This is a genomic window from Aliarcobacter cryaerophilus ATCC 43158 (assembly GCF_003660105.1).
Classification (GTDB): Bacteria; Campylobacterota; Campylobacteria; order Campylobacterales; family Arcobacteraceae; genus Aliarcobacter; species Aliarcobacter cryaerophilus.
The window spans coordinates 1,211,101-1,326,443 of the sequence record NZ_CP032823.1 but is presented as its reverse complement, the minus strand read 5'-3'; the positions used below and the strand labels follow the sequence as shown (position 1 = coordinate 1,326,443).

Below are 115,343 nucleotides of genomic sequence, written 5' to 3'. Positions count from 1 at the left end.
AATAGCTTTGAAAAAATAATAAAGGATTTTCTAAATGACTTTTGAAATGTTATACAGCAAAATTCATAGAGCGACTGTTAGCGATGCAAATTTAAACTATGTTGGTTCAATTACTATTGATGAAGAGTTGATGAGAGCTAGTAATCTTAGAGTTGGGCAAAAAGTTGATATTGTAAATATTAATAATGGTGAGAGATTTCAAACTTATGTAATAAAAGGTGAGTTTGGCAAAAAAGATATGTGTCTAAATGGTGCAGCTGCAAGAAAAGTAGCTATTGGTGATAAAATAATTGTAATAGCTTATGCAACATATAGTGAAGAAGAGTTGAAAAATTATAAGCCAACTGTTGTATTAGTTGATGATAAAAATAATATAGAGCTTATTACAAATGAGCTAGTAGGAAGTGATTATGTTTGATGGAATTGATTTAAAAAATTTAAATCTTGGAGATATGATAAATAAATTTCAAGATATGGCAAAAGAGCAAGAAAAAAACAGTGCTTCAAATTTATTTACAGCAAAAGCTGGTGGAGGAATGGTCGAGATTTCAATAAATGGAAACTCTGAAGTTGTTGATTTGAAAATTGATGATTCACTTCTTGAAGATAAAGATTCATTACAAATTTTATTGATATCTTGTATGAATGATATTATAAAACAAAGTGAAGAAAATAAAAAAAGAATGGCTATGAGTTTGATGGGAAATTTAGGTGGATTAGGAAATTTAGGTCAAAAATAGATGAAAGAACTTTTAGAAAAATTTGAGAATTATTTACTTAATAATCTTCCAAAAATAGATACTTTTCACCCATATTTCGAAAATGCTATGCAAGATATGTTAATAGCTGGTGGAAAAAGATTTCGACCAATGTTACTTTTAAGTGTTGTACAATCAAATAAGCCACTTTTAGTTGAAAATAGCTTAAAAGTGGCACTTGCTGTCGAATTTTTGCATACATATTCTTTAATTCACGATGATTTACCATCTATGGATAATTCTGATTTAAGAAGAGGTTTTACTACAATACACAAAAAATATGATGAAGTAACAGCTATTTTAGTTGGAGATGCTCTAAATAGTGAGAGTTTTAATCTAATAGCAAATTCATCACTTCATAATGATGTAAAAATAGAACTAATTAAACTTTTGGGTGAAAATGGTGGATTAAATGGTATGATTATTGGTCAAGCAATAGATTGCTACTTTGAAAAGCAAATATTGGAACTTGAAAAGTTAGAGTTTTTACATACTCATAAAACAGCAAAGTTAATAGCAGCAAGTTTAAAAATGGGTGCTATTATTTCAAATTATGATGAAAAGATACAAGAAGAGTTATATAATTTTGGCTTGGATATAGGTCTTCTTTTCCAAATCCAAGATGATATTATAGATGAACTTGAAAGTAGTGAAATTGCTGGAAAAACTACAAAAAATGATAGTTTGAAAAACTCTTTCGTAAATTTATTAGGGCTTGAAGATGCTTTAAAAAGTGCTGATAATTTAGCTACAAAGTGTTTAGAAACTATGAATAGTTTTGATAAAAATTTAAAAGATTCACTTTTAGAACTTCTAATAAACTATATAAACAGACATAAAAAATACAACTCTTAGTATATTTGACTAAAGGTTTATTGACAAAAAAGAAAAAATTGTATAAAATTTGGCACTTGGAATTTACAAGTGCTAAATTCTAAGCTACAAAAGAAAATTAATTATAAAAACAAAGGAAAGAAAATGAATTTTAAACCACTAGGTGAGAGAGTTCTTGTTGAAAGAACAGAAGTTGAGAATAAGACTGCAAGTGGAATTATAATTCCAGATAATGCTAAAGAAAAACCTCAAACTGCTAAAGTTGTTGCTGTTGGAAACAAAGTTGAAGATATTAAAGTTGGAGATACGATTGTGTTTGAGCAATACAGAGGAACTGAAATAAAACTAGATGGAAAAGATTATCTAGTTTTAAATATTGAAAATATAATTGGTGTTATGTAATTATAAATTTACGTAACTTGAGTTTTACAAATTTAATAAATTAAAATTTATATAAAATAAAAAGGAAAATATTATGGCAAAAGAGATTATATTTAGTGATAATGCAAGAAATAGACTATTTGCTGGAGTTGAAAAACTTTGCGATGCAGTTAAAGTTACAATGGGTCCACGAGGAAGAAATGTTTTACTTCAAAAATCTTTTGGAGCACCAACAATTACAAAAGATGGTGTAAGTGTTGCAAGAGAGATAGAACTTGCTGATACAATAGAAAATATGGGAGCACAACTTGTAAAAGAAGTTGCTAGCAAAACTGCTGATGAAGCTGGAGATGGAACAACAACAGCAACTATTTTAGCTCACTCAATTTTCAAAGAAGGTCTTAGAAACGTAACAGCAGGAGCAAATCCAATATCTTTAAAAAGAGGTATGGATAAAGCTTGTGAAGCTATTTTAGCTGAACTTAAAAAAGCTTCAAAAGTTGTTGCAAATAAAACTGAAATTGAGCAAGTTGCTACAATTTCTGCAAACTCTGATAGTGCAATTGGAAAAATGATTGCTGAAGCTATGGAAAAAGTTGGAAAAGATGGAGTTATAACTGTTGAAGAGGCAAAAGGTATTTCAGATGAACTTGATGTTGTAGAGGGAATGCAGTTTGATAGAGGATATTTAAGTCCATATTTTGTAACAAATCCTGAAAAAATGACAACAGAGTTTAATAATCCATTTATTTTACTTTATGATAAAAAAATCTCTTCATTAAAAGAGATGTTACCAATTTTAGAAGGTGTTAATAAATCTGGAAGACCTCTTTTAATCATTGCTGAAGATGTTGATGGTGAAGCACTAGCAACACTTGTTGTAAATAGATTAAGAGGCGCATTACAAATTGCAGCTGTAAAAGCTCCAGGATTTGGAGATAGAAGAAAAGCTATGCTTGAAGATATTGCTGTTCTAACAGGTGCAATGGTTGTATCTGAAGAGATGGGAATGAAACTTGAAACTACAGATTTAAGTGCGCTTGGAACTGCTTCTAAAATTGTAATTGATAAAGATAACACAACTATTGTAGATGGAAGTGGAAGTAAAGATGCAGTTATAGGAAGAGTTAATCAAATTAAAGCAGAAATTTCAAATACAACAAGTGATTATGATAGAGAAAAACTTCAAGAAAGACTTGCAAAATTAAGTGGTGGAGTTGCTGTTATTAAAGTTGGAGCTGCAACTGAAACTGAAATGAAAGAGAAAAAAGATAGAGTTGATGATGCTTTAAGTGCAACAAGAGCTGCTGTTGAAGAGGGAATTGTAATTGGTGGAGGAGCTGCACTAATTAGAGCTGCTGCTAAAGTTAAATTAGACCTTTGTGGTGATGAGCAAATTGGAGCTGCTATTGTTTTAAGAGCTATTAAAGCACCTTTAAAACAAATTGCTTTAAATGCTGGATATGATGCTGGTGTTGTTGCAAATGAAGTTGAAAAATCTTCAAATGAAAACTTAGGATTTAATGCAGCAACTGGTGAGTATGTAGATATGTTTGAAGCTGGAATTGTAGATCCTGCAAAAGTTGAAAGAGTTGCTATGCAAAATGCAGTTTCAGTAGCTTCACTACTTCTTACAACAGAAGCAACGGTTACAGATATTAAAGAAGATAAACCTAGTATGCCTGATATGAGCGGAATGGGTGGAATGCCAGGAATGATGTAGAAAGGAGAATTTTTTAATTTTTATAAATTAGAAAGTTAAAACTACTTTAAAAGGAGAGTTATTTTTACTCTCCTTTTTTATTATTAAAAATAAAATAAATCACAAATTTACTTTCAAAAACTGCTTTATCAAATGCTTTATAAGTATATAATATTTATTTTTTGATTTATATAAAATTATTTTTTTCGGAAATATAAAATTTATATAATTTTGATATAATAAAAAAAATGATTTTATATATTAAATTAGAATCAATATTTTATAATAAAAAAGGTCTTAAATGAGAAGATTTTACTATTTAATAGTATTATTTTTTATTTTTAATATTTCTTTGTTTGCACAAAGTGATAAGTCATTTATAGTAATAGATGCTGATACAAATAAAGTTTTAATAGAAGAAAAATCAAATAAAAAATATAAAATAGCAAGTCTAACAAAAATTTGGACTGCTTTAATTGTTTTGGAAAATATTAATTTAGATGATAAAGTGGTAATTTCAAAAAAAGCATCTCTACAAGAAGGTTCATCTGTTTATTTAAAAGAGAACCAAATTTGTACTATAAAAGATTTGGTTTATGGAATGTTGCTTCGCTCTGGAAATGATGCTTCCGTTGCTTTAGCAGAACATATTGCTGGAAGTGAAAAAGAGTTTGTAACTCTTATGAATAAAAGAGCAAAAGAATTTGGTATAAAAAATACAAAATTTGTAGATGTTACAGGACTTGGAAACAATATATCAACAGCAAAAGATGTAGCAATTATGTTTGAATTAGCTTTAAAAAATAGCAAATTTAAAGATATATCAAGCCAAACATCATATAAAAATAGTTTAGATGGTCAAGTTTGGAAAAATAAACATAAACTAGTTGTAGATGATAGTAAGGCTTTTTCAGGGAAAACGGGATATACAAAACAAAGTGGAAGAACTTTAGCTACGGCTTTTTATGATGAAAAAAGTTCTAAATCTTTTATTGTAGTTACTTTAAATGAAAAAGATGATTGGAAAGTTCATAAATCTTTGGCTCAAAAAGTTTTTATGAAATAAAACTAGTTTAAAATATATATAACTTATGGGGTGTTTGTGAAATTATTTTTATTATTGTTTTTATTTAGCACCTTTTTACATTCATCAAGTTTAGAAAAAGTATCTATTCAGTTCAATTGGAAATATCAGTTTGAAGTTGCTGGATTTATAGCTGCAAAAGAGAAAGGATTTTATGAAAATGCTGGTTTGGATGTTGAGCTTAAAGAGTACAATCCAGATATAGATATACTTTTCGATGTTTTAAATCAAAAAGTTACATATGGAATATCAAGTTCAAATATTGTTTTAGAAAATAAAAAGTTAGCTTCAATAGTTCTTTTGGCAACTTATTTACAAAAATCACCTTTAATTTTTGTAACAAAACCAGATATAAAAACTCCTTCACAGTTTTTGGGAAAAACTATTATGGGAAATAAGGATGAGTTGAAAAATAGTTCTTTAGCACTTCTTTTATCGCATTTTAATATAAATTTTTCAAACACAAAATTTATACCACATAATTTTAAAATAGATGATTTTATTAGTGATAAAGTTGAAATAATGAGTGCTTTTAGATCAAATCAACTATATGAATTAGATAAAAGAAATATAGATTACAACATAATAGATCCAGCTGATTATGGGTTTGTTATGAGTGCTGTAAATTTATATACTTCAAAAGATGAAGCTTTGAATCATAAAGCTAGAACACAAAAATTTATAGAAGCAACAAATCGTGGTTGGGATTATGCTTTAAATAATAAAGAAGAGATTATAGATATTTTAATAAATAAATATGGAGTTGATAAGTCTAAAGAAGCACTTTTTTATGAAACAGATGTTGTAAGTCAAGTTATGATGAGAGATTTTTATCCTATTGGAAAAGTAAGTCCTGAATTAACACAAAGATTAGTAAAACAGCTAAGTTATTCTGGCATAATAGAACCAAATCAAAAAGTAAATAATATATTTTTTGAAGATATAGTAGATAAAATTCCTATTGATTTTTCTTTAACGAAAAATGGAAAAGATTATTTAAATAGTAAACATAGTTTAAAGATGTGTATTGACCCTTATTGGTATCCAATAGAGTTTATAAAAGATGGAGAAATATCTGGAATAACATCTGATTTAAAGAGATATTTTGAAGAAAAAATTGCAACAAATATAGAGTTAGTTCCCACAAATAACTGGAATGAGTCTCTTGATTTTATAAAAAACAAGAAGTGTGATATTATCTCTTCTATTTCTCCTAGCTATGATAGAATGAGCTATTTAAATTTTACAAAACCAATATTAACTTTTCCTATTGTAGTTACAACACAAAAAGATAAACCTTTTTTAAGAGACATTTCTCTTCTTAGAAATGAAAAAATAGCTATTTTAAAAGGACATTTTATTGCTGAACATATCAAAGATTATTTTCCATATATAAAAATAGTTGAAGTTTCATCTATGAATGAAGGGCTTGATCTAGTAGAACAAGGAGATGTTTACGGATATGTTGATAATTCACTAGTTCTATCTTCAACAATACAAAAAGAGTTTTCAAATAGTTTAAAAATTAGTTTTAGATTTGATATTTTAGATGAACTCTCAATAGGAACAAGAAATGATGAACCTATTTTAAATGATATATTTTCAAGGCTAGTCGATGATTTAGATGAAGTAAAAAAACAAGAGTTTTTAAATAATTGGACTATTATTACTGAACAAGTTGGTTGGTTTAGTTTAAAAGAGATGATATTTTTAGTAATATTTACAACTACTATTTTTGGTGGATTAGTATTTTATCAAAGAAGATTAAAAGTACTAAATAAAAAGCTTAAAAAACTATATTTGACAGATAAATTAACAGGACTTTATAATAGATTTAAAATTGATAAAGAGCTTTATTTACAAAAAGAGAAGATAGATAGGAATAGTAACTACTCTTGCGGTTTAATGCTTGTTGATATTGATTATTTTAAAAGCATAAACGATACTTTAGGACATTTAGTAGGAGATCATATTTTAAAAGAGATTTCTAATTTATTAAAAAATAATTTTAGAAAAATAGATATTGTTGGAAGATGGGGAGGAGAAGAGTTTTTGATTATTCTTCCATTTACTTCAAAAGAGATTTCAAAAAAAGTTGCTGAAAATTTAAGAGTTCTTATTGAAGAAAATAATTTTACTTATAAGATGGATAGAAAAATAACCATTAGTGTAGGAGTAACAGAGTTTTCAAAGATTAAAAGTGTAGAAGATACTCTTTTACTTGTAGATAATCTACTTTATAAAGCTAAAGAAAATGGAAGAAATAGAGTTGAGGTGTCTTAATTTATTTGATAGTTTATAGGAATTTGAATATTCCAAACAGTTTTATTTAATTCATTTGGAATAGCTTCAAAAAATCCTATATTTGTAATAAGTTCAATGCTTGCTTCATCTAGCTTTTCGAATTTTGATTTGTTAATAATTTTTACATTTATAACTTTTCCATCTTTTAATATATCAAAAGATATTAACACTTTTCCAGTTTGATTTAATCTTTTTGAAACTTTGGGATAGACTTTATTTTTCTCTATTTTCTCTTTTACTTTTGCTAAATATTCGTTTTCTAAATTTTGATTTTTTTGTTGATTTGATTTTTCTTGAATAGAAGATTCCTGATTAGATTGATTTTCATTTTGTACAAGTTTATCTACTTTTTCAATATTCTCAGTTGGTTTTTCGAGGAGCTTTTCAGGAGTTTTTTGAACAACTTCTTCAATTTTCTTCTCTTGTTTTACAATCTTTTTTTCAACTTTTTTTGGTTTTTCAATAACTTTTTGAGCAGGTTTTTCAACAATTTTTTCAATAATTGGTTCAGGAACAATCTCTTTTTCTAGCTCTTTTGTAACTTCTTCTACTTTTTTAACGGCAACACTATTTAAAGATATTTTTGTAATACTCTCTTCTTTTTTCTTTGTTTCAAGATTTACATCACTTATGACATTAATAAAAACTAAAGCAATAGTCAAATATAAAATGCTAGTTATAAAAAAAGAGTTTAAATATCGTTTCATTTTAAGCCTTTACTTCTTTGTTACTATTGATACATTTGAGAATTCATTTTTCTTCAACATATCTAAAACATTTACAAAATGTTCAAATTGTGTACTTTTATCAGTATTTAAATGAATTGGTGTATCTTTAGATTTTTCTAAAAGTTCAAACTCAATATTTTCTAAAGATATGTTTATATCTTCTAAAAATAATTCACCTTTGTTATTTATAACTATTATTATCTCTTTGTCACTTTTTAAGTTGCTAGCATTTTTAGAATCTGGCAAATTTACTGGAATTATTCCTTTTGTTATAAATGTAGAAGTTAATAAAACTATTGCTAGAAGCACTAATAAAACATCTATAAATGGAATTACATTTATAGAATCATATTTCTGTAGCTTCATAATCACTTTCCAAAACTTCTGCAAATCTACTTAAGATATTGTAAAAAACCATTGAAATAATTGCAACAACCAAACCAGCAGCAGTTGCTTTAAGTGCAAGTGCTAAACTCTCCATAATTTTTGAAGCATCTATATCTCCTGCATTTCCCATTGTCATAAATGTAAGCATAATCGCTAAAACTGTTCCTAAAAGTCCAATATATGGAGAGTTTGAAGCAATAGTACCAATTATTGTAAGATGTTTTGTAAGGGCAATATCTAAAGCTTTTTTTGTTTTATAGCTTTTTACATCAATTTTTTTGTAAAACAGAACTCTTTCAATAAAGAAAAATACAGCAATAAAGCTCATAATTACTAACAAAGCTATTACTCCATAATCAACTAAATGTTTTAATGTCTCAATATCATGCATAAAATAGAACCTTTTTCTTAAATTTTTAGAATTTTATTACAATATTGATAATAATTATCTTAATTTTTGCAATAAAATTAATTTTTTGTTAAAATAGTATTAAAATATATTATATATAATTTCGTATAAACTTTAAAGGAAAGAGAATTGAAAAAACTACTATTATTTTTATTTCTTTTGAATATATTTATAAGTCATCTAAATGCAAATGAGAAAGATTTACAAATTATTCAAAAAGATAAAAAAGAGTATAGACTTTTGGAAAAAGAATCTATACAAACAAGACAACAAAGTCAAAAATATGATTGGATAAGCCCTATTGATTTAAGTGGAAATATTGGAAGAAATCACTCATTTTCTGATGAAAATAGCCGTAATATAAATAATAAAAATACAAAAAGTGCATCTATTGGATTTACTCAATCTATTTATGAATCAGGTGGAATAGGTTTTAAAATAGATTATGCTGATAATAGATTTAAATATGAAATGTTGTCATGGGAGAATCAAAATTCACAATTAGTTTATACAATTTATAACACTTTATTAGATATTAAAAAATTGAATCTAGAGATAAAGCAAAATGAGTATAGGATTGTAAATAAAGATATTGAATTAATAATCAAAAAAATTCAATACGATGCTGGAAGAGCTGATGTTATAGAGTTAAATAATGCAATTATGAGTAAAAATTTAATCCAAAAAGAGGAGATAGTTTTAAAAAATAGTTTAAAAGAGAAAGAGCAAGAATTAGCAAAATATACAGATTTGAAGTATGAAGATATAGAAGTTTTAGACTTTAAAAGAGCTCAAAAAGATATATTTTTAGATAAAAATTACTCAATTTTGGAAGCAGATGCGAAAGTTGAGATGTTAAATAGTGAATATAAAATAAAAAAAAGTCAATATCTTCCAAAACTAAGTTTAAGTGCAAAAGCTAGTTATTCAACTCAAGATGAGAAGTTTAATAGTATGATTAATGATACAAATAAAGATGATGCAAGCTCTAGTGGAAGTTTGATTTTGTCTATGCCTTTATATGATTATACAAAATCTTCAAAAGTTCAAGAATCAAAAATAGAAGTTTTAAAACAAAAATCTTTGGTAAATGATTTGAAAAATGAAACAGCATTTGAGTATGAACAGATTTTCACAAAAATTGATACATATTTAAAACAAAATGAGACAATAAATAAAAATATAAAACTTTATGAAGAGTTAATAGGTGCAAACCAAATTTCAAGTGAAGCTGGAATGACATCAAAGTATGATTTAGAGATTTTAGAAAATACAAAAACTATCAATGAGTTTGATATTTTGATAAACAATATAAATATTTTGCAACAATATGCAAAACTATATTTTAAGATAAAAAATTAAAGGTTAAAAGATTATGAGTAACTTAAAAGATGAGCTAAATAATTACAAAGATAAGAAAAGTTCTTACAAATATATAATTTTGGGAATTGTTGTTTTTGTTATTGCTATTTTAATTTATATGTTTTTTCCAAAAAATGATAACCAAAAAATAGAATATGTAACTTCTAAAGTAAAAATAGGTGATTTGATGGTTGTTGTTAGTGCTAGTGGAAATATAAAACCGACAAATAGTGTTGAAATTGGAATTGAAGTATCTGGAACTATAAAAGAGATTTTTGTAGATTTTAATGATGAAGTTAAGGTTGGTCAAGTTTTAGCAAAAATTGATACAGTAAAACTAGATGCACAAGTTGAAAGTTCAAAAGCAGCTTTAGCTATTTCAAAAGCAAATCAAAAAGAGAGTGAAGTAGCTCTTAAAAATAAAAAATTACTATATGATAGAACAAAAAAAATGTTTGATAACTCAGGTGGAAAATATCCATCACAAAATGAATTTGATGACACAAAATTTGCTTATGAATCAGCAATTGCAAGTTTAGAAGCGTCAAAATCAAAAGTAGCTCAAGCTTTATCAAACTTAAAAAATGATTTACAAAATTTAGAAAAAGCTTCTGTGAAATCTTCTATTGATGGAATAGTTTTAAATAGAGAAGTAGAAATAGGGCAGACATTAGCAGCTACTATGCAAGCTCCAAAACTTTTTACTCTTGCAAAAGATTTGACAAATATGGATTTAGTTGTAAGTATTGATGAAGCAGATGTTGCTGATATTAAAGATAATTTAGATGTAACTTTTACAGTTGATGCATATCCAAATAAAGAGTTCAAAGGGAAAATAAAACAAGTAAGGTTAAATCCAATTACTACAAATGGTGTTGTAACTTATGAAACCGTTGTAAGTGTTGATAATAGTGAACTTCTTTTAAAACCAGGAATGACAGCAAACGCAAAGATTATTACAAAAAATATAAAAGAGCAGGTTTTAATCCCAAATAGTGCATTAAGATTTATACCAAAAAAAAGTTTTGAAAAAACAGCTACAAAATCAGCTAGTTTTGGAACTCCACCAAATTTTAGAGCTCAAGGAAGTGTTGCAAAAGATAATAAAGCAAAAGATGGTTTGGCAACTATTTATATTCTTGAATCTGGAAAACCAAAAGAGTTAAAAGTTAAAGTTATAGATAGTGATTCAAAACAGTCATCTGTCTTATCTGAAACTTTAAAAATTGGTGATGAAGTAATTATTTCACAAAAATCTGGAAATTAAAAACTTATGAAAAATAGTGAAGTTTTAATAGAGTTTAAAAATATAAAAAAGAGCTATGGAGCTGGTTCAAATGAGACTTTTGCTTTAAATGGGGTTGATTTAAAGATTTTTAAAGGTGAATTTGTAGCTATTATGGGTGCTAGTGGAAGTGGAAAATCTACTTCTATGAATATTATTGGATGTTTGGATAAGCCAAGTAGTGGAGAGTATTTGTTTGATGGAGTGAATGTTGAAAATTTAAATCTAAATCAAATGGCAATTTTACGAAGAAATTATATAGGTTTTGTTTTTCAAGGTTTTAATCTATTAGGAAGAACAACTGCTTTAGAAAATGTTGAATTACCGCTTGTCTATAGAAAAATAGCAAAAGATAAAAGATATGAGATGGCAAAAGATGCTCTAAAAAAAGTTGGTCTTGAAAGTGTTATTAAACATACTCCAGCGGAGCTTAGTGGTGGACAGCAACAACGTGTTGCAATTGCACGTGCTATTGTTACAAAACCACTTTTGCTTTTAGCAGATGAGCCTACTGGAAATCTTGATAGTATAAAAAGTATTGAAGTTATGGAGTTACTTAAAAAATTAAATGAAGAGTTAAATATTACTATTATTATGGTAACACATGAAGAAGATATGGCTGCTTATGCTTCAAGAGTTATATATTTTAGAGATGGAAATATAGAAGAGTCTTTGAAAAAAGGATTTAAATAATGTTGTTAAATGCTTTATTAATAGCAATAAAAGAGATAAGAAGAAATATATTAAGGTCTATTCTTACAATTTTAGGAATTGTTATTGGAGTTGCATCTGTAATTGCCATGGTTATGATAGGAGATGGAACAACAGCAAATGTGACAGCAAATATAGAAAAACTTGGAAGCAATATGTTAAATGTTCGAGTTGGTCAAGAAAAAAGAGGAGCTCCAAGAGATGATAATAGTGCAAAACCTTTTAAAATTGAAGATATAACTGCTATAAAAAATGAAGTTTCAAATCTAAAAGGAGTTACAGCTGAAAACTCTGGTATGGCAAATGTTGTTTTTGGAAACAAAAGTAATTCATCTTTGATTGTTGGAACTACAAGTGATTATTTTATTATAAAAGATTGGGAAGTTGAACAAGGAAGAAGTTTTGAAGAAAGTGAACTTTCAAGTGGAAAAAGTGTTTGTATTTTGGGAACAACAGTTGTTAAAAATCTTTTTGGAGATGAAAATCCAATAGGTGCAACTATTAGACTAAAAAACTTTCCTTGTAGTGTAATTGGGGTTTTAGCTTCAAAAGGAGCTAGTAGTTTTGGAAGAGATCAAGATGAGGTTGTAATAACTCCACTTAAAATGTATCAAAGAAAAATTCAAGGAAATTTAGATGTATCTTCTATAATTGTATCAGTTATGGAAGAAAAATATATTGAAGATGCTAAAGAGCAAATAATATCTTTAATGCAAGATAGAAGAGCCGTAAAAGTAGGTGAAAGTGATAATTTTCATATTCGTGATATGAAAGATATTTTAAATACAATGACAAGCACAACAAAAATGCTGACATATTTATTAGGTTCTATTGCTGCTATTTCTTTACTTGTTGGTGGAATTGGGATTATGAATATTATGCTTGTTTCTGTAACTGAAAGAACTAGAGAGATTGGAATACGACTTGCTATTGGTGCTATGCAAAGTGAAGTTCTACTACAATTTCTAATTGAAGCAATAGTTCTTTCAACTTTGGGCGGAATTATAGGAATATTTTTAGGGCTTGGAGTTGGATATATGGTAGTTGGGATTTTTGATTTACCATATATAATTAATAGTCAAATTATCTTAATATCGTTTATTTTCTCAACATTAATAGGTGTAATTTTTGGATATTTTCCTGCAAGAAAAGCTGCAAGATTAAATCCAATAGATGCTTTAAGATATGAATAAAATAATTTAAGTTATTTTTAATTATAAATGAGTAATATCATTTTTTACTTATTGATAAATATTTTTAAATTTAGGGGATTTAATAAATATGAAATACTTAATAATACTTATTCTATTTATAAATATTATATGTGCACAAACACCAACAGATATTGTAAATCAACAAATAAAAGATTTTGAACAAAAACGAATTTTTGAACAACAAAAAGATAATCAACCTCAATTAAATGAAAAAAGTTTTGAAAAAAATATTATAAAAATAGATGATGACACAATAGAGGAAAATTGTATTAATATTGAAACAATAATTATTAAAGATGTGACAGTTTTCGAAGATGATTATTTTGAAAATATTATAAAACCATATCTAAAAAAATGTAATGGTATGAAAAACTTATCAAATTTACGAGATAAAATCACAAATAGGTATATAAATAGAGGTTTTATTACAAGCAAGGCATATTTAAAAGCACAAGATTTAAGTAAAAATGGCTTAGAAATTGATGTTTTAGAGGGAAAAATTGAAGAAATTAAGACAAAAGGATTAAATAGCTCAAATTTATACATTAACTATAAAGATAGAGTTCTAAATATAAAAGATTTAGAAGTAGCTATTATGCAAAGTGAAAGATTAAATTCTCAAGAACTAGATTTACAATTACTTCCAGCTTCAAAAATAGGTTATTCAATAATAAATATAGAAAATCTAAGTACTCAAAATCCATATTATGGAAATATTGGTTTAAATAATTTTGGTACAGAATATACAGGGAAATATCAAATATATAGTAATTTAAACTATGAAAACTTATTTGAAATTAGTGATATTTTATCACTAAACCTAAATTCAACTGATTATGCTTTAAAGACAAATAATAAAACTTTTGGAACATCTATAAACTACTCTTTTCCTATTGAAAAACTGTTATTTAACCTCTTTTATAGTTACTCAAATTATAAGCAGATAAATAGTGATTATTTTGGTAATGATTTCCAATCAAATGGTGACAATTATTCTTATGGAATAGAGTTAGATTATAAGGTTTTCCATAACTTGAATAATAATTTTAGTTTTATTATAAATTATGAAGATAGAACTACAAAAAATTACTTAAATGAAGTTAAATTAGATTTACAAAGCTATACAACAAATCCATTTGGTTTTGGATATAAGCACAGTTATAAATCAAATAGTTTTGATTTTTATTCAAAACTTTTATATCACAAAGGTATAGGTGGTAAAAAAGAGGAGTTTGCAAATCAAGAAAAATATTTTGAGAAAGCCACTTTAGATTTTGGTTTCAATAAATATTTTGATACATTAAATAGGCTGCAATACTCTTTATTTTTAAGAGGACAATACTCAAAGAATAATCTTTTTGGAACAGAGGAGATAAGTGTTGGTGGAATTTATAGTGTAAGAGGATTTAATAAAACAGGTTTAAGTGGAAATAAAGGCTTTTATGCAAGAAATGAACTATCTCAAAGATATGATTTAAATGAATTTATATTTATGCCTTATATAGGATTTGATTATGGATTTGTGGATAAAAATATATATAGTATGGGAGGAGAGATAACAGGTGGTGCTATTGGAAGTAGAGTTTACTGGAAAAAGATAAATTTTGAACTTCTTTATAATACTCCGATAAAGGATACGGAAGATACTAAAGATAAGAGTTCAGATTTTGTTGGTTTTAATTTAGTTTATAATTTTTAGGGGAAATAAAAATGAAAAGGAAATTTAAAAAAATAGTTGCAATAAAAGTAGTGATATTCTTATTGTTGCAACAAACATTAATTGCAGGAGGTTTAGTTGTTGATAATAATGCACCAAAACAAAACCAAGCAAACATAGAAACTGCAAGAAATGGAGTGCCTGTTGTAAATATAGTAACACCAAATCAAACTGGATTATCTCATAATAAGTTTAGTGATTATAATGTAAACAAAGAGGGACTTATACTAAACAACTCAAATAAAAGCCAAACAAATACTCAACTTGCGGGTTATATTTATGGAAATGAGAATTTAAGAAATGGTACAGCAACAACAATTTTAAATGAAGTAACAAGCAAAAATAAAACACATCTAAGAGGTTTTACAGAAGTTGCAGGAGATAGAGCAAATGTAGTTGTAGCAAATCCAAATGGTATTTATATAAATGGTGCAGGATTTATAAATACATATAAAGCAACTATCACAACAGGAAATCCAAATATTCAAAATGGTTCTTTCAATGGTTTTGATGTAAAAGGTGGGCATATTGATATAGATGGAGATGGATTAAATAGTTCAAATGTAAATAAAGCTGAACTATATGCACAAACATTAAAATTAAATGCTAAGATTTATGCTCAAAATCTTGATATTGTAACAGGAAAAAATAGTATATCAACTGATGGAACTATAAAAAATATTGAAAATATAAATGATGAAAAACCAATTTTAGCACTAGACTCTAGCTCTTTGGGTGGAATATATGCAAATAAGATAAATTTAATAGGAACTTCAAAAGGTGTAGGGGTAAATCTTCCTATTGAAATAACTGCGCAAGATGATTTTAAATTAAGTGCTGATGGAAAAATAGTTTTAGATAAAGTAATAGCTGAGAAAAATATAGATATAAAATCAAGTAGTGACTCTATTAATACAAATATTGTTTATGGAAATAGTGTAAATATGGAAGCAAAAGATAGTATAACAAATGAAGAGATTATAGTTGCACAAGAAAATATTGATTTAAAAGCAAAAGATATTATAAATAAAAATGCTATAGCTACACTAAATAAAGATATAAATATAACTGCTCAAAATCTTACAAATTATAATACTATTTATTCAAATGATAGTGTAAATTTATATGTAGAAGATACTCTTTTGAATACTACAAATAATGATATTGTAGATTTAGGGAATGAAAAAGCTATAATTTTCGCAGTAAATAGTATAAATATTCAAGGTGATAAAGATAAAACACAAAGAACACAAAATGTAGTAAATGATAAATCAATAATAAAAACACAAAATAAAGATATAAATATATATGCTAAAAGATTTGATAATTTAGCAAGTAATCCAAATATAAAAGGTAAATTTATAGATGGTTCTTCAAAATCTATTCAAAATGGAACACGACTTAATACAACAATAATTGCTAGAGATCAAGCTGGATATGCTTACAATGCATATCAAATATATACAGATACTATGAGTTATGAACCGTATGAATATGCAGAAGTTTTATCTGGAAATAATATCAATTTAGATGTAAACAATGTAAATAATAACTACTCTTTAATATTTGCAAACAACAATATGTTTTTAAATATAGATAAGTTATCAAATAACTCTGTTGATATAGTAAAACTAGTTACAACATATAAAGATATTTATATACATAAAACAGAAAAGAAAAAATGGTATAAAGGTGGAGGAACAAGACACTCTTCTCAGTATATAGGAACACAAGTATATTATGATGTAAATATAATAGACCAAATAAACTCTACAATCCAAGCAGGAAATAGTATATATGGGAATGTAAATAAATTACAAAATGGGCTTCTTGAAAATAAAGTATTAGAAACATCTACATATAATCCATCAAATAACTATTTAATAAATACAGCTATAAATGAAAAAAGTAAAAATAATCAAAATTATAATCTTCCTAAAAACAAATATGGAATGTTTGTAAGTGTAGATCCAAACAAAAATTTAGATTATTTAGTAGAGTCAAATCCACTATATACAAATTATTCTAACTTTATAGGAAGTTCTTATTTTTTAGAGAAGATGAATTACCAAGGGGATAGAAAGACAAAAAGATTGGGAGATGCAGGATATGAAACTAAACTTGTAAGTGATGCAATCTTTAGATTAAAAGGACAAAGAACTTTAAATCCAGACTTTCAAAATGAGAATGAGCAGTTTGTAGCACTTATGGATAGTGCAGTAAATCTTAGTGGAATACTAGATTTAGAGCTAGGAAAACCACTTTCACAACAACAATTAGCAAATCTTACAGAAGATATAGTATGGATGGAAGAGCAAATAGTAGATGGGAAACTTGTACTTGTGCCAGTTGTGTATTTGGCAAAAGATTATGAATATCTAAAAGGTGCAAGTATAGTAGCAAAAAATATAGACCTAGATGTAAAAGATAGCCTAAATAATAGTGGAACTATAAAAACAAACGAAAATATGAATATAAGTGCAAATAGTATTACAAATAATGCAGGAGTATTACTTTCAAAAGGAAAAGCAACTTTAATCTCAAATGATGACTTTGTAAATAAAAATGGAGGAAGTATAAAAGGTAGTGATGTCCAAATAGCTTCAATAAATGGAAGTGTGATAAATGAAACATACTCAAATACGAATAATCTAAAATTTGGAATAAATGATTTTACATATACAAACCTAGGAAAAACAAGCTCTATAGAAGCAACAAATGGAAACTTAGTAATCCAAGCAAAGAATGATATAACAAATATAGGAGCAAACTTAAGTGCAAAAGATAGTCTGCTTCTTCAAACTCAAAGTGGAGATATAAACCTAAATGCAATAAAACTAGAGCAAGGATATAATGTTTACTTTAAAGGTGGATTTGATAAAGCAAAAGATGTGCAATACCAAACATCAGATATAAATGCAAATAATATTTTAATGCAAAGTGGTAATAATATAAACCTAGAAGCCTCTAAACTAAATGCAAATAACCAAATAAATCTAAATGCCCAAAATGATGTAAATATTCTAGCTTTAAATAGTGAATATTATAGAGATACACAAACAACTACAAAAGGGTTTATGAGTAAAAAAACACAAAGAGATATGGTCTATAAAGAGAGTGTAAACTCTAGTGAACTAAATGCAAATGATATAGTAATAAATGCTTCTAATAATGTAAATTTAGAGGCATCTAAGCTAAAAGCTCAAGATAATATTATCGTAAATGCAAAAGATGGTGATGTAAATATAATAGCAAAGGAGTATAGAGAAGGGGAACTGCACGAAAGAAGTAAATCATCTTTTGGTGGATTGAAAAAAAGTGTAGATATAAAAGCAATAGATGCTTTAAGACTAAATAGTGCTTTGCTTGAAACACAAGCAGCAAATGTAGTAATAACTTCAGGAAAAGATATAAATATTCTTGCTAGTGAGATAAATAGTGGAGCAGATATTCAACTAAAAGCTTTAGAAAATGTATTAATAGCTTCTCAAAGTGAATACTTAAAAACAAGAGAAGTACATGAAAAATCTAGCTTTAATCTAAAAGGTTTAACAGGGCTTTTAGGTTCAGATGAAAATATCTACTCAAAAGAACTTACAAAAAATGATAAACTAAGCTCTTCTAGTGTTTCTAGTAGCCTAAATGCAAAAAAAGATATTATAGTAGATAGTGGAAGCACAACTATAATAGGCTCAAATCTTGAAGCAAATAATATAGAAATAAAAGCAGATACAGGTGAGATAAATATACTTTCAAGTCAAGATGTAGAAAACTCAAATTACTTAAATAAGAAATTAGGAATTGGATTGATAAGTGCAGAAAAAGGTATCACTCAAAACTTTAAAGATATGTTTAGTGGCGAAACAAAGATTAAGTTTGAAGTAGGAAGATTAGAGATGAGTGAATTTGATAAATCAACTCAATCTGTGACAAATAACTCTTCAAACATAAAAGCAAGAGAGAATTTAGTTCTTGATAGTTTAAGTGATATAAATGTAGTAGGGAGTAATTTAGAAGCTAAAGATAATCTAGTATTAAACTCTCAAATAGGGGATATAAATATTTTAAACTCAATAGATGTTTATAATGAAGATATAAAAGAGAAGAGCTTTAAAGCAAGTGTAAGTGGAACAGTTCAAAATGAGTATGTAGAGATAGTAAGTGCAGTAAAAAGTGCAAAAGAGAGTGCAGAACAATTAAAACAAGTAAAAGATGATTATAGTAACTATAAAAAAGAGGTAAAAAAACTAGAGAATACCTTAAGTGATTTAAAGCAAAGATATAAAAATAAAGAAGTAGGTATTGACTATGAAGATGTAGAGGATTTGAGTGAGTTTATAGATGAATTAAAATCCCAAGAGAGATTTTATGTAGCAGCTGTTGCAGCTGCAACAGCAGATTTAGCTAGTAAAACAGTAGCAATAGCAACTCAAGCAGCAGCAGCCGCAGCTTCAAGTGGAACATGGGGATTTAGCGCTGGAATATCTTTAGATGTAAATGGAAATAAATCAAATACAAATAATAACTCAACAAGCTCAAATGCTTCAAATATAGTAGCAAAAAATATTATCATAAATACAGATGAGAAATTAAGTACAAAGGTAAATGTAACTGGCTCAAATGTAATAGCAGATGAAAACCTGTATGTAAATACAAATAACCTAAATGTAAAAGCAAGTCAAGATATGATTACCTCTTCAAATGATAGTAAAAGCCTAAATGGAAGTGTATCTTATACTATGTACGGTGGAGGTGGAGGAACTGCTGGATTAGGATTTGGAAAAAGTGACTCTTCAAGTGATAGCTTTTTAAATAATAACTCAAACCTGCAATCAAATAATATGTATCTAAATGTAAAAAATGATGCAATATTCCAAGGAGCAAATCTAAGAGCAAATGATACATTAAACCTAAATGTAGGTAATAACCTAGTATTAGAATCTTTAAGAGATGAGAATTCTTCAAGCCATAAAGGGTTTAATGTAAATGTAGGTGGAAGCTCAAGTTCTGTAAATGGTGGTTTCTCTATGAGTAATGGAGTAAGTCAAAGTAAACAAACAGTCCTAAGCTCAATAACAGGAGATAAAGTAAATGTAAATGTAGGGAATAATACTCATTTAAAAGGTTCATTACTAGCAAGTGGAAACTTCACAGAAGATGGAAATTTCGTAGATAATAAAAACCTAAACCTAACTACAAATACATTGACATTTGAAAACCTTTCAAACTCAAATTACTCATCTAATAAATCATTAGGAGCAAATGCAAACTTTAACCTAGGTAGTAAGAATGATAAAAACCAAGATGTGCAAAAAGGAATTTCAAGTGTAGGATACCAAGCTTCAAATTCACTAGAAGTAAATGCAAGTAAAACTCTAGCCACTTTGGGAACTGGAAATGTAACTGTAAAAGATATAGAGAATTCAGATGAATTAGATAGATTAAATAGAGATACAAATGCTATAAATAAAGATTTGTATTCAAGCAAAACTGGAACAAAAGTAGATGCAACATTGGATACAAGACTTTTAACTGAAGAGGGAAGAGAGCAGATTAAAAAAGAGTATGAAGATATGAATAAAAATATGAATATTATTGCTGGAACTCTACCTGATGCAAATAGTGATAATCCTATTGAAGCAACAGTTGGTGAAGTTTGGAATGCTTTAACAAAATATCTAACTCTAGGAATAATTTCTTCAAATGAAAATAATGGTGGTATTTTGGCTCAAATACCAGTATTAACTGGAGTAGAAGATTCACAACATAAAGTTTTACAAATAGTAAATGAACAATCAGATAAATATAAACAAAGTAAGGAAGATTTTATAAGATTTGAAGATAGTAGTTATTATAAATCTTTATCTGATGAAGATAAAAAACTTTTTGGTGGACAAAATTTATATGTTTCAAAAGAGCCAATTACTGTTACAAAAGATACAGCAACTTATCAAAATTCAATAAATGGAATGATGAATAATGTAGGAGAAGCTATAAAAAATGGACTGCAACAAACTGGACAAATAGATATAAAAAATAAGTCAGAATTAGAGCTAAATGTAAATTATAATCCATCGTATGGATTTATAGGAGATTTATTTGAATCATTTGTAGATAAAAGTGGGATAGGTACAACAGGAATAGCAAAGCAAACTGGAGGGTTTGTGTATGATACAACAACAGCAAGAGGAAGTGATGGAAGTAACTTTGCAATGCACTCACAAGCAAATGCAATAGTGTATAATGGTGTAGCTTATGTACAAACAACAACAGGGTTGAAACCTATTAGTAACAGAACAGATATTACTAAAACATTTGTATCGTTTGGTTCACCAATGAATGGAAAAGATATGGATAAAATAATAAAGAGTATGGGATATGAATATTCAGGTGCTTATACAAAAAATGGAGATTTTGTAGGAGAAGCTTTAGGTGGAAATAAAGTAAATAATCAACAAGCAGATATTTTAGATAGATTAAATATATTAAATGCTGGTAAATTATTTACAAATGATTCTCCACATAGCACATATATTTGCCAAGATTTTGGAACTAATGTAAAGTGTGGGTACAAAAAATGAAAAATATAGTAATGATAATTTTAATAAGTTTTTTATTTACAGGTTGTATAAGAAAAGCAGATACTATACTTTTACAACCAAATGCAAAAGTACCTTTTCCATATATATATATATTAGCTCCTAGTTCATATCCTAAAACACCATTTGAAACTTATAAAGAAAGAATCTTCAATGATTATACTATTTTTCTTTTTAGAACAATTCCAAATATGATGAAAGAAAATATTACTTTATCTGTTGTTAGAATAATTGATGGTGATGAAGAGAAATATAATGATGTTAAAGATTTAAAGATTCTTTTACAAAAAGATAAAAATAAAACTTTTGATAAAGATTTTACAAATAGATATTTAGATGATGGAGAGATGTCAAATCATTTAACAATGAGAGCAAATTACTCAAAAAGATACATAAATTTTGTAGGTAAATTAAAATGTATGGAAAGTGTAAAATCTAATAATATTGCAGATGGGGTAGGTAGAAAAAATTATAATATAGGTTGTCCATATTATGATAAACAAGGGAATAAGAAATATATTTATATTACTGCAAGTATGAATTTTACATTTGATGGTACAAAATTTGATGGTTCTGATAATCCAAGTTTAGCAAAATACAAACTGTTAGATATAGAAAAACAGTTTAAAATGGATATGAAAGAAATTCTTGACTCCTTAGAGATTTATGATATTGATATAGAACGAATGCAAAAAGATGAACTTTTATATGATAAGAAATATGATATTGAAGCTGAAGCAAAAGCAAAAAATTTAACATTTAATTGTGAATATACAAATGGTAATATACTATGTGAAGGAAAAGAGATTAATAGAAAATGTAATAGAGAAATTGGTAAAAATAAAAAGTGGGAATGTAAATAAAATCAAAAAGGAGAAATGACTATGCTTAAGAAAATAATAACAGGTGTGATTATATCGATAATTTCAATGATACTTTCTTTATATATAAGTGATAAATTCAATAATAATGAATTAGAATATAAAGATAGTAAAAAAGAGCAATATCTAAATATATCTAGTGATATTTTAAAAGATTTTACTTTATTTTATAAAGATAATAAGATAGAACAGATTAGTATGTATCAAGTTGGATTTTTTAATAGAACAAATAGAGAGATTGAAAATGTTGAGATATTTTTTGAATTTAAAAAAGATATTCCAAATATTATAAATAAAGAGTTTTTTAATCCTTCAAATTTACCATCAAGTGTAGGTATTTCAGAAATTGAAAAAGTAAATGATAGGGTGTATAAGGTAAATATTAAAGTCTTTAAGCAAACAGGAGATGATAAATATTATCTAGCTAGATTTATATTTGAAGGAAATGAAATACCAGAAATAAGTTTTAGTACACCAAATAATAGGGATTTAAATATAGTAGATTATTCATATATTAAAGAGTGGATTATTATTATTTCTGGGTTTATTACAATTATTACAATTATACTTATACCACTAATAATATATGATGATTACAGTTCAAATAAGAATTGGTTAAAAAGAAAAGAAAAATTTAGAAATATTTTAATAGAACAAAATAAATTTAAAGATATAGAAATTGAAGATATTTTAACTATCTATGAAAAGAATTTTAAATATAAAAATAGTTATTTTTATAATAAACTTCAATTATTAAAAAAAGCTAAAAGTAAATAAATTATTTTATTTATTTGTAGATAATTTAGATTAAAGTAATAACTAAAAGGCTAAAGTAATTTGATTAAAAATCTATATAAACCAATAATCATAATATTTTTATTATCAAATACTTTGGTATTTGGTAATTTAATAAATGGGTTTCATTATTCTAACAAATCAAATACCTCAAACTCAAACCAAACCTCAAATGCTTCAAATATAGTAGCAAAAAATATCATTATAAATACAGATGAGAAATTAAGTACAAATACAAATGTAATAGGCTCAAATGTGATAGCAGATGAAAATCTGTATGTAAATACAAATAACTTAAATGTAAAAGCTTCACAAGATATGTTTACTTCTTCAAATGATAGTAAAAGTTTAAATGGAAGTATCTCTTATACAATGTATGGTGGAGGTGGAGGAACTGCTGGATTAGGATTTGGAAAAAGTGACTCTTCAAATGATAGCTTTGTAAATAATAACTCAAACCTACAATCAAATAATATGTATGTAAATGTAAAAAATGATGCAATATTCCAAGGAGCAAATCTAAAAGCAAATGATACATTAAACCTAAATGTAGGAAATAACCTAGTATTAGAATCTTTAAGAGATGAATCCTCAAGTAGCCATAAAGGGTTTAATGTAAATGTAGGTGGAGGCTCAAGTTCTGTAAATGGTGGATTCTCTATGAGTAATGGAGTAAGTCAAAGTAAACAAACAGTCCTAAGCTCAATAATAGGTGATAAAGTAAATGTAAATGTAGGAAATAATACACACCTAAAAGGTTCACTTCTTGCAAGTGGGAATTATGATGAGAATGGAAACTTTATAGATAATAATAACCTAAACTTTACTACAAATACATTGACATTTGGAAACTTATCAAACTCAAATTACTCATCTAATAAATCTTTAGGAGCAAGTGCAAACTTTAATCTAGGTAGTAAAAATGATAAAAACCAAGATGTGCAAAAAGGAATTTCAAGTGTAGGATATAATGCTTCAAATTCTCTAAGTGTAAATGCAAGTAAAACCCTAGCAACATTGGGACAAGGGAATATTAATATAAAAGATAAAGAGAACTCAGACGATTTAGAGAGATTAAATACTGATACAAGTAAAATAAATAAAGAGTTGTATTCAAGCTCAACAGGAACATCTGTAGATGCAACATTGGATACAAGATTACTTACTGTTGAAGGTAGAGAGCAGATAAAACAAGAGTATGAAGAAATGGGTAAAAATATGGCTATTATTGGAAAAACATTACCAAATGCAGAGAGCGATAATCCTATAGAAGCAACAGCTGGTGAAGTTTGGAATGCTTTAACAAAATATCTAACTCTAGGAATAATTCCTTCAAATGAAAATAATGGTGGGATTTTAGGGAATATACCTATTTGGTTTGGTGTAGATGATAATTTACATAAATTACAAGGAGATACAAATAGTAAAGATGTATATCTAAATGGAATACTTAACTCTGAACCTGATGCAATGCAAGGTGGAAAAAATATAATAGGAGAAGATAAAACATATGTAAACCCTTATAATCCTACAAGAGGAATATTAGGAGATTTAATAGAAGCAGGAGTTGATAAATGGGGAGATAGTATAGGAATACAAACTGGAATTAGTAAGCAAGTGCAAGAGTATCTAAATAATAATACAGATTTAAATGTATATATGCATTCACAAGCTCATCTTATAGCAAAACAAGGAGCTTTAAGTTCTAAAGATAATAACCATACATATAAAAGTTATGGAGCTCCAATGAGTGATAAGGATATAAGTGTAATTTTTAAAACTAAAGCCAATAAAAATGATGGAGACTATGTAGCAAATCCAATAAATATATTTGATTCTAGTACTTGGAATAAGCCAGGTCATGGAACAGAGAACTATGGTGCTTCAAAAGAAGCCAAAGAAAAAGGAGTTAAATAATGAAATATTTATTAATTTTTATTAGTTTATTTCTCTTAAATGGTTGTTTGGGTGCTAATTTTATGGGAGCAAAAAAAATTATTGCGGGAGGAACTATCACTGAACGATGGTATTTTAATCCAGAATATAATAAGGAAGATATTCCAAAAGGAACGGCATTTTATGGGGCAAGTGCAGATAAAATAAAATATAAGTTTATAATTAAATATTATCAAACAACAGAAGATGGAAAAAGTGATATAGAAATTCCTAAAAAAGATATTTGGACAATAAAACATAATGGTAAAAGATTTAACTATCAAGATGATGATAATTTGTTTTACTATAATAAAATAAATGATAGTTTTGTAAAACATATTGATTCTTATAGAAATAAACCTGAGGCTATAAATAGTGATGAGGAAATTTTAGCTGTTAAACAATGTTATGAAAATGCTTGGTGTAAGCTTTATCCAAATATTTATGAAAAAATAGATATTTATGTAAAGCAATCTATTTTAGATAAGCCATTGAGTGAAGAATAGTAAAAGGCAATAAAAATTCCCTCGTTCCCAATGTCCACATTGGGAATGCAGACGAAAGTAGAAAATAAAAGGTAATAAAACTTGAGCATAAACCCAATATTAAATAAAAAAATATTGTTAAAACTAACATTTATAAAAACAAACGAAAATATGAATATAAGTGCAAATAGTATTACAAATAATGCAGGAGTATTACTTTCAAAAGGAAAAGCAACTTTAATCTCAAATGATGACTTTGTAAATAAAAATGGAGGAAGTATAAAAGGTAGTGATGTCCAAATAGCTTCAATAAATGGAAGTGTGATAAATGAAACATACTCAAATACGAATAATCTAAAATTTGGAATAAATGATTTTACATATACAAACCTAGGAAAAACAAGCTCTATAGAAGCAACAAATGGAAACTTAGTAATCCAAGCAAAGAATGATATAACAAATATAGGAGCAAACTTAAGTGCAAAAGATAGTCTGCTTCTTCAAACTCAAAGTGGAGATATAAACCTAAATGCAATAAAACTAGAGCAAGGATATAATGTTTACTTTAAAGGTGGATTTGATAAAGCAAAAGATGTGCAATACCAAACATCAGATATAAATGCAAATAATATTTTAATGCAAAGTGGTAATAATATAAACCTAGAAGCCTCTAAACTAAATGCAAATAACCAAATAAATCTAAATGCCCAAAATGATGTAAATATTCTAGCTTTAAATAGTGAATATTATAGAGATACACAAACAACTACAAAAGGGTTTATGAGTAAAAAAACACAAAGAGATATGGTCTATAAAGAGAGTGTAAACTCTAGTGAACTAAATGCAAATGATATAGTAATAAATGCTTCTAATAATGTAAATTTAGAGGCATCTAAGCTAAAAGCTCAAGATAATATTATCGTAAATGCAAAAGATGGTGATGTAAATATAATAGCAAAGGAGTATAGAGAAGGGGAACTGCACGAAAGAAGTAAATCATCTTTTGGTGGAATGATAAAAAATGAGTATAAACTAGAAAAAGATAACCTAAAAATAAAAAGCTCTGAAATATCTGCAAATAATATGATACTAGATGCAAAAACAATAAATGTAGAAGCCTCTAAACTAAAAGCAAACTCAATGGAAATAACAACAGAGATATTAAATATGATTTCCTCTAAAGAGAGCCTTTATGAAAATGAGTTCTCTATAAAAGGTGGAATACTAACAGCAACTATTGAGAATAAAGGTAAGATAGAAGAAGTTGTAATACCAAGTACAATAGAAGTAAATGATAAACTAATCTTTAATAAAAAAGATATAACAGATCAACTAGAAACTGATAACCTAATAAAAACTCTTTCAAGCCAAGGAAATCTTACAGTTGAACAAATAAACCTAGTAAAACAAATAGCAAACTCTAAAGAGTGGCATGATAAAACAACAACTCTAAGTGGATTAGGAGCATTGATAATTACAGTTATAGTAACATACTTTACAGCAGGTGCAGGAGCAGGTATTGCAGGTTCTTTATCAGGAGCAGCAGCTGCAGGAGCTAGTGCAACAGCAACACAACTAGCAGTTCAAACAGCAATACAAGCAACTATTCAAGCAGTAACAACACAAGCAACAACATCTTTGGTAACATCAGCAATAACAGGGAATAAACCACAATTAGATTTAGAGAAAGTAGTAACAAGTGCAGTAACTACTGGAATTTTATCTTATGCAAATAGTACATTAGGAACAAATGCTTTAAAAGAAAATATGGCAGTATCTGATTATGTAAAAAATGCAAGTATAAATGGAATAGGACAAGGGATAAGCTCAGAAATAAGAGGTGGAGAGTTTAAAGATGGCTTTGTAACAGGAGCAATAATATCAGTAGTAAGTGATGGAGCATTACAGATGAGAAAATATCAAGAAACAAACTATGACTACCCAGGGAAAAATGATGAAAATGCAATAGGGATAAATCGTACAAATCTTACAGGAAATAAAAGTATACTTGGAAATAATGAGTTAGCAGGAGCTTTTCCAGAATTAGTAGTTAAAGAAGATGGACAATTTTATTTTAGACCAATCGAAGGACCAACAGGAGGATATGTATTTGGAGATAGAACACTGTTTGGAGTTAAGATTGATAAAACAGGATTTTTTGGATATGTATTAGAGAATTTCGCGGGACCACACGATGCTCTATCTAGTTGGAATTATCAAAATATTGGTGGACAAACAAGTATAATAAAAAATGATTTTATAAATGGAACATTAGGAAGTGGAGTACTCTTAATACCAGCTGCTCCATTTGCAGCAGGGACATTCATACAAGATAACTATCAATATATCCAAGATGTTAGATATTTCTTAAATGAAAATAAAGATAAAAAACAAGAAGCCATAAATAATGCAAAGGATAATAAATGAAAAATATTATACTTATAATATTAACTTTAGTAGGACTGAATGGTTGTTATGCAGGACCTGCAACTTATGAAGTATTTGAAAATAATAATAATTGGAATATAGGAAAGTCATATACTCCAAATGCAAATAAGAAGTTTAGAGAGATTTACAGTGAAGATAAATATATTTATAAATTTAAAGGTGATGACCCAAGATGTATCTTTGGTCACCTGACTAACCGAGATGATAAACCTGAAAAGGTTATAGGTTGGATTATAATTTCTGGAAAAGAATTTTGTAAAGAACAACAAGCTTATGGGTTTCAGATTTAAGAAAATAAATGAAAAATAGTATTTTCTTATTTATCTTTTTTATTGTTCAAAGTTTAAATGCTTCTTTAAACTTAAATGTAGGTGGAAGCTCAAGTTCTGTAAATGGTGAAAAATTAATGAAGTATGGAGTAACTCCTGATGATATAAAATATAATGATGTATTTAATGACTTTAGTCCAAAGAGGTAAGTATGAAATATATATAAAATATTTTTTAGCTTATCTCTCATTTTTTGCTGGAATAGGGCTTATTATATTTTCATTTCTTGGTACATTTAAATATTATGGCTTAGAATTAACATTTGTAGAAAGAGACCTTATTTCTCTTGGCATCTTTCCTTTATTTTATGTATATCATAAATTAAAGCCCTTTAAAATAACAGGAGGTTTAGATTTATATTTAAAAGAGAAATGGAATAATTATCTTGATAGCCAAAAAACTTGTTTGAATTGTAATAAGGTTGTAAAATCAAGTGAAATAAAAAATGGAGTATGTAAATCTTGTAGAGATTTAGATAAGAAAAGTCCAAATATCGGATATAAAAGAAAGGATAAAAATGAATAAAAGAATTATTGTGAATTTGTTTTTAGTAGTATTGTTTTTTAGTGCTTGTTATAAAAAGATAGATAATACTTCTATTAACGATAAATATAGAATTTTAGATGAAGTATCAGTTGTTGGAATTAGTAAAAATATTGAAATTATATATAATCATAGAAATGTTACAAATGATAAATGTTCTATTATAAGTAAATTATGGCTTAATCAACTTACTGATACTGTTAAATTTAGTCAAATATTGAAAAATAAAAATATAGAAGTAGTAAACTTAGGAAAATCTGTAAAGAGATTAATAGTTATAAAGCCAATGGTATATAAAAATACATTTAGTAGTTTTTGTAAACCAAATGAAATTTATACAGAAGTTTTTTTATATGATGTTGAAAATGTATCTAAAAATTGGAGCTCAAAAACTTATGAAGATATTATAAATGAAATAGATTTATTAAAAGATGATAATATAATTTATACTAATAGATATTTTTCAGATGAAAATTTTAACAGTTTCCCAGTTACTGACTATAATTATTTTTCTTACAAATTTAATCAAACAACAAAAGAAGATGTAACAAAATTTTTTAATATAGTAATTGAAGATTTAGAGAGAGTTGTAAACTTCCCATAAACTAAAATAGGGGGAGAATTTTATTTATAATAGAAAAGGAAAAACATGAAAAATATTTTATTAATAATAACTATTTTGTTTATAATAAGTGGTTGTTATTCAAAAAACACGAGTCTAAATGAATTAAAAGAAAAAGCAGAACAAGGCGACAAACTTTCTATGGCTAAACTGGTTCTTATTTATCAAAAAACTGATGATTACCAAAATGCACTAAAGTGGCTCGAAGAAGATGCTTCAAGTGGTAATGAAGAAGCTATAAATGAATTAGGGAATGTATATCTAAATGGTCTTTTAGGAGTAAATAAAGATTATAATAAAGCATTTGGATATTATCAAAAAGCTTCAGATATAGGATATTTTGATGCTATTAATAACCTTGGATATATGTATGATTTAGGTTTAGGTATAAAGCAAGATAGATTAAAGGCAATTGAAATTTACGAAGTAGCGGCAACTAAGGGTCTATTAGAGCTTTATACAATCTTGGTATTTCGTATATGAGTGGATTAGATGGTGTGCCAAAAGATATAGTTCAAGCTTATAAATATCTAGATATAGCAAGATATAATACACAATTTTCAAAGAATATGAACTTAAAGTGGTCTATTAGAGCAAGACTTGATGATTTAGATTCAATAATAACTATCTCACAAAAAAAAGAAGCAATAAAGTTGGCTGAAGAATGGACAAAATCATTACACAAAAAGTAATTTTTTATTTTTAAAAGATAAAAATGAGTAAAGTTTCGATAATTTAAAAAATAAAAAATTATTTAAAATAAAACAAAAAGGAAAAACATGAGCAGTATAGGAAAAATTTTAAATTATGTAGTTGTTGCTTTTTTAGTGACATTTTTTGTAGGTTGTGGTTCTATTTACAACTATAAAGTTGAACCAACACCAATAAAAAAAGGTGAAGCAAAATTTGTGATAGAAGAGTTTAATTTAACGCTAATTCATGGACACGGAAGAAATATAAATAACACTACTTTTAAAAATGAAGATGAGTTAAAAGACTCTTTTGTTAAATTTATAAATCAAAAATTAAAAGATAAGAATTTATTAGGTAGTGTTGAAAATAGCTATAAAGTAAAAGTAAATATGAACTATGAAAGAAGATACAATTATGGTGGTAATGCTTTGAATAAACCTTATTTTGATTATTCATTAGATATTTTTGACCAAAATAACAGGCTTTTAGTAACTTATGGATTAGGGAAAGCTACAACAAAATATTCATATTTTGAAGAGATTTCAATAAATACTCAAATTGGATTTTTTAAGTGGAAAGCAGAAGATGAGCCAAGAGATATAAACTTAATTTCAGATTTGATTGTAAAAGAGATAGCAGAAGTAGGAAAATAGATTTCTTTCATTCTCAAGATTTTTTTGGGAACTGAAAAGTAAAATATATTTTAATTATAAAATCACATAAGAGGAAAAAATGTTTAAATTATTTAAAATAACATTTATTAGTATAATTCCAATTTTCATGCTTATTGGATGTTCTAATAAAATTAATAATATTTCTAAAAAAAGTAGTTATAAAGTTTTAGATGAGGTATCTATTATCGTTGAACAGATTAATGGTGATGTTTTTAGATCATCAACATCTATTATGTTTACAGGTAGTGCTGCTTTTCCAATAGCACCTATTATGACTTTTAAGCCTGTTGAATCTTGTAAAAAAGAGAGTGATGTTTATTTATATGATATTACAAATAATATATCTAAATTTCAAGAATTATTCCAAGACAGAAATATAAAAATTAGAAATATAAATGAACCTATAAAAAAAGTATTATTTATAAAGATTACAGGATATCATCTTGAAAATAATAAAACTTGCGAAATGTACACAATATGGACAGATGTTTTTTTATATGATGTCGAAGATGTATCAACAAATTGGGATAAAGAAGAAGATGTAAATATCTTAAATACTATATCAAAATTAAATGAAGACAGAATAATATATAAAAATAAATTTGGTTCAGATAAATATTTTAATAGTTTTCCAACGGGTCAATTTTCAAGTGATTATTTTTTTAATAAGAATTTAGATAAAAATGTCGAAAAATTTTATAAGGAAGTAATCAAACATTTAGAAGAAGTTATCTCTTTTCCTAATAAGTAATTTTAGAATAAATTAAATATAGTAAATAATTAAAACAGAGTTTCTTGAAATATAAACTCTGTTTCACCCAAAGCTTTTAATTTAAAACTAAATCTATGAATATCACTTCTTCCAAACTCTCTTATAATTTCAATATGTGCTTTTGTTCCATATCCTTTATGTTTTTGAAAGTTATAATTTGGATATTTACTTGAAATTTCATTCATAAATCTATCTCGACTAACTTTTGCTAAAATTGAAGCAGCACTAACTTGAGCATATTTTGCATCTGCTTTTATCTCTTTTTTAAGATTTTCTATACCAAAATTTGTATTTCCATCCATTAAAAAATTATTACTAAATTTTTGTAATTGTTGCATTATTTCTAAAATTGAAGATTTAATACAAAAACTAATACCAAAATCATCTATCTCTTTTGCACTTTTGAAAACTATATGATATTTTGATTTCTCTTTTATTTCATCAAAAAGTTTTTCTCTTTTTTTTTCACTCAAAACTTTTGAATCATTTAGCCCTAAAATATCTTTTTCCAAAATAACACCAGCAACTACTATTGGACCAGCAAGTGGACCACGACCTGCTTCATCAATTCCGCATAAATTTTTCATAAAAACCTTTGATTTTTTTTAGAAAAGTATTATAATAGAAAATATATTTTATATAAAACTTGACAAGACTTGACTAAAGTTATATAATAACATTAGCAATTAAACAATAGGAGTGCTAATATGAACGACAATATTTTTGAAAAAATGACAAATCAACTAAGAGAAACAATAGATAGTAGCGTAGCTTTAGCTTTACACAATAAAAATCAAGAGGTGCAAATAGTTCACTTGATTTGGGCATTGCTTACAAATACTAATTCAGTTTTAAACCAATTATTAAATAAAATGAATGTAAATAAAGCTGCAATTGAGCTTGAAGCAAAATCAAATGCAAGTAAACTTCCAAGTGTAAGTAGCGTTACAAAAGAGAGTATAAAACTTTCACGAGAGCTTTATGAGAGTTTCCAAAAAGCACAAGGACAAATGGCAAGTAATGGAGATAAGTTTATAGCTATTGATACTTGGCTTATTTCAAACTTTGATAATAAAGTATTAAAAGATATTTTAGGTAAATATATAGATTTAAAAGAGGCAAAAAAAGAGCTAGAAGCCTTAAGAGCGGGAAAACAAATAGATAGCCAAAGTGGAGATGATAATCTTGAAGCTTTAAATAAGTATGGAATAGATTTAAATAAAAAAGCAATAGATGGAGAGCTTGATCCTGTTATTGGAAGAGATGAGCAAATAAACAGAATGATGCAAATCTTAATTCGAAAAACAAAAAACAATCCTATTTTAATAGGAGAGCCAGGAACTGGAAAAACTGCTATTGCAGAAGGTTTAGCTCAAAGAATTGTAAATAAAGATGTACCTACCAGTTTATTAAATAAAAGAGTTGTAACTCTTGATATGGGTGCTTTAATTGCAGGAGCAAAATATAGAGGAGAGTTTGAAGATAGATTAAAATCTGTAATAGATGAAGTTAAACAAGCTGGAAATATAATTTTATTTATTGATGAGATTCATACTATTATTGGAGCAGGTGCAAGCGAAGGAAGTATGGATGCTGCAAATATTTTAAAACCAAGTTTGGCTAGAGGAGAGCTTCATACAATTGGTGCAACAACGCTAAAAGAGTATAGAAAATATTTTGAAAAAGATACAGCAATGCAAAGAAGATTTCAGCCTATAAAAGTAGATGAACCGAGTGTAAATGAAGCTTTACATATTTTAAGAGGTATAAAAGAGAAGCTTGAAACTCATCATAATGTTACTATAAATGATAGTGCATTAGTTGCTGCTGCAAAACTTTCAAATAGATATATAACAGATAGATTTTTACCAGATAAAGCAATAGATTTAATAGATGAAGCAGCAGCAGAGCTTAAAATGCAAATAGAGAGTGAACCAACTGCACTATCAAATATTAAAAGAGAGATTCAAACTTTAAATGTAGAAAAAGAGGCTTTAAAAATGGAAAAAAGCCAAAAAAATGAAGATAGAATAAAAGAGATAGAAAAAGAGTTAGCAAATAAAAAAGAGGAAAAACAAAATTTAGAAGCTAGATTTGATAATGAGAAGCAAACTTTTAATGCTACAAGTGAATTAAAAATAAAAATTGATGAACTAAAAACGAAAGCAAATATAGCTAAACGAGAGTCAAAATTTGAAGAAGCTGCAAAAATAGAGTATGGTGAGATACCTGCACTTGAAGCAAAAATTAAAGAAAATAGTGAAAAATGGGATAGAATGCAAAAAGAGGGAACACTATTAAGAAATAGTGTAGATGAAGAGAGTATTGCTTCTATAGTTTCAAAATGGACTGGAATTCCTGTAAATAAGATGATGGATAGTGAAAAACAAAAGGTTTTAAAAGTAGAAGAGGTTTTAAAGCAAGATGTAATAGGGCAAGATGAAGCAATAAAAGCAATTAGCAGAGCAATTAAAAGAAATAAAGCAGGTTTAAGTGAAACTTCACGACCAATAGGAAGTTTCTTATTTTTAGGACCAACAGGAGTTGGAAAAACTGAAAGTGCTAAAACTTTAGCAAAATTTTTGTTTGATGATGCAAAGTCACTTATTAGATTTGATATGAGTGAATATATGGAAAAACATGCTGTTTCAAGACTTGTTGGAGCAGCTCCTGGATATGTTGGATACGAAGAAGGTGGACAATTAACAGAAGCTGTAAGAAGAAAACCTTATAGTGTAATATTATTTGATGAGGTTGAAAAAGCACATCCAGATGTATTTAATATACTTTTACAAGTTCTTGATGATGGAAGATTAACAGATAACAAAGGTGTTACGGTTGATTTTAAAAATACAATTATAATTTTAACTTCAAATATTGGAAGTTCAAGAATTATTGAAATAAGTGATAAAGAAGAAAGACGAAAAGCTGTTTTAGATGAATTAAAATCTCATTTTAGACCAGAATTTTTAAATAGACTTGATGATATTGTAATTTTTGAACAATTAGGACTTCAAGCAATTACAAATATTGTAGATATTTTATTTAACAATATTAAGAAAAAAGTTGAAGAAAAAGGTATAAAAATATCTTTAACAAACGAAGCAAAAGAGTATATTGCAAAGATTGGTTTTGATCCTATTTATGGAGCTAGACCCCTTAAAAGAGCTATTTATGAGATAGTTGAAGATAAGCTTGCTGATTTAATACTTGAGGATAGTATTGGTGAGGGAAGTAATGTTGAGTTTGATATTAAAAGAGATGAGATTGTTGTAAGTGTATCTTAAAGAAAAGAATAGTTTAAGTAAAATTTGCCTATAATCCACAACTTAATTTTGAAAAATATAAAAGGGTAAGAGTAAGATGAAAAGAACATATCAACCACATAACACTCCTAAGAAAAGAACTCACGGGTTTAGAGTAAGAATGGCTACGAAAAATGGTAGAAGAGTAATTAATGCAAGAAGAGCTAAAGGTAGAAAAAGATTAGCTGTTTAAGTAAGGACTTTAGGCTTAATAGCCAAAAAGAGTTCAACAAACTTTACAAAAGCGGTAAAAGTTGGCATACGCCGACTTTTGTCGCTTTTTTTATGCCAAAAAATGATCTAAAATTGGCTTTCGTTGCTTCAAAAAAGATTGGAAATGCAGTTTTTAGAGCAAAGGCAAAAAGAAGATTAAGAGCTTGTATTTTGGATTATGAAGATAGACTAAAAGAAGGAAGCTATATTTTTGTAGCTAAAAATCTCATACACGATAAGAATTTCCAAGATTTAAAAAGAGATTTTAATTTTGCTTTCAAAAGGCTAGAAGTTCTTAAATGAAAGCTATCTCAAAACTTTTTATAAAGTTTTATCAAAAATATTTAACAGTTTTATCATATGGTTCGTGTAGATACTATCCAACATGTTCACAATATGCACTTTGGCAACTTGATAATAATAGTTTTTTTAAGGCTATTTTTTATACAATAATACGCATTTTAAAGTGTAACCAACTTTTTGATGGTGGTTTTGACTATCCAGTAATAAATAGGTTAAAAAAAAATCAAAATATCAAATATAATAAAATTAAAATAGTATATTGGTATGTGCCTTTAAAAAATGGAAAATTTTTAGTAGTAAAAAACAGGGAGTGGAAGAAGTAGGATGAATAGTAGTAATAATCAAAACAGTGGTTTACAAAAACGAATGATAATAATGACCGTATTGGTTTTTGTATTTTTTATAGCTTATGAATTTTTGGTTTTAAAGCCAAAACAGATTGAGAAGATGGAACAACAAAAAATAGAGCAAGAGCAAAAAGCAAATTCTGCTCCAGAGATAAAAGAGCAAATAAATAATAATACAAACTCTTTAGCACCAGTAGTTAATGAGAGTAAAAATATTGTTGCTACAATTAAAACAGAGAAAAATATTATAGAAATTGACAATCTAGGTCGTATATATCAAGTTACTTTACTTGAAGAAAAGTATAAAGATGATAAAAATAATCGAATTAAACTTTTTGCTGATAATCAGTTAAGACCATTGGAAGTTAGATTTTCAAATAGAGTTTTAAATGATGAAGCTTTTAAGGTAGATGTAATAGCTAGTTCTTCTACTATCAATGCTACAACAAATAATCAAGAGCTAACTTTAACTCAAACTCTAAGTGGTACAACTTTGACAAAAAAGTTTACATTTTATCCAGATGGACACTATGATTTAGCTGTTAGTTCTACAAACAATGAGCAGTTCTTTATTACAAACGGATTTAGACCAAATGTTTTGGCTGATATGTATGCTGTTCATGGATTTATTGCAAAGCTAAATGATGGAACTTTAGATACGATAGAAGATGGTGATTTAAAAAGCAATAAAGATTTAGTAGGTGTTAAATTTATATCAAATTTTGATAGATATTATGCAACTGTTATTTATAATTTTGAGAAATCATTAGCAGTTACTCTTATGCCTGATGCAAATAATGATGCTCAAGCATTTATTCAAGCAGGAACTAGTACAAATTTTAGTGGATTTATGGGACCAAAAAATCATAAAGATTTGGAAGCTTTAAATCCTCAATTAATTGATGTAATAGATTATGGTTGGTTTACATTTATTGCAAAACCAATGTTTGTTCTTCTTCAATTTTTACAAGGATATATTGGAAACTGGGGTTGGACTATTGTTGTTTTAACTATTTTAATTAAACTTGTGCTTTATCCTTTATCATATAAAGGTATGATGAGTATGCAGAAATTAAAAGATTTAGCACCAAAAATGAAAGATATCCAAAATAAATATAAAGGTGATAAGCAAAAACAATCAATGGCAATGATGGAATTGTATAAAAAACATGGTGCAAACCCAATGGGTGGATGTTTACCATTAATTTTACAAATTCCAGTTTTCTTTGCTATTTATAGAGTTTTAATTAATGCAATTGAGTTAAAAGGTGCTGAATGGATTTTTTGGATACATGATTTAGCTGAAATGGATCCATATTTTGTATTACCAATTTTAATGGGTGCAACGATGTATATTCAACAAAAAATTACACCAAATACAATGCAAGATGAGATGCAAAAGAAGATTTTCCAACTATTACCAATAGTGTTTACATTCTTCTTCTTGTGGTTCCCAGCTGGACTTACTCTATATTGGTTTGTAAATAACTTATTTACTATAGCTCAACAATATACTATTAATAGAATATTTGAGAAAAAAAGAGTCGCAAATACTAATTAAGTAGGAAGTTATGAAAAAGTTTGAAGCAGATAGTTTAGAAAAAGCCTACGAAATGGCAACTTTAGAGTTTGGATGCTCAATTACAGAGCTTTCAATTGAAGTATTTCAGCAACCAAGTAGTGGTTTTTTAGGTTTTGGAAAAAAACGAGCGATAATATGTGCTGTTTGTAAAACAGATAAAGTAGATAATAATGATTCTTTGAAATCTTATAGAAATAAGAGTGTAAATATAGAAGATGTTAGCTCAAGATTGGAAAGTTCTAAAAAGAATAGTGTTGAAAAAGATTGCAAGAAAACTTTAGAAACTGAAGAAGTTTCTTGTAATGTTCCAAAAGTTGAATCAAAAGAGAAGATTTTTGATAAGTTTTATCATGAAGAAAAATCAAATGATATTTCAAAAATTATAATTAAAAAATCGAAAGATGAAATAATATCAGAGATAAAAAATGGTTTAAATCTTTTGTTTGATAAATCTTGTTTTAGATTAGAAGATATAAAAGTTAGTTTTTATGATGATGAGACAATTTTTATTGAATTTTTGGGAGAAGATTCTGCACTACTTATTGGAAAAGAGGGCTATAGATACAAGGCTTTATCATATATCTTATTTAACTGGATAAATGATAAATTTGGATTGATGCTTCGTCTTGAAGTTGCTGAATTTTTAAAAAATCAAGAAGCTGCTATTTGTCTATACCTAGAGCCTGTAATTGAGATAATCAAAGAGAAAGGAAGCTTTAAAACAAAGCCTCTTGATGGTATTTTAGTACATATTGCTCTTAAAAGATTAAGAGAAGAGTTTCCTTTGAAATATGTTGCTGTTAAAACAAATATAAAAGGTGAAAAATATGTACTTGTAAATGAGTACAAACAAAAAGAAGATTAATATTGTATAACGATGATACTATTGTAGCAATTGCTACAGCATCTGGAATAGGTTCTATTTCAATAGTTAGAGTTTCAGGAGTAAAAGCTCTTGAAATTGCTTTTAAAATTTCACAAAAAACTACTATAAATCCAAGAGTTGCAACACTATCTTATTTGTATGATAAAGATCAAAATATTATAGATGAAGCTATAATTTTATATTTTAAAGCTCCAAACTCTTTTACAGGTGAAGATATAATTGAGTTTCAAATTCATGGTGGAGTTGCGATTGCTTCAATTGTTTTGGATACAGTTTTAGAATATGGTGCAAGGATGGCAACTGCTGGAGAGTTTTCAAAAAGAGCTTTTTTGAATAATAAAATAGATTTGAGTAAAGCAGAAGCAATATCAAAAATAATTGAAGCAAGAAGTAGTGATGCTGTAAAACTATTGGCTAGGCAACTAAAAGGTGAGCTTAAAGATTTTGTAGAAGATATCAGAGAAGATTTGCTTTTTATGCTTGCATATACAGAGGTTACTATTGATTATGCTGAAGAAGATTTACCTAGTGATATTTTTTTAAAAATTGAAGAAAAGATAGCAAAAATAGAACAAAAACTAGAAAATACGCTAGAAGCTAGTAAAAGAAGAGAAGGTATGATTGATGGATTTAAAGTTGCAATCATTGGAAAGCCAAATGTTGGGAAATCTAGTCTTTTAAATAAGCTACTTAACTATGATAGAGCTATTATTTCAGATATTGCAGGAACGACAAGAGACACTATTGAAGAGAGTGTAAAAATTGGAACACATATTATTAAAATAGTCGATACTGCTGGAATTAGAGAAAATACAAGTGATGTAATTGAACAAATTGGAATTGAAAAATCAATAAATGCTATAAATGAAGCTGATATTATTGTAGCTTTATTTGATAATAGCAGAATTAAAGATAGTGAAGATGATAAGATTTTAGAGCTTTTAGCTTCACAAGAAAATAAAAATATTATCAAGATTTTAAATAAAACAGATTTATCAAATTTCTTTGAAACAGATTTAATAGGTGAATTTATAGAACTTTCAACAAAGCAGAATATTAATTTACTTATTAAGAGTATAGAAAAAATATTGGATGAAAATAGTGGAACAGATGAGCTTACATTAGTTTCAAAAAGACAAATAAATAGTGTTGAAAATACATTACAAAATATAAAAATGGCAAAAACTCCACTATATAGTGGAGAATTAGAGTTTTTTGCACACCATATAACAGAAGCTTTACATGAAATTTCGAATATTACTAGACCTTATGAAAATGATGAGATGTTAGATGTTATGTTTGGTGAATTTTGTTTAGGAAAATAGTATGAAAAAATTTTTAATTTTTGTTTTACTTTTTTTATCTACTAATATTTATGCAGATAAATGGGATGACTTTCTAAAAAATAGTGGTTTTCCAAAAAAAGTAGTAGATGATGGAAGTTTAGTAAGTGGTAAGATTTTAGATGCAATTGTAAGCTATCAAATTAAAAATAATGATGGAATAAAAGGAAACTTTGAAAATAGTGATAGTGCAAAAATTATAATTAAAAATAATAAAGGTCAAACGCTAAGTACTGAAAAGTTTTTGAACGTTTCTGAGCTTAGAGTTTGGGGAAGAGATAACTTTATTGAGATTTTTAGCTTTGTTATTGGTGATAGAAAGCTAGACTCAAAAACATTAAATGAGCTTACAAATTTGGCAACTATTGCTTTGATGAATAAAAATATAAAGTAAGCTAAACTATTTTGGAATAGTATAGCTTATTAATTTTGCATTGTTTTTATCAATATCAATCCAGCTATTACAATCAAAATCTATTTGCATAACTGCACCCTCTTCGAATTTCTCTTTAAATCCTAAAAGTGTAACTGCTAAAGCAGTTAAAGATGGATTATGACCTACTATTAACATACTATCTATACTGTCATAAGTATATGTAATAGTTTCTATTAGTTCATTTACAAATGCCATATATAAAACTTCATTTAGCATAATAGTTTTGTTATATCCTAACTCTTTTGCAAAAATTTCTGCTGTGTGTCTTGTTCTTACTGCTGGACTTGCTACTATTAAATCAATTTGATGATTTTCCAAAGCCAACTTTTGAGCCATTTGAGTCGCTTTTTCGATGCCTTCTTTAGTTAATTCTGTATCATAATCGTATTCGTTTGGTGTTTCTCTTTGTTTTGTTGTATGCCTTGCTATAAAAAGTTTTTTCATTTTTCCCTGCTTTAAATAAAAATGCTAGATTTTAACTATATTTTTATAAATTAATAATAAAATTATCAAAAATAGATATAAGGAAATATTACTAATGCTTAAAATTTTTTTGAAAAGTATTTTTTTTAGTATCTTATCAATATTTTTATTTGTATTTATATATTTATTAAGTGAAAGTATTCTTTCAAAAATTACAACAAATTATTCTACAAATGAAAATCTTGTGTATGAAATTTTTATAAAATCAAATGGAGTGCATACAGATGTAGTTTTACCTATAAAAAGTGATATGATAAATTGGTTTGAGTTTTTCAATTTTGAAGATACTTTAAGCAAAAGAGATGATTTCTCATATATTAGTGTTGGTTGGGGAGATAAGGGTTTTTATCTAGATACTCCAACTTGGGCACAATTAAAACTTAGTACTGCTTTGATTGCAGGATTTGGTCTTGGAAATGCTGCTTTACATATTACATATTATGATGAGATTGTAAAAGATGATTTAACATATAAAATAAAAATCTCTAAAGAACAGTATAACTCAATAATATCTACAATAAAAAACTCTTTACAATATAAAGATGAAAAACCAATAAATATAAAAACAACATCACAATATGGACAAAATGATGCTTTTTATGAAGCAATAGGAAGTTATAGTATTTTTCACACTTGTAACACTTGGACAAATAATTTATTAAAAAAAGCATCTTTGCCAGCTTCTTTTTGGGTAGCATTTGATGATGGAATTTTGTATCAGTATAATAAAAAAAGCAACCCTTGACCAAAGAGTTGCTTTAAGATGTAATACTAACCAAATATATCTTAATTTTTAAAGGCAATAACTTTATTTCTTCCCTCTTTCTTTGCTTTATATAAAGCAAGGTCAACTTTTTTAAGAAGTTCTGTACTTAAAATTGGTTCATTTGCTTCTGCTACACCCAAACTTATTGTAAGTTTTTGAATATCTTTAAACTTATGTTGTTCAATGTTTTGTCTTATTCTTTGAGCTATGTAAAAGGCATCTTCTATATTTGTATTTGGTAGTAGTATTAAAAATTCTTCACCACCAATTCTAGCAAAAGTATCATCTTCTCTTAAGGATTTTTCAACAACTCTACAAGTTTCATTAAGTACATAATCACCAACATCATGCCCATAAGTATCGTTTACATTTTTAAAATGGTCTAAATCAAACATTATCAAACTAAAAATTGTATCATCTGATTTTAATTTTTCTAATTGTTGATTAAAAATATTAAAAAAATAGTACCTATTGTATATTTTTGTTAAATCATCAATAGATGCTAAATCTTTCATCTTTTTATAGGCAGTTTTTAGTTTATTTGTACGATTCTCAACTTTCATTTCAAGTTCGCTATTTAGTTTTTGGAGTTCAATAGATTTCTCTTTTAATGATTTATTTAATATATTAAAAGCATTTAAAAGCATTTTAGAAATTATAAAAGATAAAATAAAAGATAAGATAGTGAAAAAAATAGCCAAAGATAGAGTAATGTTTATATTTTTATCATGTTCTTTTAGTTCTATATCTCTTTGGTTTTCTACAATTTTATTAATATCTTCTAAATAAAAACCACTTCCAATGACTAAATCACTGTTTGGTAGTTGTCTTACAAAAGATATTTTATCTTCTATTAAATTTGTATTAGGATTTAGCCATTTATATGTTACAAATCTATCTGCAGATGAGTTTTGTGTTATTAATTTGACTACATTATTATAGTTTTTATTATCAATAATATATAGATTTTCACCCTCTAGATGGCTTAAAAATGAGTGAACAATTACATCACCTTTTGTATTAAAAATAAAATAATAATCACTAGCTGTATTATTTATATTTTTTATTAGATTTAAGAAAGATTTATAAGCTTTCTCTTTGTTTTCAGTTAATAATACTTGATTTTGAAATATTTGAGTAGCAATTTGGATATTTGTTTTTACTAAACTCTTTTGTTTGTCTATTAAATCGTTTTTGTATAGTTCGAAATTACTATTAAGTGTAGATTTGTATCCAGTTATTATTAGATAAAAAACTAAAAAAACAACCAAAGGAATAAAAATCATAGGAGCATATTTTATAAAATTAACTAACCTTTTTTCCATATTAACTACTTTTTAAAAAGATATAGGCATTATATCACAAAATATTAATAACCTTAAATTAGAGCCCATTCATAAAATACAATTGTTTCAATATTTATTTTTTTATTATCTATTTTTTGATTATTTGAAATAGTAATAATCTCTATTTTCTCTATATTTAGCTCTAAAGCATTTTTTATAATTTTTTTTAGTAAATTTGAATTCAAATCAAGATTAAAAAAAGGGATACAAACAATTGCTAAATTATCATCTTTTATATAAAAATCAATGTTATCAAGATAATAAATAGTTTTTTCCTCTTTTAATAGTTCCAAAAAAATCATATTTGCAAACTCTTGTTTAAATTTTTTTGAAAAACTAATAGCACCCAAAAAAGCATAGTTATAAGAGTATATTTTTTTTAAACTCTTCTCTTGATTATATTTTCCTACAAAAAAAATAGAGTTTTTATCTTCTAACTCTTTGCACTCTTCATAAAATCTATCTTTTGATATTTTGATTTTTGATTTTAGTTGATTAAATAGTTGAAAAATTGATTTTTTCTCATCGATATTTTCTATTAAGATTTTTAATATCTCATAGCTTGTATCATCTTTTGAGTTCATTTTTATAATATCTTGAAGTTTTGATATTTTTTTATGTTCTTCTACATTTATAGAAAGTGGTAAATTCCCATATTTCAAAAAATTATTGAAACTTTGAGTAATATTTTGATGTTTATTATCAAATAAGAGGTACTCTTCAAAATCTAAGGCAAAAAGTTCTATTTTTTTAAAATTTTTATATTCAATATTCTTTTGAGAAGTTAAAATTACATTTTCACAATTTGGAATTTTGCACTCATTATTAAAATTTTCCAAAACCAAAACTTTTATATTTTTTAAAGATATAAAATCATTTAGTAAACTTAACTCTTGGTTTATATTATTATTTCTTAAATCAAAAAAATCAATATATAAATACTCTTCATTTTTAAATTTACTTAAAAAATCAAATACTAAATAAGATTTTCCAACTTTTGAAGCTCCACATATTATAGTTTTTTTGTGTTCAATTTTTATTTTTCTATCCAAAAAATTTATTTTGGAGAAGTTTATTTCATAGTTTTCTTCAAGTAGCTTCATTTTTTACTCAAGATTATCGCCTCTTTTATTGCATTTATATAGCTTTTTGTATTTGGATTCTTATTTTTATATGCTATATCAAAAGCTGTTCCATGATCTACGCTAGTTCTTATAATTGGTAGATTTAAACTAACATTTATGCTCTCATCAAAATATAGAGCTTTTAGTGGAGCTAATCCTTGATCATGATACATAGCTATAAAATATTTGTAGTTTTTTCTATTATTTGGAGAAAAAGCAGTATCTGGTACAAGTGGATTTGAGAAAATATTTTCACCTAAAATTTTATTTGCTTTTTTTATAGCTTTTTGGATTTTTTTTTCTTCTTTTCCTAAAACTCCACCATCTCCAGCATGTGGATTTAGTGCTAGAACAGCTACTTTTTTTGCATTTGTACAAGATTGAAAATTTTTGAAAAAATTAATAAGTTTTTTTGTTTTTATACTTTTTGCAACATTTTTTAAAGCAATATGTTCTGTAAATAATGCTACATACATTTTTTCACAACCGAGCATCATAATTGCATCTTTATTATAAAAATCTCTTAATACCTCTGTATGACCTTTATACTTTAGCTTCGCTTTTCCCCATGACTCTTTGTTTATTGGTAAAGTACAAATTGCATTTACACTTTTTATATTTGCAAGATTGATTGCATCCATAAAAGATAGATATGAAAAAATACCAGCTTCTTTTGTAGTTTTTGAAGGTGTTATTTCAAAATCACCAAAAGTTTCATGTATCATAAAATCATCAGGAATTTCACTTTTTAAAAGCATAGAAGCCTGTTCTAGCATTTGACGATTTATACAATATATTGGTTGGCATATTTTTTTTATAATATCGTGAGATTTTAATGCAATTTCTACACCAATACCATTTAAATCTCCAATACTAATAGCAATTTTAGGAAGAGTTGTCATTTTGAAATAAGATTTTTCATCTCAACTATTGCAGAAGATAGTCCTGTAAAAACAGATCTTGCAATAATACTTTGACCGATATTTAACTCAATAATATCTTTTATTTCACAAATATTTTTTACATTTTGATAATTTAATCCATGACCAGCTGCTACTTTTAAGCCTAAATTTACAGCATAACTTGAAGAGTTATTTATTTTTTCTAAACTATATTCTAGTTTTTCTTTAAGTCTCTCTTTTGGAAGTTCTAACTCTTTAATTGAGTGTTGAGTATGTTTTAAATTTGTATTTAACATAGCATATATATTTGCAAAAGTTCCTGTGTGAAGCTCTACCCAAGAAGCTCCTAACATATTTGAAAGTTCTATGGATTTTAAAGTAGGGTCTATAAAAAGTGAAACTTCAATATCATTTGATTTTAATTGCTCTATTGTACGGCTTATTTTTTGGAAATTATTTTCTAAATCAAGACCACCTTCAGTTGTTACTTCTTCTCTATTTTCAGGTACTAAAGTTACTCTATATGGTTTTAAACTACAAACAATATCTATAATATCACTATTAATAGAACACTCTAAATTTACAGGAAGTGCTGATTGTTCGATTATAGCTTTTGCATCTAAATCGTGTATATGTCTTCTATCTTCTCTTAAATGAATAGTTATTTGATCTGCACCGCTTATTTTACAAATGCTAATAGCATCTAATGGATTTGGATCATTTATTTTTCTAGCCTCTCTTAGAGTTGCTATATGGTCAATATTTACACCTAAAAGCATATTTTTTCCTCTTTTTATTTTATTTAAGATAAATCTTTTAAGGTTGCAATATTTGCTGCTAGTTTATTGTGAACTTCTAAATACTCATCTTCATTTATAGAGTCTGCAACAATTCCAGCACCTGATTGGAAAATTATTTTATCTTTTGTTAAAAGTGAAGTTCGAATAGTTATTGCACTATCCATATTTCCATCAAACCCAAAGTAAGCTATGCTTCCAGAGTAGAAATTTCTTTTTATTTTTTCAAAATTTGCTATTAATTCCATAGCTCTTATTTTTGGAGCTCCTGTCATAGTTCCTGCTGTAAATGTTGCCATAAATAGGTCAAACATATCATATTTTTCATCTAAAATTGCTTCAACATCTGAAACTATATGCATAACATGAGAGTATCTTTCTATTCTCATAAGTTCTGTTACTTTTACACTACCAGCCCTTGCTACTCTTCCAACATCATTTCTTCCTAAATCAACAAGCATTAGATGTTCTGCTCTCTCTTTTTTGTCGCTGATTAGTTCATTTTCCATTTCTAAATCTTTTTCTAATGTTGTTCCTCTTTTTCTAGTCCCTGCTATTGGTCTTAAAAGTAGGTGTCCATCAATTAATCTAATCATAACTTCTGGACTACTTCCTGCAATACTAAAATCTTCAAACTCTAATAAAAAAAGATATGGACTTGGATTTTTACTTCTTAATGCTCTATAAAAAGATAGACTATCAACAACTGCTTTTTGAGTAAATCTATTTGAGATTAAAATCTGAAATATATCTCCAGCTCTTATCATCTCTTTTGATTTTTCAACTATTGAAAAAAATTCCTCTTTGGTAAAGTTGAATTTCCCATTGTCTATTAATTTTGATTTTTTTAGTGGAGTATAAATATATGGCTTTAAAAGCTCTTTTTCTATATTTTCAAGCTCATTTTTTAACTCATCCACTGAAGTAAGGATTACTAATTTTGAAGTTTTATGAGAAAATGCTAATATTATCTTTGGTCTTATTAAATCTAAATCAGGAATATTCAACTCATCTTCTAAAGAGTTCATAGAAGCTTTTAGTTTTGGTTCAAATTCTTTACCTATATCATAACCAACATTTCCAATAAATCCATCAATTAAGCCAATTCCTAGCTCTTTTGATTTTTCTTTATATATATTTTTTTCAAAATTCTTATAATATTTTTTTAAAAATAATAGAGGATTGTTATCTACTTTTTCTATATTTCCAATTTCATTTTTAAAAAAACATTCACTGTTTTTATACCAAATTCTTTCTCTAGCTCCAATTATTATGTATGAAAAATTCCCATCATTACTTGAACTTATGCTACTTTCAAATAAAAAACTAAGCTCTTTTGGATAAAGAGCTTTTGTTTTCTCATAAATTGAAACAGGTGTAAATTGGTCTAAAAATAGAGTTTTGCTATAAAAATTCATAAATATCTACTAATGATTTACTATAAAAGTATTTTGAATATTTAGCTTGTTTTTTACAGATGATACATCATTTGAGGCTGCTGCTCTACTGCTATACGGACCAATAAGAAGTTTGTTAAATGTACTACCTTTTACATCTTCTTGAATAACTTTATATTTAAAACCTTGGCTTGTTATATTTTTTAAATAAGATTCACTAGGTCTTTTTGAGAATGCACCAATTTGAATAAAGTAACCACTACCAGTAGTTTCTTGTTGATTTGTTGATTTTACTGCAGCATTACCTTCAACTAAATCTCTTATAGATTTTTTTGTTTCAGGTTGTGTTTTTGTTGCTGTTGCTACATTTGTTTCAGGTGCTTTTGAAATCTGTTTTTTCTCTTCAATCTTTTTTATAGTTTCATCAAGAGCTTCATTTGGAATAGAGTTATCTGAGAAGTTTTCATTTTGAGTCAATTTAGCTTCTTCTTTTGTCTCTTTTACCATATCTAGTCTATCATTTGAGCTATTAATTTGTTGATTTGTTGATGATGGTTCTGAACTATCTTTTTTTGCTTTATCATCTAGTATTCTTTGGTATCTATCTTCTATATTACCACTATTTTCAGATAAAGTTTTCATTTCAGAAGAGTTTTGACTATTTGAAGTAAACGGGTCTTCTTTTTTTGAATCACCTGTTAGAAGTCTTATAATAATTATTGTTAGTAAAAAAAGAACTACTAAAACAATACCTAAAATTAAGTATTTTTTCTTGTTGTCTTCTCCACCTTGTTGTTGATTTAGCATAATATTGTCAAATTCATTGCTGTCATCATAATTGATATTTTGCTGTAATCTATTCATCTCATTCATATCGTCATTGTTATCTATACCTTTGTAGGCATTATTTAGATTGTTAGTAAGATTTATATTTCCCATAGATATCCTTGTTTCATCAAGTTCACTTAACTTTTTTTCAAGCTCTTCTTTTTCTTGTTTTAGTTGAACTTTTTTTACAAAATCATCACCTATTATTTGCATAATAACTCCTTGCTTTTAAACTCAATTAATACGTCGAACTAGTGTAAATAACAAATTTAGAAGCTAGTTCTTCAAGCTCTTTGTTTATTTTTTTATGTAACTCTTTATCTTCAATATTATCTAATACATCACAAATTTTATTTGCAATATATTCAAACTCTTTCTCTTTCATTCCTCTTGCAGTTAGTGCAGGAGATCCAATTCTAATTCCACTTGTAACAAATGGACTTCTAGTTTCTCCTGGAACTGTATTTTTATTTACAGTAATTCCAGCATCACCTAAAGCAGCATCAGCTTCTTTTCCTGAGAATGGTTTATTTAAGAAACTTACTAGAACAAGATGATTATCTGTTCCACCACTTACTATATCATATCCTCTTTTTACTAGCACTTCACCTAATACTTTTGCATTAGCTTTTACTTGTTTTGCATAATCTTTCCATTTTGGATCAAGTATTTCTTTAAATGCAACAGCTTTTGCAGCAATTACATGAACAAGTGGTCCACCTTGAAGTCCTGGGAAAATTGCACTATTTATTTTTTTAGCAATCTCTTCATCATTTGTCATAATCATTCCACCTCTTGGACCTCTTAGAGTCTTATGAGTTGTTGTTGTTACAACGTGAGCATGAGGGAATGGACTTTGGTGTTCATTTGCAGCAACAAGTCCTGCAATATGAGCAATATCAGCAAATAAAATAGCTCCAACAGAGTCAGCTATTTCTCTAAATCTTTTAAAATCAATCTCTCTAGCATATGCACTTGCACCACAAACAATTATTTTTGGTTGAACTATTTTTGCAATCTGCTCAACTTTATCATAGTTAATTCTTCCATCAAGTTCAACACCATAATAAAATGCAGAGTAGTTTTGACCAGAGAAGCTTGGTTTACTTCCATGAGTTAAATGTCCACCATGAGATAAATCCATACCTAATATTTTATCACCAGCTTTTAATAATGCTGCATATACTGCACCATTTGCCTGAGATCCACTATGAGGTTGAACATTTGCATATTTACAAGCAAATATTTCACAAGCCCTATCAATTGCTAGTTGTTCTACTTTATCAGCTTGTTCACATCCACCATAATATCTTTTATATGGATAACCTTCAGCATATTTATTTGTAAATACACTTCCCATTGCTTGCATTACTGCTGGACTTGTAAAGTTTTCACTTGCAATCATCTCAAGATGATTTGTCTGTCTTTCAAGTTCAGCTTCAACTATCTTAAACACCTCAATATCAGCTACCTCTAAATTATCGTTTGTGATATAGTTCATTTATCTCTCCAATTTTTATTATTTTTATTCATTTTCATCTAATAATAGATCAAAATCTTGTTTTACAGGTTTCATAGCAGGGAAAAGTAAAACATCTCTTATTGAGTGTTGATTTGTAAGCATCATTACAAGCCTATCAATACCAATTCCTTGTCCTGCTGTAGGAGCCATTCCATAAGATAGGGCATTTACAAAATCCTCATCCATCTCATGTGCTTCATCATCTCCGCTATCTTTTGCTGCCATTTGTCCTTCAAATCTTTGAAGTTGGTCAATTGGATCATTTAACTCACTAAAAGCATTTGCAATTTCACGTCCAGCAATAAATAGTTCAAATCTATCTGTCAAATGTTGTTTTTCATCATTTCTTCTTGCAAGTGGTGAAATTTCAACTGGATATTCTGTTATAAATGTTGGATTTATAAGTTTATCTTCTACAAATTCATCAAAAAGTTCACCTTGAAGTTGTCCTAGATTTAGTTTTGCATTTGCTTCAAGTTTATTTTCTTTTAAAAACTCTAAAATTTTCTCTTTATCTTCAACAATATCTTTTGGAACACCACCAATTTCGTATAAAGATTGAATAAGTGGTATTTCACTAAATTTTGTAAAATCTACTTGAAGTTCTCCATAAGGTAAAGTTGTAGGAAGATTTAAATTTTTAAATAGATATTCAAAATACTCTTTTGTAATAACAATTAAATCTTTATAAGTTTTATATGCCCAATAAAATTCAATAGAAGTAAACTCAGGATTATGAGTAGCATCCATTCCTTCATTTCTAAAGTTTCTATTTATTTCAAAAACTGCTTCAAATCCACCAACTATCAATCTTTTTAAGTACAACTCAGGAGCAATTCTTAAAAATCTATCAATTCCTAAAGCATTGTGATGAGTAACAAATGGTTTTGCATTTGCTCCACCAGCAATTGGATGCATCATAGGAGTTTCAACTTCTAAAAAGCCTTTATCTTCAAAAAATCTTCGAGTTAAACTTATAACTTTACTTCTTGTATGAAAAGTCTCTCTAACACTACTATTCATAATTAAATCTAAGTATCTTTGTCTATATCTTAGTTCTTTATCTTGTATTCCATGAAATTTTTCAGGAAGTGGTGAGATAGCTTTTGTAAGGATTGTTAAACTATCAACATGAAGTGAAAGCTCTCCTTGTCCTGTTACAAATGGATAACCGCTAACTTCAATAATATCACCAACTTCAATATATTTTTTGAAAATATCATTATAAAAATTCTCTTCTAAATTATCTCTTGCAACATAAACTTGTAGCATACCACTTTCATCTTCTAGTTTAAGAAAACTAGCTTTTCCCATAAGTCTAAAAAACTTAATTCTTCCAGCTATAGTAAAATTTCTATTCTCATCTCTTTTTGTTTCAAGATTAAAAATATCTTCATTTTTTGTTAAATAATCCTGTATACTTAGTTCTCTTTTTGTTTCATTTGCATATGGATTTATTCCTAAATCTCGCAAATTTTGAGCTTTTTCTATTCTTTGTTGTATATATTTATTTTCAAACAATTTTTAAATCCTTATTCATCTTTATTTCTAATATCTTGTAACTTATCTTTTGTACTATCTAAATTTTCTTTTAAATTGTCAAGTTGCTCTACATTTTCTTTTATATCATTTAAAGCAGGTTCTAGACTCTGTTTTGTTTCTTCGATACCATTTTGTATTGAAACTGAACCATCTGTTGCATTTTGAATAGTTTTATCAATAGTATTTACCATTGCTGTTGTATCAAATTTTATTATGTAAGAACCAACACTAAGTAAATGAGGCATCATAAAAGAGTTACTAAATTTTTCATCTATTACTTTTTTAAATGATCCTACTTGGTTTAATGAATAAGCAATAACAGAAAAAATAAGAAATATTTTTAACATTCCAAATATAAGTCCAAATATTCTATCAACAATTCCTAATCCACTTGCACTGAATATTTTACTAACAACAACTCCTGCACTATAAACAATAAGCCAAACTGCAACTAGTGAAACTACAAAACCTATTAGTTTTATTGTTGATTGATTTTCTATTACAAGAATAGGAGCTAAAAGTCCACCAACTTCTGTTGAAATTCTTGATGCTACAAAAATAGCACCAACAATACCAACTATTCCAAAAACTTCTTTTATTAAACCTCTAAAAAGTCCTTTTAAACCAAGCAATAATGTAATAAGTATAATAACTAAATCAAAAACTTCAATATCTTGCATATAAACAATCCTTTTTTCAATAATCCGTGCATTTTACCTAAAAAAGATAAAATAAAAGTTTAATTAAAATTTATATTAATATTTAAACCTTTGAGTTTTTTATTTTTATACTCAAAATCTTCATTTTTAAACTCTATTTCAAAATTAAGATTTTTTATAAAAAATTCATTTACTGTAAAAAGTCCTAATCCTACACCAAAAGATTGATGTTTTGTAGTAAAATATGGTTCACAAATTTTTGTTATAATCTCATCTTTAACACCATTTGCACTATCTTTTATTGATAAAATTTTATTTGAGAAGTTTATTAAAATATATCTATCTTCTTTATTTTTATTATTAACTAATGCATAAATAGAGTTATCAATAATATTTAAAATTGAATCAGAAAAATCACTTTTGTTACAATTTATAATAAAATCTTCACTATGCTTAAATTCACAAAAAATAGAGTTTTCTTCAAATATAGTTTCACAAAATAGTATTACATTGTTTACTATCTCAACTAAAGAGTGACTTGAAACTCTTTCATCTTTTCCAAAAAAGCTTGAGAAATTTTCTATTGTATTTGAGAGTTTTTTTGTATTAAAAATAATTTTATCACAAGATAGTAAAATCTCTTTTGTATTTAACTCTTTTATCTCTTCTTTTAGCTTCATTCCACTAGCTATTGTGCTAATTACACTTAAAGGTTGTCTCCAGTGATGGGCTATGCTATTTAGAGTATTTTCTATGGCATTTATTTTTGATTGTTGAAATAGAGCTTTTTGTTCATTTTTCTCTTTTTCAATCTGTAAAATTTCATTTGTAACATCAATAAAAGTAACAATAATAGATAAATCAATCTTTGCACTAGAACTCTTTACACTAAAGTGTCTTAGTTCATCTTTTGAATTTTTTATAGCAACTTTAAAGTTTTTATCTCGATTTTCAAATATATACTCAACCCAATTTTTACCATTATAATCTTTATTGATAATGTAATCATCTTTTTCTAAATCTTCAAAAGTATTACAAATACAAATATATGTTTTCTTAAAATCTTCAAGGTCTTTAACTGAAGGAAAAAATTTTAATAGTTGTTTATTTGCATCTACTATCTCTTTTCCGTTTGTTATTATTACAATATTTGGTTGAGAGTTTAAAATAATTTTATTTTTACTATTTTGATATTTTATATCTCTTAAATAATATATCAAAATAGCAGAAAATATTATAATAAGAGCTATAAATGTTGCTAAAATAGCTTGAATTTTTATATGCTTTATATTCTCTAAATTTATATTATTTAAATTCATAAAATTTACTATATATGCTAATTTATTTCCATTTTCATCAAAAAGTTGATATTTTGAGATTAAATAACCATTCTCAACAATAAAATTATCTATATTTATATATTTTTCAACACCATTTTCTTTTATATAGTTGTATAGATTTATATCAACATTTCCATTTGCAATATAGTAATCATCTATAAAAAGTTTTGATAAAAGAGGATTTGTTAAATTTTTTCTAATACTTTTATCTCCTATTACAATAGGGGAGATATTGTTTTTTAATAAATCTTCTGTAATTGAATCAAAATGAGTAACAACTTCTAATGCTCCATAAAAATTATTATTTTCGTCAAAAATAGGAACTCTTGCTTTTATACCTATATTAAAAAGTCCAGCACTAATGGAAGTTGAAATATTTTTTAAAGCTTCTACTTTCTTTAAATCAGGTCTAAAGTTAAGACTTCCCCGTATATTTGTCCATGACCTATATACACTATTTAAATTACTATCAAAAATTTGAATCCAGATATTTTTATATTTTGAATTTGTCTCTATTAGTTTTGCAATTTTAATATAATTTAGTTTTTTAAAATCTTTATTTTTTAGATGTGCATATAAGGTTTCATCTTTTGACAAAGATATTGCAATAGCCAAAGATGTATTTTGTTTATCATTTATTAGATTTTGTGTTTTTTCAAAGATATTTTTGTTTGTAGATTCATATATAGAGTTTAGAAGCTGCTTTTGTTTCTTATTTATATAATAATTTGTTGATATTATTACAAAAAAAGTTGAAACAATAAATGTGAGTATAATTAAAAATATATTTCTCTTTTTGTTCAAAATTAGTTTCTTTTTAGTTTCTTTTTTAAATCAAGACATAAGCATATAAAATAATTTCTTATTTACAAATTAAACTTCACTTTTATTTAAACTATTTTAGATAAAATCCCAAAATGATAAAAAGATACCCAACAAAACAGATAAAAGTAGGAAATGTTCTAATAGGTGGTGATGCACCAATTAGTGTACAATCAATGACATTTACAAAAACATCAGATGTAGAAGCAACAGTTGAGCAAATAAGAAAGCTTCATTTTGCAGGAGCTGATATTGTAAGAGTTGCTGTTCCACATCTTGAAGATGCACAAGCTTTAAAAGAGATAAAAAAACAAGTTGATTTACCAATAGTTGCAGATATTCACTTTCACTATAAGTTAGCTTTAATTGCTGCTGAAGTAGTTGATTGCATACGAATAAATCCTGGTAATATTGGAGATAAAAAAAGAGTACAAGAAGTAGTACGTGCTTGCCAAAATAGAAATATACCTATAAGAATTGGGGTAAACTGTGGAAGTTTAGAAAAAGAGTTTGAAGATAAATATGGACAAACAGCACGTGGAATGGTAGCAAGTGCAGATTACAACATAAAATATCTTGAAGATTTAGGTTTTACGGATATTAAAGTCTCATTAAAAGCTAGTGATGTTCAAAGAACAGTTGAAGCTTATAGACTTTTAAGACCTATGAATAACTATCCATTTCATTTAGGTGTAACAGAAGCTGGAACTCAATTTCACTCAACGATAAAATCATCAATTGCGCTAGGGAGTTTACTACTTGATGGAATAGGCGATACATTAAGAGTTTCAATGACTGGAGAGCTTGAAGAGGAGATAAAAGTCGGACGTGCTATTTTAAAAGATTTAGGTATCTCAAAAGAGGGTTTAAATATTATATCTTGTCCTACTTGTGGAAGAATAGAAGCCGATTTAGTAAGTGCAGTTGCCCAAATAGAAAAAAGAACTTCGCATATAAAAACTCCTCTTGATGTTTCAGTTATGGGTTGTGTTGTAAATGCTATTGGAGAGGCAAAAAGTGCAGATGTTGCTATTGCTTTTGGAAAAGGTAGTGGACTTGTTATGAAAAAAGGTGAAATAATTGCAAAATTAAGTGGAGATGCTTTAATTAATAGGTTTGTTGAAGAAGTTGAATTTGAAGCAAAAAGAAAAATATAATGGATAGTATTTATAGTATAAATATTGAAAGAGCAGTTTTAAGCTCAATATTTTTTAATCCAGAAGAGCTTGAAGATGTTTTAGGAGTTTTAAAACCAAAAGATTTTTATCTTCCTGCACATAAATCTATATTTGAAGCAATAGTTAAACTTCATAGTGAAGATATGCCAATTGATGAGGATTTTGTAAGAAATAGGGTTGATAAAAAAGAGGTAAATGATGGAGTTCTACTTGAGATTTTGAGTGCAAATCCTATTACAAATACATCTGCTTATGTAAAAGAGATAAAAGATGCTTCTGTTAAAAGAGAGTTAGCAACACTTGCAACAACTATAAAAAAAGTTGCAATTGAAGATGAAATTAGTGCAAATGAAGCTTTAGATACTATTCAAGGTGAGCTTTACAAGATATCTACAAATAGTGCAACAAGCGAATTAAAAGATATGCAAACAGTTACAAGTGATACTTTAGCATATATTGAAAAAATGAAAAAACTAGGAAACAAGTACCTAATAGGACAAACAACTGGTTTTGAAGCACTTGATAAAAAAACAACAGGTTTCAATGAAGGTGATTTAGTAATAATCGCTGCACGTCCAGCCATGGGTAAAACAGCACTTGTTTTAAATATGGCTTTAAAAAATGTAGAAAAAGGTAAAGGAGTTATATTTTTCTCACTTGAAATGCCAGCTGAACAGTTGATGCTAAGAATGCTTGCGGCAAAAACATCAATTCCTCTTCAAAATCTTAGAAAAGGTGATATGGATGATAAAGAGTGGTCAAATTTAAGTGCTGCTTTTGATGATTTAAACTCAAAAAAACTTTTTGTAGATGATGGTGGAAGTATAAATATTAACCAACTTCGAGCAAGAGTGAGAAAATTAGCACAAATTCAAGAAAATAATATCAGTCTTGTTGTAATTGATTACCTTCAACTAATGCAAGGTTTGGGAAATAAAGATAGACATCAAGAAGTTTCAGATATTTCTAGAGGTTTAAAAATGCTTGCACGTGAGCTTAAAATTCCTATTGTTGCTCTTTCTCAACTTAATCGTGGGCTTGAAAGTAGACCTGATAAAAGACCAATGCTAAGTGACTTAAGAGAATCTGGAGCAATCGAGCAAGATGCTGATATTATAATGTTTGTTTACAGAGATGATGTTTATAAACAAAGAGATGAAGCAAGAAAAGAGAAAGAGGCTAAAGATAAAGGTGAAGATTATAAATCAAAATTTATAGATAAGCCAATTGAAGAGGCTGAAATAATTATAGGAAAACAAAGAAATGGACCAATAGGTACAGTAAAACTAGATTTTCATAAGGCTTTAACTAAATTTATTGACAAGGATAATGAACACTATGGACAAGCTCCAATAGAAGTTGTATTTGAATCAGTAGTAGATGTACAAAAAGAGACAAAAATAGATTTTCCTGATGGCGTTTTATAAAATAATATTTTTTTAAGTTATAAAAGTTTAAAATCAATACAAACTTTTACACAAGGAAAATATTATGAAAAGGGCTTTTTCTCTAATAGAGATTATATTTGTAATTGTGATTTTAGGGATAATTGTCTCTTTTGCTGCTCCAAAATTGATGGATACAAAAGATAGTGCTTTGGTTTCAACTTTAAAAAGAGATGTCAATACAGCTGTAAATTCTATTCAAAGTTACTATTTATTAAATCAAAAAATTGAAGATATTAAAGATGCTATAAATATTGGTGATACAAATTGGGATATAGAAAAACTCAAAATGAGTGATAAAAACTCTTGTATAAAATTGGAAATTAAAAAAACTCAAAATATTGTCTCTATCGATGTTCAAGTAGATAGTGCAAAAGATAGTACTATTTGTAAAAAAATAAGAGATAGTGGCTTAGTTTCAAAGGTTTATGAAGTTTACTAAGAATAACAAATATTAAGTGATTTTTAAGTACAATTCGCGTTATTTTTTTACTTAAGGAAACAAATGCAAATAGATTTTGCCAACTTAAAAATCCAACATAACCTATATAAAGAAGAGATAGAAGAAGCTATTTTAAAAGTAGCAAGAGATTGTAACTTTATAATGGGTTCTCAAATAGATGAACTTGAAAGAAACCTAGAGAAGTTTACAGGTTCTAAATACGCAATATCTTGCTCAAGTGGAACAGATGCTTTGCTTCTTGCTATGATGGCTTTAGATATACAACCAGAGGATGAAATAATTACTACTCCTTTTACATTCTTTGCAACAGCAGAAACAATAGCTTTCCTAAAAGCTAAACCAGTGTTCGTTGATATTGATGAAAAAACATATAATATAGACCCAAAAAAAATAGAAGAGAAAATTACTTCTAAAACTAAAGCTATTATTCCAGTATCTCTTTATGGACAACCAGCTGATATGGATGAAATAAACCAAATAGCAAAAAAATATAACCTTAAAGTAATAGTTGATGGAGCTCAAAGCTTTGGTTCTACTTACCAAGGTATAAGTGACTCAAACCTTGGTGATATATCTTGTACCTCTTTCTTTCCTGCTAAACCATTAGGTTGCTATGGTGATGGTGGAGCTTTGTTTACTAATGATGAAAAACTTGCAGATAAAATAAAATCTCTTAGACTTCATGGACAATCAAAAAGGTACCATCATCAATATATTGGTATGGGTGGAAGACTTGATACTATTCAAGCAGCAGTTCTTAACGTAAAATTAAAATATTATCCTAAAGATTTAAAATTAAGACAAGATGTAGCTTCTAAATATACACAAGCTTTAAATGCAAAAAATATAGAAACTCCATTTGTACAAAAAGATAGAACGTCAGCTTGGGCACAATACTCAATAAGAGTACAAAATAGAACTGAACTTCAAACAAAACTTCAAAATGTTGGTATTCCAACAGCAATACATTACCCAATGCCTCTACATTTACAAGAATGCTTTAAATACCTAAACCTAAAAGAAGGAGATTTTCCAATCTCAGAAAAAGTATCAAAAGAGATAATGAGCTTGCCAATGAATCCATATGTTACTGATGAAGAAATTGAGTTTATTGTTGGAAGTTTAGCAAAAGAGCTTAAATGTTAAATGTTGCACTTGTAGGATTTGGTTATTGGGGACCAAATATTGCAAGAAATATAAATAATAATCCAAACCTAAATCTTCATACAATTTGCGATATGATAGATGAAAATCTGGAAAAAGCACACAAAATATATGCATCTTCAACAAATTATGAAAAAGATTTTAATAAAGTTTTAGAAGATGAAACTATAGATATAGTAGCTGTTGCTACACAAACAAGTAGTCACTATTATTTGATAAAACAAGCACTATTAGCTTTTAAAAATGTATATGTTGAAAAACCTTTTACTGCTACTTTACAAGAGGCACAAGAGCTTGAAGAGTTAGCACAAAAACAAAATAAAATTATACATATAGATCATATTATGATTTTTCATCCAGCAATAAAAAAAATAAAAGAGATAATTTCTAGTGGAGAATTAGGAGAAGTTTTATTTATAAATTCAACTAGAAAAAGTTTAGGACAATTTAGAAAAGATGTAAGCTCTATGTGGGATTTAGCAGTTCATGATTTGTCTATAATAGACTATTTAATGGATGGGAAAAATCCAACTAGTATAAAAGCAAGTGGTGAAAAATTTTATAATCCAAAAGAGAGTATTACATTTGTAAATCTAAAATATGAGAACTTTTCTGTACATCTTGAGTCAAATTGGTTAAGTCCAATAAAAGAGAGAAATATCACTATTGTTGGTTCTAAAAAAATGCTTGTTTATGAAGATTTAAAACTAGAGAATAAACTTACTATTTATGATAAAAATGTTGAAGTTATAAGTGGACAAAATATTACAGATGAAAACTATTTGGTAAAAACAAATGAATTTGGAACTTATTCACCTTATATAAAACCAGAAGATGCTTTATACAATAGTATAGAACATTTTAGAACTTCAATTGTAAATCAAAATCAATCTTTATCAAATCCATCTCAAGCAATTAGGATTCATAAGATTCTAGAAATTGCAGATAAAAATATGAATATGTAAGATTTAATCTTGCATATTTTAAAAACATTTTAATAATCACTATCAATTTTATCTTATTTTAAGAAAAAATCATTAATATTCCATTTCTTTTTTGTTAATTATAATAATAATTATCAAAAATAAAATAGCTTTCTCCTAAGATCTATTTTAAAAAATTAAAGTCAAAAAAGAAAATATATAAAGGAATGGAATGAAAATAAAAATGGCACTAAGTGTAGCTTCTATTTTAGTTACACAAAATCTACTTTTGGCAAATGAGACTACAAAACTTGATGATGTACAAGTTGTAACTTCTGCTTCTGGATATGAGCAAAAAATTACAGATGCACCTGCAAGTATCTCTGTTATAAGTCAAGAAGATTTACAAAAGAAAAAGTATTCTAATTTAGCTGAAGCTATTGAAGATGTTGAAGGTGTTGATGTAAGAGGTGGAAATGGAAAAACTGGTGGTTTAAATATTAGTATTAGAGGAATGGGTTCTGAAAATACTTTAATACTTATTGACGGTAAAAGACAAAATTCTGCTGGTAGCTCAACACCTAATGGTTTTGGAGAAACTTCAAATAATTTTTTGCCACCACTTGCTGCCATAGAAAGAATAGAGGTTATTAGAGGACCTATGAGTACTCTTTATGGAAGTGATGCTATGGGAGGAGTTGTAAATATTATTACAAAGAAAGTTTCAAATGAATGGACGGGTTCTATAAATGTGGATCAAACTTTGCAAGAAAGTTCTCAATTTGGAAATAGCAATAATGTAAATACATATATAAGTGGACCAATAATTAAAGATTTATTAGGATTGAGTTTAAGAGGTAATTATTATAACAGAGAAGCTTCAGATATAAAATATGGAGATGGTGGAATTGTTAGTAAGAGAGGTAATTCTCCTGTTGAAGGAACAAATTATTCTATTGGTTCTAAATTTAACTTAACACCAGTTGATAATCATGATTTTTATTTAGATCTTTTTAGCTCAAAACAAAGATATAACAATGATAAATCTCAATTAGGTACACTAGATGACCCTTCTTTAGCTACAAAACAAGCATCAGGTTATAAAGATATATTAAGATTTGAAAGAGAACAGTTTACTTTAGGACATACTTCAAGATTTGATGTTGGTACTTTAGAATCTAGTATTATGAGAAATACTACACAAACAATTGGAAGAACTATTCCTGGTAATAAAATAGGTAATATTTTTAATCCAAAAATGCCAAATCATATCATTGGGAGTAATAGAGAATTAAAATCTACTGATACGGTATTTGATACAAAATTCATTACAGCAGAATTAGATAAAAATATTTTAACTTTTGGTGGTCAATATTGGGATTCTCAAATGAAAGATGGAATTGCAACTGAAGAATTTGAGCAAAAGATGTGGGCTTTATTTGCAGAAGATGAAATATCTGTGACAGATTCAGTAGCATTTACTTTAGGAGGAAGATATGACCATCATGATAAATTTGGTGGTAATTTTAGCCCTAGAGCATATGCGGTTTATACAGTAAGTAATAATTGGACGGTAAAAGGTGGTATGAGTCAAGGGTATAAAGCACCAAAAGTAAATGATTTACATGACGGAATTAATGGAGCAGGAGGACAAGGTTCTACTATTACAGTTGGAAGTCCAGATTTAAAACCTGAAAAATCAACAAACTATGAAACTGGAATTTACTATAATGCAGATAATGGTTTTTTAGCAAATGCAACTATTTTTCATAATCAGTATAAAGATAAAATTGAAACAGATGGGAATGTTATTATTTCAGGAAATTCAAGTATTCCTGATGGTACTTATAGTCAAAAAAAGAATATAGGTAAAGCTGAAACGCAAGGTTTAGAAGTTGGAACAAAAATTCCATTTACAGATACTTTAGATTTAAAAGCAAACTATACATACATGGAAAGTGAACAAAAAAGTGGTCAGAATAAAGGGGAACCATTTGCTGATACACCTGAACACTCTTTAAATGCAACTTTAAATTGGCAAGCAACTAGTAAATTAAATACTTGGATAAAAGGTGAATATAGAAGTGAAAGAAAAAGATTTACAGAAAATTATTCTAATTTAACCGCTGAAAATAAAGCTATTTATGAACAAGTAGGAAATGATATAAAAGCCTATGAATTGTTCCATTTAGGTGGAAGTTATAAAATGAATAAAGATTTAACATTTAGTGCAACTATTTATAATTTGTTTGATAAAGATTTCTTCAAAAGAGAACAATATACTTATGGAGGAGCAACAAAATATGCTACTTCAGAAACAAATTTAGAAGGAAGAAGACTTTGGTTAGCAATGAATTTATCTTTCTAATCGAAAAAACTAAAATTATTTAAAAGATGAGTAGATTTCTACTTATCTTTTTTTAATTTTGTTAAAGTGGTGTTAAAATTAGTTTGATAAGATTTTTCTAAAATAAAGGAGTATAGCTTTATGCATAAGACAATTTGGTTTAAGATTCACTGGTTTTTTGGTTTTGTTTTTGGAATTTTACTTTTATTAGTAGGAGTTTCAGGAGCTATATTATCTTATGAAAAAGAGATTTTACAAGCAATAAACAAGGATACATATTTTGTAAATATACCACAAGATAAACAAATATTATCTACAAAAGAGATTTTGGAAAAATATCAATCACAAAATCCAGACTCAAAGATAAATAGTATCTCTTTTTCAAGTGATAAAAGCTCTAGTGTAGTTTTAAATATTGCTTCAAAAGATCTTAATAATAGAAGAGGCGAGAGTATATATTTAAATCCTTATACAGCAGAGGTTTTACCACAAATTGTAGGAAAAGATTTTTTTATGTTTTTCTTTAGACTTCATAGATGGCTAACATTTGATGGAGATACTCAGTGGATTGGAAAAAATGCTGTTGCAATTGCTACTATTGCTTGTATAATATTAACTATTGGCGGAGTTATAGTTTATTGGTCTAGAATTAAATCAAATTTTCTAAAAAGTTTTACTTTTAGTTTTAAGCATAAAAAAAGAGCATTTTTATCGACAATGCATAGTGCTGTTGGTATGTGGGTTGTTCCATTTTTTTTACTTATGTGTTTTACGGGGCTTTATTGGTCTTATGATTGGTATAGAAGTGCAATGTTTACTGTTATGCAAGTTGAACAGCCAAAAAAAGCTACATCACCTACTCAAGTAGTTAAATCTGTAGAGCAAAAAGATAATAAGGTTGCAAAAGAGGAAAACTCTGAAAATCAACCAGAAATATTATCTTATGAAACAGCTCAAAAAGTAGCAGATATTTTTAATCAAACTGTTTCAAGAGATTATAAAAATGCAAGCTTAAGATTAACTGCTTCGAAAGATGGATTCTATGCAATTTCATATTTGTATGCAGATGCAACACACTTTAGAGAGTCAAACTCTATGGAAATTGACCCAAATAAATCTTTAGTTGTAAAAGAAGCAAAATTTGAAGATAAAAAACTAAATGAACAACTTATGAGTAGTATGTTACCACTTCATAGTGGAGAATATTTTGGTTGGTTTGGTCAATTAGCATATTTTGTATCTTCTGCTCTTATGGCTTTATTTGTAATAACTGGATATATGTTATATTTTGATAGATGGAAGAAAAAAAGAGCAAAAGCTTTAAAAGAAAAATAAGTTGTTTTATAGTTTATTAGAATAAATAATTTAACTATTTTAAAGATATAAAAAAAGGCTTAGAACTTTTGTTCTAAGCCTTTTTATGTTTAGTAGAAACTCTACTCTTAAAAGTTTAACAACACTTTTTAAAACCACCAGTGTTGTATTTTCTATCCAAAGACTCGTTAAAAAACTGACCTCTAGTTAAAACATTTTTATCTGGATGAACTCTTTTCATATGCTCAAGATATTTCTCATAGCTAGAAAGACCCACAAGGGGATGAAAAAACTTTTCAGATTTTTCATAGAATTCTTTTATTTTTCCAAACACTTTTAAACCTTTTGAAGAGTATCAAGTCTTACATAAGGAGATTCTTTTAAAGGTATTTTTATTCTTCCAAAACAAATTCCCAAAGTTGCAATAATTACTAAAGTAGTTGCAAACATAAAGAACACTGCTAAAACAGCATTAACTATATTTGAATTTTTTAGTTTATTTGCAATAGATATATCAGCTTTTGCTTTATTTATATCAGCTTCTATTGTCAAAGTAGGAATTTTTGCTTCTAAATCAGCAATTTTTTTAGCTTGAATTTGTGCAGTAGCAACATGGCTTACAGCATTATGAACTCTATCACCCTCTTTGTAAGGTAATACTTTTTGAATTCCACCATACATAGTAGCGATTAAAACAAATGTTGCAGGTAATACTGTAACCCAAAGATATTTTGATTTACCCATTTTGTATAGTATTGCAGTTGCAAGAAGAAGAGCCATACCAGCTAGCATTTGGTTACTTACTCCAAATAGTGGCCATAATGAATAAATTCCACCTCTTGGATCAATAGTTCCTTGATATAAGAAATAACCCCAACCAGCAACACTTAAAAATGTAGCAAGAATACCAGCTGCATAGTTATTTGTATTTCCTAAAGGTTTATAAACATTTCCTAGCATATCTTGAACCATAAATCTACAAGCTCTTGTTCCTGCATCAACAGCAGTTAAAATAAACAAAGCTTCAAATAAAATAGCAAAGTGATACCAGAATCCCATCATATCAACTCCACCAAAAAGTTCATGAAGTACAATCGCAACCCCAATAGCAAAAGTAGGAGCTCCTCCTGTTCTTGATAAAATTGATTCTTCACCAATATTTTTTGTAAGTGTAAAAATTTCTTCAGGAGTTACACTAAATCCCCAAGTAGAAATTGTTTGAGCAACTTGAACAACATCTGTTCCTATAAATATTGCAGGAGAGTTAATAGCAAAATAAAGCCCCGGATGTAAAATAGTAGCACAAATTAAAGCCATGATAGCAACTGCACTTTCCATTAACATTGAACCATATCCAACTGGAAGTGCATGAGTTTCATTTTCTAACATTTTTGGAGAAGTTCCACTTGAAATTAGAGCATGGAAACCACTAATAGCACCACAAGCAATAGTAATAAATAAGAATGGGAATATTGCTCCTGCAAAAACAGGACCACTTCCATCAAAATATTGTGTATTCATTTTTGGCATTTGAATATCTGGCGCAACGATAACAATAGCAATCGCCATAAGTCCAATAACACCAATTTTCAAAAAAGTTGATAAATAATCTCTAGGAGCTAGTAAAAACCAAACTGGTAAAACAGCAGCTATAAATCCATAAGCCATCATTATAAATGCTAAAGTTGTAGCATCAAATGTAAATACTGCTTTCCAATAAGGGTCAGCTGCAATGATACTTCCATAATGAATTGCTAAAATTAGAAGAACAAAACCTATAACTGAAGCTTCTCCAACTTTTCCTGGTCTTAAATATCTCATATAAATACCCATGAAAATAGCAATTGGAATAGTCATAGCAATAGTAAACAGTCCCCAAGGAGATTCAGCTAAAGCTTTTATAACAACCATAGAAAGAATTGCTATAATAATTAGCATAATACCAAATATAGCAATCATAGTAACACCACCAACGAATGTTCCTAGCTCTTCTTTAATAATCTCACCTAGTGATTTACCATTTCTTCTTGAAGATATAAATAAAACCACAAAATCGTGAACAGCACCTGCAAATACACCACCTACAAGTATCCATAACATTGAAGGCAGATATCCCATTTGAGCAGCTAAAATTGGACCAACTAGAGGTCCAGCACCTGCAATTGCAGCAAAATGGTGACCAAATAAAACAGATTTATTTGTAGGAACAAAATCTCTTCCGTCATCATTTACCATAGCTGGAGTTGCTCTGTTTTTATCAAGTTCTAAAACTTTATAAGCAACAAATCTTCCATAAAATCTATATGCAATCATATAGATACAAACAGCTGCTACAACTAAATACATAGCAGAAACAGTTTCTCCTTGTTGTAAAGCTAAATAACCAAAGCATGATGCCCCAATTATTGCTATTACACCCCATAAGAGTTTATTCATAGCGAATCCTTTTTTAAATAAAATCTTTTAAGTTTACTCTTAAAAAAATAAAATGATAGTTAAATAATACAACTAAATGATACTATTTAGGACTACTTTATTATTATTTATCCAGAAATAATAATAGATTTAAAGAAAATTTGATATTATTAAAACCTAATTTTACAAAAAGGGAAAAAAATGACTAATATTTTTAAAATATTGTTAATCGGTCTTATAGGGGTTTTTATTCTTACAGGTTGTAGAACAGGAGCAACTGTATATAATGTTCCTACAAGCGATATAAGTGTTAAAAAAGGTACAACTGAAGATCAGGTTTTTAAAGCTATTAGAACAGCTGGTACTCAATTAGGTTGGATAATTACAAAAGTTAAGCCAGGACTTGCTGAAGGACAGTTAAATTTAAGAGGACATTCAGCTACTGTTGAAATTCCATATAATAGAACTTCTTATGCTATTAACTATAAAAATAGTAGTAGTGGTTTAAAATATGATTCAGCTAAGCAGACTATCCATCCTAATTATAATGGTTGGGTACAAAATCTAAATAATGCTATTAGAGTTCAACTAAATAATTTAGAAGACTAACAAAAATTAAAAAAGAGCTACTTGCTCTTTTTTAAAAATAATTTATAAAAAGTAATATATTGAATCAAAAAAAAATCTTAGTGATATCATACTCGCAAACTGGACAATTAAATAATTTAGTTGAGAATTTTACAAAACCTTTTTTAGGGAATGAAAATTTTGAGTTAATATTTAAAAATATAAAACCTAAAAAGAATTATCCTTTTCCTTGGGATTTTATGACTTTTATGGATACTTTTCCTGAATCTGTTTATATGGTACCTTGTGAATTAGAAAATATTGAAGATGATGAGCATGATTTTGATTTAATAATTTTAGCTTATACAGTTTGGTTTTTATCGCCATCTATACCTATAAGTAGCTTTTTACAAAGTTCTTATGCTAAGAAGAAATTTAAAGATAAACCAGTAATTACTTTAATTGCATGTAGAAATATGTGGATAATGGCTCAAGAAAAGGTAAAAAAACTTTTAGATAATTTAAATGCAACTTTGATTGATAATGTTGTCTTAGTTGATAAAGGAAGCTCTTTAGAGACATTTATAACAACTCCCAGATGGATGCTAACAGGAAAAAAAGATAGTTTTTATGGATTATCAAGTGCTGGAATAGATGAAAAAGAGATTATAAAATCGCAAAGATTTGGAAAAGCACTAGTTAAAGCTTTAGAGCAAAATAAACAGAAAGAAAAAAATAGTCTTTTACAAGGTTTAAAAGCTGTTGAAGTTGATATTAAATTAATCAAAAGTGAAAAAATAGGTAATAAGAGTTTTCTAATTTGGGGAAAATTAATAAGAAAAATTGGTAATTTTGGAGATAAAAAAAGAAGGGCAGTTGTAATGTTATATTTAGTTTTTTTAATTTTAATGATTTTAACAGTAGTGCCTATAAATATGATAGTTCAAACTATTTTAAGAAAATTAAATAAAAATTCTGTTTTAAAACAAAAAGAGTTTTATGAATTACCAAGTGGAAGCAAAGATTTTAGAATGAAGGAGTTTTTATAGTGGTTGATGTTTATATAAATGCAATTGAAAAATTTATGCCAAATGAACCTGTTTTTAATGATGAGATTGAGGATTATTTGGGATATATTGGTGGTAAAAAATCAAAAGCAAAAAATATTGTCTTAAGAAGTAATGGAATTAAAAGAAGATTTTATGTATTGCAAAAAGATACTCAAAAGCAGTTATTTACAAATGCAGAACTTTGTAGTAATGCAATAAAAAAACTTCAAAATAGTAGTTTTTCTCTTGATACTATTGAAGTCTTAGCTTGTGGTACAACTTCTCCAGACCAACTAATGCCTGGACATAGTTTGATGGTTCAAGGTGAGTTAAAGCTAAAACCAATAGAGACAATTTCAGCTTCAGGAATATGTCTTAGCGGAGTAAATGCTCTTAAATACATATATTTAGCTATTAAATCAAAAGAGTTTTCATGTGGAGTAACAACAGGTTCTGAAGCATCATCTCCAATATTAAGTGCAAGAAATTTTGAGGAAGAGTCAAAATGCCTTGAAGAGTTGGAAATAAATCCAAATATTGCTTTTGAGAAAGATTTTTTGAGATGGATGTTATCAGATGGTGCTGGTGCTATGCTTTTACAAGATAAACCAAATAAAGATAAAATTTCATTAAAAATAGAGTTTATAGATATTTTATCTTATGCTGGTGAAATGAATGTTTGTATGTATAGTGGATTGGAGATTTTAGAAAACAATAAAATAAAATCTTGGAGAGCATTTGATCAAAATGAAATTATGCAAAAATCACTTTTAAGTGTAAGACAAGATGTTAAACTTTTAAATGAAAATATTGTTGAGTACACAGTTGTAAAACCTCTTAAAGAAATTATAGAAAAAAGATTGATAAAAGCTACTGATTATAACTATTTTTTACCTCACTATTCATCTTTATATTTTAGAGATAAACTGTATGAAGGATTAAAAAAAGTTAATTTTGAGATTCCTTATGAAAAATGGTTTACAAATCTTACAAATTTTGGAAATACAGGAAGTGCATCAATATATATAATTTTAGAAGAGTTATTTAATAGTGGAAAATTAAAAAAAGGTGAAAAAATTCTTTGTTATGTTCCTGAAAGTGGAAGATTTTCTACTGCATTTTTTTCACTTGAAGTTGTATAGTGAAAGATTATATTCCTCAAGAAGAAAACTCTACACTAAATGGGCAACAAAAAGTTATGTATGCAAAAAATAGTAATGGAGAGTTTAGTAGAGTAAATTATGGTAGTAGTGCTGAAGAGTTTGCAACATTAACAGCTGTAAATGAATATAAAGTTCTTGAACTTGAGTGCATAGAAGAGATTAAGCAAGATATATCTTCTCCTATAAAATATTTTATGTATAAAAATAGAATGGATTTACCAACACTTTGTAGTGGTGTTGGAATGTTTGGTTTTAGAGTAAAAAGACATTTAAAAATGAAACATTTTAAAAAATTGAATGATAAGGTTTTGCAAAGATATTCAAATCTTTTTGATATTAGCTTAAAAGAGTTAAAAGAGTTTAACTGTGAATAAAGATTTTAAACACTCACAATTCGCACATTGTGAAAGTGGAGTTATCTCTTCTATGCTGACAAATTCTGGATTAAAGCTTAGTGAACCAATGGTTTTTGGACTTACTAGTACTCTTACTTTTGCTTTTTTCCCTATTATAAAAGTAAATAATATGCCACTAATTGCATATAGAGCAATTCCAAAAAATATTATAAATAGTATAGAGAAAGTTTTAGGTGTTAAAATTTTCAAAAAAAATTTTAACAATATGCTTGAAGCTAATATAGAACTAGATAATGCAATAGAAGATGGAAAAATAGTTGGTCTTCAAACTTCTGTTTTTTATCTTCCATATATGCCATCAAATATGAGATTTCATTTTAATGCACACAACCTTTTAGTTTATGGCAAAAATGGTAAAAATTATCAAATTTCAGATCCTGTTTTTGAAGATGTTGTAGAGTGTTCACAAAAAGATTTAACAAAAGCAAGATTTGCAAAAGGAGTTTTTGCTCCAAAAGGTTTTATGTATTACGTTTTAGATATTCCAAAAGAGATTGATTTTGAGAATATTTTAAAAAAATCTATAAGAAAAAATGCAAAAGCTATGATTACCCCTTTCCCATATGCTGGAGTTAAAGGTATGAGAAAACTTTCGCAAGCTATAGAAAAACTTAAAAATAAAGATGAAAGACATATAAAAAATTATTTAACACACATTGTAAGAATGCAAGAAGAGATAGGAACAGGTGGTGGAGGATTTAGGTATTTGTATGCTGCATTTTTAAAAGAGGCAAAAAATTATAATCTTGATATTAATAAACTAGAAAAAGCGAGTGAATTGATTTTACTTTCAGGAGATACTCTAAGAGAGTTTGCTTTAAAGTGTGTAGAAAGTGCAAAAAAGATAGATAGATTTGAACCAAAGCAAATAGCAGAGATTTTAATAAAAGCCTCTACATATGAAGAAGAGGCTTTTAGAATTTTAAAAACTATATAGTTAGAATAATTATTTAAGCTAAAGCGTTTATCATATCTTTTGTAACTTCTGATACATCTTTTGTACCATCAAGTTCCATAAAAACACCCATTTTTTTATAAAAATCAATCAATGGTGCAGTTTGTGAGTGGTATGCTTCAAGCCTGCTTTTTACAGTTTGGGCATTATCATCTTTTCTGATAGTTAATTCACCACCACAATAATCACATTCACTATCTTTTTTTGAAGGGTTAAACTCAACATGAAAAGATGCTCCACAACCTGAACATACTCTTCTTCCAGTAATTCTTCCTACAATTAGGCTATCAGGAACATTTAAAGAGATAACTTTATCAAGTTTAATTTTCATATTTTCCATAAGTTCACTTAAAGCCTCTGCTTGAGCTAGAGTTCTTGGAAAACCATCTAATATAAATCCACTTTTACAGTCACTTTGAGCTAATCTATCTTTGATAATTCCAATAATAGTAGAATCTGGAACTAGCTGCCCAGCATCCATAAATTTTTTTGCTTCCATTCCCATATCAGTTTTATCTACAATAGCAGCTCTTAAGATATCTCCTGTTGAGATTTGAGGGATATTGTACTTCTCAATTAGAAATTTAGCTTGAGTTCCTTTTCCAGCTCCTGGTGCTCCAAATAGCATTAAATTCATATTTTATCCTTAATTTTTTTTGCTTATTGTATTAAAAAAGCATTTAATAGTAGATAAGTTTAAAATAGTAGCTTAGGAATTTAAATGATTTTTGATACAATGGTACCTCGAAAAATAAAAGGAAATGAATGAAAAAATTATTTTTAATTATTGGAGCACCTGGAAGTGGAAAAACAACAGATGCCCAACTTATAGCAAAACAAGATTCAAATATAACTCATTATAGTACTGGAGATATGTTTAGGGCTGAAGTTGCTAGCGGAAGCGAAATAGGGCAGATAATTGATAAATATATTAAAGCTGGAAATATAGTTCCAATAGATATTGCTATAAAGACGATTTTAACAGCTATAAAAAATGCTCCAACAAATACAATAATAATAGATGGCTACCCAAGAAGTTTAGAGCAGATGATTGAGCTTGATAACTATTTAAGAAATGAGAAAGAAGTAGAGCTTTTAAGTTGCATAGAAGTTGTTGTAAGTGAAGATGTAGCACGAGATAGAGTTCTTGGACGTGCAAGAGGAGAGGACGATAAGGTTGAGGTATTTAATAATAGAATGAGAGTTTATACACAACCTTTAAAAGATATTCAAAATTTTTATGAGAGTAAAAATATTTTAAAAAAGATAGATGGTGAACGAACTATTGAAGAGATTGTATCTGATATGAATGATTATATTCAATCAAAAATATAGCCAAAAAAGATTTTAAACTATGAATAAAAGAGTAAATTTTTATAGTGTAATTATTGGAACTGAACTTTTAAATGGAAGAAGAAAAGATGCCCACTTTGAGTTTTTAAATCAAGAACTTGTTAAACGTGGCTGGGAACATAAAGCCTCTTTTGTGATTGAAGATGATAAAGAGCTTATGTTGAAAATCTTTAATCTTATAAAAAGTGATGAAAATAGTGTGATGTTTTGTTTTGGTGGAATTGGAGCAACTCCAGATGATTTTACAAGACAAATTGCAGCAGATGCTTTTACAAACTCACAAATGGAATTTCATGAAGAGGCTAAGAAGAAGATTGAAAATAGATTTAAAGAAGAAGCTTATCCTCATAGAGTAAATATGGCATATTTACCAATAGGTGCAAAACTTCTAAAAAATGTAATAAATGATGTATCTGGATTTTATTTGCAAGATAGATTTTTTTTCACACCTGGATTTCCATCTATGAGTCAAAGTATGGTTTTGGAGGCTTTGGACAAACTATATTCTAATTCAAATCTAAAAAAATATAGAAAAACTTTAACTATAAATACAAGTGAAAATGATTTAATTGAAGTTATGAAAAAAATTCCAACACACCTTGAGTTTTCATCTTTACCAAAAATTATTGGGGAGCAAAGAAAAGTTGTAATCTCTATTGCTGGATATAATCAAGATGAGGTTGATTTTTCTTTTCAACTCTTTTTAGATTTTTGCTTTGAAAATAAAAAAGTGTATGTTTTGGATGATATAAATGATATTTAAAAGTTTAAATTAAAGTGAAGAATTAGACAAAAAATCAGTATGTCGTAAATTCCGACATACTGCAAATGAGGGTAAAATATATTATATGAAGCTTTTAATCTTCATTAACTTTCACTTGATTTCTACCACTTCTTTTTGCTTGATAAAGTAAATCATCAGCTTGTTTATATATCTCATCAACAACTATTTCATTTGCATGTTTACATATTAATCCCATTGATGCTGTTATATAAGAGCTAACGCTACTATATTTGTGTTCTATTTTTAAATTTTCTATACTTTTTCTTAAACTGTTTGCAAATTCTATAGCTTTTTCTTTTGTTTCCATTTGATAAAACACCGCGAACTCTTCTCCACCTAATCTAAATGTATAATCAGATGAACGATGTAAACTTTGTTTTAAGCAAGCTGCAAAGTTTATTAGAACTTCATCACCTTTTTGATGACCATAATTATCATTATATTGTTTAAAGTGATCTATATCCATAAATACAAAAGCTACTAACTCATTTTTTCTTTTTGCTTCATTTATAATTTTTGGAAATATCTCATCAAAATATCTTCTATTATATATATTTGTCAATCCATCTGTAATTGAAATCTCTTCAATTATTTTTTTATCTGTTATATCCTCTCTAACAGCTGTATATGAAATAATTTCTTCTTTATTATCAAATACAGGAGAAATAGATGCTTTGACCCAATAATAATCACCATTTTTCTTTTTATTTTTTATTTCGCCTTTCCATGTTTTCCCACTAGTAATTGTTTCCCATAACTCTTTATATGTAGATTCTTTCATGTCAGAGTGCCTAATAATTCTATGGTTTTGTCCTATTAATTCATCTTTTGTATATCCACTAATTTCACAAAAAGCTTCTGATGCATATGTTATATTTCCATCTAAATCAGTTGATGAAGTTAAAACATTTTCATCTACAATTTTAATATATTTTTTCATTTGGGAATTAATATTATTAATTTGTCTATTTTTTAAAGAAATAATAAAAATAATTAATAAAAAAACCATTCCACCAATTAGCACTTTTTCATAATCAACCATTTTTTCATAATTTACAGAAATCCAATTATTATTAATCCTATCTTTGTTTTCATTTGAAATAGAACTAAATAGCTTATTTAAAATATCATTTAAAATTATATTATCTTTAGATGTTGCCATTGAAAAATAGGCATTATTAAAAATCTCTTTTGATATTTTAAGACTATTTGAGAAATATTTTTGTATTTCATGTCCAACAACAGGAAGTATCTCTACTAAACCGAAGAATTCATCATTTTTAACTTTTTTTAATCCTTGTTTTAAGGAATCAACTTTTACAAATTCTATTTGTGGATATGCTTTAATTAAGATCTCTTTATATGTATCATCAACATAAGCAATTCTTTTGCCATTTAAAGAGTTTAAAGAAGAGATAAATGTTTTATCTATTTTTGTAACTAAAACAAAGGGGAAAGAAAGATGAGAATTCGATAGATTAAATAATTTATTTGTATCATCAGAATTTTGAACAAATGTAACTAAATCACACTCTTTAGTAAGCAATTTATTAAGACCATCTTTAGTAGATTCTATTTCTACTTGATTAAAATTTATATTTAGTTTTTCTTTAAAAATATTTATATAATCAGAAGTTATCCCTAAAACACTATTATTGTTGATTCTTTCAATAGGCATAAAATTAGAGTTAACACAATAATTAATATTTTTATTTTTAGATAAATAATCATGTTCAATTTGAGATAATTTTATCTCTTCATAAAAACTATTTTTTAGCCATTTATCAACTAAATTTCTAGTATCTTTTTCTGATATATTTTGATTAGCTTTTTCTAAAATCGATTTTAAAACTAAATTATCCTTTTTTACACCCAAATGTAAAGGAACAATAGTTTGAATATTATCATCTTTTAAAACTATAGTTTTTAGATTACTTAGCCAGTTTTTATTTATCAAATACTCTATTGTCGATAAATTATGTATAACAGCATCAACCTTATTTGAAGCAACAGCTTCAATGGCTTCTTCTGTATTTTTTGTTTTATATAATTTGATATTTGGATACTCTTTTTTTAAAATATCTTCTAAAAAAGAGTTTTCTACAACAGAAACTTTTTTATTTTTTAAATCTGATAAACTCTTAATATCAGACTGTTTATTTACCCCTAAGCTTATTTGAAAATTAACTAATGAATAATTTGTAAAATCTATAGTTTTTTTTCTTTCATCGCTTATTGCTATATTTGGAAGAATATGAAGCTGATTGTTTTCAAGCATATCAAATGATTCTTTTAAACTTTTATTTTGGATAAATTCAATTTGAATACCTAAAACTTTACCTACTAATTGAATATAATCAATCACAAAGCCTTTAGGATAATTATTCAAAGTGAAATTATATGGAGGTAAAGAGTCAAAGTTATGAACCTTTAAAATAGGATTATCTTTTAAATATTTTATTTCTTCATCACTTAATGATAGTTTTTTATCTTTTTTTGATATCTTATCAAATAAAAAATCTTTTAAATCTATGTTTGATTCAGTTAAACCATAATATTCATACATTTCACTTATGTATCTAATTCTTCCTTGATCTAAATATCCCAAAGGTGTAAGATCTTTATTTATCAATGAATCAATTGCATTTGCTTCATATCTTAAGTTTTCAATTGATTTTTCTTTAGAGTATTTTTCATTTATAAGTTGTATTATCTCTTCTTTATTTTCTAAAGCATATTTCCAACCTTTAAGTGTTGCTTCTTTAAATTTTTCTACTCTATTTGGATTGTTTTTGGCTTCATCTTCACTTGTAAAAAGCATATCCCCATACATATCAAAGCCATAATTAGTTGGATTTATAATATTTACATCATAACCTTTTTCTTTAAATAAAAATGGCTCATTAGCAATATATGCAGGCATTACATCAACTTCATTATTAATAAGTCTCATGTAATCATCTTTATATCTTTCACGAACAAGATTAACATCTAAATTAAATTTTTTAATCATAGCAAATAGAGAAAAACCATCTGTATTATTTGGATAGAAAAGAATATCTTTATTATTTAATTCATAAATAGAAGAAATGTTTTTTTTCTTTAGTGAAATAAATACACTAGGTGAGTGTTGAAAAATAGTAGAGACAATTACAACAGGTTGTTGTTTTAATCTATATAAAATTAAAATAGAATCAGCAACACCATATTGGGCATTGCCATTTATTACTTCATCAATATTATTATATTTTAAATCTCTTTGTTTAATTTCTACATCTAAACCAACTTCATCATAAAACCCTTTCTCTTTTGCAGCATAATATCCTGCAAATTGAAATTGATGAAACCATTTTAATTGTAATACAACTTTCTCATTTGCATTTAAAAATGTACTAAAAAGCATTAATAGTAAATAAATTATATTTTTTTTCATTCTTGAAATTTCCCTAAATAAAGTAATTTAATTAACAAATTTATCATTTTATTACTAATTTACTTCATATAATTTATAAGAAGTTTTTTAATAATAGAATTAATTCTATCTTCTAAATATTTAATAAAAGAAGTTGATCCTACTAAAATTATTAAATATTTTAAAATAGTATTATGCTTGTTTATAATACCTAATTTTTCTAATTTTTTTTCTAATTTTTTTAATTATTAATTAAAATTTATAAAAATTGTTATTTTAATTAACTGAATAAACTTTTGTTTACTTTTTAAGTGTCATTCCAAACACTACCAAACTATTAAAAATTTTCAATAGTTTTTTTAATACAAAGCAAAGCCTCTTTCAAAATATCTTTTCTGCAAGCAATATTAACTCTTATAAAATTATCTCCATTTTTTCCAAAAGTTATTCCAGATATTACTCTTACATTTCCAAAATCTTCAAGTTTTTTTGTAAAATCTTTTGATTTTATTTTAAGAGAACTTATATCAATCCATAACAAATATGTAGCTTCTGCTTCTATAAGTTTTAAATTTGGTAAATTCTCTTTTAAAAAATTATCAACAAAATCTCTATTTTTTTCAAGATAAACCAAAAGTTCATCAAGCCAATCTTCACACTCTTGATAAGCAGTTTTTGTGGCTTCTATTCCAAAGACATTTAGGCTTTTTATCTCATTTTTATTCAAAGTTTTGTCTAATTTTACTCTTAAATCTTTATTTGCTACAACAATATTTGAGGCCTTTAATCCAGCTAGATTAAATGTTTTTGTAGCAGATGTACAAGTAATCGAATTTTGTAAAAAATCTTCACCCAAAGATATATAAGGAGTGTGAAAAAATCCTTTGTAAACTAAATCTCTATGTATTTCATCACTAACTACAAGCACATTGTATTTTTGACAAATTTCTCCCATAGCTTTTAGTTCATCTTTTGAAAATACTTTTCCTACTTGATTGTGTGGGTTACAAAGTATAAAAAGTTTTGGATTATGAGTTTTTATTTTAATTTCAAAATCTTTTAAATCTACACTATATTTATCATTTTCATAAATAAGCTCATTTTCTAATACTTCACAACCACTATTTTTTATAGAAATTGCAAAATAGTGATAAACAGGAGTTTGTATTAAAACTTTGTCATTTTTTTGGCAAAAAGTTTGAATTATTGAAGCTAAACTTGGAATTACTCCAGTTGTTGGTTCTATCCACTCTTTTTTAATCTCACAATTAAATCTTTTTTTCCACCAATTAATCTCAGCATCAAAATAACCATCATCTACAACTGTGTATCCAAAAACTCCATGATTTGTTCTTTTTATAATACTATTAAGTATAGGTTGTGCAACCTCAAAATCCATATCAGCAACCCACATAGGAATCACTCCATCTTTTGTAGTATCCCATTTATAGCAGTTTGTATTTTTTCTATTTATAACTTTATCAAAATTGTATTTCATGTATTGCCTTTAAAAATCTATTCAAAATAATTTTTATTATACAAGATTATGATTTATGTAAGGTTTTGTTCTTTTATAAATATATAAAAGTTGGAGTAATTGATACTTTTTATGTAGAATATTTCTATTAAAATATATTTATTTTATATATAATTAAATAATTTTTTAAATAAAGGTCTAAAATGCGTATGGAAAAGCAAAGATTAGAGTTAATAGAGTTTATAAAATCAAAATATAATTATTATGGAAATTTATCTTCTCAAATACCAAATTTAGATTTTTATATCTCAAAAACAAAAAATATAAATTACTCAACACATATTATGTATGAACCATCTATTTGTATAATTTTGCAAGGAGAAAAGGCAGTTGGTTTTGGAAATGAACTTTATACTTACGGTCAAAATGAGTATCTTATTGCTTCAACTCATCTACCTGCAACAGTTAAGATTTTAGATTCAAAAAATGATGAAATTTATATTTCTTTTAGGATTAAATTCTCTTTGGAAGATATTTATGAAGTATTAAAAAATAGAGATATTCAAAATATAAACTCAAAAAAAATTTCAGAAAAAGGACTATTTTTTGATAAATTAAATGATGATTTGTATGATGCTTTTTATAGGCTTATAAAACTTTTAGATAAATCAAATAGTGAAATAGAGTATCTATCATCTTTAATTATAAAAGAGATTTTATTTCTTTTGATTAACAAAAAAGCTGGATATTTTCTGAGTAAATTTGCAATGCAAGACTCTATTTCAAATAAAATAGCAAAAGTTATAACATATATAAAAGATAACTATAAAGATAAAATAAATATTAAAGAGTTGGCTTGCATGTTTACTTTGAGCGAATCATCTTTATATCAAAATTTCAAAAATATAACTCAATTAACTCCTATTCAGTTTCAAAAAAATCTTAGACTTCAAGAATCTCAAAAATTACTCTCTTTACAAAATATTGATATTTTAGAAGTTGCGATTTTGGTTGGATATGAGAGTGCTAGTCAATTTAGCAAAGATTACTCTAAAATGTACGGAATGTCCCCAAAAAAACACTCAAATTTTTTGAAAAATCAAAATTTGTAGAATTTAGCACTTTTTTTGAAGAATTGTTCTAAGTGAAATTTTAATTTTTTCCTATAATAAGCCAATTTTTAATAAAAAGGAAAAACTAAAATGCAAAATGATAATAGTACAAGAAGAGATTTTTTAAAAAAAAGTGCAATAGCAACTACAACTTTAGCAATAGTAGGTGGAATAAATGCTTTTTGGTAACGATACTTTGGTTTTGTTTTATGATAGTTTTTCTACATCGTATAGCTACACAAAAATAGGTTATATAGATGATTTAAATTGTCTTGAAAAGGCTTTAGGAAAATCAAATATCACTATAAAATTTGAGTAAAAGGCAAAAATTGGAAACTAATATAGAAAAAAAATCTCTTTGGAGTGCTGTTTGGGCTATGACTTTATCTGCTTTTGTTTTGATAGCTTCAGAGTTTATGCCTGTAAGTCTTTTAACTTTAATGGCACAAGAGTTAGAAATATCAAATGGATATGTAGGACAAACTATATCAATATCAGGATTATTTGCCTTTTTTACAAGTATTTTTTTAACTTCATTTATAGGTAATATTAATAGAAAAAAGGTTTTACAATTTTTCACATTACTTATGGCAATCTCTGGATTATTTGTAACTTTTGCTCCAAATATCTATATTTTACTAGTAGGAAGAGCTTTACTTGGAATTGCTATTGGTGGATTTTGGTCGATGTCAGCTTCAACTATCATAAGATTAGTGAAAAAAGATGATGTTCCAAAAGCACTAAATATTTTAAATGGAGGAAATGCACTAGCTACTATGATAGCTGCGCCATTAGGAAGTTATTTAGGTGGTATTATTGGTTGGAGAGGAGCATTTTTTATAATAGTTCCAATAGCTTTAATTACCTTTTTTTGGCAAAGTAGAAGTTTACCATCTTTAGAAGTGAAGAAAAAAGATAAAAAGTCATCTGTTTTTGACCTTTTTTTCCTTTTGAAAAAAAAGATAGTTATCTTTGGAATGATTAGTGTAACTTTTTGTTTTATGGGGCAATTTGCACTTTTTTCATATATTCGACCATACTTAGAAGATGTTATAAAAGTAGATTATCAAGAGTTATCAATTTTGCTTTTTGTTATGGGAATTTTTGGTTTTCTTGGAGTTTTTTTAATAGGAAAACTTCTAAAAAAGAGACTATATTCTCTTCTTATATTTTCACCTTTTATGATGATGTTTGTTTCTATTTGTTTTGTTTTTGTAGAGCATAATTTTATAAATATTTTTGTATTAATCTCTATTTGGGGATTTATAGGAACTCCACTTGCAGCAGTTTGGTGGACTTGGTTGAGTAAAACTTTGCTTGAAGATGAGATTGAAATAGGTGGTGGGCTTATGGTTGCTGTTATTCAGTTGTCTATAACTTTTGGTGCATTTTTTGGTGGAGTTCTTTTTGATAGTTTTGGATATGAACTGACTTTTTTATTTAGTACATTAATTTTCTTTTTTACATCTATTTTTTCTTTTATGACAAGAAATATCTATAAAAATGGCATCTAAGAAAAATATAGATAAAATTCCAAAAAAAGGAGCAAAATATGGAAAATTTTAGTTTTTGTAATCCAACACAAATTGAGTTTGGAAAAGATAAAGAGAAAAATATTGGAAAATATATAAGTAAAAATGGAATAAAAAAAGTTTTATTAGTTTATGGAAGTAAAAGAGTTATAAATGATGGGCTTTTTGATGTAGTAATAAGAAGCTTAAAAGAACATGGTGTAGATTTCATAGCTTTTGGTGGAGTTGTAAGTAATCCAATACTAGGAACTATTCAAAATGCTATAAAAATTGCAAAAGATGAGAAAGTAGATGGAGTTTTAAGTCTGGGTGGAGGTTCAGTTTTAGATAGTTCAAAAGCAATAGCTGTTGGAACTTTGTATGAAGCAGATGTTTGGGATTTCTTTTTAGGTAAAGAGCAAATAACAAAAGCTTTACCTATTTTTGACATAATTACTCTTGCAGCAACAGGAAGTGAGATGAATGGATATGCGGTTGTTACAAATGAGAAAACAAAACAAAAATTCTCTATTTGGTCGCCTTTGATTTATCCAAAAGTTTCAGTTATAAATCCAGAACTTCAAAAAAGTGTTTCAAATGAGTATTTAGTTTATTCTGCTACAGATGTAATTGCGCACACTATTGAAGGCTATTTTACAGCAAAAATCCAGCCAAAATATATGAGTAGACAAGTTGAAAATATTATAAAAACAGTAATGGAAACAACGCAGATTTTAATAAAAAATCCAGATGATTATAGTGCAAGAGGTGAGTTTGCATGGGCTGCAACAAATGCTTTAAATGGGACAACTACAGTTGGAACATCTGGTTTTTCTTTTCCAAATCACTTAATAGAACATGCACTTTCGGCACTTTATAATGTTCCTCACGGGGCAGGGCTTAGTGTAGTAATTCCAGCTTGGGCAAAGTGGTATTATAAAGAGAATGAGGCTCAGTTTATAAGATTTGCAAAAGAGATTTTTGGTAAAAATACAGCACTTGAAGGAATAGAAGAACTTGAAAATTGGTTTAATAAAATAGGAACTCCAACAAGATTAAAACAGTTTGGATTAGATAAAACTAATATTTTGGATATTATAGAAAATTTATCGTATCAAAACGACATAGGAAAAGATGATTTAGAAAAGATTTTAAGTAATGCTTTATAGATTTAGATTTTTTAAAAAGAGTTAGATAGTTAAACTATCTCTCTTTTTATATTCTCTTTTAAGCTACAAGTTATCTCATACGTTATTGTATTGTTAATTTTAGCCAACTCTCTTACATCATCAAAAAGACAAACTTCTTCTTCATTGCTATTTATAGATAAGTTATCCATAGAAACTCTACCTAAAACTTCAAATCCTTTTGGTGTTGTATATTTGTGATTTTCATTAAGTCTTAAAAAACCATCTCCATAACCTATATCATAAGTTGAAACTATCATATCAGCACTAGCTGTAAATTTTCCACCATAACCAACACTTTGATCTCTTTTCAATGTTCTACTTGCCATTTTTGAAGCCCAAAGACTCATGACAGGTTTTAATTTTGGAAAACCAAATGGTAAATCATCTTCTAAATATCCATAAGTTGCAATTCCTGCTCTTGCAAAATCTTCGTTAAGTTCTTCGAAATTTTTTTCTCTAAAAAGAGCGGATGAGTTACAAGAGTGAAAAGCAGGGAGTGGTAGAAAAAGTTTTTCACATACCTCTTTTACCTTAGCTTTTGCTTTGGAAAAAAGTTCTTTTTGGAAGAAAAAATTTGTTGATAATTCATCTGCTCCTTTATGATGTGTGAAAACTCCTGTAATATTGGCTTTTTGTTTCAAAAGCCCTAAAATAGCCACTTCTATATCATCTATTGCTATTCCATTTCGGTGCATTCCTGTATCTATTTTGATATGAACATTACTATTTCGTGGGATTTTTTCTATGTTTTCAAGAGTGTTTAATGCTATGTGAAAAGTATGTGAATAGTTGTGAAAATCTCTAGGAGCTAAGATTAAAATATATGGAAAATAGTCCTTTATTTTTTGCGCATCTTCAATACTTCTTACGACTGCTTTTTTAATACCAAACTCTTTTGATAATGTTGCAATTTCAACTATTCCATGACCATAAGCATTATCTTTTAGAACTACAGCAACTTTTTCTTTACTTGTTGCTTTTTGGCTTATAGCTTCTAGATTATAAAAAAGGTTATCCTTATTTAATAATATTCTAGCCATTTTCTTCCTTTTTAAAATAATCAAATATATTTTTTGAATCAACTTCGTTTAAAACAGTTTTTAACTCTTCTAAACTTGCACTTTTTATTTTTTCAAACTCACCAAAATATAGAAGAAGTTTTTTTATTTTAGCTTCACCTATTCCGCTTATTTGTAAAAAGGAAATCTCTTTATCCTCTTTTCTTTTTTTCTTTTTGTGAAAACTAATAGCAAATCTATGTGCTTCATCTCTTTGTCTTTGTACAAACTGTAATCTTTTATCACTTGGAAGAAGATTTAAGCTTTTGTATTCACCATTTTCCTTAAAATGGACTATATCTCTTGCATTACCTTTTGCTCTATAGGCTTTGGCATCTACTTTTTGCTTTGAAATCGCAATAATATCCAAATTTACCCCAATACTTTGCACAATATCAAAAGCTAGTTTTAGCAAAGTTTCTCCACCATCTATAATCCATAAATCAGGAGCTGGATTCTTTGAAAAGCTCTCAACTCTTCTCATTAACATCTCTCTCATTTGTGAGTATTCATCTTTTGATTCAAGGTTATAGTGTCTAAAAGATTTTTTGTCAAAAGAGCCTAAATCTTCATTCCAAACAATCATAGCTCCAACTGTTGCTTGTCCCATTAAGTGAGAGTTGTCAAAACTTTCTATTAAGCTAGGAGTTGTTTGTAGGCAAAATAGTTCTTTTAACTCTTCATATATAGTTGTTTGATTTTTTGAAGCTTCAACTCTTAGAAGTTCATCACAGTTACTTAATGCAATTTTTACAATACTAGCTTTTTTGTCTATTTTTGGATTTATTAATTTTATCTTTTTATTAAATCTCTTATATAAAAACTCTTCAATATCATCTAAATCTAAAATTTCATCAGCTAAAATAATCTCTTTTGGGATAATTGGAAGCTCATTTGTGTAGTAGTTTACAATAGCTCTTTTGTAGGCTTCATATAAATCAAACTCTAAATCATCATTTATTTTTATAAAATCATAATTTGAAGATGCAAGTTTTCCATCTCTTATAAACATTCTTACAATTACAGCTTTTTTACTACCAGATTTTATAGCAAATATATCCAAATCTTCATTTGTTGCTAAATCTATACCTGTTTTGATTTGCGATTTTTCAATAGTTTTTACTCTATCTCTTAAATTTAAAGCATCTTCAAAACGGAAATCATCTGAATATATTTTCATTTTCTCTTTTAGTTTTGATAAAAGTTTTGATTTATTGTATATATATATTAAAGCTTCATCTAGAAGTTTTTTATACTCATCTTTTGTTATTTTTCCAACACATGGAGCTTTACATTTTCCTATTTGATAAAATAGACAAGCACTCTTTCCTTTTATACAAGATTTTTTTTGCACCAATGGAACTATTTCATATATGCTATCTAACATATCTTTTGCACCACTTGAGTAAGGACCAAAATATTTTATATTTTTACCTTTTTCTATTTTTCTTGTAATTTCAAGTCTTGGAAAATCTTCGTTTAAATCAACATAAATATATGGATAGGTTTTATCATCTCTTAAAAGTACATTGTATTTTGGTTTTAGCTGTTTGATTAAAGAGTTTTCAAGTATTAAAGCATCATGTTCATTTGGAACAACAATCCACTCTACAAAAGTAGTTTCACTAATCATTTTATATATTCGTGGGCTTAGTTTATCAGCAGGTAGGAGTTTTGGAGTAAATTTAAAATAAGATTTTACTCTATTTTTTAAAACTTTTGCTTTTCCAATATATAGTAGATGACCGTTTTCATCAAAGTATTGATAAACTCCAGAATCATTTGGTAACTCTTTTAATTTCTCTTCTAAATTCATTTTGAAATAGTAGCCAAAAACTCTTTTTATAGAGTTTATAGGCTATTTTGTTGTTATAAAATAATTATAAGAAGAAGAGTTTTTATTTCTCGCTATTGTTTTCTTCTTCTTCTTTTTTTAAATCTTCAGCGATATTTCCCTCTTTTTCTCTACTTAATCTAGAGATTAATACATAAAATAGTGGGATAAATAAAATTGCTAGGAATGTTGCAGTTAGCATTCCACCAACAACTCCTGTTCCAATAGAGTGCTTACTAGCAGCTCCTGCTCCACTACTAATTGCAAGAGGCATAACACCAATAGTAAATGCCAAAGAAGTCATAACTATTGGTCTTAATCTTACTTTTGCAGCTTCTAGTGCTGAATCAATTAGATTGTATCCCTCTTTTCTTTTTTGTAAGGCAAACTCTACAATCAAAATTGCATTTTTAGCAGCCAATCCAGCAAGTACCAAAAGCCCAACTTGGAAATATATATTGTTGTCAAGTCCTCTTAAATTTGTAGCTAAAATAGCTCCAAAAATAGCAAAAGGTACGGCTAAAACAACTGCTATTGGAAGTAACCATTTTTCATATAGTGCTGCTAGAATTAGAAATAAGAAAATAATACCAAATATAAAGGCTTGAGCAGAACTTCCACCTATTTGTTTCTCTTGATAAGCAGTTCCTACCCAAGATATTGTATATCCTTGTGGTAAAACCTCTTTTGATACTTCTTCTATAGCTTTTAATGCATCTCCAGAACTATATCCAGCAGCTGGTTGTCCTGAAACTTTTGCAGCTTGGAAAAGATTAAATCTCTCTATAATATCAGCTCCAACCTCTTTTTTCAAAGTTACAAAAGCATCTAAAGGTAAAAGATCCCCATTTGCTGATTTTACATATATATATTGCATATCTTCAACATTTGATCTATAAGTATCAATAGCTTGCATATTTACTTTATAAGTTCTTCCATAAAGTGAGAAATCATTTACATAAAAACTTCCAAAAGTTGCATTTATAGTATTATAAATATCATTTACACTTACACCTTTTGCTTTTGCTTTCTCAATATCTACATCCATTTTATATTGTGGAATAGTTGCAGATAGTGAAGTTCTAACTCCCATTAGTTCTGGTCTTGTTTTTGCTTTTTCAATTACTTCATTTACAACTTTTTGTAAATCTTCAACACTTCCACCTGTTCTATCTTGAACATACATATCAAATCCACCTGTAACACTCATACCAATAATAGCAGGAGGTATAACAGCAATTGAGAATCCTTCACTAGTTCCCATTAGTTGTCCACTAAATTTTTTTAGAAGTGCTTGAGCTGATTGACTTGATTCTGGTCTTTCATCCCAATCTTTTAGTTTAACAATAGTAGCAACAGTATGTGTTCTTTGAGCACTTGTTGTAAAGTCATAACCAGCAAGAGTTATAATATTTTTAACATTTGGGTCTTTTGAAATAATTGAATTAATCTCTTCACTTAACTCAATAGTTCTTGATAGCGATGAACCTGGAGGATTAAATCCAAATATAAATATTGTACCTTGATCTTCATCTGGAACAAGTCCTGTTTTCATCCCTTTAAACATATCATAAGATATAAAAATTAATCCACCAAATAACAACATAGATATTAAAGAGTATCTAATAGTTTTTTTAACTAAAAATGAATAACCTTCAGTTGCTTTATCAAACATAGTATTAAACCATTTGAAAAAGCCTTTTGGTTCATGTTTTTTATTTTTTAATATTCTTACACACAGTGCTGGTGTTAAAGTAAGAGCAACAAATCCAGATATTAAAACTGATATAACAATAGTAATAGCAAATTGTCTATACATTTCACCACTTAAACCACCCATAAAAGTAACAGGTACAAAAACAGCTCCTAAAACTAAAATAATAGCAATTAAAGCTCCAGTTACTTCTTTCATAGCAGCAAAACCTGCTTCTTTTGGAGTTTTACCCATATCCATGTGTCGTTCTATATTTTCAATAACTATAATAGCATCATCAACAACAATACCAATAGCTAAAACAAGTCCAAAAAGTGTTAGAAGATTTATACTAAATCCAAAAGCATACATTCCTGCAAATGCTCCAACAATTGATACAGGAACAGCAATTAAAGGAATAATTGTAGCTCGCCAGTTTTGTAAAAACAAGAAAATAATTAAAATAACTAAAATAAGTGCTTCAACAAATGTTTTTACAACCTCTTCAATTGATGCTGTAATAAAATCTGTACTATCATAAGGAATAGTATATGTCATATCTTCAGGGAAGTTTTTACTAGCTTCTTCTAATGCTTTTTTAATAGCTGCTGCTGATTCTAAAGCATTTGCTTCACTTTGTAAAAATACTCCAATAGGTAAAGAAGGAGCGTTGTTTAATCTTGTTTGCATACTATAATTACTAGCACCTAGTTCTATTGTAGCAACATCTTTAAGTTTTAAACTACTTCCATCAGGATTTGAACGAATTACAATATTAGCAAACTGAACAGGATCATCAAATCTCTCTGGAGTTTGAATTGTATATGTGTACATTTGCTTATTAGCAATTGGTTCAGCTGCAATTTTTCCAGCTGCATATTGATTGTTTTGCTCTTTTATAACAGATATAACATCAGTTGTAGCAAGAGAGTATTTTGATAGTTTTGAAGGGTCAAGCCAAACTCTAATAGAGTAATCTTTTGCTCCAAAAATCATAGCATCTCCAACACCTTCAACTCTTTTTAGAGTTTCAACCATATTTAACAAAGCATAGTTTGATAAGTAGATTGAATCATAAGTATTATTTGGAGATTGAAGCATAGCAAATAAAAGAATACTAGGAGATTTTTCTCCTACAACAACTCCAACTCTTTGAACTTGCTCAGGCATTGAAGAGAGTGCTGCTTGAACTCTGTTGTTAACATCAATTTTTGCACTATCAGGATCAGTTCCTACTTCAAAATATACACTAATTGATAAGTTTCCACTATCATCAGCTAAAGAGTTCATATAAATCATATCTTTAGCACCATTAATTTGTTGCTCAAGAGGAGCTGCTACTGTTTTAGCAATAGTATTTGCACTTGCACCTGGATAATTTGTACTTACAACAATTTGCGGAGGAAGAACTTTTGGATATTGTTCTATTGGAAGATTTGTCATAGAAACAAGTCCAACAAGGAAAATAATTATTGATAAAACTCCCGCAAAAACGGGATTTCGTATGAAAAATGCTGAAATCATAACTATTTCTCTTTATCTATAATTTGAACTTTTGTATTTGGTCTTATTTTTGCAATATTGCTAATAATAATTTTCTCACCACCTTTTAAACCACTTTTTACTACAACACCTTCTTTAATTAAATCACCAACAACAACAGGTGTTGGTTTTGCAATATTGTCATCTGCTACAACAATTACAACTGTTGCTTGTGCTGTTTTTAAAACAGCATTTTCAGGAACTACAAAAATATCTCCTAAATCAAGATTTGAAACTTCAATTTGTGCAAAATTTCCAACAATTAGTTCATTGTTTGGATTATCAATTTTTGCTCTTACAAGAAGCGTATCAGTATTTGTATCAATTATAGGAGCAACAAAATCAATAGTTCCATTGAATAATTTATCACCTACTATTAAATTAATTTTTGCTTTATTTTCTCTAATTTGACTTAAGTATTTGTTCATATCCTCTTTTGGAAGAGAAAATTCAGCATGAATTGGATTTGTATTTGTAATAGTTACAAGTGTAGAGTTAGCAGGAGTTGTTCCTACTAAATCTCCAATATCTTGTTTTTTTATTCCAGCAATTCCATCTATTGGACTAGTAACTTTTGTATAGTTGTATTGAATTTGTGCTTCATCTAAAGCAGCTTTTGAACTTTCAAATTGATAAGTATAATCATCAAATTGTTGAGGACTGATAGATTTTGAAGCTATCAAAGATTTTGCTCTATCAAAATCTTTTTTTGCTTTTGTAAAATTTGCTTTTTTTGAGTTTAAATTTGCTAAATAAGTATCAGGTTCTATTTTATAAAGAAGAGTTCCTTTTTTTACAAATTGTCCCTCTGTATAGTTTTTTTCTTCTAAAGTACCAGAAACTCGAGCAATAATATCTACTTGCTCAACAGCTTTCAAAATAGTTGGATAAGTTTTACTTGTAGTAATATCTTTTTTTTCTATTTTAAATACTTGCACTGGAAGTGCAGGGGCTTCATTTGCATTTAGATTTGCAATTGCTATGCTTGCCACAAAAAGTGACATTATTGATTTTTTTATCATCTTATATACTCCTGTAATTTTTCACCACTATGGTAAATTATTGTTGCTTTTTTTACTTCTAAATCATTTATAGCTTTTTTGTGTTGACTTATTGCATCATATTTTTCTGTTAAACTTTGTAAAAATGCAACATTGTCTATAAGTCCATTTTCAAATTTTGACTTAATTATTTCATAAGCACTTTGAGCTGCTTTAAGAGTTGCTTCAGTTGATTTGATTTTTGCTTTTGCTATATTATATGATTTTAAAGCTAGTTGCAAATCAACATCAGCTTTATTTTTTTCATACTCAAAGTTTGATCTACTAGCTAAATACTCTTTTTGTTTTGATTCATATTGATACTTTGTTTGACCAAAAGAGAATAAATTCCATTTCATGTTTGCACTTGCAATGTTTTGGTGATTGTTTATATCAGTATCATTAATTTTTCTATCGTAATTATTGTCGTAATAATTAAATGTATTATCTAATGTAACTGTTGGGTAATAGCCACTTTTTTGTGCTTGAGCAATACTTTGTTTTGATTGAGTTACAAAATCCAAAGCTTGAATATCAAATCTAGGATTTTTTTGTATCAAATTATTAATATCTTCAAGTTTTGAACCATCTGTGATTGATATTTTTGTTCCTGTAATGTATTCAAGATTATGTGTAATTGTAATAATATTTAATTCAATTTCTTGAAGCTCAACAATCGCATTTTGAAGTCTTGAAACTATTTTTTGAAGCTCATCTTCTGTTGTAGTTCCTGCATTATAAAACCTTCCAATTCTATCTTCTTGTGCTGTTAATTGTTCTATCTCTTTTTGTTTCGTATCTTTTTGTGCTTCAAGAGACAAATAATCAAAGTAGTATTTAATAACAGTTAGTGATAAATTGTTTCTTAATGCATCAAGTGATTTTTCACCACTTTTTATATCAGTTTCATATCCATCGTAAATATCATATTTTTTTCCACCATCGTACAATAAGTAGTTTACACTACCATAAGCATTTGCTCTTTTTTTTGGTGTATTTGGGTATTCGTGCTCATTTACTGAATATGAAGCACCAGCATCTAATTTTGGTAAATAACCTCTTTGTACACTTTTATACTCATCTTTTAATGCATCTAAATTTTGTTTAGAAGATTCAACCAATCTATTTTCAATTGTTAAATTTACTAATTCTTCTAAATTTTGACTATATAAAAATATCGGTACTAAAAAAGTAAAATATATTTTTTTCAAGTTTACTCCTTTTTAAAATAAAGTAAAATTCTAGCAGTATTTTACTTAAATTTGTCTTGCTAGAAAGATAATTTTAATTTTAAATTAGATACAATTTTCACCATGAATAAAAGATATATAGATGAGTTTTATAGTAGAGTTTCAAAAAATAAAAAGCATGAAGTTTTTGCTTTTTCTTTACCAATGTTTTTAGTAAATAAACATATTTACAACGAATCAGAGAGTTTTTATAAAACTAGCTATGATTTGTTACATTCAGATATTGATGTTTTAGCATCTCTATATTTTAGCAATGAAAATCATTCACTTTCTCCAACAGAACTTTATGATGCAACAATATTTTCAAGTGGTGGTATGACAAAAGTTTTAAAAAAACTTGAAGATAGAGAGTTTATAAAAAGAGATATTTCAAAAGAAGATAAAAGAAAGAGTTCTGTAACTCTTACTCAAAATGGAGTTTTTTTAATAGAATCTTGCATTTGTGAAACTTCAAAAAGATTAGAAAATCATTTTAAAGTATTGAGTCAAAAAGAGAAAAATGATTTAAAAAAGATTTTGTCAAAACTTATCTACTCTATGATTTAACCTAATATAAAATCAATCAGATGTTATCATATATCCTTGAGATGATACATTTTCAATCAAATTTTTAGATGTTTTTGCTCTTAATCTTTTTATAAAAGTTCTAACTCTTTCATCGCTTATATTTTCTAATTCCCATAGATTTTCTTTAATATTTTCTAGTTTTACAAGTAGATTTTTATTTTCTATTAAAAGATTTATAAACTCTTTTTCCCTTTTTGTAAGATTTATTAACTTATTATCTTTATACAAATTACAATAGTTTTTTACAAATACAAAACCATCTTTTAAAGTATAGTTTTTCTCCTTATTTATCTTATTTGATAGCTCTTTTAAGTATTCAATAAAACTTTCAATATCAAATGGTTTTATAAAATATTTTGAAATTCCCAAATCAATTGCTTCTAAAAGCATCTCTTTTTGGCTGTAAGCACTTAAAATTATTGTAGGAGTTTGTCTTTGACTTTTTATTATTTTGCACATTTCAAGACCATTTAGATTTGGCATAGAAATATCGCTAATTACAATATCAGGTTTAAAACTTTTAAACTTTTTAATACCATCAATACCATCTTTTGCAATTGCTACTTTAAAAAAAAGCTCTTTTATTGAGTTTCTTATTAAATTCGCTAGTTTTTGCTCATCTTCAACTATTAAAACTTTTAGATTTTTCATATTATTTTTGGAAACTTTAGAGTGAATTTTAAACCATTTGAAATATTTTCATGCATAATTTCACCTTTAAAACTATTTTCAATAATTATTTTACAAATAAAAAGACCAAGCCCTGTTCCAATTGATTGATGTTTTGTTGTAAAATATGGCTCGTAAATTTTATCAAATAGCTCTTTGCTTAATCCTTGTGCATTATCAAGATATTCTAAATATACAAAATCATCTTTTGCCTTTGTGTAAGTTTTTATAGTTATCTCTTTTTTTGTGATATTTTTTTGTACAAAAGCATCTTTTGAGTTATTTATAAGATTTAATAGTACTTGAGTTAGCTCATTTTTTATTCCAAAAATCTCTAAATCTTTTACAATATCAAACTTAATATTAATATTTTCATCTTCTAAAACTCTATTTAAAATCTTCAAAGCTTCATTTATACTTTGATTTATTAAAAAAGCTTCTTTTTGTTTTTGTGGAGCAAAAAAATTTGTAAAATCATCAATAGTGCTTGACATTCCTAATATAAGATTTTTTGAGTTTGAATAAAGATTTTCTATCTCTTTTTTATTGTCATTTTCAAAAGCTTTTTTAAGATTAAATAAACTTAAGTTTAACTCTGTTAAAGGTTGTCTCCACTGATGAGCTATATTTCCAAGCATTTGACCTAAACTTGCCATTCTTGATTGCAAAAATATAATTTTTTGTTTCTCTTCTAACTCTTTTTGAAGTAGTACTTCATTTGTAATATCATATCTTATAGCTACAAACTCAACAATATTTTCCTCTTTTTCATCTAAAATAGGAATAATAGTTGTATTTAAATAAATATCTTGTCCATTTTTTGATATATTTTTTACAGTAGATTTATAGACTTTTTTATCTAAAATAGTATTCCAAAGCGTTTCAAAATTCTCTTTTGGAGTATCTGGATGTCTTATAATATTGTGATTTTTTCCAATTAATTCATCTTTTTTAAAACCAAAAAGATTACAAAACTCATCATTTACAAAAGTTATAATTCCATTTATATCTGTTTTTGAGACTATATTTGAATTTTCTATTGCTTTTTGGTAGTTGTTCATAATTTTAAAATCCTATAAAAATTTTTCTATCCTATCAAAGAAGCTTTTTTTTGTCAATGATTTTAGAAACTACTCAACCAAAGTCTAAGTTTTAATCCAAAAGTTGAAGTGTAACCAACTTCAGTGAACTTTAGATTTTGGTTTTTATCATAAATAAAAGTTGTAGGAAATGCTTTTACATTAAATTCAGTAGATAAAAGACCATATTCATCATTTACGACTTTAAAACTAAGATTTTTATCTTTTAAATATTTTTCTATCTCTTCATTACTTCCTGATTGAGTTGCTATTGTAATTACTTCAAAATCTTTTGATAATTTTTCAATATTTTGCTCTTCCAAAGCACATATAGGATACCATGAGGCCCAAAAATTAACCAGAAGTGGTTTGTCGTTTTTTATATTATAATTTGAACCATCTATTAATTCAAAACTTTGTATAGAGAATTTTTCTTTGTTTAAATCTATACCTTTAAAATAACTTACTACGTTTAAAACTATTATAAAAAGAATTGAATATTTAATTAAACCTTTTAAAACTTTTTTTATTTTTTCACTCATTTTTTACCTTCAAATATATCTTTAAACAATTTTTTTTAAACTATTTCTTATAACAACTGGTACAAAAAACATAGAAACTATATAAGATATCAAAGTTCCACCAATAAGTGCAACTCCAAGTCCACCAAATACAGCATCATTTGCTATTAAAGAGCTTGCAAAAACAAGAACTAAAACAGTTAAAATAATAGGTTTTGATCTTGTTGCTGCTGCTTTTGCTATAGCTTCATTTACTCCTAAATTATTCTCAACTACAAGTTGTTTTGCAAAATCTATTATCAAAGTCGAGTTTCTTGAGTTAATACCTATTAAAGCAATAAATCCAATAAGACTAGTTGCTGTTAAATAAAAAGTATCTCTTGTAAAAATATCCATAATAATATGAGCAAAAACAACCCCAATAATAGATATAAAACTCGAAAGTACAATTGCACCACTAAGAGCAAAATTTTTATAATAAACTACCATAAGTAAGAATATTAAAATTAAAGCTATGATAAAAGCAGTTCCTAAATCTATAAATGTATCAATAGTAACTTGCAGTTCTCCATCAAAAACCAAATCAAATCTCTCATTTGTTTTTTTATCTATAAAAGATAGATTTAGCATATTGGTTTTGATTATTTCATAATCATTTGAAAAACTTTTCATCATATCTTCTCTTGAGTTTAAAAGTGGATATATTTGGCTATCGTTTGAAGTTTCGGCTATTACATTTATTATTGGATTTAGATTTTTTGATGTAATTGTTGGCTCTTTTATAGTTTGTTTTATACTTACTAACTCTGAAATACTAATCATTTGTCCCATATCGTTCATTATTTTTAAGCTATTAAGTTTTAGATTTAAAGCATCTTTTGAGTTATTTGATAAATTTCTTGAGTCATCAAGTCTTAAAAATATTGGAATTTGACTTTGGGCATTTTTATCATTTATAACTCCTATTTGCATACCTTCAAATGCAAGATATAAAGTTGCTTTTAAGTGTTCTAAATCAACTTTGCTCATAATGGCTTTGTTGCTATTTATTTCCAAAGTAAAAGTAAAAAAATCTTGTGAAGCTAAAATATCAATATCAACCAAAGTGTCTTGATTTTTAAAAATATTTGCTATTTTTATAGCAAAATCTCTTCTCCTTTCAAAATTATTTCCACCATAAATTTCAGCTACAAGAGAAGCTAATACAGGAGGACCAGCAGGAAGTTCTATAAATTTGATAGTTGCTTCATATGTGTTTTTACAAGAGTTTTGTATTTTACTTCTAAGATTTGAAATAAGATTATAACTTGTAATTTCTCTATCTTTAAATCTTTTAATATTTATCATAAGCTCAGCTTGATTTTCGCTATTTTTTAAAGCACTTTGTTTTACAAGTCCTGCAAAATCAACTGGTTGACCTTGAGATATAAAAGCTGAAATATTTGTTATATTTTCTTCATTTTGTAGATTTTTTACAATACAATCTACTACCTCTTTTGTCTCATACTTACTTGAACCATCTTTTAAATCTAAATAGATAGAAAAACTATCTGAATCTTTGTTTGGAAGCATTTTTGCTTTTACGATTTTTGTTGGAAAAGTTAAAATACTCAATATAAAAAGTAATAAAGTAATAAGATATATTAAATTTATTTTTCTTTTACTATTTAAAATATCTAGTATAAATTTCTCTAATCTCATTTTTTACCTTTCAAAATCTTTTTAACCAAATAGGGTGTAAAAGCATATGCAACAAAGAGTGAAACAGCTAAAGATATAGGTACAAAAACAGGAAGAGGGTGCATAAACTCTCCCATCATTCCACCCACAAAAAACATAGGAATAAATACCATAATTATGGCAATAGTTGCTATGTTTGTAGGGTTTCCTATCTCATTTGTTGCATTTATTGCTAGGGTTTCTAATTCCATATTTGGATGTTCAATTTTGTGTCTATGAATATTTTCTATTACAATTATTGCAGCATCAACTAACATTCCTAGTGCAACAATAAGTGCAAAAAGTGTTATACGATTTACACTCTCACCTATCATAAATCCAATAAACAAAGTCAAAGATAAAATCATAGGAACAGTTAAAGATACAATAATTGCCTCTTTAAATCCCAAAGTAAAAATAAGTAAAACAAAGATTATTATTATAGAAATTAATAGATCTTTTATTAAAGCATTTACTGCATTATTTGCTGTATATCCATCATCTCTTGTGATTGTAAACAATATATTTTTCTCTTGTAAAGATTGTTTTATACTATTTAAATATTCAAAAATTTGCTCATTTATAACAACAGAATTTGCACCTTTTAATTTTGAAGCCATTAGAGTAATTTGATTACTCTCTTCAAAATTTCCATCACTATCTTTTATATAAATGTAAGCATCTTTTTTGTTTTGTATGTCATGAGATTTTTCTATATTTGCTATATCTTTTAGATATATTGGAGTTTGAAAGTTGTATGAGATTATAAGATTTTCTAAATCTTTTACATCTTCAATAGCTTTTTTTACCTCTAAAACTACCAAAGATTTATTGTTTGTATTTGTATTAATATTTGGAATATTGAAGTTTAAACTCTCAATTTGCTTCATAACTTGAGCAATTGCAAGATTATAAGAGTTAATTTTATTTATATCAAGCAAAATATTAAACTGCTCTTTTTTCTCTCCTTTTAAATCTACTAAGGCTACATTTTTTATTTTATTTATCTCTTTTGAAATAAGGCTTACTTGAGTAAAAAGCTCACTTTTTGAAAGCAACTCTTTGCCATTTTCTTTTGCACTATAAAACGCTACTGTTGCTATTGGAATACCTGTGTCTATATCCATAGTTTTTATTATTGGTTGCATTGCATTTTTAGGCATTAAATCCATATTTCTCATAACTTGATCATATAGTTTTAAGTTTGATTGTTCTTTATCTTCTCCAATAAAAAATTGTACTTGTACAACTCCATAGCTATCATAAGCAAAAGAAAAAATATGTTCAACTCCTTTTATCTCTCTTATTTTTTTCTCCAAAGGCTCAATTATTACTTTTTGAATCTCACTAGCCTTCGCATCTGGTAAAGCAACGATTACAACTGCACCACTAACTTTTATTTGAGGATTTTCCTCTTTTGGCATAAATTGAAGTGCAAAATAACCTAAAATCAAAATAAAAATACCCAAAATTGCTGTTAATGGATGATTTATAAAAATTTTTGCAATTTTCCCTGCACTATTTAACTTTTGATTCATTATTTATCCAAATTTATAGTTATTTTTGAATACATTGCTGGATAGATTTGAAAATCTTTTTTATCAAATGATATTTTTATTGAAAAAGAGTGAGCATTTGCAATATAGTTTGGATAAATTGCTATAATTTTCCCTTTTGTTTCAAACTCTTGAGATGGGATTTTTATATCTACATCTTGTCCAATTTTTAGGTACTTTAAACTAGACTCTGCAATATTTGATTTTATTATTAAATCATCCAAATCGGTTAGGATTAAATGAGGCATTGCAGGCATTGCCATCTCACCCTCTTTTATAGATTTTTTTATTACAAGACCATTATTTGGTGCTTTTACTTTTAGATAGTTAAAGTTTGCATTTAATTCACTCAATTTTGCTTTTGCTGTAATTAAATTTAATTCAAGCTGTTCATAATCAAATCTTGAAACTAAATCTTGATTTAGTAAATCTTTGTATCTTTTTAGGTTTAACTCAAGATTTTTTACTTGATTTTTTAAAATATCACTATTATATACAATATCTGTTGGGTCAATTTCGTATAAAATTTGTCCCTTTTTTACATTATCACCTTCATTTACATATATTTTTGTAATATATCCCATCATTTTACTTGTGATTATTTTCTCATTTTGTGATTCAACTATACCATCTAACTGTAAACTATTTGCAAAAGTAGTTGAAAAAGCTAAAAATATTAAAATTAAAAATCTCATTTATAATCCTTTTGTAGGTTTTGTCCTAAAACTAAATTTAATCTAGCAAGTGCTAAAGAGTTTTCATATTTAGCATTTAAAAACATAGTTTGGCTTTGTCTGTGATTTGTCTCTTGAGATAAAAGTGTTGTCATAGATATTAATCTATTTTTATATTGAAGTTTTGCTTGATTTAAAACAGTATTTGCTAATTCACTTGCAGCTATTTTCTCTTTTAAAATCTCTTGTTTTGCTTTATAGTCTAAAAGAGCTTTTTGTACCTCAAGTTTTATTCCATCTTGAAGTTTTTCAAAATCTAGTTTTGATTTTAGGTATTCAAGGCGACTTTTTTCAACATTTGCACTTCTAGTTCCATCAAAAAGAGTTAAACTTATACCCAAAAGTGCCATGTAGTAGTCTTTATCTTTTGAAGTAGAAAACTTATTATCATTGTATCCATACTCTAAGTGAGTGAAAATTGATGGGTAGTATGAGCCTTGGTTCGCTTTTATATTTTTATTATTTGCTTCAATAGATATATTTTGTAAACTTATCTCATCTCTATTTTTTAAGGCAATTTTGTATAAATCTTCAAACTCTTTTAGTTCTAAATATGTATTTTGTAGATTTTCTACATCGCTAATATTTTCATTTGAAGTTAAATATCTAATATATGCAAGAGCTAGTTTGAAGTTATTTTCTGCTTCAATTAGATTTGAGTTTGTATTTAAAAAATATAGTTCTGCTTCATTTACATCTATTTTTGTAACAAGCCCATTTTTATGAAACTCTTTTGCTCCATTTTGAATAAAGCCAATAGTATCTTTTGCTTTTTGCATAGTTTTTACAAAATCTTTTGCTAAAACTGCACTATTGTAAGCTTTTAAAACTTCAAATTCTAGAGTTTTTTTATCAAGATTATATAAAATTTCATTTGCTTTTTCTTGAAGTTTTAAAATACCTTTTTGGTGATAAAGAGCAAAACCTGTAAACAGAGGTAAATCATACGAAATATAGCTATTTATAGCTGTATATGATTCTGGATAGTTTAAATCTTTAGGAGCTGTGTTTATACCTTCATTCATTTGAGAAAATCCAAAATCTTTAAAGGTTGCATCCCTGCTAGATAGTTTTCCCATAAATACATATCCAGCATGATTAGTACGGCTAACATCACTATTTAATGAAACTTTTCCAAAGTTTACACCATCAATAATATCGCTATTTGTTTTTGCAATATCTATATTTATTTTCTGTTTTTGTAAATCTTTGCTATTTTCTATAGTTTGATTTAAAACCTCTTCAAAGCTTATAGTTTGGGCAAATGTTAGTTTTGAGATTATTAAAAATAGGTATAATTTTTTCATATAAATCCTAAGCAAAATTTAGTGAAAAAATTATACCCAAAAAAATATATAATTCAAAGTTTAATTATAAATAAAAATTATAAATAAAGTTTATAGATATATAAATTATATTTATATATCTTTGTAATCATCTCTTATTTTTAGAATCTGATCAATATTTTCAAAAAATAATTCTACTAGTTTTGGATCAAAATGTTTTCCTTTTTGCTCTTTTATAAACTCAAATACTTTTTCAATATCCCAAGCTTTTTTGTAGCATCTATCACTACCTAATGCGTCAAAAACATCTGCAAGTGCTGTTATTCTTCCAAAAATTGGTATATTTTCAGCTTTTAAATTATTTGGATAACCTGTTCCATCATATTTTTCGTGATGGCTTAAAGCTATTTGAGAAGCAACTTTAAAAAGTGGTCTATTAGATATTCCAAGCATATCATGACCTTTTTGTGCATGAGTTTTTATAATATCAAACTCTTCATCTGTCAATTTTCCTGGTTTGTTTAAAATAGCATCAGGTATTGCTATTTTCCCAATATCATGCATAGGACTTGCAAGCTCTAACATATCAACTTCATCTTCACATAAACCATAAGCAGTAGCCAAAATTTTTGAGTATTTTGCAACTCTTTTAATATGTTCACCCGTCTCTTTAGACCTAAACTCAGCAATAGAGCCCATAGTAAAGATAACCTCTTTTTGAAGCTCTTCTATCTCTTTATTTGCTGTAATATCTTCTCTAACTGCAAAGTATCCTATATGATTTCCTAAGTCATCATATTCTGGTTCTAAATCAGCAACTACCCAGTAGTATGAGCCATCTTTTCTTAAATTTTTTAGCTCTATAGTTATTTTTTTCTCATCTTTTAAACTATCCCAAATCTTTTTAAATATAGATTTTGGCATATCAGGATGCCTTACAATATTATGTGGTTGTCCCAAAAGCTCATTTTTTGAATAACCACTAATTTTACAAAATGCACTACTTGCATGAGTAATTATTCCTTTTAAATCTGTTCTTGAAAATATTACGTTTTTATCATAAATATCGAGTAGTTTTTCAAGCTTTTTTTGTTGTTCTTGTATCATTTTTGTCTTAATTTTTACATCATCATCAAGTTCTTTTGCATATATAGTTTTTAGAAGATATAAAAAACCTATAAGATATAAAATTGAAAAAATTATAACAATAGATAAATATTGGTTTTTAAAATTTGCTAAAGGTGAATAATCTAATCTATTTTTTTCAAAAAATAGCAAAAATAGTCCCATATTGCTACCATTTACATCTTTTATTTCTAAATTTGTAATAATAAATTTATCCATAAGCAAATAGTTTTCAATATTTAAGAATGTATCAATTCCTTTTTTTTCAATAAATTTTAAAAGAGTTTTATCTGCATCAATATTTACAATGTAATTATCACGTATAAAAATTTTACTAAAAGGTTCAATTATTTTTTCACTCTTTTCCTTACTTAAAATAAAAATAGGTTCTATATTTTCAAATTTCAAATTTTTTGATATAGAGTTAAATTTTGAAATAAACTCTACAAAACCTAAAAATTCACCATTTAAGTCATAAATTGGATTAATTGCTTTTAGAGTTAAGTCAAATAGCCCTGAGCTTATATTTGTAGTTGGTTTTGGATTTTTTATAAGTTCTTCTAAATCTGTTCTAACATTTGATAAATCATCTCCTGTAATTTTTCTCCAAGATCTATAAAAACTTCTTCCATCTTTATCAACTATTTGCAACCAAAGATTTTTGTATTCACTATTATCATGTAAAAATAATAAAGTATTATCATAATTTAATAAGCTTTTATTTTTTGTTTTTAAAGCATTGATAAGATTCTCATCTTGACTTAAAATAAACGCCATATTAAGAGTATTGTCTTGTTTTCTTTTTATTTCATCTGTAAAAAGTTTTCTCATTTGATTACTTTTTTCTAAAAATATCTCTTTTGTTATATCCTCTTTTTTTGGAGAATAATAAAAATAGTATGATATAGATACAAGCGCTAAAAAACCTATAACAAAATATAAAATTTTTTTCATATATAAAACCTGATTATAAATTATTTATTTAAAGGATTGTGCTAGATTTCCAATTATTAGTAACCAACCATCAACTATAATAAAGAAGATAATTTTTATGGGCAGTGATATCATAACAGGTGGCAACATCATCATACCTAAACTCATCAAAATTGAAGCAACTATAATATCTATAATTAAAAATGGTAAGAATATCAAAAACCCTATCTCAAATGCTGTTCTAAGTTCACTCACAATAAATGCTGGCATAAGTAAAATAAGCGATACATCTTCAATGTTTTTTGGGTTAGGTTCTTTTTTTATTCTATAAAATAGTGCTAAATCTGATTCTCTAGTGTTTTTTATCATAAAATCTTTAAAAGGAGCCACCCCTTTTGTAAAAGCTTCTTGATATGATATTTTTTCATCCATATAAGGTACAATACTTTCATCCCAAGCCTTTTTTCCATAAGGTTCCATAATAAAAATTGTCATAATAAGTGCAAGAGAAATTATTATTTGTGTAGGTGGGGATTGTTGTAAACCCAAAGCTTGTCTTAAAAGTGCTAAAACAATTATAATTCTTGTAAAAGATGTCACCATAAGTAAAAGTGTAGGAGCAAGAACCATAAGAGCTAAAATAACAGCTATATTTATAGTTTTTACAAATTGTATTGGTTGGTCTATTGCTGCAACTGAAAGATTTATCATTGGTAATGGATCTTGTGCAGCAAATAAAAATAGTGATGAAAAAACTAGTGAAAAAATTATCTTCAAATATAAATCCTAAATTAAATGGTTACCATTCTATCTAATATATGATTAAATATTACTCTAATTCTGTTATATATCCTAAGTCATATAATTTATCAAAAATTCTACTAGCAATTCCACCTGTGGCACTTCCACCACCACCACCGTGTTCTTGTATTATTGTTACTACATATTTTGGATTTTTATATGGTCCATAAGCAGTAATCCAAGCATGAGATCTTTGAAAATACTCCATTTCACTCTCTTTCATCCTTACTTTTTCACTTTGCGGAATAGATACAACTTGAGCTGTTCCTGTTTTTGCTGCTATTTTTACTTTTGAGTTTATATATCTTTTTGCAGTTCCTGATGGTGAATTCGCAACATCATACATTCCTTCTTGCATAAGTTTTATATGCTCTTTTTTAAAATCTAACTCTTTTGGTTCTTCATAAGCATCTTTTGTTAAGTGTGGTTTTGGAAGTTTACCACTTGCAAAAAATGCTGTAAATCTTGCTATTTGTAAAGGAGTTGTTAGCATATTTCCTTGACCAATCGAGCTAATAACAGTTTCACCAATGTACCAAGGCTTTTTTAATCGTTGTTCTTTCCACTCTTTATTAGGATTAATACCTACAAATTCATTGTTTAAATCTATTCCAGTCTTTTGTCCAATTCCTAATTTTTCTAAAGTTGCAGACATTTTACCAATTCCTATTTTTAAGCTACCTTTGTAGTAAAAATCATCACAACTTTGTTCAATTGAACTTCTAAATCCAATATGACCGTGACCTGTTGTTTTCCAACATCTAAAATTTCTATTTCCAATTGGTAAAGAACCACTACATTGAACTGTAAATTTGTCACTTATACCATTTTCTAAAAATGACATGGCAACACCCATTTTAATAACAGAACCAGGAGGATATAATCCATTTATAATCTTATTTGTAAAGGGATGATTAAAGTCATTTCTCATAATATTCCACTCATCTTGAGTAATTCCTCTTGCAAAAAGGTTACTATCATACTCTGGAAATGAACCTGCTGCTAATATTTCACCATTATTTGCATCCATAACTACAACAGAACCAGCTCTATCTACGAATAATTCTTGAATATATTTTTGAAGATTAACATCTATTGTAATTCTTACATTATTATCATTTGAAGGATCTTTTTGTTCTATGACTTCAATCTCTTTATTTAAAGCATTTACTTTTGTATCTTTAAATCCTAATGTTCCTTGCAGTTTTTCATTATAGTATCTCTCAATTCCACTTTTACCTACAACTCCACTATACTTTGCTATTTCATTGTTTGCAATATCTAATTTTGAAGCTTTACTTACATAACCTATTATATGTGCTGCTAACTCTTTGTGTGGATAGTGTCTTTTTGAAGAAGATTCAATTCTTATATCCTCTTGAGTTGCTAAAAATGTATATCTTGAAAAAATTTCTTCATAAGGAACATAATCAATAACTTTTATAAATTCATGATTGTAAGGTGAATCATCTCTTAAATAATCTTTTATTAATTTATTTTTATCATATTGTGGAAATTGTTCTACTACAATATCTATAAGTTTTTCTAGTTTTTCTCTGTATTTATAAGCTCTTAAGTGTGGTTTTATAAGAATAGAAAATCCTATTTGATTTAGAGCCAAAGGTTCTCCATTTCTATCTTCTATTACACCTCTTGTTGGTGCTAAATATGTCTTTTTAATATAGTTATTTTTTGATAACTCTTCATAATAAGTATTTGATTTGATAGATAAGAAATATACTCTAGAAAGTAGGGTAATAGCAATAATTCCAATAAAAATGTAGATAAGTGTTAATCTAAAATTCATAAAAATATCCCAACTAAGATTAAATCTATAAATAGATTTATTATTAAAATGTAACTAAAAAATGTGTCAAAATTAAAGAAAATATACCACATAACACCTAAACCAATATAAAAAAAGATTACATACAAAAATGTATTTATCTGATTTTGTTCATATCTTGGAATTATAAAAAGATATACAAAATATGATAATAAAGATAGAGAAAAGGGTTTAAGCCCAATATTTAACTCAATAAATAAAAATGCAATTATAACAAATACAAAAGAGTAGTAATATTTTTGTTTTAAAGTTCTATAAAATGTAGTTGAAAGAACTCCTGCAAATAAAATAACTAAAAAATGGGTAGAAGCTAAAAAATTTACACTTACCGCAAATAGTAGTAAAAATATTAAAAAAACTGGATTGTCTATACTGTTTTTTACCATAATAGTGCCTAGATATTAAACAGATCTTTTGGATCTATGTGTGAGCTATCTTTTGTAACTTGAAAAGTTAAATTCTCATTTACTCTTCCTACTACTGAACCTTTTTGAATCCATTTTCCAACAACTAAAGTTGGTGCAATATCATCTAAATGTGAGTAAACAGTATGAATTCCACCTTCGTGTTGGATAATAACAACATTTTCAAGCATTCCAGCATTCTTTTTTGCATATACAATTTTTCCATTTAAAACAGCTACTACTTTTGAGCCTTTTTCATTTGATTGTAAAACAATAGACTCATTAAATAGTTTTATTTTATAAACAGGGTCATAATATGTTCCAAAATTTTTAACAATTTTAAATGATTTTAAAGGAGCTATAGTTTTTGCACCTTTGTATTTTACAATTTGTACACCATCTGTTGAAGAACCAATTTTTTTAACATCAAGATCTAAATCTTTTGCATATTTTTGATTTCTTACATTTGTTGTTTGTACTTGTTGATTATCTTCTTCTCTTTGTTCTTGTGCTTTTTTTAACTCTTGTTGTTTAACAATCTTTAAGTCAGATAATATTTTACTCAAAGAATCTTGTTGTTCAATAACTTTTTTAAGCTCAGCTTGATAAAGCTTATGTTCTTTTTCTAAATTTTCTAAAGATTTTGTATGCTTTATTTGTAGAGCTTTATAGTTCTCTTTAGTTTTTAATCTATCTTTTATATAACTATTTAGTTTATTTATCTCTTGTTGATTTGCTTTTGTATTTTCTGTTAGTCTATTGTAATTTTCATTTAGTTTTAAAACTTTTTGTTTTGCATTTGTTGAAAGAAGATTAAACATCTCATTATCTATAAGTTCTTGCAAAGACTCTTTTGAAGCTAGTTGAAGTGCTAAAGATGTAGAAAATTGTTCTACTATTGTATTTATTATCTCCTCTTCGCTACTATTTTTCTCTTTTATTAAATCACTAGATTTTGCTTGAAGGTCATTTAGTTTTGATTGAGAACTCTCTAGAAGTTTTTGATGTTGCTCTATATCTTCATTTATTTTTATAATATCTTCTTCCAGTTTTGATAAATTTGTATTTGAAGATTCTATTTTGTCAGCGATCTCTTTTATTTTAACAGTTGTATTATCTTTATTTTTTTTACTACTATCTAGGCTTTTTTGATTTTGTGCAATTTTTGTATCTATTGCTGAAGCAAATATAAAAATTGGTATTAAAAATAGTGAAAAAATTAATTTAATCATTACTTATCTTATACTTAAATAATACACCAAAGATTGTAAATACCGAGATACAAAAAGATAAAATAAAAATTTTTAAAATATCTCTTTCAATATTTATATTTACATTAACTATCTCTTGTAATTCAAATGGAAAAAGTACTTCAATATTGCTTGATACATATATCAAAAAAAGTGAAGATATTAAGAAAGCCATAAAAGAACTTATTAATGCATATTTTAAAACAGAAGAAGCACTATAAATAATAGAAGCTCCATGAAGTCTTAAAATAGAAATTCTTACACTATGCTCATGAAACCAAAGTTTTATCTGTTTTGCAATAATTATTATTGCAAAAATTGTAATAATAAAAAATAGTATAAATGAGACACTATTTAAAATAAGAAGTAGTAGATATATTTGATTATGGTTTTTATAAAAAACCTCTACATTTTTTACATCTTTATTTGAAAGTAGGGTTTTTTTTATAACTTCTAGTTCACTACTTGTTGGAAATATTTCAAGATATATTTGATAAAAGTATGGTAATTTTTGTCTTAGAAGTTCAATAGAGTTATCAGATAAATTTGATTTAATATTTTCAATTATCTTTTCATTTGGTAATAGTTGAATATTTTCAACTTTAATTCCAGCTAGTTCATTTAAAGACTCTTTTTTTATAGGATTTGTTGCAACTAAAACAATACTATAATCTCTTGATATTTTATTTTTGTAATTATCTACAATATTATCAATAAGTAAAAAAATACAAAATGTAATAAGCATTGCTAAAAGTGGTACAAAAAAGGCAAAAATAGCTTTAAGAGACTTCATAAATTATCCCATCTTCTATTGATAATTGTCTAAAATTAATTCCTAGATTTTTTGGAACTCTATGCGTTACAACAACTACTGTAATTCCTAGTTGTTCATTTGCACCTTTTAATAAGTTCCAAACAACATCAGCATTAAAATCATCTAAATTTCCAGTTGGCTCATCTGCAATTATAATTTTTGGATTATGTGCTAAAGCACGTGCTACTGCAACTCTTTGTTGCTCTCCTCCACTTAATTGATTTGGATAAAAACCTTTTCTATGAGTTAATTTTACGTGTTTTAAAAGATTATCAGCTTGAAGTCTTGAAACTTCATCTGAGTAGTTATTTATCTTAAGAGGTATCATGATGTTCTCTTCGATAGTATAATCATTTATTAGTTTATAATCCTGAAAAATAACACCAATATCTTTTCTAAGATATCTTAGATTATTTCCTTTGATTTTAAAAACTTCTTGATTTGATATTTTTAAACTACCATGTTTTATTGGAATATCACCATAAAAAGATTTCAATAGCGTTGATTTTCCACTTCCTGAGTTTCCTCCAATAAAGACAAACTCTTTCTCTTTTATAGAAAAATTTCCTCTTTTTATAATGTATTTATTACTATCATAAGTAAGATATAAATCTTTTGCTGTAATCATTTAGACAAAATCTCTTTTAATTTTTTATCAGCTTCTATATTTGAGCTAGTTGGAAGAGGATTTCCTTGATAATAAGATATTTTTCCATCTGTTACTAAAAGATATTTAGTAACAGGTCTATCAAAGTTCCCCATAGTAACTTTTATTAAACCTGAATTACTTTTATTTAATATCTTATAAAACTCTTCAATGTGTATAAAATAATTTTTAATTATAAGAGCTTTTGAAAAAACATTTTTTATAAAATTATCAAAATTTATATCAAAATCAAATTCAAAACTATAATCAATATTAAGGTTTTCATCAATATTTTGTGAAGTTAAAACTACATCATATATATTTTTACCCTGTTTTTTCCATCTATCTTCATATTTACTTACAACTTCTAAATCTCTATTTACATCAATTTTTATTGAGGCTTTGTTTAAGTTTGTAAGTAAATCTACACAAAAATCAAAATAATTTCTACTATCAGTTCTAAGTTCTAAAGTTCCAGAAACTTTTAAAACTCTTAAAGCTTCATTTACAAACTCTTTTGAATAAATTCTTCTATGTGCTTTTTTATCCCAAGGAACTGGAAAATGTACAAATATTTTCCCTACTTGATTTGACTCTATAAACTCCATAAAAAGTCTAGCATCGTAGTTTACAACCAAAACATTTGTAATATTTTGAAGTTCTAATTGTGTTAGAAGTTGCTCAATAGATGGATAGTGAATTTCAAGTCCAATAAACTGTATATTTGGATTTTGTTTTGCCTGATAAAGTAGATGTCTTCCACTTCCAAAACCAATTTCTATTTGAAGCTCTTTATCACTTTTAAAATCTTCTACAAAAAAATCAATATCTTTTAGATATTTATGTTCTTGCTCTTTTTTCTCTTTTAGGTTTGTAGTGTTTTTAAATACAATTTTTGATTTATTCTCTAAAACATAATAGTTTAGAGCATCTTTTATATATGAAACTGGGGACACTCTTGTTGTTTTATCTGATTTAATAATAAAGTTATCATCTTTCTCTTTTATAGCTAATAAAAACTCTAAATCTTTGTTTTTTGTAGCAATTTTATATTCAATTTTTCTATTACTACCTTTTGGATGATAAGAGACAGCTGTAAATAAAAACTCAATATCCCCTTTTTTTAAAGGAGTTTCAAGTAGATTGTTTTTTTCAAAAACGATGTGAGGCATATTTATATACTTGTTTCAGGTAGAGCCAATTTTGCCTCATCACTTTTTGCAGAAAGTACACCAAATTCATCTACTGCTTGTACAGAGTAGTAATAATCAACACCTTTTAAAATATCATGGTCTTCAAATCTAAGAGAAGTTATATTTTTAAATTTTACTGTATCTGATAAAAACCAGTTCTTTTTTACTCTTTTATGAACATTATAAGATGTTGCTCTATTATCTCCTGCTTGCCAATTTAAAATAGCTTTATTTCCTTGAATTTGAGCCAAAGTTAATATTGGTTTTGATGGTGGTGCTAGAGATATACCTTTTATAGCTTCGATATCTGAACTACTTTCAAGATTATCTTTATCAACTGCCATAACTTTGTAGTAGTACTCTTTTTTATCTGCATTTACTTCATCTGTGTACTCTAAAGTATTTGAGTTTACAGCTGCTATATTACTATAACCTAAAGATTTATAACTACTTCTATATATTCTATATTGAACTACATCAGAACTTTGAGATGCACTCCAAGTTATATATATTTTTTTTGGAATGTTATTTGAAGTTTTAACATTTGTAGGCGGAAGAGGAAGAGCTTTTGTTTTTGCCTCTAATATTTTTGTAGGAGCTGATTCAACATCTCCAAAAGAGAAGGCTTTTATTCTATATTTATATGAAGTATTGTCATCTAAACCTGTATCAATAAATTCAGCACTTAATCTATTTTCTATTTTAGAAGCAGATGCCCAAACCCACTCTTTTAGAAAAGTATTATATCTTTCAACTCTATAATAACCAACTCTAGGATCAGGATGCGGTTGCCATACAATTTTTACTTTTTTTGGAAGATTTGATACAGCTTGTGCAAAACCAACAGGTCCAATTCTTGGAAGGGTCTCTACTATATATGCTTGAGTTGTAGGGGATTCTGTTCCATCATTTAATCTAGCAGATATTTGATAAGCATATTTTGTTTTTGGCTCTAAACCTTTATCAACATAGTGTGTTATATATCTACTATCTGTTGCTTTGATTAACTTAAGAGTATTTTGACCTTTTGATAATTCTGTTCTATAAAAATTATAACCAACAACTCTATGGTCATCAATTCTTTGCCACTCAAAACCAATTGAGTTCATATCTGGAATTGATTTAATTGAAGAGTAATCTATTGATTGAAAATTTTGATTAACCTTTGGTGAAGTTGTTGTACTTAGGCTATCTAAAACATTTGAGCAGCCACTAATTATTAAAATTAAAAAACTTAAAGAGGCTAGAAGTCTCAATTTTTTCATATATTCTCTCCTTATCAAAATTGGTATCTATAAAATCTTGCATATCTTTTGGAAGTTTTGCAGTAAAGCTCATCTTCTCTTTAGTTCTAGGATGAGTAAATACCAAGCAAAATCCATGCAAAAAAAATCCATTTATAATACTGAAATCGCCCTTAAATCCATATAAAATATCCCCTAAAATGTGCCTATTTAATCTATTTAAGTGTACTCTTATTTGATGTGTTCTTCCTGTTGAAAGTTTACAAGCTATTAGTTCATATTTTGAGTTATTACTAATTTCGAGTTTACAAAATGATGTTTTTGCATATCTTCCATCCTTTTGTACAGCCATTTTAAGTCTATTGTTTGGATTTCTAGCTATTGGTTCTTCTACAACAATATTATCTTTTAAAGGCAAATCAACTATTGCTAAATAGTATCTTCCTGCTTCTCTTTTTTCTAGCTGTTTTGAGATTTCAATATGAGCTTCATTTGTTTTTGCAACTATTAAAATACCACTAGTTCCTTTATCAAGTCTGTGTACAATTCCATGTCTCTCTTCACCACTTATAGTTGATAAACTTATATTTTGAAGTTTTAGCCAATCAACTAAAGTTGCGTCTTTTACACTAGGAGCATCGTGAACAGTAAGTCCTCTTGGTTTATTTATAATTAAAATATCACTATCTTCATATATTATCTCTATATTTTTATCTTTTAATGAGTTTTCTATAAATTCGCTATCTTTTTTATCAAATGTTTTTGGTTCAGGAAAAAAAACCTCTATTTGTTGATTTAATTTTAGTTTTAAACCATTTTTGTTTGTTGTTTTTCCATCTACTTTTACAAACTCTTTTTCAATTAGTTGCTCAATTTGATTTCTTGAAGCATCTATTTTTAAACTTAAAAATTTATCTAATCTAATCTCTTCTTCTGCAATAAAATTTTTATACATATTATGCTACTCTTTCGTTATGCGTTTACTTGATAAAAGAATTATGTCACATTTTGATTATTTAATATTAATCTTTATAGCCCCTTTAATAATACTATCTTATGTATTAATAGCAGAGGCAAATGATAAATTGGCAAGTAAACAAGTTTTTTATTATACTATATCTTTATTTATATTTATTTTAGTCTTTATGCTTCCTCTTAGAAAAAATCTAAGATTAGTTCCTGCTTTATACTGGATAGGAATTTTACTTTTACTAGCAGTTGAATTTATCGGAGTAACAAAATTAGGAGCAAAAAGATGGATACATATTCCACTTTTTGATACAACTATTCAACCCTCTGAGATTATAAAACCAATATATATATTGATGTTGGGATATCTAATTCAAAGAAAACCACCACCTATTGGTGGATATGGATTAAAAGATTTTGGCTATTTTTCAATTTATATTTTTATCCCATTTTTTCTAATCGCTAAAGAGCCAGATTTAGGAACGGCACTTGTATTACTTTTAGTTGGATATGGGATACTTTTTATAATTGGTGTAAATTGGAAAATATGGTTAGGAATTTTGTTCATTTTATCCATATTTTTACCATTTTCATATAACTATATGATGAAAGATTATCAAAAGAAAAGAGTTCATGACTTTATAGTTGCAGAAAAACCTAGTTATCATGTCCAGCAAAGTATTATAGCAATTGGTTCAGGTGGGCTTACTGGAAAAGATAGTGACGAAGCAACTCAAACTCAACTTAAATTTTTACCAATTGCTACGAGTGATTTTATTTTTGCTTATTTAGTAGAAAGACATGGCTTTTTAGGTGCTTTTGGATTGATAGTTTTATATGTTATTATAATTATGCATCTATTTACAATAAACTATTTTTTCAAAACAGATTTTATAGTAAAAGCTTTTTCTTCTGGTTTAGCTTTACTTATTTTTTTAAATATGAGTGTAAATATTTTAATGGTAATAGGTTTTGCACCAGTTGTTGGTATTCCTTTGCCACTATTTTCTTATGGTGGAAGTTCTTTTATAAATTTTATTGTAACTTTTGCAATTTTAGAAAATTTACTAGCATTTAGATATATGGATATGTACAATTACGAACGAAAAATGTAAAAATATTTTTAATAGTTTCTATAAAAAACTTTAAATCTAAGTTTAGTTGGCTCAGTTGGCTTTGGATACTCTTTATATGCAATTTGTATTAATTCCAAAGAGTAGTCATCTAGGATAGTATAACCACTAGAACCTATTATTTTAAGTCCACTAATATCTCCATTTGGATGAAAAATAAACTCTATAGTATTTATTCCACCAATTCCAAGCTTCGCAGCTAATTTTGGGTATCCCATACGATTTAAAACTTTTTGAGTAATTACTTGAAAGTTATTTAGATTTTTTTCTAAATACGCTTTTTGTACATTTGTAAAGTTATCATACTCTTTTCCATACAGTTTTTGAAGTTCGTTTAAAATTTCTTGATTTACAGGAGTTTTTTGAGATAAAAATTTTTCTAATGCACTATCTTGAAGATTACTACTCTCTTTTAAAATCTGTTTTTGTACTTTTTTGGCTTCTTTTACATCTATTTGCTTTTTACTATTGTTAGCTTTTAATTCACTACTTGTTTTTTGTTCTTTCTCAACTTTTTTTGGAGTTTTTATATCTTCTTTTTTTTCTTCAACTATTTTTGGTTCATTTATTTTTGGTTCAATATTTTTTGCTGGTTGTTCTTGTAATACTTTTTCTTGTACTAATTTTACAAATTTTACTTCACTTTTTTCATTATCCTTTTTTGTCTCCTCTTTTTGAGACTCTTTAAAACTATAATTTAAAAAAAGTAAAATATGGATCAATAAAGAAACAAAGAATGGAAGTACTATTTTTTTCATTCGCGAATTATAGTAAAAAAAATTAAAAATTGTATTTATTTTAAATTTGATAAATATATTAAATAACCTTTTGCTTATATAGATTATAGTAGAATAGATGCTTAATTATAATTTAGGAAAAAAATATGTTTAAAAAATCTATAAAAGCCTACAAAGAAGCTTGTGAAGTAATCCCAGGAGGTGTTGATTCTCCTGTTCGAGCGTTTAAAAGCGTAGGTGGAACACCTCCATTTATCAAAAAAGGGAAAGGTGCATATTTATATGATATTGATGGCAACAAATACTTAGATTTTGTACAAAGTTGGGGACCACTTATTTTTGGACATTGTGATAAAGATATTGAAAAAGCAGTTATAAAAACTGCAAAATTGGGTTTAAGTTTTGGTGCTCCAACAAATCTTGAAACAAAACTTGCTTGTGAGATTGTTGATATGTATGAAAATATTGATAAAGTAAGATTTGTAAGCTCTGGAACAGAAGCTGTAATGAGTGCAATAAGACTAGCACGTGGTGTTACAAATAAAAATGATATTATAAAATTTGAGGGTTGTTACCATGGGCACTCTGATTCTTTATTAGTACAAGCAGGTTCAGGTATGGCAACTTTTGGAAGTCCAAGTAGTCCTGGGGTTCCAGAAGATTTAACAAAACATACACTACTTTGCGAATATAACAATATAAAACAACTTAAAAAATGTTTTGAAGAGAGTTCTGATATAGCTTGTATTATTATTGAGCCAATTGCTGGAAATATGGGATTAGTTCCTGCTTCAAATGAATTTTTAGCTACTTGTAGAGAACTTTGTGATAAACATGGCGCATTACTAATTTTTGATGAAGTTATGAGTGGATTTAGAGCTAGTTTAAAAGGTGCAAGTGGTATTTTAGATGTACAAGCTGATATTCTTACTTTTGGAAAAGTTATAGGTGCAGGAATGCCAGTAGGTGCTTTTGCTGCATCAAAAGAGATTATGGGACATTTATCACCTGAGGGTAAAGTTTATCAAGCTGGAACTTTAAGTGGAAATCCAGTTGCTATGGCAGCTGGATTGGTAAGCCTTAAAAAGCTAAAAGAAAATCCAGAAATTTATGATACTTTAGGAAAAAAAGCAAAAAGATTAGTTGATGGTCTTAAAAGAGTTGCTATTGAAAACGAAATATCTCTTCAAGTAAATACAAGAGGAAGTATGTTTGGATTTTTCTTTTGCGAAAATGAGCCAAAAAACTTTAAAGAAGTAGGGCTTTGTAATTTTGAAAGATTTGCAACTTTTCACCGTGAGATGTTAAAAAGAGGTTTTTATTTTGCTTGTAGTCAATATGAAGCTGGATTTATTTGTACAAAAATTACAAATAAAATGATTGATAATTGTATAAAAGCAGCAGATGAAGTTATGAAAGGTTTAAAATAATGGAAAGTTTTAAAAATGTAGAGCTTATAAAAAAAGCAAATATCTATTTTGATGGAAATGTAACAAGTAGAACTTTTATAGATACAAATGGATGCAAAAAATCTTTAGGAATTATGATGGTTGGAGAGTATCTTTTTGGTACATCTGAAGCTGAAATTATGGAAATTATTGATGGTAATGTAGAAGTAAGACTAAAAGGTGAAAATGAGTGGAAAAATTATAAAAGTGGAAGTTCTTTCGAAGTTCCAGCAAACTCAAGTTTTGATATAAAAGTATTAACAATAAGTGATTATTGTTGTAGTTACATAAAATAGATTGGAAATAAATGGAAGATATAAAAGATAAAGAGCAAAAACCAAAACATAGAGATAAGATAGAGGCACTTGATAGTTTATCAGTTGGTATTTCTATGGTTGCTGCTATTGCAATTGGAGTTGGAATAGGTTTAGCCCTAAAACACTTTACAGGATATACATGGACTCTTTGGATAGGTATTCTTTGGGGTATTGCAGCAGCTGGTTTAAATGTTTATAAAGCTTATAAAAGAGCTCAAAAAGTATATGAAGGTATGGAAAATGATCCAAGGTATTCATATAGAGCAAAACATGGTGATAAATCATTTGAAGATGATGAAGATAAATAGTGAAATTCTAAACTTTGCAAAGGTTTTTTTATTTTTAAATCTTTGCTTTAGTTTATATGCAATATTTTTTGAAAATATAAGTTGGCTTTTAAATCTTCAAATAGCCTTTTTTTCTTCACTATTTGTAACTCTTGCTTCATTTTTATCTTATAAAAAAAATATTCAAAATAGATTAGAAAATTTTGATAAAGATTCTATCTCAAGTAGTGAAGAGAGAGATAAAATTGATGAAATAGATGACCCTTTTGATTTATATAGTGATTATAAAGAAGTTCCTGAAAGTGAACTAACACCACAAAAAATAAAAGAGATTATAGATGAAGAAAAAAGTAGGGTGAAGCAAAATTCACTAAAAAATACATTGTTTAGTGCAACAGGATTTTTATCTATTTATAGAGTTTTTGGTTATGGATTTTTAATTTTTGGATTTTTTGTATTAAATAATAATAAAATTTTTATTCCTCTTGCTTTTATAATTGGTCTTAGTATTGTACCAATTGGAGTTTTATTTACTAAGATAATAAAAAAATAAAATATAGTTTTATTAACTTAGTTTTAATAGTTTTATAAAATATTCAAGCTAAAATTTTTTCAAAAATATCTACTATACTTTCATCTATTTTTTTATTATTTGCCATATCTTGCATAATTTCTATAGCTTTTTGATGAGAAAAAGCTTCTCTATAAGCTTTTTTCTCTCTTAAAGCACTATAAATAACTAAACAAATAATCAATCTATCTTTAAAACTCAAATCTTTTGAAGATATATTAAAAATTCCATTTCCATCTAATCTTTCTTGAGCCTTAAAGCTAAGAGAACAAATATCAGAAAAACCCATAATAGAGTTTATAACTTTTTTTGTGTAGTATGGATATGATTTTATTATCTCTTTTTCTTCAAAAGTTAAAGTCTCTTTTTTTTCTAAAATATCTTTTGAAATATATAGTTTTCCAATATTTTGTAGTGAGGTTGCAAGTAAAAAAACTTCTTTGTCCTTATGTTCAAACTCAAAAAAATCTGTTACTTTTAAAGCACTATCTAAAATATTTGACTTTGGATTTTCAAGTTTATGAAAAACTTTTGTCATCTTTAATATATCTTCAAAATCAAGAGCTTTTGTGAAATCTTCTAAATTTGAGTATATAAATATAACAATTTCACTCTCATTTTCTAAATCAAGCCAGAAAGTAAGATTTTTAGATATTTCAAAAAAGTTCTCTATCAATGCTTTACTAAATTTTTTTTCATTGTTTTTTATAAAATTAATAGTAGCAACTCTTTGATTTATACTATTTTTGGAAAAATCAAAATTTTCACAAATTAAAGTTGAAAACTTTATAATCTCTTGAAATCTTTTATCTTCTAAATGTGAACTATCCAAAAAATCAAACTCTTGTAAACTCTTTTTTTCTAAACAAAAAATCAAAGCACAAGAACATAAATCAGCTAATTTTTTATTATTAAATCTAAATTTAATACCTAAATTTAAAGCTATATATGCCACTTTTTTACTATTTAAAGATTCACTAAAAGCTAGTAAAAAATTGTTTAAGTTAAATATCATTTGTCGTTTTTTGTCCATAGAAAGCCTTTCTTTACATATTTAAAAGTGATATTATAATATAATTTTAACTTATAAATCTAAATAGGAGTTTATTTATGTTTAAAAATATTGTTTTTTTTACACTTTTTTGTTCTTTAGGTTTTGCTTCAAGTTTTGATTATAAGTTAAAACCACAAAAAGTAAGTGAAAATATTTGGTGTTTTTTTGGAAAAACTGAAGTACCATCAAAAGATAATGGTGGATTTATGGCAAATTCTTGTTATATAAAAGCAAAAGATAGTTATATTTTAATAGATACAGGTGCAAACTACAACTTTGCAAAACAAGCTTATGAAGCTATGCAAAAGATTGAAGATTTAAAAGTTGGTACAATTATTATAACTCATGAACACGATGATCACTGGATGGGAAATAGTTTTTATAAAGATAGATTTAATAGCACAATTTATGCTCCAAAATCTATAAATGAAAACTATAATGAAAACTCAAACCTGAGAATTTTTGAGATTTTAGATAAAAATGAGATGAAAAATACAAAAGTTATAAAAGCTGATGTTGTTGTAAGTGATGAAAAAATTATAAATGTATCAAATAAAACTATAAAAATAATTCCTACAAAACTTACAGCACATACAAAAGATGATTTAATAGTTTATATTCCTGATGAAAAAGTTATTTTTACAGGTGATATTATTATGAATCAAAGAGTTACATCAAATAGAGATGGTTCTGTAATAGGAACTTTAAAGGCTATTGATTTAATAAATTCTTATAATTGGAATACTTTAATAGCAGGACATGGAACAATTACGGATAAAAAAGCAATTGACTATACAATAAACTATTTCACACTTTTAAAAACAAGAGTTTTAGAAGCTATTGAAGCTGGAATTACAGCAGATGAGATTTCAAAAGTTGTTACTATGGATGAGTTTAAAGATATTGCTATGTTTGATGAGTTAAATAGTAGAAATGTTTTTGATGCTTTTAGAGAGTTAGAGTTTTATGACGAAGAGTAGAAAATCTACTCTTCAATAAGTTCCATAATAGAATTTTTTGACTGCGTAGTCATATCTAAATCTATATGAACACCATCTTTAACTTCTACTAATTTTACATCTAAGCCTTTTTGTTTTGCAAGATTGTAAAAATCTATTGTTGTTTGTGGAGTTGAAATCTCATCAGCTGTTCCATAAATAAGTACAATTTTTGCTTTTTTAGATATTTTATCAACTACATCAACTGCAGATATTAGTTTTTTATCATTACTTTTTTTATGAATATCATAAACTCCACCAACACAAACCAAATTATCAACTAAATCTGGTTTTACTCCAAGAAGTGTAGCACTCATCATACAACCAGCACTATGAGCTATTAAAGTTATTTTTTTAGCACTATATTTAGCTTTTAAAGATTCAACTAAATCTTCTAAAAATTCAAGATACTCTTTTGTTGCTGCTAAGTTTTTAACTTTTTTACTTGAAAGAGGAAGAAGTTTATTTGAAGAACTTTTTGAATAACCTGGAAGTGCAACAGCAATAGTTGAAATATCACTCATCATTGTTAAATCTTCAGCAAATGGCGAATATCTAGCAAGAGTATCACTTCCTTCATCCCAAGTTCCATGAATAATAATATTTAAAGAATCACCTTCTCCATTAAATTTTTTATATGATATACACTCATTTTGTACATATATAAAACCATCACCTTTTTTATTACAATCCTCTTTTGTATTTGCAAAAAGATAATTTACAAATAGCAATGAAGCTAAAATCACTAATTTTTTCATATTTTTATTCTCCTTTAAAATAGTTTTAATACGCTGTAATACCAATATATCCATCAACTTGTCGTTCAATTACTTCAACAATTCCAGCTTGAGTAAATGAAATACCATCTATGAAATCACTCTCTTTCCACTTCATAGTCTCCATAGTATTTTTGCAACCAACAAATTCAACATCGTACTCCATCAAAGATTTTATTCTTTTTAATGTATCTTTATCATAATCTTTTTTTAGAGTTCTAAGACCTTTTCCATAAGCAACAACTACAATTTTTAAACTCTCAGCTGGGTACTCTTTTAAAATATTGTACATAGAACCAATAGTATGATTTACAGTATCTAAATCATTTACATAGAGTGAATATACTACTTTTCTTGGAGATTCAAAACTAGGTTTTGGGTCACTAAATTTTGTCTCTGCCAATACAAAACCAAAG

Annotated in this window: 107 protein-coding genes (1 of these 107 running past the window's edge); 61 read left to right on the top strand and 46 right to left on the bottom strand. The window is 27.0% G+C overall.

The window, feature by feature from the left end; all coding sequences use genetic code 11:
- The first annotated feature begins 34 nt into the window (after window positions 1-34).
- The 7 genes from panD to ACRYA_RS06585 all read left to right on the top strand — a co-directional run bounded on the left by panD (window position 35) and on the right by ACRYA_RS06585 (window position 7,042).
- Complete coding sequence (gene panD, locus ACRYA_RS06615; RefSeq protein ID WP_105918284.1) at window positions 35-418, top strand: aspartate 1-decarboxylase; 384 nt, start codon at window positions 35-37, stop codon at window positions 416-418.
- On the top strand, window positions 411-740 hold the full coding sequence (locus ACRYA_RS06610; RefSeq protein WP_105918283.1) for a YbaB/EbfC family nucleoid-associated protein: 330 nt from the start codon (window positions 411-413) through the stop codon (window positions 738-740). The genes panD and ACRYA_RS06610 overlap by 8 nt, the downstream gene beginning before the upstream one ends.
- A complete protein-coding gene (locus ACRYA_RS06605) occupies window positions 741-1,613 on the top strand; it encodes a polyprenyl synthetase family protein (protein WP_105918282.1) in 873 nt (290 codons plus the stop codon).
- A gap of 123 nt (window positions 1,614-1,736) precedes the next feature.
- A complete protein-coding gene (gene groES / locus ACRYA_RS06600) occupies window positions 1,737-1,994 on the top strand; it encodes a co-chaperone GroES (RefSeq protein ID WP_105918281.1) in 258 nt (85 codons plus the stop codon).
- Between the two features lie 73 nt (window positions 1,995-2,067).
- A complete protein-coding gene (gene groL / locus ACRYA_RS06595) occupies window positions 2,068-3,696 on the top strand; it encodes a chaperonin GroEL (RefSeq protein WP_105918280.1) in 1,629 nt (542 codons plus the stop codon).
- Window positions 3,697-3,976: 280 nt separating this feature from the next.
- Window positions 3,977-4,741, top strand: coding sequence for a D-alanyl-D-alanine carboxypeptidase family protein (locus ACRYA_RS06590; RefSeq protein WP_121443291.1), 765 nt, complete (start codon window positions 3,977-3,979; stop codon window positions 4,739-4,741).
- Between the two features lie 36 nt (window positions 4,742-4,777).
- Window positions 4,778-7,042 (top strand): diguanylate cyclase, encoded by a 2,265-nt coding sequence (locus tag ACRYA_RS06585; protein WP_133160993.1) that lies wholly within the window; start codon window positions 4,778-4,780, stop codon window positions 7,040-7,042.
- Here the strand turns inward: ACRYA_RS06585 and ACRYA_RS06580 are convergent.
- The 3 genes from ACRYA_RS06580 to exbB are packed head-to-tail and all read right to left on the bottom strand — an operon-like array spanning window position 7,039 to window position 8,569.
- Window positions 7,039-7,770: an energy transducer TonB gene (locus tag ACRYA_RS06580; RefSeq protein ID WP_105918179.1), complete on the bottom strand. Its 732-nt coding sequence runs from the start codon at window positions 7,768-7,770 to the stop codon at window positions 7,039-7,041. The genes ACRYA_RS06585 and ACRYA_RS06580 overlap by 4 nt on opposite strands.
- Window positions 7,771-7,779: 9 nt before the next feature.
- Window positions 7,780-8,157 (bottom strand): TonB system transport protein ExbD, encoded by a 378-nt coding sequence (gene exbD / locus ACRYA_RS06575; protein WP_105918178.1) that lies wholly within the window; start codon window positions 8,155-8,157, stop codon window positions 7,780-7,782.
- The gene (gene exbB, locus ACRYA_RS06570) at window positions 8,138-8,569 is read right to left on the bottom strand and encodes a TonB-system energizer ExbB (protein ID WP_105918177.1); all 432 of its coding nucleotides are present in this window, start codon (window positions 8,567-8,569) and stop codon (window positions 8,138-8,140) included. Before exbB ends, exbD begins: the two co-directional genes overlap by 20 nt.
- A 147-nt stretch (window positions 8,570-8,716) precedes the next feature.
- Here exbB and ACRYA_RS06565 point away from each other — a divergent pair, with 147 nt between their 5' ends.
- The 19 genes from ACRYA_RS06565 (at window position 8,717) to ACRYA_RS06475 (ending at window position 31,631) form a co-directional block, all read left to right on the top strand.
- Window positions 8,717-9,949 carry a TolC family protein gene (locus ACRYA_RS06565; protein ID WP_105918176.1) on the top strand — a complete coding sequence of 411 codons (1,233 nt, stop codon included), beginning with the start codon at window positions 8,717-8,719 and terminating at the stop codon, window positions 9,947-9,949.
- Window positions 9,950-9,962: 13 nt separating this feature from the next.
- Window positions 9,963-11,216: an efflux RND transporter periplasmic adaptor subunit gene (locus ACRYA_RS06560; RefSeq protein ID WP_105918175.1), complete on the top strand. Its 1,254-nt coding sequence runs from the start codon at window positions 9,963-9,965 to the stop codon at window positions 11,214-11,216.
- A 6-nt stretch (window positions 11,217-11,222) separates the two neighbouring features.
- Window positions 11,223-11,927: an ABC transporter ATP-binding protein gene (locus ACRYA_RS06555; RefSeq protein WP_105918174.1), complete on the top strand. Its 705-nt coding sequence runs from the start codon at window positions 11,223-11,225 to the stop codon at window positions 11,925-11,927.
- Entirely contained in the window at window positions 11,927-13,138 is a 1,212-nt protein-coding gene (locus tag ACRYA_RS06550; protein ID WP_105918173.1) for an ABC transporter permease, read from the top strand. Before ACRYA_RS06555 ends, ACRYA_RS06550 begins: the two co-directional genes overlap by 1 nt.
- A gap of 88 nt (window positions 13,139-13,226) precedes the next feature.
- Complete coding sequence (locus tag ACRYA_RS06545) at window positions 13,227-14,858, top strand: ShlB/FhaC/HecB family hemolysin secretion/activation protein (RefSeq protein ID WP_105918172.1); 1,632 nt, start codon at window positions 13,227-13,229, stop codon at window positions 14,856-14,858.
- An 11-nt stretch (window positions 14,859-14,869) separates the two neighbouring features.
- Window positions 14,870-21,457 carry a two-partner secretion domain-containing protein gene (locus ACRYA_RS06540; protein WP_121443290.1) on the top strand — a complete coding sequence of 2,196 codons (6,588 nt, stop codon included), beginning with the start codon at window positions 14,870-14,872 and terminating at the stop codon, window positions 21,455-21,457.
- Window positions 21,454-22,338 (top strand): hypothetical protein, encoded by an 885-nt coding sequence (locus ACRYA_RS06535; protein WP_105918153.1) that lies wholly within the window; start codon window positions 21,454-21,456, stop codon window positions 22,336-22,338. The genes ACRYA_RS06540 and ACRYA_RS06535 overlap by 4 nt, the downstream gene beginning before the upstream one ends.
- 21 nt (window positions 22,339-22,359) lie before the next feature.
- On the top strand, window positions 22,360-23,133 hold the full coding sequence (locus ACRYA_RS06530) for a hypothetical protein (RefSeq protein ID WP_105918152.1): 774 nt from the start codon (window positions 22,360-22,362) through the stop codon (window positions 23,131-23,133).
- Window positions 23,134-23,193: 60 nt separating this feature from the next.
- Entirely contained in the window at window positions 23,194-25,068 is a 1,875-nt protein-coding gene (locus ACRYA_RS06525; protein ID WP_105918151.1) for a hemagglutinin repeat-containing protein, read from the top strand.
- Entirely contained in the window at window positions 25,068-25,592 is a 525-nt protein-coding gene (locus tag ACRYA_RS06520) for a hypothetical protein (RefSeq protein ID WP_105918150.1), read from the top strand. The genes ACRYA_RS06525 and ACRYA_RS06520 overlap by 1 nt, the downstream gene beginning before the upstream one ends.
- Window positions 25,593-25,673: 81 nt before the next feature.
- Window positions 25,674-27,998 (top strand): hemagglutinin repeat-containing protein, encoded by a 2,325-nt coding sequence (locus ACRYA_RS06515; RefSeq protein ID WP_228199731.1) that lies wholly within the window; start codon window positions 25,674-25,676, stop codon window positions 27,996-27,998.
- A complete protein-coding gene (locus ACRYA_RS06510; RefSeq protein ID WP_105918154.1) occupies window positions 27,995-28,309 on the top strand; it encodes a hypothetical protein in 315 nt (104 codons plus the stop codon). Before ACRYA_RS06515 ends, ACRYA_RS06510 begins: the two co-directional genes overlap by 4 nt.
- Before the next feature lie 8 nt (window positions 28,310-28,317).
- Complete coding sequence (locus ACRYA_RS06505) at window positions 28,318-28,497, top strand: hypothetical protein (protein WP_105918155.1); 180 nt, start codon at window positions 28,318-28,320, stop codon at window positions 28,495-28,497.
- Window positions 28,475-28,873 carry a hypothetical protein gene (locus ACRYA_RS06500; RefSeq protein ID WP_133160991.1) on the top strand — a complete coding sequence of 133 codons (399 nt, stop codon included), beginning with the start codon at window positions 28,475-28,477 and terminating at the stop codon, window positions 28,871-28,873. Before ACRYA_RS06505 ends, ACRYA_RS06500 begins: the two co-directional genes overlap by 23 nt.
- Window positions 28,866-29,495 (top strand): hypothetical protein, encoded by a 630-nt coding sequence (locus tag ACRYA_RS06495; RefSeq protein WP_105918157.1) that lies wholly within the window; start codon window positions 28,866-28,868, stop codon window positions 29,493-29,495. Before ACRYA_RS06500 ends, ACRYA_RS06495 begins: the two co-directional genes overlap by 8 nt.
- Window positions 29,496-29,540: 45 nt before the next feature.
- Window positions 29,541-29,996 carry a tetratricopeptide repeat protein gene (locus ACRYA_RS06490; protein ID WP_105918158.1) on the top strand — a complete coding sequence of 152 codons (456 nt, stop codon included), beginning with the start codon at window positions 29,541-29,543 and terminating at the stop codon, window positions 29,994-29,996.
- On the top strand, window positions 29,993-30,205 hold the full coding sequence (locus tag ACRYA_RS06485; RefSeq protein WP_105918159.1) for a hypothetical protein: 213 nt from the start codon (window positions 29,993-29,995) through the stop codon (window positions 30,203-30,205). Before ACRYA_RS06490 ends, ACRYA_RS06485 begins: the two co-directional genes overlap by 4 nt.
- A gap of 87 nt (window positions 30,206-30,292) precedes the next feature.
- Window positions 30,293-30,859, top strand: a complete 567-nt coding sequence (locus ACRYA_RS06480) for a hypothetical protein (protein WP_105918160.1) — start codon at window positions 30,293-30,295, stop codon at window positions 30,857-30,859.
- 79 nt (window positions 30,860-30,938) lie between these two features.
- Window positions 30,939-31,631 carry a hypothetical protein gene (locus ACRYA_RS06475; RefSeq protein ID WP_105918161.1) on the top strand — a complete coding sequence of 231 codons (693 nt, stop codon included), beginning with the start codon at window positions 30,939-30,941 and terminating at the stop codon, window positions 31,629-31,631.
- A gap of 29 nt (window positions 31,632-31,660) precedes the next feature.
- On the opposite strand, the gene rnhB is transcribed toward ACRYA_RS06475, so the two are convergent.
- Window positions 31,661-32,239 (bottom strand): ribonuclease HII, encoded by a 579-nt coding sequence (gene rnhB, locus ACRYA_RS06470; protein ID WP_105918162.1) that lies wholly within the window; start codon window positions 32,237-32,239, stop codon window positions 31,661-31,663.
- 120 nt (window positions 32,240-32,359) lie between these two features.
- Between rnhB and ACRYA_RS06465 the strand changes: the two genes are divergently transcribed.
- The 8 genes from ACRYA_RS06465 (at window position 32,360) to ACRYA_RS06430 (ending at window position 40,025) form a co-directional block, all read left to right on the top strand.
- Window positions 32,360-34,939, top strand: coding sequence for an ATP-dependent Clp protease ATP-binding subunit (locus tag ACRYA_RS06465; protein ID WP_105918163.1), 2,580 nt, complete (start codon window positions 32,360-32,362; stop codon window positions 34,937-34,939).
- Window positions 34,940-35,015: 76 nt separating this feature from the next.
- Window positions 35,016-35,150 carry a 50S ribosomal protein L34 gene (gene rpmH / locus ACRYA_RS06460; RefSeq protein WP_024775877.1) on the top strand — a complete coding sequence of 45 codons (135 nt, stop codon included), beginning with the start codon at window positions 35,016-35,018 and terminating at the stop codon, window positions 35,148-35,150.
- Window positions 35,138-35,473 (top strand): ribonuclease P protein component, encoded by a 336-nt coding sequence (gene rnpA / locus ACRYA_RS06455; RefSeq protein WP_105918164.1) that lies wholly within the window; start codon window positions 35,138-35,140, stop codon window positions 35,471-35,473. Before rpmH ends, rnpA begins: the two co-directional genes overlap by 13 nt.
- Window positions 35,470-35,796 (top strand): membrane protein insertion efficiency factor YidD, encoded by a 327-nt coding sequence (gene yidD / locus ACRYA_RS06450; RefSeq protein WP_105918165.1) that lies wholly within the window; start codon window positions 35,470-35,472, stop codon window positions 35,794-35,796. Before rnpA ends, yidD begins: the two co-directional genes overlap by 4 nt.
- Window position 35,797: 1 nt before the next feature.
- Window positions 35,798-37,381, top strand: coding sequence for a membrane protein insertase YidC (gene yidC / locus ACRYA_RS06445; RefSeq protein WP_105918166.1), 1,584 nt, complete (start codon window positions 35,798-35,800; stop codon window positions 37,379-37,381).
- 10 nt (window positions 37,382-37,391) lie between these two features.
- A complete protein-coding gene (locus tag ACRYA_RS06440; protein ID WP_105918167.1) occupies window positions 37,392-38,267 on the top strand; it encodes a Jag N-terminal domain-containing protein in 876 nt (291 codons plus the stop codon).
- Window positions 38,268-38,269: 2 nt separating this feature from the next.
- Window positions 38,270-39,613 (top strand): tRNA uridine-5-carboxymethylaminomethyl(34) synthesis GTPase MnmE, encoded by a 1,344-nt coding sequence (mnmE, locus tag ACRYA_RS06435; RefSeq protein ID WP_105918168.1) that lies wholly within the window; start codon window positions 38,270-38,272, stop codon window positions 39,611-39,613.
- A 1-nt stretch (window position 39,614) separates the two neighbouring features.
- Window positions 39,615-40,025, top strand: a complete 411-nt coding sequence (locus ACRYA_RS06430; protein WP_105918169.1) for a hypothetical protein — start codon at window positions 39,615-39,617, stop codon at window positions 40,023-40,025.
- A 6-nt stretch (window positions 40,026-40,031) separates the two neighbouring features.
- On the opposite strand, the gene ACRYA_RS06425 is transcribed toward ACRYA_RS06430, so the two are convergent.
- Window positions 40,032-40,511, bottom strand: coding sequence for a SixA phosphatase family protein (locus tag ACRYA_RS06425; RefSeq protein ID WP_105918170.1), 480 nt, complete (start codon window positions 40,509-40,511; stop codon window positions 40,032-40,034).
- A 94-nt stretch (window positions 40,512-40,605) separates the two neighbouring features.
- Here ACRYA_RS06425 and ACRYA_RS06420 point away from each other — a divergent pair, with 94 nt between their 5' ends.
- Entirely contained in the window at window positions 40,606-41,295 is a 690-nt protein-coding gene (locus ACRYA_RS06420; RefSeq protein ID WP_105918171.1) for a TIGR02117 family protein, read from the top strand.
- A gap of 41 nt (window positions 41,296-41,336) precedes the next feature.
- Here the strand turns inward: ACRYA_RS06420 and ACRYA_RS06415 are convergent, their stop codons facing one another.
- The 10 genes from ACRYA_RS06415 to ACRYA_RS06370 are packed head-to-tail and all read right to left on the bottom strand — an operon-like array spanning window position 41,337 to window position 53,577.
- A complete protein-coding gene (locus ACRYA_RS06415) occupies window positions 41,337-42,641 on the bottom strand; it encodes a diguanylate cyclase (RefSeq protein WP_121443289.1) in 1,305 nt (434 codons plus the stop codon).
- A 53-nt stretch (window positions 42,642-42,694) separates the two neighbouring features.
- Entirely contained in the window at window positions 42,695-43,765 is a 1,071-nt protein-coding gene (locus ACRYA_RS06410; protein WP_105918335.1) for an ATP-binding protein, read from the bottom strand.
- Entirely contained in the window at window positions 43,762-44,688 is a 927-nt protein-coding gene (gene pdxA, locus ACRYA_RS06405) for a 4-hydroxythreonine-4-phosphate dehydrogenase (protein WP_105918334.1), read from the bottom strand. The genes ACRYA_RS06410 and pdxA overlap by 4 nt, the downstream gene beginning before the upstream one ends.
- Entirely contained in the window at window positions 44,685-45,467 is a 783-nt protein-coding gene (locus ACRYA_RS06400; RefSeq protein WP_105918333.1) for a pyridoxine 5'-phosphate synthase, read from the bottom strand. The genes pdxA and ACRYA_RS06400 overlap by 4 nt, the downstream gene beginning before the upstream one ends.
- Before the next feature lie 23 nt (window positions 45,468-45,490).
- A complete protein-coding gene (locus ACRYA_RS06395) occupies window positions 45,491-46,903 on the bottom strand; it encodes an anthranilate synthase component I family protein (protein ID WP_105918332.1) in 1,413 nt (470 codons plus the stop codon).
- Window positions 46,904-46,912: 9 nt separating this feature from the next.
- Entirely contained in the window at window positions 46,913-47,923 is a 1,011-nt protein-coding gene (locus ACRYA_RS06390; protein ID WP_105918331.1) for an SPOR domain-containing protein, read from the bottom strand.
- A 25-nt stretch (window positions 47,924-47,948) separates the two neighbouring features.
- The gene (locus ACRYA_RS06385) at window positions 47,949-49,211 is read right to left on the bottom strand and encodes a serine hydroxymethyltransferase (RefSeq protein WP_121443287.1); all 1,263 of its coding nucleotides are present in this window, start codon (window positions 49,209-49,211) and stop codon (window positions 47,949-47,951) included.
- Between the two features lie 24 nt (window positions 49,212-49,235).
- Window positions 49,236-50,753 (bottom strand): lysine--tRNA ligase, encoded by a 1,518-nt coding sequence (gene lysS / locus ACRYA_RS06380; RefSeq protein ID WP_105916704.1) that lies wholly within the window; start codon window positions 50,751-50,753, stop codon window positions 49,236-49,238.
- Window positions 50,754-50,764: 11 nt separating this feature from the next.
- The gene (locus ACRYA_RS06375; protein ID WP_105916703.1) at window positions 50,765-51,454 is read right to left on the bottom strand and encodes a CvpA family protein; all 690 of its coding nucleotides are present in this window, start codon (window positions 51,452-51,454) and stop codon (window positions 50,765-50,767) included.
- A gap of 59 nt (window positions 51,455-51,513) precedes the next feature.
- On the bottom strand, window positions 51,514-53,577 hold the full coding sequence (locus tag ACRYA_RS06370) for a sensor histidine kinase (RefSeq protein ID WP_121443288.1): 2,064 nt from the start codon (window positions 53,575-53,577) through the stop codon (window positions 51,514-51,516).
- A gap of 113 nt (window positions 53,578-53,690) precedes the next feature.
- Here ACRYA_RS06370 and ispG point away from each other — a divergent pair, with 113 nt between their 5' ends.
- The 7 genes from ispG to ACRYA_RS06335 all read left to right on the top strand — a co-directional run bounded on the left by ispG (window position 53,691) and on the right by ACRYA_RS06335 (window position 62,450).
- Window positions 53,691-54,752 (top strand): flavodoxin-dependent (E)-4-hydroxy-3-methylbut-2-enyl-diphosphate synthase, encoded by a 1,062-nt coding sequence (gene ispG / locus ACRYA_RS06365; protein ID WP_105916697.1) that lies wholly within the window; start codon window positions 53,691-53,693, stop codon window positions 54,750-54,752.
- Window positions 54,752-56,200 carry a replicative DNA helicase gene (locus tag ACRYA_RS06360; RefSeq protein ID WP_105916696.1) on the top strand — a complete coding sequence of 483 codons (1,449 nt, stop codon included), beginning with the start codon at window positions 54,752-54,754 and terminating at the stop codon, window positions 56,198-56,200. The genes ispG and ACRYA_RS06360 overlap by 1 nt, the downstream gene beginning before the upstream one ends.
- A 64-nt stretch (window positions 56,201-56,264) precedes the next feature.
- The gene (locus ACRYA_RS06355; protein WP_105916695.1) at window positions 56,265-56,660 is read left to right on the top strand and encodes a type II secretion system protein; all 396 of its coding nucleotides are present in this window, start codon (window positions 56,265-56,267) and stop codon (window positions 56,658-56,660) included.
- Window positions 56,661-56,723: 63 nt separating this feature from the next.
- Window positions 56,724-57,827, top strand: coding sequence for a DegT/DnrJ/EryC1/StrS family aminotransferase (locus ACRYA_RS06350; protein ID WP_105916694.1), 1,104 nt, complete (start codon window positions 56,724-56,726; stop codon window positions 57,825-57,827).
- Window positions 57,821-58,810, top strand: a complete 990-nt coding sequence (locus ACRYA_RS06345) for a Gfo/Idh/MocA family protein (RefSeq protein WP_105916693.1) — start codon at window positions 57,821-57,823, stop codon at window positions 58,808-58,810. Before ACRYA_RS06350 ends, ACRYA_RS06345 begins: the two co-directional genes overlap by 7 nt.
- Window positions 58,811-59,000: 190 nt before the next feature.
- A complete protein-coding gene (locus ACRYA_RS06340) occupies window positions 59,001-61,136 on the top strand; it encodes a TonB-dependent receptor domain-containing protein (RefSeq protein WP_105916692.1) in 2,136 nt (711 codons plus the stop codon).
- Between the two features lie 120 nt (window positions 61,137-61,256).
- Complete coding sequence (locus ACRYA_RS06335) at window positions 61,257-62,450, top strand: PepSY-associated TM helix domain-containing protein (protein WP_105916691.1); 1,194 nt, start codon at window positions 61,257-61,259, stop codon at window positions 62,448-62,450.
- A gap of 115 nt (window positions 62,451-62,565) precedes the next feature.
- Here ACRYA_RS06335 and kcuS read toward each other — a convergent pair whose 3' ends face one another.
- Both kcuS and ACRYA_RS06325 read right to left on the bottom strand, forming a co-directional pair.
- Window positions 62,566-62,763 (bottom strand): KCU-star family selenoprotein, encoded by a 198-nt coding sequence (gene kcuS / locus ACRYA_RS06330; RefSeq protein ID WP_105916690.1) that lies wholly within the window; start codon window positions 62,761-62,763, stop codon window positions 62,566-62,568.
- A gap of 2 nt (window positions 62,764-62,765) precedes the next feature.
- Window positions 62,766-64,865 carry a carbon starvation CstA family protein gene (locus ACRYA_RS06325; protein WP_105916689.1) on the bottom strand — a complete coding sequence of 700 codons (2,100 nt, stop codon included), beginning with the start codon at window positions 64,863-64,865 and terminating at the stop codon, window positions 62,766-62,768.
- A 180-nt stretch (window positions 64,866-65,045) separates the two neighbouring features.
- Between ACRYA_RS06325 and ACRYA_RS06320 the strand changes: the two genes are divergently transcribed.
- From ACRYA_RS06320 to darH, 5 genes are read left to right on the top strand one after another with little or no spacing between them, the layout of a single operon-like run.
- Entirely contained in the window at window positions 65,046-65,453 is a 408-nt protein-coding gene (locus tag ACRYA_RS06320; protein ID WP_105916688.1) for a hypothetical protein, read from the top strand.
- Between the two features lie 59 nt (window positions 65,454-65,512).
- The gene (locus ACRYA_RS06315) at window positions 65,513-66,460 is read left to right on the top strand and encodes a hypothetical protein (protein WP_105916687.1); all 948 of its coding nucleotides are present in this window, start codon (window positions 65,513-65,515) and stop codon (window positions 66,458-66,460) included.
- The gene (locus tag ACRYA_RS06310) at window positions 66,460-67,602 is read left to right on the top strand and encodes a beta-ketoacyl-ACP synthase III (RefSeq protein ID WP_276527838.1); all 1,143 of its coding nucleotides are present in this window, start codon (window positions 66,460-66,462) and stop codon (window positions 67,600-67,602) included. The genes ACRYA_RS06315 and ACRYA_RS06310 overlap by 1 nt, the downstream gene beginning before the upstream one ends.
- On the top strand, window positions 67,602-67,997 hold the full coding sequence (locus ACRYA_RS06305) for a DarG family dialkylresorcinol biosynthesis protein (RefSeq protein ID WP_228199730.1): 396 nt from the start codon (window positions 67,602-67,604) through the stop codon (window positions 67,995-67,997). Before ACRYA_RS06310 ends, ACRYA_RS06305 begins: the two co-directional genes overlap by 1 nt.
- Entirely contained in the window at window positions 67,990-68,976 is a 987-nt protein-coding gene (gene darH / locus ACRYA_RS06300; RefSeq protein WP_105916685.1) for a BtrH-related acyltransferase DarH, read from the top strand. The genes ACRYA_RS06305 and darH overlap by 8 nt, the downstream gene beginning before the upstream one ends.
- Before the next feature lie 13 nt (window positions 68,977-68,989).
- Here darH and ACRYA_RS06295 read toward each other — a convergent pair whose 3' ends face one another.
- Window positions 68,990-69,631, bottom strand: a complete 642-nt coding sequence (locus ACRYA_RS06295) for an adenylate kinase (protein WP_105916684.1) — start codon at window positions 69,629-69,631, stop codon at window positions 68,990-68,992.
- Window positions 69,632-69,759: 128 nt separating this feature from the next.
- Between ACRYA_RS06295 and ACRYA_RS06290 the strand changes: the two genes are divergently transcribed.
- On the top strand, window positions 69,760-70,329 hold the full coding sequence (locus ACRYA_RS06290) for an adenylate kinase (RefSeq protein ID WP_105916683.1): 570 nt from the start codon (window positions 69,760-69,762) through the stop codon (window positions 70,327-70,329).
- A gap of 19 nt (window positions 70,330-70,348) precedes the next feature.
- Window positions 70,349-71,110: a competence/damage-inducible protein A gene (locus ACRYA_RS06285; RefSeq protein WP_105916682.1), complete on the top strand. Its 762-nt coding sequence runs from the start codon at window positions 70,349-70,351 to the stop codon at window positions 71,108-71,110.
- A 94-nt stretch (window positions 71,111-71,204) separates the two neighbouring features.
- On the opposite strand, the gene ACRYA_RS06280 is transcribed toward ACRYA_RS06285, so the two are convergent.
- On the bottom strand, window positions 71,205-74,564 hold the full coding sequence (locus tag ACRYA_RS06280) for an ABC transporter substrate-binding protein (RefSeq protein WP_105916681.1): 3,360 nt from the start codon (window positions 74,562-74,564) through the stop codon (window positions 71,205-71,207).
- Window positions 74,565-74,880: 316 nt separating this feature from the next.
- Complete coding sequence (locus ACRYA_RS06275) at window positions 74,881-76,041, bottom strand: MalY/PatB family protein (RefSeq protein ID WP_105916680.1); 1,161 nt, start codon at window positions 76,039-76,041, stop codon at window positions 74,881-74,883.
- Between the two features lie 188 nt (window positions 76,042-76,229).
- Between ACRYA_RS06275 and ACRYA_RS06270 the strand changes: the two genes are divergently transcribed.
- The 5 genes from ACRYA_RS06270 (at window position 76,230) to ACRYA_RS06255 (ending at window position 79,812) form a co-directional block, all read left to right on the top strand.
- On the top strand, window positions 76,230-77,132 hold the full coding sequence (locus ACRYA_RS06270; protein WP_228199729.1) for an AraC family transcriptional regulator: 903 nt from the start codon (window positions 76,230-76,232) through the stop codon (window positions 77,130-77,132).
- Window positions 77,133-77,222: 90 nt separating this feature from the next.
- The gene (locus ACRYA_RS06265) at window positions 77,223-77,321 is read left to right on the top strand and encodes a twin-arginine translocation signal domain-containing protein (RefSeq protein WP_105916678.1); all 99 of its coding nucleotides are present in this window, start codon (window positions 77,223-77,225) and stop codon (window positions 77,319-77,321) included.
- Window positions 77,308-77,451, top strand: a complete 144-nt coding sequence (locus tag ACRYA_RS10760; protein ID WP_165786073.1) for a cyclophilin-like fold protein — start codon at window positions 77,308-77,310, stop codon at window positions 77,449-77,451. Before ACRYA_RS06265 ends, ACRYA_RS10760 begins: the two co-directional genes overlap by 14 nt.
- A gap of 10 nt (window positions 77,452-77,461) precedes the next feature.
- On the top strand, window positions 77,462-78,646 hold the full coding sequence (locus ACRYA_RS06260) for an MFS transporter (protein WP_207796766.1): 1,185 nt from the start codon (window positions 77,462-77,464) through the stop codon (window positions 78,644-78,646).
- Between the two features lie 38 nt (window positions 78,647-78,684).
- Window positions 78,685-79,812 carry an iron-containing alcohol dehydrogenase gene (locus tag ACRYA_RS06255; RefSeq protein ID WP_105916677.1) on the top strand — a complete coding sequence of 376 codons (1,128 nt, stop codon included), beginning with the start codon at window positions 78,685-78,687 and terminating at the stop codon, window positions 79,810-79,812.
- 29 nt (window positions 79,813-79,841) lie between these two features.
- Here ACRYA_RS06255 and ACRYA_RS06250 read toward each other — a convergent pair whose 3' ends face one another.
- From ACRYA_RS06250 to ACRYA_RS06230, 5 genes are all read right to left on the bottom strand, one after another.
- Window positions 79,842-80,873 carry an alanine racemase gene (locus ACRYA_RS06250; protein WP_105916676.1) on the bottom strand — a complete coding sequence of 344 codons (1,032 nt, stop codon included), beginning with the start codon at window positions 80,871-80,873 and terminating at the stop codon, window positions 79,842-79,844.
- Window positions 80,866-82,707, bottom strand: coding sequence for an excinuclease ABC subunit UvrC (gene uvrC / locus ACRYA_RS06245; protein WP_105916675.1), 1,842 nt, complete (start codon window positions 82,705-82,707; stop codon window positions 80,866-80,868). Before uvrC ends, ACRYA_RS06250 begins: the two co-directional genes overlap by 8 nt.
- Window positions 82,708-82,789: 82 nt before the next feature.
- Window positions 82,790-85,942 carry an efflux RND transporter permease subunit gene (locus ACRYA_RS06240; protein WP_105916674.1) on the bottom strand — a complete coding sequence of 1,051 codons (3,153 nt, stop codon included), beginning with the start codon at window positions 85,940-85,942 and terminating at the stop codon, window positions 82,790-82,792.
- A gap of 2 nt (window positions 85,943-85,944) precedes the next feature.
- The gene (locus tag ACRYA_RS06235) at window positions 85,945-86,982 is read right to left on the bottom strand and encodes an efflux RND transporter periplasmic adaptor subunit (RefSeq protein WP_105916673.1); all 1,038 of its coding nucleotides are present in this window, start codon (window positions 86,980-86,982) and stop codon (window positions 85,945-85,947) included.
- Window positions 86,979-88,211 (bottom strand): TolC family protein, encoded by a 1,233-nt coding sequence (locus ACRYA_RS06230; RefSeq protein WP_105916672.1) that lies wholly within the window; start codon window positions 88,209-88,211, stop codon window positions 86,979-86,981. The genes ACRYA_RS06235 and ACRYA_RS06230 overlap by 4 nt, the downstream gene beginning before the upstream one ends.
- 102 nt (window positions 88,212-88,313) lie before the next feature.
- On the opposite strand from ACRYA_RS06230, the gene ACRYA_RS06225 reads away from it, so the two are divergent.
- Window positions 88,314-88,796 carry a MarR family winged helix-turn-helix transcriptional regulator gene (locus tag ACRYA_RS06225; RefSeq protein WP_105916671.1) on the top strand — a complete coding sequence of 161 codons (483 nt, stop codon included), beginning with the start codon at window positions 88,314-88,316 and terminating at the stop codon, window positions 88,794-88,796.
- A gap of 12 nt (window positions 88,797-88,808) precedes the next feature.
- Here the strand turns inward: ACRYA_RS06225 and ACRYA_RS06220 are convergent, their stop codons facing one another.
- The 17 genes from ACRYA_RS06220 to ACRYA_RS06140 all read right to left on the bottom strand — a co-directional run bounded on the left by ACRYA_RS06220 (window position 88,809) and on the right by ACRYA_RS06140 (window position 107,592).
- Window positions 88,809-89,468, bottom strand: coding sequence for a response regulator transcription factor (locus ACRYA_RS06220; RefSeq protein WP_105916670.1), 660 nt, complete (start codon window positions 89,466-89,468; stop codon window positions 88,809-88,811).
- Window positions 89,465-90,547, bottom strand: coding sequence for a PAS domain-containing sensor histidine kinase (locus tag ACRYA_RS06215; RefSeq protein WP_105916669.1), 1,083 nt, complete (start codon window positions 90,545-90,547; stop codon window positions 89,465-89,467). Before ACRYA_RS06215 ends, ACRYA_RS06220 begins: the two co-directional genes overlap by 4 nt.
- Before the next feature lie 62 nt (window positions 90,548-90,609).
- Window positions 90,610-91,107 (bottom strand): redoxin domain-containing protein, encoded by a 498-nt coding sequence (locus ACRYA_RS06210; protein ID WP_105916668.1) that lies wholly within the window; start codon window positions 91,105-91,107, stop codon window positions 90,610-90,612.
- 21 nt (window positions 91,108-91,128) lie between these two features.
- Window positions 91,129-92,787: an efflux RND transporter permease subunit gene (locus tag ACRYA_RS10895; RefSeq protein ID WP_105916667.1), complete on the bottom strand. Its 1,659-nt coding sequence runs from the start codon at window positions 92,785-92,787 to the stop codon at window positions 91,129-91,131.
- Complete coding sequence (locus ACRYA_RS10890; RefSeq protein WP_105916666.1) at window positions 92,784-94,343, bottom strand: efflux RND transporter permease subunit; 1,560 nt, start codon at window positions 94,341-94,343, stop codon at window positions 92,784-92,786. Before ACRYA_RS10890 ends, ACRYA_RS10895 begins: the two co-directional genes overlap by 4 nt.
- On the bottom strand, window positions 94,343-95,056 hold the full coding sequence (locus tag ACRYA_RS06195; protein ID WP_105916665.1) for an efflux RND transporter periplasmic adaptor subunit: 714 nt from the start codon (window positions 95,054-95,056) through the stop codon (window positions 94,343-94,345). Before ACRYA_RS06195 ends, ACRYA_RS10890 begins: the two co-directional genes overlap by 1 nt.
- Window positions 95,053-96,402 (bottom strand): TolC family protein, encoded by a 1,350-nt coding sequence (locus tag ACRYA_RS06190; protein WP_105916664.1) that lies wholly within the window; start codon window positions 96,400-96,402, stop codon window positions 95,053-95,055. Before ACRYA_RS06190 ends, ACRYA_RS06195 begins: the two co-directional genes overlap by 4 nt.
- A gap of 111 nt (window positions 96,403-96,513) precedes the next feature.
- Window positions 96,514-98,460 carry an HD domain-containing phosphohydrolase gene (locus ACRYA_RS06185; RefSeq protein WP_105916663.1) on the bottom strand — a complete coding sequence of 649 codons (1,947 nt, stop codon included), beginning with the start codon at window positions 98,458-98,460 and terminating at the stop codon, window positions 96,514-96,516.
- Window positions 98,461-98,484: 24 nt separating this feature from the next.
- Window positions 98,485-99,216 carry a flagellar type III secretion system pore protein FliP gene (gene fliP, locus ACRYA_RS06180; protein WP_105916662.1) on the bottom strand — a complete coding sequence of 244 codons (732 nt, stop codon included), beginning with the start codon at window positions 99,214-99,216 and terminating at the stop codon, window positions 98,485-98,487.
- 52 nt (window positions 99,217-99,268) lie between these two features.
- A complete protein-coding gene (gene mrdA, locus ACRYA_RS06175; protein WP_105916661.1) occupies window positions 99,269-101,047 on the bottom strand; it encodes a penicillin-binding protein 2 in 1,779 nt (592 codons plus the stop codon).
- The gene (locus ACRYA_RS06170; RefSeq protein WP_105916660.1) at window positions 101,044-101,472 is read right to left on the bottom strand and encodes a hypothetical protein; all 429 of its coding nucleotides are present in this window, start codon (window positions 101,470-101,472) and stop codon (window positions 101,044-101,046) included. The genes mrdA and ACRYA_RS06170 overlap by 4 nt, the downstream gene beginning before the upstream one ends.
- Window positions 101,473-101,480: 8 nt before the next feature.
- The gene (locus ACRYA_RS06165) at window positions 101,481-102,722 is read right to left on the bottom strand and encodes a murein hydrolase activator EnvC family protein (protein WP_105916659.1); all 1,242 of its coding nucleotides are present in this window, start codon (window positions 102,720-102,722) and stop codon (window positions 101,481-101,483) included.
- A complete protein-coding gene (locus tag ACRYA_RS06160) occupies window positions 102,715-103,533 on the bottom strand; it encodes an FtsX-like permease family protein (RefSeq protein WP_105916658.1) in 819 nt (272 codons plus the stop codon). Before ACRYA_RS06160 ends, ACRYA_RS06165 begins: the two co-directional genes overlap by 8 nt.
- Window positions 103,520-104,182, bottom strand: a complete 663-nt coding sequence (locus ACRYA_RS06155; RefSeq protein ID WP_105916657.1) for a cell division ATP-binding protein FtsE — start codon at window positions 104,180-104,182, stop codon at window positions 103,520-103,522. The genes ACRYA_RS06160 and ACRYA_RS06155 overlap by 14 nt, the downstream gene beginning before the upstream one ends.
- Window positions 104,179-105,372: a tRNA (guanosine(46)-N7)-methyltransferase TrmB gene (gene trmB / locus ACRYA_RS06150; protein WP_105916656.1), complete on the bottom strand. Its 1,194-nt coding sequence runs from the start codon at window positions 105,370-105,372 to the stop codon at window positions 104,179-104,181. Before trmB ends, ACRYA_RS06155 begins: the two co-directional genes overlap by 4 nt.
- Window positions 105,373-105,374: 2 nt before the next feature.
- Window positions 105,375-106,658: a hypothetical protein gene (locus ACRYA_RS06145; RefSeq protein WP_105916655.1), complete on the bottom strand. Its 1,284-nt coding sequence runs from the start codon at window positions 106,656-106,658 to the stop codon at window positions 105,375-105,377.
- Window positions 106,606-107,592, bottom strand: coding sequence for an RluA family pseudouridine synthase (locus tag ACRYA_RS06140; protein ID WP_105916654.1), 987 nt, complete (start codon window positions 107,590-107,592; stop codon window positions 106,606-106,608). Before ACRYA_RS06140 ends, ACRYA_RS06145 begins: the two co-directional genes overlap by 53 nt.
- Before the next feature lie 19 nt (window positions 107,593-107,611).
- Here ACRYA_RS06140 and ACRYA_RS06135 point away from each other — a divergent pair, with 19 nt between their 5' ends.
- Entirely contained in the window at window positions 107,612-108,721 is a 1,110-nt protein-coding gene (locus ACRYA_RS06135) for an FtsW/RodA/SpoVE family cell cycle protein (RefSeq protein WP_105916653.1), read from the top strand.
- 8 nt (window positions 108,722-108,729) lie between these two features.
- Here ACRYA_RS06135 and ACRYA_RS06130 read toward each other — a convergent pair whose 3' ends face one another.
- Window positions 108,730-109,497 carry an energy transducer TonB gene (locus ACRYA_RS06130; protein ID WP_105916652.1) on the bottom strand — a complete coding sequence of 256 codons (768 nt, stop codon included), beginning with the start codon at window positions 109,495-109,497 and terminating at the stop codon, window positions 108,730-108,732.
- A 125-nt stretch (window positions 109,498-109,622) separates the two neighbouring features.
- Here ACRYA_RS06130 and hemL point away from each other — a divergent pair, with 125 nt between their 5' ends.
- Genes hemL through ACRYA_RS06110 form a run of 4 tightly spaced genes read left to right on the top strand, consistent with a single transcriptional unit; the run spans window position 109,623 to window position 112,081 of the window.
- Complete coding sequence (gene hemL / locus ACRYA_RS06125; protein ID WP_105916651.1) at window positions 109,623-110,906, top strand: glutamate-1-semialdehyde 2,1-aminomutase; 1,284 nt, start codon at window positions 109,623-109,625, stop codon at window positions 110,904-110,906.
- On the top strand, window positions 110,906-111,220 hold the full coding sequence (gene ppnP, locus ACRYA_RS06120; protein ID WP_105916650.1) for a pyrimidine/purine nucleoside phosphorylase: 315 nt from the start codon (window positions 110,906-110,908) through the stop codon (window positions 111,218-111,220). Before hemL ends, ppnP begins: the two co-directional genes overlap by 1 nt.
- Window positions 111,221-111,231: 11 nt before the next feature.
- Window positions 111,232-111,549: an AtpZ/AtpI family protein gene (locus ACRYA_RS06115; RefSeq protein WP_105916649.1), complete on the top strand. Its 318-nt coding sequence runs from the start codon at window positions 111,232-111,234 to the stop codon at window positions 111,547-111,549.
- Complete coding sequence (locus ACRYA_RS06110) at window positions 111,482-112,081, top strand: hypothetical protein (protein WP_228199728.1); 600 nt, start codon at window positions 111,482-111,484, stop codon at window positions 112,079-112,081. Before ACRYA_RS06115 ends, ACRYA_RS06110 begins: the two co-directional genes overlap by 68 nt.
- Before the next feature lie 43 nt (window positions 112,082-112,124).
- On the opposite strand, the gene ACRYA_RS06105 is transcribed toward ACRYA_RS06110, so the two are convergent.
- The gene (locus ACRYA_RS06105) at window positions 112,125-113,132 is read right to left on the bottom strand and encodes an HD-GYP domain-containing protein (protein ID WP_105916647.1); all 1,008 of its coding nucleotides are present in this window, start codon (window positions 113,130-113,132) and stop codon (window positions 112,125-112,127) included.
- A 77-nt stretch (window positions 113,133-113,209) separates the two neighbouring features.
- Here ACRYA_RS06105 and ACRYA_RS06100 point away from each other — a divergent pair, with 77 nt between their 5' ends.
- Complete coding sequence (locus ACRYA_RS06100; RefSeq protein ID WP_105916646.1) at window positions 113,210-114,133, top strand: MBL fold metallo-hydrolase; 924 nt, start codon at window positions 113,210-113,212, stop codon at window positions 114,131-114,133.
- A gap of 5 nt (window positions 114,134-114,138) precedes the next feature.
- On the opposite strand, the gene ACRYA_RS06095 is transcribed toward ACRYA_RS06100, so the two are convergent.
- Both ACRYA_RS06095 and ACRYA_RS06090 read right to left on the bottom strand, forming a co-directional pair.
- Window positions 114,139-114,909, bottom strand: a complete 771-nt coding sequence (locus ACRYA_RS06095; protein ID WP_105916645.1) for an alpha/beta hydrolase — start codon at window positions 114,907-114,909, stop codon at window positions 114,139-114,141.
- A gap of 25 nt (window positions 114,910-114,934) precedes the next feature.
- A protein-coding gene (locus tag ACRYA_RS06090; protein ID WP_105916644.1) for a DsrE family protein crosses the window boundary here: on the bottom strand, window positions 114,935-115,343 show its 3' portion. 32 nt of this gene lie beyond the right edge of the window; 409 of the gene's 441 nt are visible here — the last part of the coding sequence; its start codon lies beyond the right edge, outside the window; its stop codon occupies window positions 114,935-114,937.

What these genes read in the sequence shown, in the direction of transcription:
- ACRYA_RS06195 (WP_105916665.1), bottom strand. Translation starts at nt 95,056, where the DNA reads ATGAGATTTTTAATTTTAATATTTTTAGCTTTTTCAACTACTTTTGCA.
- ispG (WP_105916697.1), top strand. Translation starts at nt 53,691, where the DNA reads ATGATAAAAAGATACCCAACAAAACAGATAAAAGTAGGAAATGTTCTA.
- ACRYA_RS06325 (WP_105916689.1), bottom strand. Translation starts at nt 64,865, where the DNA reads ATGAATAAACTCTTATGGGGTGTAATAGCAATAATTGGGGCATCATGC.
- ACRYA_RS06505 (WP_105918155.1), top strand. Translation starts at nt 28,318, where the DNA reads ATGAAAAATAGTATTTTCTTATTTATCTTTTTTATTGTTCAAAGTTTA.
- ACRYA_RS06345 (WP_105916693.1), top strand. Translation starts at nt 57,821, where the DNA reads ATGTTAAATGTTGCACTTGTAGGATTTGGTTATTGGGGACCAAATATT.
- ACRYA_RS06480 (WP_105918160.1), top strand. Translation starts at nt 30,293, where the DNA reads ATGAGCAGTATAGGAAAAATTTTAAATTATGTAGTTGTTGCTTTTTTA.
- ACRYA_RS06275 (WP_105916680.1), bottom strand. Translation starts at nt 76,041, where the DNA reads ATGAAATACAATTTTGATAAAGTTATAAATAGAAAAAATACAAACTGC.
- ACRYA_RS06375 (WP_105916703.1), bottom strand. Translation starts at nt 51,454, where the DNA reads ATGCAAGATATTGAAGTTTTTGATTTAGTTATTATACTTATTACATTA.
- ACRYA_RS06270 (WP_228199729.1), top strand. Translation starts at nt 76,230, where the DNA reads ATGGAAAAGCAAAGATTAGAGTTAATAGAGTTTATAAAATCAAAATAT.
- ACRYA_RS06160 (WP_105916658.1), bottom strand. Translation starts at nt 103,533, where the DNA reads ATGAAGTCTCTTAAAGCTATTTTTGCCTTTTTTGTACCACTTTTAGCA.
- ACRYA_RS06320 (WP_105916688.1), top strand. Translation starts at nt 65,046, where the DNA reads ATGACTAATATTTTTAAAATATTGTTAATCGGTCTTATAGGGGTTTTT.
- ACRYA_RS06555 (WP_105918174.1), top strand. Translation starts at nt 11,223, where the DNA reads ATGAAAAATAGTGAAGTTTTAATAGAGTTTAAAAATATAAAAAAGAGC.
- ACRYA_RS06580 (WP_105918179.1), bottom strand. Translation starts at nt 7,770, where the DNA reads ATGAAACGATATTTAAACTCTTTTTTTATAACTAGCATTTTATATTTG.
- ACRYA_RS06465 (WP_105918163.1), top strand. Translation starts at nt 32,360, where the DNA reads ATGAACGACAATATTTTTGAAAAAATGACAAATCAACTAAGAGAAACA.
- ACRYA_RS10890 (WP_105916666.1), bottom strand. Translation starts at nt 94,343, where the DNA reads ATGAATCAAAAGTTAAATAGTGCAGGGAAAATTGCAAAAATTTTTATA.
- ACRYA_RS06500 (WP_133160991.1), top strand. Translation starts at nt 28,475, where the DNA reads ATGACTTTAGTCCAAAGAGGTAAGTATGAAATATATATAAAATATTTT.
- uvrC (WP_105916675.1), bottom strand. Translation starts at nt 82,707, where the DNA reads ATGAATTTAGAAGAGAAATTAAAAGAGTTACCAAATGATTCTGGAGTT.
- ACRYA_RS06415 (WP_121443289.1), bottom strand. Translation starts at nt 42,641, where the DNA reads ATGGAAAAAAGGTTAGTTAATTTTATAAAATATGCTCCTATGATTTTT.
- ACRYA_RS06550 (WP_105918173.1), top strand. Translation starts at nt 11,927, where the DNA reads ATGTTGTTAAATGCTTTATTAATAGCAATAAAAGAGATAAGAAGAAAT.
- ACRYA_RS06430 (WP_105918169.1), top strand. Translation starts at nt 39,615, where the DNA reads ATGAAAAAATTTTTAATTTTTGTTTTACTTTTTTTATCTACTAATATT.
- ACRYA_RS06605 (WP_105918282.1), top strand. Translation starts at nt 741, where the DNA reads ATGAAAGAACTTTTAGAAAAATTTGAGAATTATTTACTTAATAATCTT.
- ACRYA_RS06545 (WP_105918172.1), top strand. Translation starts at nt 13,227, where the DNA reads ATGAAATACTTAATAATACTTATTCTATTTATAAATATTATATGTGCA.
- ACRYA_RS06295 (WP_105916684.1), bottom strand. Translation starts at nt 69,631, where the DNA reads ATGAATTTAATGCTATTTGGAGCACCAGGAGCTGGAAAAGGAACTCAA.
- ACRYA_RS06560 (WP_105918175.1), top strand. Translation starts at nt 9,963, where the DNA reads ATGAGTAACTTAAAAGATGAGCTAAATAATTACAAAGATAAGAAAAGT.
- ACRYA_RS06400 (WP_105918333.1), bottom strand. Translation starts at nt 45,467, where the DNA reads ATGCTTTTAGGTGTAAATATTGACCATATAGCAACTCTAAGAGAGGCT.
- ACRYA_RS10760 (WP_165786073.1), top strand. Translation starts at nt 77,308, where the DNA reads ATGCTTTTTGGTAACGATACTTTGGTTTTGTTTTATGATAGTTTTTCT.
- ACRYA_RS06185 (WP_105916663.1), bottom strand. Translation starts at nt 98,460, where the DNA reads ATGAAAAAAATTTTATATTTTGTTATAGGTTTTTTAGCGCTTGTATCT.
- ACRYA_RS06610 (WP_105918283.1), top strand. Translation starts at nt 411, where the DNA reads ATGTTTGATGGAATTGATTTAAAAAATTTAAATCTTGGAGATATGATA.
- ACRYA_RS06535 (WP_105918153.1), top strand. Translation starts at nt 21,454, where the DNA reads ATGAAAAATATAGTAATGATAATTTTAATAAGTTTTTTATTTACAGGT.
- ACRYA_RS06215 (WP_105916669.1), bottom strand. Translation starts at nt 90,547, where the DNA reads ATGAACAACTACCAAAAAGCAATAGAAAATTCAAATATAGTCTCAAAA.
- ACRYA_RS06410 (WP_105918335.1), bottom strand. Translation starts at nt 43,765, where the DNA reads ATGAAGCTACTTGAAGAAAACTATGAAATAAACTTCTCCAAAATAAAT.
- ACRYA_RS06240 (WP_105916674.1), bottom strand. Translation starts at nt 85,942, where the DNA reads ATGATTTCAGCATTTTTCATACGAAATCCCGTTTTTGCGGGAGTTTTA.
- ACRYA_RS06540 (WP_121443290.1), top strand. Translation starts at nt 14,870, where the DNA reads ATGAAAAGGAAATTTAAAAAAATAGTTGCAATAAAAGTAGTGATATTC.
- ACRYA_RS06440 (WP_105918167.1), top strand. Translation starts at nt 37,392, where the DNA reads ATGAAAAAGTTTGAAGCAGATAGTTTAGAAAAAGCCTACGAAATGGCA.
- ACRYA_RS06250 (WP_105916676.1), bottom strand. Translation starts at nt 80,873, where the DNA reads ATGGCTAGAATATTATTAAATAAGGATAACCTTTTTTATAATCTAGAA.
- ACRYA_RS06355 (WP_105916695.1), top strand. Translation starts at nt 56,265, where the DNA reads ATGAAAAGGGCTTTTTCTCTAATAGAGATTATATTTGTAATTGTGATT.
- ACRYA_RS06165 (WP_105916659.1), bottom strand. Translation starts at nt 102,722, where the DNA reads ATGATTAAATTAATTTTTTCACTATTTTTAATACCAATTTTTATATTT.
- panD (WP_105918284.1), top strand. Translation starts at nt 35, where the DNA reads ATGACTTTTGAAATGTTATACAGCAAAATTCATAGAGCGACTGTTAGC.
- ACRYA_RS06490 (WP_105918158.1), top strand. Translation starts at nt 29,541, where the DNA reads ATGAAAAATATTTTATTAATAATAACTATTTTGTTTATAATAAGTGGT.
- ACRYA_RS06255 (WP_105916677.1), top strand. Translation starts at nt 78,685, where the DNA reads ATGGAAAATTTTAGTTTTTGTAATCCAACACAAATTGAGTTTGGAAAA.
- ACRYA_RS06280 (WP_105916681.1), bottom strand. Translation starts at nt 74,564, where the DNA reads ATGAAAAAAAATATAATTTATTTACTATTAATGCTTTTTAGTACATTT.
- ACRYA_RS06220 (WP_105916670.1), bottom strand. Translation starts at nt 89,468, where the DNA reads ATGAAAAATCTAAAAGTTTTAATAGTTGAAGATGAGCAAAAACTAGCG.
- ACRYA_RS06495 (WP_105918157.1), top strand. Translation starts at nt 28,866, where the DNA reads ATGAATAAAAGAATTATTGTGAATTTGTTTTTAGTAGTATTGTTTTTT.
- hemL (WP_105916651.1), top strand. Translation starts at nt 109,623, where the DNA reads ATGTTTAAAAAATCTATAAAAGCCTACAAAGAAGCTTGTGAAGTAATC.
- ACRYA_RS06130 (WP_105916652.1), bottom strand. Translation starts at nt 109,497, where the DNA reads ATGAAAAAAATAGTACTTCCATTCTTTGTTTCTTTATTGATCCATATT.
- ACRYA_RS06145 (WP_105916655.1), bottom strand. Translation starts at nt 106,658, where the DNA reads ATGAAAAAATTGAGACTTCTAGCCTCTTTAAGTTTTTTAATTTTAATA.
- exbD (WP_105918178.1), bottom strand. Translation starts at nt 8,157, where the DNA reads ATGAAGCTACAGAAATATGATTCTATAAATGTAATTCCATTTATAGAT.
- ACRYA_RS06285 (WP_105916682.1), top strand. Translation starts at nt 70,349, where the DNA reads ATGAATAAAAGAGTAAATTTTTATAGTGTAATTATTGGAACTGAACTT.
- ACRYA_RS06385 (WP_121443287.1), bottom strand. Translation starts at nt 49,211, where the DNA reads ATGAACTATATCACAAACGATAATTTAGAGGTAGCTGATATTGAGGTG.
- ACRYA_RS06360 (WP_105916696.1), top strand. Translation starts at nt 54,752, where the DNA reads ATGGATAGTATTTATAGTATAAATATTGAAAGAGCAGTTTTAAGCTCA.
- ACRYA_RS06390 (WP_105918331.1), bottom strand. Translation starts at nt 47,923, where the DNA reads ATGCAAATAATAGGTGATGATTTTGTAAAAAAAGTTCAACTAAAACAA.
- rpmH (WP_024775877.1), top strand. Translation starts at nt 35,016, where the DNA reads ATGAAAAGAACATATCAACCACATAACACTCCTAAGAAAAGAACTCAC.
- ACRYA_RS06095 (WP_105916645.1), bottom strand. Translation starts at nt 114,909, where the DNA reads ATGAAAAAATTAGTGATTTTAGCTTCATTGCTATTTGTAAATTATCTT.
- exbB (WP_105918177.1), bottom strand. Translation starts at nt 8,569, where the DNA reads ATGCATGATATTGAGACATTAAAACATTTAGTTGATTATGGAGTAATA.
- ACRYA_RS06420 (WP_105918171.1), top strand. Translation starts at nt 40,606, where the DNA reads ATGCTTAAAATTTTTTTGAAAAGTATTTTTTTTAGTATCTTATCAATA.
- mrdA (WP_105916661.1), bottom strand. Translation starts at nt 101,047, where the DNA reads ATGAATTTTAGATTAACACTTATCTACATTTTTATTGGAATTATTGCT.
- ACRYA_RS06290 (WP_105916683.1), top strand. Translation starts at nt 69,760, where the DNA reads ATGAAAAAATTATTTTTAATTATTGGAGCACCTGGAAGTGGAAAAACA.
- yidC (WP_105918166.1), top strand. Translation starts at nt 35,798, where the DNA reads ATGAATAGTAGTAATAATCAAAACAGTGGTTTACAAAAACGAATGATA.
- ACRYA_RS06350 (WP_105916694.1), top strand. Translation starts at nt 56,724, where the DNA reads ATGCAAATAGATTTTGCCAACTTAAAAATCCAACATAACCTATATAAA.
- ACRYA_RS06105 (WP_105916647.1), bottom strand. Translation starts at nt 113,132, where the DNA reads ATGGACAAAAAACGACAAATGATATTTAACTTAAACAATTTTTTACTA.
- ACRYA_RS06335 (WP_105916691.1), top strand. Translation starts at nt 61,257, where the DNA reads ATGCATAAGACAATTTGGTTTAAGATTCACTGGTTTTTTGGTTTTGTT.
- ACRYA_RS06110 (WP_228199728.1), top strand. Translation starts at nt 111,482, where the DNA reads ATGATCCAAGGTATTCATATAGAGCAAAACATGGTGATAAATCATTTG.
- rnhB (WP_105918162.1), bottom strand. Translation starts at nt 32,239, where the DNA reads ATGAAAAATTTATGCGGAATTGATGAAGCAGGTCGTGGTCCACTTGCT.
- ACRYA_RS06265 (WP_105916678.1), top strand. Translation starts at nt 77,223, where the DNA reads ATGCAAAATGATAATAGTACAAGAAGAGATTTTTTAAAAAAAAGTGCA.
- ACRYA_RS06590 (WP_121443291.1), top strand. Translation starts at nt 3,977, where the DNA reads ATGAGAAGATTTTACTATTTAATAGTATTATTTTTTATTTTTAATATT.
- ACRYA_RS06235 (WP_105916673.1), bottom strand. Translation starts at nt 86,982, where the DNA reads ATGATAAAAAAATCAATAATGTCACTTTTTGTGGCAAGCATAGCAATT.
- groES (WP_105918281.1), top strand. Translation starts at nt 1,737, where the DNA reads ATGAATTTTAAACCACTAGGTGAGAGAGTTCTTGTTGAAAGAACAGAA.
- ppnP (WP_105916650.1), top strand. Translation starts at nt 110,906, where the DNA reads ATGGAAAGTTTTAAAAATGTAGAGCTTATAAAAAAAGCAAATATCTAT.
- trmB (WP_105916656.1), bottom strand. Translation starts at nt 105,372, where the DNA reads ATGCCTCACATCGTTTTTGAAAAAAACAATCTACTTGAAACTCCTTTA.
- ACRYA_RS06140 (WP_105916654.1), bottom strand. Translation starts at nt 107,592, where the DNA reads ATGTATAAAAATTTTATTGCAGAAGAAGAGATTAGATTAGATAAATTT.
- ACRYA_RS06475 (WP_105918161.1), top strand. Translation starts at nt 30,939, where the DNA reads ATGTTTAAATTATTTAAAATAACATTTATTAGTATAATTCCAATTTTC.
- ACRYA_RS06510 (WP_105918154.1), top strand. Translation starts at nt 27,995, where the DNA reads ATGAAAAATATTATACTTATAATATTAACTTTAGTAGGACTGAATGGT.
- ACRYA_RS06425 (WP_105918170.1), bottom strand. Translation starts at nt 40,511, where the DNA reads ATGAAAAAACTTTTTATAGCAAGGCATACAACAAAACAAAGAGAAACA.
- ACRYA_RS06155 (WP_105916657.1), bottom strand. Translation starts at nt 104,182, where the DNA reads ATGATTACAGCAAAAGATTTATATCTTACTTATGATAGTAATAAATAC.
- ACRYA_RS06135 (WP_105916653.1), top strand. Translation starts at nt 107,612, where the DNA reads ATGCGTTTACTTGATAAAAGAATTATGTCACATTTTGATTATTTAATA.
- ACRYA_RS06395 (WP_105918332.1), bottom strand. Translation starts at nt 46,903, where the DNA reads ATGAATTTTTATAGCAAAACTCTATTTTTAGACCAATTTACACCTGTT.
- ACRYA_RS06520 (WP_105918150.1), top strand. Translation starts at nt 25,068, where the DNA reads ATGAAATATTTATTAATTTTTATTAGTTTATTTCTCTTAAATGGTTGT.
- ACRYA_RS06190 (WP_105916664.1), bottom strand. Translation starts at nt 96,402, where the DNA reads ATGAAAAAATTATACCTATTTTTAATAATCTCAAAACTAACATTTGCC.
- ACRYA_RS06485 (WP_105918159.1), top strand. Translation starts at nt 29,993, where the DNA reads ATGAGTGGATTAGATGGTGTGCCAAAAGATATAGTTCAAGCTTATAAA.
- pdxA (WP_105918334.1), bottom strand. Translation starts at nt 44,688, where the DNA reads ATGACAACTCTTCCTAAAATTGCTATTAGTATTGGAGATTTAAATGGT.
- yidD (WP_105918165.1), top strand. Translation starts at nt 35,470, where the DNA reads ATGAAAGCTATCTCAAAACTTTTTATAAAGTTTTATCAAAAATATTTA.
- ACRYA_RS10895 (WP_105916667.1), bottom strand. Translation starts at nt 92,787, where the DNA reads ATGAGATTAGAGAAATTTATACTAGATATTTTAAATAGTAAAAGAAAA.
- ACRYA_RS06340 (WP_105916692.1), top strand. Translation starts at nt 59,001, where the DNA reads ATGAAAATAAAAATGGCACTAAGTGTAGCTTCTATTTTAGTTACACAA.
- ACRYA_RS06115 (WP_105916649.1), top strand. Translation starts at nt 111,232, where the DNA reads ATGGAAGATATAAAAGATAAAGAGCAAAAACCAAAACATAGAGATAAG.
- ACRYA_RS06530 (WP_105918152.1), top strand. Translation starts at nt 22,360, where the DNA reads ATGCTTAAGAAAATAATAACAGGTGTGATTATATCGATAATTTCAATG.
- ACRYA_RS06170 (WP_105916660.1), bottom strand. Translation starts at nt 101,472, where the DNA reads ATGGTAAAAAACAGTATAGACAATCCAGTTTTTTTAATATTTTTACTA.
- ACRYA_RS06225 (WP_105916671.1), top strand. Translation starts at nt 88,314, where the DNA reads ATGAATAAAAGATATATAGATGAGTTTTATAGTAGAGTTTCAAAAAAT.
- ACRYA_RS06210 (WP_105916668.1), bottom strand. Translation starts at nt 91,107, where the DNA reads ATGAGTGAAAAAATAAAAAAAGTTTTAAAAGGTTTAATTAAATATTCA.
- groL (WP_105918280.1), top strand. Translation starts at nt 2,068, where the DNA reads ATGGCAAAAGAGATTATATTTAGTGATAATGCAAGAAATAGACTATTT.
- ACRYA_RS06100 (WP_105916646.1), top strand. Translation starts at nt 113,210, where the DNA reads ATGTTTAAAAATATTGTTTTTTTTACACTTTTTTGTTCTTTAGGTTTT.